The sequence below is a fragment of the Qipengyuania proteolytica genome (genome assembly GCF_019711565.1).
In the GTDB taxonomy this organism is placed as follows: domain Bacteria; phylum Pseudomonadota; class Alphaproteobacteria; order Sphingomonadales; family Sphingomonadaceae; genus Qipengyuania; species Qipengyuania proteolytica.
This window is the reverse complement of sequence record NZ_JAIGNN010000002.1, coordinates 111,181-223,998: the sequence shown is the minus strand read 5'-3', so window position 1 is coordinate 223,998 and position 112,818 is coordinate 111,181. Positions and strand designations below refer to the sequence as shown.

Genomic DNA, 112,818 nt, shown 5'->3' with positions numbered 1-112,818 from the left:
CTATGTCGCCATGACCGTCGGCAGCTTCACCGCGCTGCTGATGCTGCGCGATCCGATGGGCAACAACCTGGAAACCTTTGCCGATATCTCCGGCCTGTCCACAAAGCGTCCTGCGCTCGCATGGTGCCTGCTCGCGCTGATGTTCAGCCTTGCCGGCATCCCGCCGCTGTTCGGCTTCTGGGGCAAGTTCGTGGTCTTCCAGGCCGCTGTGCAGGCCGATCTGGTCGCGCTTGCGGCGATGGGTATCGCGGCGAGCGTCATCGGCGCGTTCTACTACCTCAAGTTCATCAAGGTCATGTTCTTCGACGAGCCGACCCGTGAACTCGAGACAGAAAGCCCGCTTGGCCACTGGGTCGTGCTCGGCCTCAGCGTGCTCGTCATCTCGCCGCTCGGCTACCTGCTCACGATCCCGCTCGGCCAGTGGAGTGCGGCGGCCGCAGCGTCATTTACCGCGGCGATGTGATCCGCTTCGTCGAAGAGACGGGCTCGACCAATTCCGATCTCGCCGCGCAAGTCCGCGCGGGCGAGGCCGTCCACGAGGGCGATTGGCTCGTCGCGAACCGGCAATTCTCCGGGCGAGGGCGGCAAGGTCGCAAGTGGTTCGACGGCTCGGGCAATTTCATGGGCTCGACCGTGGTTCACCTGAACGAGCGGGATCCCAACCCGGCAAGTCTGGCGCTGGTCGCCGCTGTCGCCCTGTACGAGGCGGTCGCGCCGCTCTTGCCCGACCCGCGGCCGCTGCTGCTGAAATGGCCGAACGATCTGATGTACGCCGACGCAAAGCTCTCCGGCATCCTGCTGGAGCGCGAAAATGCGGCGATTGTCGTGGGAATCGGAGTAAACCTTGCGGCAGCTCCCGAGCTCGACGATCGGAAGACTATGGCGCTCAGCGCGCTCGGTCCGGCGCCGGACCGCGATCTCTTCGCCCAATCTCTGGCCGCGTCATTCGGCCGGGAACTGGAGCGCTGGCGGACCTATGGCCTCGATCCGGTGGTCCGCCGCTGGGAGAGTGTGGCGCACCCGATCGGCACGATGCTGACTGTGCATCCGCCGGGCGAGGAACCGATCACTGCGGCATTTGCTGGTCTGACAACGGATGGCGCGCTTTCTCTGCGCTTGGCGGATGGGGCGGCGCGTGTCATTCACGCTGGCGATGTCATGCTCGCAAATGAGGAGGGCTGAGCGATGCTGCTCGTAGCCGATGTCGGCAATACCAATGTCGTGTTCGCCCTGTTCGAGGGGCGCGAGATCAAGGCGCGTTGGCGCATTGCGACCGATCCGCGCCGCACCGGTGACGAATATGCAGTTTGGCTTCTCCAACTCGCCAAGCTCCAAGGTTTCGACAAGGGTGATATCGCGCAGGTCATCATCGGGTCTGTCGTGCCGCGCGCCATTCACAACCTGACCGTGCTTTCAGAGAAGTACCTTGGCTTGACTCCGCTCGTGGCTGGGCAGGGCGTGGCCGATTGGGGTTTCGAACTGGATATCGAGCAGCCCAGTTCGCTCGGTGCCGATCGCGCACTCAATACTCTGGCCGCCCACGCGAAATACGACGGTGACCTGATCGTCGTCGATTTCGGGACGGCGACGACGTTCGATATGGTCGATTTCAACGGCACCTATAAGGGTGGCATCATCGCCCCGGGGATCAACCTTTCGCTCGATGCGCTGGTCGGCAACACCGCCAAGCTTCCCCGCATCGCCATCGAAAAGCCCAGAAGCGAAAGCGTCATCGGCCGCAACACCGAAGACCAGATGCTCATCGGCGTGTTCTGGGGCTACGTTTCGCTCATCGAGGGACTGATCGCGCGCATGAAGAGGGAAATCGGACGGCCCGCCAGGGTCGTGGCCACCGGCGGATTGGCGATCCTGTTCGACGAGCACACCGACCTGTTCGACGTGGTCGACGCGGACCTGACCCTCGAAGGGCTGGCCCTGCTGGCGGAGCGTGCAGCTTGAAGAAGGATTTCACCCCCGAAGACGAACTGCTGTTCCTCGCACTCGGCGGATCGGGCGAAATCGGCATGAACGTCAATCTCTATGGCTGCCAGGGCCGGTGGCTGATGGTCGATCTGGGGATGACCTTTTCGGGCGACCAGTACCCCGGCGTCGACCTCGTGTTTGCGGATCTCGAATTCATCGAGGAACGGGCCGCACAGCTCGAAGCGATCGTGCTGACGCATGCGCATGAGGACCATATTGGCGCGGTGCCCTATTTCGCGGCCGACCTTGGCGTGCCGATCTACGCGACGCCGTTCACTGCCGATCTGGTCGCCCGTAAGCTGGAAGAGGCGGGCGTCGCCGATCAGGTGGTGCTGAACGTGATCGAGGATGATCACGGCAGCTTCAAGGTTGGCCCGTTCGAGATCACCTACATCCCTCTCGCGCATTCGATTGCCGAGGGCAACGCCCTGCTCATCGATACGCCCCATGGGCGCATCTTCCACACGGGCGACTGGAAACTCGATGAAGACCCGATCATCGGTGAACCGACGACCGAGGAAGAACTGACCGAAATCGGCGACGAGGGCGTGCTTGCGCTGGTTTGCGACAGTACCAATGTCTTCAACCCCTCTCCGAGCGGGTCGGAGGGGGCTGTCCACAAGGGCCTGCTGGAAGAGGTGCAGCGGCACGCCGGAAAGCGGGTGCTGGTTACAACCTTCGCCAGCAATGTTGCACGCTTGCAGACACTCGGTGACGTAGCCCGCGAAACCGGTCGCCAGGTCTGCGTCGCAGGCCGTTCGCTCGACCGGATTATCGAGGTGGCGCAGGACAATGGCTATCTCCAGGACTTCCCGCAGCCCGTCGATTTCGACACTGCCATGGGCCTGCCGCGCGGCGAACTGCTGATTCTCGCGACCGGCGGGCAGGGTGAACCCCGCGCTGCGCTGGCGCGGATCGCGGAAGAGAACCATCCGCTCGAGCTGGTGAGCGGCGACGTCGTCCTGTTCTCGAGCCGGCAGATCCCCGGCAACGAGATCAGCATCGGTGTGGTCCAGAACCGGCTCGCCGCACGCGGAATCACCATGGTCACCGACCGGCAGAGCATGATCCATGTGTCGGGGCATCCGGGCCGGCCGGAGCTCGAAGCACTCTACGGGTGGCTGCGTCCCGACATCCTCGTGCCTGTCCATGGCGAGATGCGCCACATGCAGGAGCAGGGCAGGCTCGGTAAGGCCAATGGCATAGCCGACCAGGTGGTCCAGCAGAATGGCGATCTCGTGCGGCTTGCGCCCGGTGCTCCGGGCAAGATCGCCGAAGTGCGAGCAGGGCGTCTCGTGCTCGATGGCGACATCATCGTGCCGGCCGACGGCGAGGCCATAGCGATGCGCCGCCGTATCATGCGTGAAGGCGTCGTCATCGTCGCGCTCGACGGCGACCTCAACCCGCGGCTCGACAGTGTCGGCTTGCCGCTCGACGAAGACTATGACGAATTCGTCGCCGAGGCGGTTGCTGATATTCGCAAGGCCCTCGGGCGCCTCAAGGGGCAGGAGCGCCGGACCGAGGCAACGGTGCATGAGGCGGCACGACTGGCGGCGCGCAGGGCGGCGCAGCGCTGGTCCGGCAAGCGCCCTCAGGTGCGCGTTATCCTCCCCAATCTTTGAGGTCTGACAGCGATGCAATGGACGAGCGTCCTCGCGATCTATTTCCTGTTCCTCGTGTTCAGTGCCTTCGTGCTGCTCCCTTTCGGCGTGCGCACGAATGATGAGGCAGGCGTCGAGAAGGTTCCGGGACAGGCAGATAGCGCGCCCGTGGAATTTCGGCCCGGAAGGATCCTGTTGAGGGCCGTCGTCCTCGCAGCGGTGCTGACGGCTGCTTATTTGGCCAATTACGTCAATGGCTGGATCGGCCCCGAAGACCTGATCTTCTGGGGCCCGTCGGCGCGTTGAGCGCTATTGCCGCAGACGCTCCAAGGCCTGCGCCAGAATAACGTAGAGCTTGCCCATATCGCCGGATAGCAGCGTCACCGCTACCGCATCGCCTTCGCGGGTCGAAAGCATCGTCCGCAACATCGCCTCGAAATCGTGGATGTAGCGGCTGACATGCTCTCGGAAATCGTGGTCGGTATCGTAAAGCTCGGCGATCTCGCGGGCCTCGGTGTTGTCGAGGAGGCGTACCGCACGGCGTGTGAAGATGCCCCGGTCACCGCGCAGGTAGCTCGCCCATGCAGTGTCGGTCACTTCGGTCGAGAGCGCCTTGGCGATGTCGATCGCATTCGAGTTCAGGCTTTCGCTGATCAGCGCGACGCGGCGCGAGAAGTCATTGTCGACGTGCTCCGTCGCCCGTTCCCTTGCATGCGCGATGCGGCTTTCGAGATTGCCCGTCAGTTCGTTGACCTTGGCAAGCTGGTCGCGCAGCTGTCGCATGATCTCGCGGCCCGCCTGCGACGAACGCCCGGTGGCTTCGTCGAGCTTGGAGAGCGCCGCTTCGGTGTGCTCCGCAAGTGCCCGTTCGATGGCCTGGGTGCTCTGGTCACCCACCTGGTTCGCCAGCTTGGCAATCCGCTCGCTTTGTTCGTCCTCGATCGCGACGAGGGCCTTGCGTGCACTGGATTCGAGTTCGCCAATCGCAGCGCGCAGTTCCGCTTGCGCTTTCTGCGCGACCGCTTCGTTTTCGGCCCCGAGTGCAGCGACGCTTGCGCGTAGCCGTTCGATACTGGCGACCTGTGCCGCAGCAGTCTCGCCGAACGTGGCCTGGAAGCGGTCGATGTCCTCCATCGCGGCACGGGCGCGGCCGTCGGCCGTCTCCATGCTCGCGGCGGCCGCATCGCCCGCTTCCCTGGCGCGGTCGAGCAAGGTCTGCACCTCTGCGGCGCGCGATTCGATCCGGGCGAGACGCTCTTCGCTGGCGACCATCGCCTTGGGCAGTTCGTCGCGGCTCTGGCGGGCACTGGCCTGGATCAGTTCGAGGAGCCTCACGCTGGAATCGGTGAGGGCGGCAACGGCCATGTCGGTGCCGTCGAGCGCTTCGCGGCTTTCCACCAACCTGCTGCTGAGCGCATCGAGCCCTGCTGCCACGCTGGTGCTGGCATCGCGCCCCTGAGCTTCGATGACGCGGAAGGTTTCACCGAGGGCGCCCAATCTTTGCGACAAGGCCTCACCTTCGCTGACGAGCCGATCGGCTTGCTCGATCTGCGCAGCGTGACGCTCCGAGAGGGCTGTATCCAGAGCAATCAGCCGCTCGTGCATGATGGCTAGCGCCTTCTGTTCGGCCTCGTCGAACCGGGACTGGCGTTGCGTCGTCTGAACCTCGAAGAGGCGATTGCGCTCGGCAATCCGGTCATCCACCTCTTCGGCTTCGTCGAACAGCGCCTTGAGTTTCGCCTTGGCCGATTCGAGCGCCGAATTGTCGATCCGGCTGATTTCCTCGATCGTATCGCGCAAACGCGTGTGCAATTCTTCGACTTGGCCTGACCAGGCGGCGAGAGCCACATCCTCTCCTGAGCGGATCGAGGACGTGATGTCTGAGGCCTCGCTCCGCAGCACCTCCAGACGGCTGCGGAGCGCGTCCATTGCCGCTGCCTGCTCTGCGCTCGTCGCTTCGCCCGCTTCGGACAATTCGCTACGCAGACTTTCGGCTCGCGCGCGCATCGCGGCGAGGGCATCGATCTCGCGGCTATCCAGTTCGCCCCGGAACGTCTCGCTTTCTTCACGCAGTAGGGCAAACCGGTGCTCGGTGATCGTCGCAAGCTGATCGGCCTGCGCTTCGAAAGCTGTCAGGGCCTCGTCGATGCGCTCACGCAAGGAGAGGACCTGCCGCTCGCTTGCCGATCCGAACTCGTTAAGCCGCTTGAATCCGGCGACCAGCTCGTCGAGCTGCGCCTTTGCCGTCCGCCCGGCACTGCCGATCTGGTTCGATACGTCCTTTGCCGAGTTGGCAATGACCGGCAGGTTGTCGCGCAGGCGGTCCATGTTTTCGAGGGCCGTTCCGCTGACGCGGGCGATTGCATCGACCTGCTGGCCATTGTCGTGGATGAGGCTCTGCAGGCGGTCGGCATGCTCGGATATCCGGTCGCTCGCGGAGCGCCCGAGGTATTCGAGGTCCTGCGCTTGCGAACCGAGAAATTCGCGGGCCAGGCTGAGTTCGCGATTGACCGTAGCCAGCTTCGCTTCGAGCCTTGTCGATTCTTCGGACAGCAGGCGCGCCACTTCGCCAAATCGCCGTGCTTCATGCCGCGAATTGCGAACGGCGAGCATCCACAGCGAAACCACGAGCAAGACCGGGATCGACCAGCTGGTGATCCAGGTAGTCCAATCCTGCGGTGTCCCGCCAGCCAGCATAGCGTCCTGGTGCGCCCAGACGTAAAAGGCAGTCCACCCGATGATGGTCAGCAGCGCAAGCGCCGGCGCCAGCCATGACATGTGCAGTGCAGGCTCGTCTTCTTGCCACTCCTCTTCGACTAAATCGAAACGCTCCTCGAAATGTTCGCCGCTGTCGTTCGTAAGATCCTCTGCGGTAACGACTTCCGCAGAAGCTTCCGTTGTGTTTTCAGAGACTGCCTTGATCATGGAGCGCTTCCTCATGGGCGCAAAGCTATCACGTTTCGGACATGCTTAAACCCACTTTAACCAGTTGAGGCATAGTCTTGCGCCAAGATGGCTTATCAATCCGCCCAGTTCGATGCTGCGATCGGTGCCGCAGCCGGCGACGATCCCGCGCTTTTGAGGGAATTGCGCTCGGCTTTTGCCGAAAGCGTGATGCGCCAGCTCGACCTGCTGCGCCGTTCCCGCTGTGATGGGAATTGGTGTGTCGCAGCCGACCGGTTACGGGGCGTGGCAGCGAGCTTTCATGCAACCGAACTGGTCGTCCTGGCCGACGAGGCTCTCTGCGGAGCGCCGGGTGATCCCGGCGTAATTTCCCGTATCGATGCCTTCGCGTCGTCGCTGGTGACGCAAGACTGAGGGAAATCCGGCCGACGGGGTGGCACAGCCGGATTTGGAAACCTAGAACCGTCCGGTCGCCGTCCCGAACCGGAGTGCGCCTTGCGCGTCGCGTTGCTATCCACGCTGGAAAATCCCCCCGCACCGGGCAAGTTGCGGGCACCTTTCCGCATGTTTGCCGGATCGCGGATCATCGACCGGCAGATAGACCTGGCCATTGCCGCGGGTTGCGAGACGATAGCATGCCTCGTCGACGGGATCGGTCGCGAGGTGACCGAGGCACAGCAGCGAGCCGAACAGGCCGGCGCGCGCTTCGTGGCCATGCAGCGTGCGCGGCCCTTGTCGGGCATCGTCGGCGCAGCAGATGAACTGCTGGTCATGGGGGCGGGTATCCTTCCTGCAGATGACGCGGTCCTGCGCCTGATCACACGCCCGGTCGTCCTGGCCTTCCCGGCTGAGGATGCGGTGCCGCGGGGCTATGAACGGCTCGATCTCGAATTTGCCTGGGCGGGTGTGATGCTGGCTCCGGGATCAGCGGTGGAGAGGCTGTCCGAACTGCCGGAAGATGCAGACGTCATTTCGGCCCTGCTGCGGATCGCCTTGCAATCCGGAGTGAAGATCTATCCGGTAGAGAAGCGGTTGCTTGAAGAGGGCATGTGGCACCTCAACCCGACCCCGGAGGCGCTGGCCGAGCGCGAGGACCGATGGATCCACACCCACGCCGATCCTGCCCCGTTCACAGCGCCGGGCCTCGCCGTGGCCGAGCGGATCGGCGCGCGCTTCGCCAAGGATTCACTGGGCGGGCGAGGGGTTCGCATTCCGGCAGTGGCGGCGGGCTTGGCGGGCATCGGCGCGCTGACCCTGGCGGTGCTTGGTTTTCCGGTTGCGGCACTCGGCCTTGGCGCGCTGATGGCCACGCTCGGTGCAGCGGGGGAGACGGTCGAGCGGATCGGCAAGGCTGGCCAGTTCGGGTCGACCCGTTCTGTCTTGGCGAAGACGATCGACTGGATGACCGACCCGATCCTCGCCATCCTCATTGCCCTTGCATCCCCCGAGGATACCGAATGGCTCCGCCTGTTCGTGCCTGCAGTGCTGTTCGGCCTCCTGCGTCTCGGGGAACGGTTTCGGCACGATACATGGCATGAAACCTACAGGGACCGTGTCGTGCTCGCCCTCGCGCTGGTCCCCTTCGCATTTCTCGGGGTCTTGCAGCCCGCCGTCGCGGCGCTCGCGCTGATCGTGCTGATAACGCTTTTTCTCGCACCGGATACCGGGGCATAACGGCGGATTAACCATGCCGCTGCTAAGGCGCCCCCATGAAGATGCACACGTCAGTGCCTGAAGTCGATCGCCAGAACGGTGTGGCCGCGATGCGAGAGGAGCTCGCGCGCGGGGATGCGCTCCTGCTGCGCGTGACGCCCATTCTCGAGCACCTGCTCGCGACGCCCGATCATTCGCTGTTCAGCGACGAACTCGTCGCGCGGATCAGAGGTATGTGCCACGATCTGGCATGGCAGATCCTGCGCGCCCAGGCAGAGGCAACGGGCGAGGCCGGCCGCGAAGCCTTCGCGGACCGGCACGGCGAGGCGCTTGCGCAGCACTTCTTTTCAAGTCCGCTCATCCTGTCGCACTGTCACGCGCTGGCGCTGGAGTGGCAACTCGCAACGCGAATGGAAGTGCAATACGGGATCGATCCGGTTCTCACGCCGGCATTGCAGCGCCTGATCGCATCGAGCGACAGCAGCCAGTCCAGTGCGGCGATGGCGGCGCTCGCCGCTCAGGCGCGCTTCTCGCAGTCGCAGCGGCGGATGGAACTGCCGCTGGCCGAATTGCCCGGCGACTTGTTCCACGAGCTCTTGATGGGGTGGCGCGCCTTTAACGGCGAACGCCGGTCGGATGCCATGATCCGGGCCGAAGCAAAGCTGCGCAATGCCTATGACGAAAGCGCCGGCCGACTAGCGCTTCTGGCACGACTTGTTGCCGGCATGGGCGAGACGGTTGGCGATGCTCTCGATATCCAGCAGGGCGGGGTGGCGCTTTTCCTTTCCGCACTGGCCGCCAAATCGGGGCAGTCGCGTTTCATGGCGGTCCTTTCGACAAACGAGCGCCAGACGACCCGGCTCGCGCTCGGCTTGCGCGCTGCGGGACTTGATGCACAAGCGGTGAGTGCGCAGGTGCTGCGCCTCCATCCTCAGGCGACGCCACTGGCTGCCCTCCGGGAGCTCACGCCATCGGAGGCCTTGGCGATGCTGGCGGACGCCGGAAGTCTGGGGGTCGGATAGTCATGGCGACAGTCGGAACCCGCTATATCGCGCACGGCCGCACCGATGCCGATGGCCGGCTCACCGAGGCAGGACAACCGCTCTCCGGTTTGCAGGAGGCATGCGGCGGGCATCTGGGTGGTGAAATCGCCATCCCGGAGTTGCGTGCGCTTGTCGAGAAAGCAAAGCTCTACGGGTTGCGCCTTGCCCGCCAGTTTTCCGCGGTGGACGGCGAGAATCGTATCACGGCGTGGGTCGAAATCGGGCCTGAGATGAGCGACGCCGGCGAAATCCTCGGATGCGAGATCGACGTCGTCAGCTGGCAAACCGAGGAGCTTCCACCAGAGAACGAACTCGACAGTGCGCGGCGGCGGATCGAGATCAACCGCCATCTGGCGGACTGCACCGCCCGCCTCGATGCAAGGCAGAGAATCCTGTCGGTGGTGACCGAAGCGCCCGATCTCGCCGAGTTCGTTGCCAAGACTTCCGAAACGGTAGGTCGTCCATGGACGGACTTCGTACACATGCCCGGGAACACGCACGAACAGCCGCTGCACTGGCGCCTGCTGGACGGAGTGAAATGCCAGATTGAGGGTTCGAAGCGAGCGTGGACCGCGCATCTGGAACCGCTCGGACATGGCGAGGCGGGGAGTGCCGGCTTTGTCTTGTACCTCACTGCCGACACGCCGGTCGCGGCGGGGTCCGGCGGCGGATCGTCGAGCGGGATCGAGGGCGCATCCTTCGGTCGAGACCTGACACCGGTTCTGCGCCAGCCGATCAACCGGATCATCGCCAATGCGGAGACGATCCGCACCAAGCTTGCCGGGCCGATCGCCGACGAATACAGCGATTACGCCGCAGACATCGCCACCGCGGCGCAGCACCTGCTTGCCCTGATCGACGACCTTTCCGACCTCGAAGTGGTCGAATCCGACCAGTTCGTGACTGCGCCGGACCGGATCGAACTTGCCGACGTCGCGCGCCGTGCATGCGGAATCCTCGGCGTGCGTGCGCAGGAAAAGGGCATCACGCTCGTTCCTCCGGTGGAAGGCGAGAGCCAACTTGCGATTGCCGAGTTCCGACGCGTTTTGCAGATCCTGCTCAACCTCGTCGGCAATGCCATCCGCTATGCCCCGGAGGATAGCCAAGTCTGGATCCGTCTCGACCGTATCGGAAGCCGGGCGCTGATCACAGTGGCCGACCAGGGACATGGTCTCGACCAGGATCAGCAGGCCAGGGTCTTCGAGAAGTTCGAGCGCCTCGGGCGGAGCGGCGACGGCGGCTCCGGGCTGGGGCTCTATATTTCGCGGCGCATCGCAAGGGCCATGGATGGCGACCTGACAGTCGAAAGCGCACCGGGCCAAGGCGCTCGCTTTACGCTTTCTGTCCCGGCAGCGGACGACATGCGCGGCGAACAACGCGGCGGTCCCGGCAAGAACGTGCCCGGGTCCGACGCTTCCGAGTGACACGAAAAAGGGGCGCAGAAGCGCCCCTGGATCGTTTGGTGTCTTGTCCCGTCAACGCTTGCCGATGGGCACGTAATCGCGCTCGGTCGGGCCGGTGTAGAGCTGGCGCGGACGACCGATGACCTGGCCGGGATCGGAGATCATCTCGTTCCACTGCGCGACCCAGCCGACGGTACGGGCGAGGGCGAAGAGCGCGGTGAACATGGTCGTCGGGAAGCCGATCGAGTTGAGGATGATGCCCGAATAGAAGTCCACGTTCGGGAAAAGCTTCTTTTCCTTGAAGTAATCGTCGTTGAGCGCGATTTCTTCGAGCCGCAGCGCGGTCTCGAAAACCGGGTCGCTGACGTTGAGCGCGTCGAACACCTCGCGAAGGGTCTTTTGCATCACCGTCGCGCGGGGGTCGTAGTTCTTGTAGACGCGGTGGCCGAAGCCCATCAGGCGAAACGGATCGTTCTTGTCCTTCGCGCGCTCAATGTAATGCGGGATGCGGTCGGGCGAGCCGATTTCCTGCAGCATGTTGAGCGCCGCCTCGTTCGCGCCGCCATGCGCCGGACCCCACAGGCAGGCGATGCCGGCCGCGATGCAGGCAAAGGGGTTCGCGCCCGACGAACCGGCGAGACGCACGGTCGAGGTCGAGGCGTTCTGTTCGTGGTCGGCATGGAGGATGAAGATCCGGTCCATCGCGCGCTCGATGGCGGGGTGGATTTCGTACTCCTCCGCCGGCACGCCGAAGGTCATGCGCAGGAAATTGCCGGTGTAGCTCAGCGAATTCTGCGGCTGCATGAAAGGCTGGCCGACCGAATACTTGTACGCCATCGCCGCAATCGTCGGCATCTTGGCAATCAGCCGGTGGCTCGCGATCTTGCGCTGCTCGGGATCGGAAATGTCGGTGCTGTCGTGATAGAAGGCCGACAGGGCACCGACCACGCCGCACATGATGGCCATCGGGTGCGCGTCGCGGCGGAAACCCTGATAGAACTGGCGCAGCTGGTCGTGGACCATGGTGTGGCGGGTGATGGTGTAGGTGAAATCGTCCAGCTCTTCCTGCGTCGGCAGCTCGCCGTTGAGCAGCAGGTAACTGACTTCCATGAAGCTGGAATGCTCGGCCAGTTGCCCGATTGGGTAGCCGCGATGGAGGAGGACGCCTTCTTCACCGTCGATGTAGGTCAGCGCGCTTTCGCAGCTGGCGGTCGACTTGTAACCCGGGTCATAAGTGAACTTGCCGGTCGCACCGTAGAGCTTGCGAATGTCGATCACATCCGGGCCGACACTGCCCTGGAGGACCGGGAAGTCCTGGGTCTGATCACCCAGATCGAGAGTTGCCTTCATATCGGCCACGCGTTTCTCCTCAAGCGTCCTGAGCCGACCTTGCCGGAGAAGAGGCCTGCGCGTCTATCCGCGCGAGCGACTCTTCCTTGCCCAGCAGGACCAGCACATCGAAAATACCAGGGGACGTGGTGGTCCCCGTCAGTGCCGCGCGCATGGGTTGCGCGAGCTTGCCAAGGCCCAGTTCCTGAGCCTCCGCATACGTTTTCGTAGTGGCTTCGAGAGCCTCGATTGTCCAGTCATTTTGCAGGTGCAGCATTTTGGACAGTTCAGCGAGGCGCGCCCGGGCCTCGTCATCGAGCAGCGCGGCTGCCTTCTCCGTCATTTCCAGCGGACGCTTCGCAAAGAGAAATTGCGATCCTTCAGATAGTTCGTTGATTGACTTCGCACGGGGCTTGAGCACGGGCATCGCCTTGGCCAACAATTTCTCGTCGGCGCTCGATCCCAGCTTTTCGGCGACTATACTGGCGAGGCGCGCGTCGTCGGCCTCGCGGATATAGTGACCGTTGAGGTTCTGCAGTTTCTTGATGTCGAAGCGGGCCGGACCCTTGCCGACACCCGACAGGTCGAACAGCGCCACCGCTTCCTCGCGCGAGATTTCTTCGCGGTCGCCATGCCCCCAGCCGAGGCGCAACAGATAATTGAACAGCGCTTCGGGCAGGATACCCTCGTCGTCGCGATAGGCCTCCACGCCGACCGCCCCGTGGCGTTTCGACATCTTCGCGCCGTCGGGCCCGTGGATCAGCGGCACATGGGCATAGACCGGATCGGGCCAGCCGCCCTCGATGGCGTTCATGGCGCGGATGATCGGCAGCTGGCGGAAGGCGTTGTTGAGGTGATCGTCGCCGCGGATGACATGCGTGACACCCATGTCGTGATCGTCCACCACGACTGCGAGCATGTAGGTCGGGGTGCCGTCCGCGCGCAGCAGCACGTAATCGTCGATCTCGGCGTTCTTCACCGTGACCTTGCCCTGCACGGCATCCTCGATCGTGGTCTCGCCTTCGGTCGGGACCTTAAGGCGGATCACGTAAGGCGCGCCCTCGGGCGCCTCCACAGGGTCGCGGTCGCGCCAGCGGCGGTCGTAGCGCATGGGCACTTTGGCCGCGCGCTGCTCGGCGCGCATGGCCTCGAGTTCCTCGGGAGTCGCGAAGCACTTGTACGCGTGCCCGTTGTCGAGCAGCCGCCGCGCGACTTCGGCATGGCGTTCGGCGCGGTCCGACTGGAACAGAGCCGGCTCGTCATAGTCGAGACCCAGCCAATCCAGCCCGTCGATGATCTTGTCTATCGCGTCCTGCGTGCTTCGCTTGCGGTCGGTATCCTCGATCCGCAGCAGCGCGCGACCCCCGTGGTGCCGCGCGAACAGCCAGTTGAACAGCGCCGTGCGCGCGCCGCCGATATGGAGATATCCGGTGGGCGAGGGGGCAAAGCGGGTGACGACCTTTCCGGTGGGCGCTCCACTATCGCTTGCCATTGTCTCTCGCTTCCTTTCAAACACTTGCATGGCGACGCGCGGGACGCCCTTGGTACCTATGGGGGGAGCGGACGACGCGTCCGCGGATATTGTGCCGCGCCCTTGGCGCATGCGCGGCCAGTTGTCCAGATTTGCGGAAGTCTGCGAGGTATTTCTCGCGCGTTCAGGGTTCGATCGCGGTCCATGGCTCGTCGTCGCCTTTGCGTCCGGAATCGGCCTGTGGTTCTTGCTCGATACGGCTTGGCAATGGCTCGGGACCATCGGTGCGCTGATCCTCACGGCGGTCGGAAGCCTCGCCTTGTGGCGCGACCGGGAGGAGCGAGCGCATCTGATGCTTGCGATCATAGCGGTGGCGCTGGCCGTCGCGGCGGGGATTGCCCTCGTCTGGGCGCGGTCTGCGATGATCGGTGCGGAGCCTATCGAGCGGCCTATGTTCGAGCGCATCGACGGGCGGATCCTGGAACGGGAAGAGCAGCCGGCCGACGACCGGATACGGCTCGTCCTGGCGGCAAGGGATGCCGTGAGCGGGACTGCGCGCGCCTATCGGGTCAACGTGCCGCTGGAGCAGGATGATCCGGCGCTCAGGGAAGGGGCGAGGGTGCGGCTCTCGGCCCGCCTGATGCCGCCATCCCCGCCGATCGTGCCCGGCGCTTACGACTTTGCGCGCAGAGCCTGGTTCGACGGGCTCGCAGCAACCGGCTCGATCGCCGGAGCAGTCGAAATTGTGGAGGCACCTCTGGGTGCGGACGGAATTATCGCTGGGGTTCAGCGGAAATTGTCGGCCCATGTTCGCGGACAGCTTGACGGTGCACCAGGCGCGATCGCCGCCACACTGGCGAGCGGCGACAGAGGCGCTATCGCGGAGGCCGACGAGGAAGCCATGCGGGATGCTGGACTGACGCACCTGCTTTCGATCAGCGGCCTGCATGTGAGCGCGATCATCGCTGCGACCTATATCCTGACTCTCAAGCTGCTTGCGCTGTGGCCGTGGCTGACCCTCCGTGTGCGTTTACCCCTATTGGCCGCAGCTACCGCGGCGCTGGCGGGCATCGCGTATACTATGTTGACGGGTGCCGAGGTGCCGACGGTACGCAGTTGTCTCGGGGCGGTGCTGGTCCTGCTGGCGCTGGCCCTCGGGAGAGAACCGCTCTCGATGAGAATGGTGGCTGTTGCCGCAATGGCGGTACTCTTGCTGTGGCCGGAATCGCTCGTCGGACCGAGCTTCCAGATGAGTTTTGCGGCAGTTCTGGCGATCGTCGCACTCCACAATGCAAAGCCCGTGCGCGAATTCCTGACGCCGACCGAAGGCTCGGGCGTGCGCCGGCTCGGGCGCAGGGTTCTCATGCTGTTCGTGACCGGATTTATCATCGAGATCGCGCTCATGCCGATCGTGCTGTTCCACTTCCATCGTGCGGGCGTTTACGGCGCGTTTGCCAACCTTTTTGCCATTCCCCTCGTGACCTTCGTCTCGATGCCGCTCGTCGCCGTCGCCCTTGCGCTGGACATCGTCGGGCTGGGCGCTCCGGCTTGGTGGCTGGTCGGGCGATCCCTCGAACTCCTGCTGGCCATCGCGCACATTGTTTCCGATCAGCCGGGGGCGGTGAAGCTGGCACCCAAGATCCCCATGGCGGCGCTTATGCTGTTTCTCGTAGGGGCGGTGTGGCTGGCTCTATGGCATGGCAGGGCGAGGCTATGGGGATTGCTCCCGGCGTTCGCTGCAGCGCTCTGGATGGTAGGCACACTGGCGCCCGATATCGTGATCACACGCGACGGCCGCGACGTCGGCATCGCAGGGGAGGGCCACAGGCTGCTTGTCCTACGTGACAGCGACGGGAGCTATGCGCAGGACAACCTGCGCGAAGTGGCCGCGCTCGAGGGCGAACCGGTCCCGCTGGCGAAGTGGCCGGGGGCACGGTGCAGTCCGGATTTCTGTACCGTCACGCTTGATCGCGGAGGACGCGCCTGGAGCGTGCTGGTTGCTCGTAGTCGAAATCTGATCGAGGAAAGGTCGCTCGCCGCGGCTTGCGAGCGAAGTGATATCGTTATTGCGGACCGTTTCCTTCCGCGCGCCTGCCGCCCGCTCTGGTTGAAAGCAGATCGGCGCTTCCTCGAGCAAGCAGGCGGGACGGCGATTTACCTGAGGACCGGGAGGATCGATACCGTTGCCGACGGTCAGGGCGAACACGGATGGTGGAGTCCAGCCATCCGCTAGGCCAGTCCAGCTGAAGCCGCGCAAAAGCAAGGAGGCACAGCCTCGGGGCCGGCCCCCTTTGCATTCGGTCCGAACTCAGTGGTAACGCCGCAGGAGCCCGGCAAGCTTGCCTTGGACCTTGACGCGGTGGGCATCATAGACCTGCGGTTCGTAGCTGCCGTTCGCCGGGTCCAGGCGAATTCGCCCTGCCTCCCGGTGCAGGTATTTGAGCGTCGCTTCCTCGTCATCGACCAGCGCGACCACGATTTCCCCGTCTCGGGCCGTGTCGGCACGGCGAACCAAGGCAAAATCGCCATCGAAGATGCCCGCTTCGATCATCGAATCTCCCGATACCTCGAGCGCATAGTGCTCCCCCGGGCCCAGCAGAGCGGCAGGGACGGGCATGCTGGACTGGCCCTCGATCGCCTCGATCGGGGCACCGGCTGCAATACGCCCATGGAGCGGGACATCGATGATATCGTTTGCCGGCTCCGGCGCGACGGCCTTGGCGGTAACAGCTGCGGCCATGGTCGCGCCGACGTCATTGGCAGCGCGTGCCCGACCCCCGCTGGTCACCGCATCTTCGGGCAGCTTGACTACCTCGAGCGCGCGCGCGCGGTTCGGCAGGCGGCGGATGAAGCCGCGCTCCTCCAGCGCCGAAATCAGGCGATGCACGCCGGACTTGCTCTTGAGGTCGAGCGCCTCCTTCATCTCTTCGAAGCTGGGCGAAATTCCGGTCTCTTCCAGGCGCTGCTGGATGAAGCGGATCAACTCGTGCTGCTTGGCGGTCAGCATGTCTGCGAACTCCCGTGTCGCCTGTTCACAACCCTGTGAACGAATGTGGAACAAGTAGGCAACCCGATTCGGCAAGTCAAGCATTTGCGAGGGTTTCCCGCCAAAACGGACGGAACAGGCGTTCCCGCTTTGCTCCGTCAGCGGCCCAGCAGGCTGCGCGTTGCGGCAACTATGTCGTCCTGCCGCATAAGGCTTTCGCCCACGAGAAAGCTGCGCACGCCGGGGCGGGACAGCCGCTCGCAATCGGCATGCGTCGCAATGCCGCTTTCGCCGATGAGCAAGGTGCCGTCGGGTGCGAGCGGGGCGAGTCGTTCGGTCGTCGCAAGGTCGGTGACGAAGGTCCTGAGGTCGCGATTGTTCACGCCGATCAGGCGTGAGCGCAGGCGCGAGGCACGGTCCATTTCGCTTTCGTCATGGACCTCGACGAGGACATCCATGCCGTGCTCGATCGCTGCCGCCTCGATGTCGGCCATCAGCGCATCTTCCAGTGCCGCGACGATGATCAAAATCGCATCCGCGCCCATCGCGCGCGCCTCGGCGACCTGCCAGGGATCGACCATGAAATCCTTGCGCAGGACCGGCAGGGCACAGGCTCCTCGGGCCTCGACGAGATAGTCTTCGTGGCCCTGGAAATAGGGCGCATCGGTGAGCACCGAAAGGCAGGCGGCGCCCCCGGCCTCGTAGTCGCGCGCATGCGCGGCAGGCTGGAAGTCGGCGCGGATCAGGCCCTTGGAAGGCGAGGCCTTCTTGACTTCGGCGATCAGTCCGAATCCGTCCTTCTGGGCCGCTTCGAGCGCCTTGCGAAACCCGCGCGGAGCCGACTGTGCGCGAGCCGCGGCCTCGAGCTCGGCGAGGGTGGCTGCGGCCTTGCGGGCGGCGACTTCCTCCCGCTTGGTGTCGCAGATTTCGACCAGCTTGTTCATGGCATCGCTCCGTTCGCCTGAAGCGCAGTCGAGAGGCGGTTGCGCTGGAGTGTCTCGACTTCGCTCGACACAAACGGGGTGGGGTGCGGCATCACTTGGCCATCTCGATCCAGCGCTGCAGCAGCGTCTTCGTCGCGCCGGAGTCGAGGGCTTCTGCGGCCATCGCGGCGCCCTCGATCCAGTCGTCGGTGCGACCGGCGACCATCAGCGCGGCGGCGGAATTGAACTTCACCGTCTCGCGATAGGCACCCTGCTCGCCGTCCAGCAGCGCGGCGAGGGCCTTGGCATTGTGCGCAGGGTCGCCGCCGCGGATCGCCTCCAGCGGAGCGTGCTCCAACCCCGCCATCGTCGCATCGACGCGCTTCATCGCGAATTCGTGCCCGGTGACATCGGCCATCTCGTTGCCACCGGCCAGGCTCAGCTCGTCGAGCCCCTCGTCGCCCGAGACGATGAAGGTCCGCTCGGTGCCGAGGCGCGCGGTCGCATCGCCGTAGATCGAGACGTAACCCGGGCGCGCGATGCCGATCAGCTGGCGCTTTATCCCGACCGGATTCGACAGCGGCCCCATCAGGTTGAAAATCGTCCTTCGGCCGAGTTGCTTGCGAATGGGCTGGATGCGCACCATCGCCGGATGATGGTTGGGCGCGAAAAGGAAGCAGATGCCGAGTTCGGCCAGCGTCTTTTCCGCCGTTCGTCCGGCTGCCGCCATGTCTAGCCCTAGTACTTCAAGCGTGTCGGCTACACCCGAAAGCGAGGAAATCGCCCGGTTTCCATGGCGCGCCACGGGCACGCCGCAGGAGGCAACCACCAAGCCGACTGCTGTCGAGACGTTGAGCGTGTGGTGCCCGTCGCCCCCGGTGCCGCAGACGTCGATCGCATTTTCCGGCCCGGTGACCGGGATATAGCGCGCCCTCAAGGCCCGCGCCGCACCGGCGATCTCGTCCGCCGTCTCGCTGCGCTCGGTCATGGCGAGGAGGAAGCGAGCGATCTCCTCGTCGCTGGCATCGCCGTCGAGGATCCAGCCGAACACCTCCTCGGCCTCGGCTTCACTCATGTGCGGGACGGCGAGCGGCAGGTGTTTCATGCCGGGACCTTCGCTTCGATCCCGCACAGGCTCAGGAAGTTGGCGAGCAGCGCGTGACCGTGTTCGGTCGCGATACTCTCCGGGTGGAACTGGACGCCGTGGATCGGCAGATCGCGGTGGCGGAAACCCATCACGCTGCTGCCGTCGAGGCCGGGCGTCTCGCTGGTGGCGTTGACGACCAGTTCCTCTGGAATGTCCTCGACGATCAGCGAGTGATAGCGCGTGGCCGTAAAGGGTGACGGCACGCCGGCGAACACGCCGCTGCCGTCGTGCGTCACGGGTGATGTCTTGCCATGCATCAGACCGCCGCGCACGACCTTGCCGCCAAAGTGCTGCCCGATCGACTGGTGGCCGAGGCATACGCCAAGCAGCGGCTTGCCCGCGTCAGCGCAGGCCGCCACGAGATCGAGACTGACGCCAGCCTCGTTCGGCGTGCAGGGACCGGGCGAGATCAGGAAGCCCGCCGCGCCGCTGGAAATCGCCTGCCCTGCCGAAATGGCGTCATTGCGCACCACCTCCACACCTGCGCCCAGCTCCATCAGGTAATGGACAAGGTTGAAGGTGAAGCTGTCGTAATTGTCGATGACTAGGATGGATCGGCTGTCGGTCATTTGTGGCGTCAATGGCCGCACGCGGCTCTCCATTCAAGCAAGTTCAGCTCGGTGCGAGGTTACGCCGACTTCCCCGCGAACCTGTCACTCGCCCGCACCAGCCCGTCGGTGATGCCCGGCTCGGTGTACAGGTGGCCGCCATCGGAGACGATCTGCAGTTCGACTTCGGGCCACACCTGCTTCAGGTCCCAGGCCGAGCGGGGCGGGGTGCAGCAGTCGTGGCGGCCCTGGACGATCACGCCAGGGATGCCGGCCAGCTTGTGCGCGTTCTCCAGCAGCTGGCCCTCGTCGAGGAAGCAGCCGTTGCGGAAGTAGTGGTTCTCGATCCGCGCGGTGGCGACGGCGTTCTCGCCATCGGCCATGTTGTTGATGGTGTCCTCTTCCGGCAGCAGCGTGACGGTGACGCCCTCCCAGCGGTTCCAGGCGCTGGCGGCGGCCTTGCGAACCTCGGGATCGGGATCGTCGAGCAGGTCGCGATAGGCCTCGATAAGATCGTCCTGTCGGTCTTTGGGCACGTGATCGACGAAGCGGTCCCATTCTTCGGGGTAGAGTTCGCTCGCGCCATAGGAGCACAGCCAGTCGAGCTCGCTCTGGCGGCTCAGGAAGATGCCGCGCAGCACCAGTTCGGTCACGCGGTCGGGATGGGTCTGGGCATAGGACAGCGCGAGCGTCGAGCCCCAGCTGCCGCCGAATACGAGCCATTTTTCGTGCCCGCACATTTCGCGCAAACGCTCCATGTCGCCAACGATGTCCCACGTCGTGTTGTGATCGAGGCTGGCGAAGGGCGTCGAGCGACCGCAGCCGCGCTGGTCGAACAGCAGGACGTCATAGAGCGCCGGATCGAACTGGCGTCGCTGGCCCGGGCTGCAGCCCGCGCCGGGGCCGCCGTGGAGGAAGACCGCCGGCTTGCCGCCCGGCGTGCCGACGCGCTCCCAGTAGATCGTATGACCGTCGCCGACATCGAGCATGCCGGTGTCGTAGGGTTCGATCTCAGGGTAGAGCGTGCGGCGGTTCTCGGTCATTCGCTGCCTTTCCTCTCGACCACGACGATCGGGCCGATCGGTGCGCCGGTGTCGAGCCGGTCGGTGGCCGGGTTCCAGAGCTGGGACACATTGCCGTCGAGGTAGAGCGCGTTCTTCACTTTCAGCTCGTCGCGATAGAAGCGGGCGAGCTTGCCGAAGGAGACCGGTGCGTTCGAGATGACGAAGTGGGCGCGCCCCTGCTCGTCGACACCTACCGCATTCCGGACCAGGCGCGAAGGCCCATCTTGCGTGATCTCGGGATGCAGCTTCCCGTTGATCACCAGCATCGGGCCCGACTGGGTGCCGAAGTCAGGGCGCTCCGTGACATTGGCCAGGAAGTCTTCCGTGGTGCGGACTTTCCACTCGCCGCCCGACCCGTAAAAGACCCCATTAGGCTTCATGTGGAAATTGCCCTCACCGTCATTGGTGCTGAGCGGTTGGAGTCGCTCAGAATTTTCGACGAAATAGCCGATCGGCTTGCCTTCGTCGTCGAACATGCCGGCGTTCATGGCGAAAGCGATCCCCGTGCTGCCCCGCTGGCGCGCTAAGGCAGTGAGGCTGCGATAGGGCGCTTCGCCGGAGGGGCCGAGGTCCATCGTGACGCGGTGCCGGGAAGGCGTGGCGAGGCAGTGGGTGAGCGAGGCATCTTCGAAGATGATCGAGCGGCATGCGCTCTCGACCGAACTTGCAACGGTCGCTGTGGAAGAGGGTGTTGGGGACGGATTGGCCGGATCGGCCTTGCCGTCGATGCGCGCGCGGGCGACCGGTTCGCCGGCAGGCTGCTGTTCGCAGGCGCCAAGGGCGAGCAGGAGGATGGGGGCGACGATTGCTCTCATTGTCCGAAACCGGGTTCCCTTGCGAGGCGCACCGCCTCCTTCGCCGCCGCGAGCAGCGCGCCTGCCTTGGCTTCGCATTCGCGCTGCTCATAGGCGGGATCGCTGTCGGCGACGATGCCGGCACCTGCCTGCACATGCATCACGCCGTCCTTTACCACGGCTGTGCGCAAGACAATGCAGCTATCGACCGAGCCGTCGGGCGCGAAATAGCCGACGCCGCCGGCATAAGGACCGCGCGTTGCCGGTTCGAGTTCGGCGATGATCTGGCAGGCGCGGACCTTGGGCGCACCGCTGACGGTGCCCGCGGGGAAGCCCGCGAACAGCGCATCGAGCGCGTCGCTACCTTGCGCGAGCCGGCCGACGACATTGCTGACGATATGCATGACGTGGCTATAACGCTCGACGGTGAAGCTCTCGGTGACGGTGACGCTGCCGGTTTCGGCGACGCGTCCCACGTCGTTGCGCCCGAGATCGAGCAGCATCAAGTGCTCGGCACGCTCCTTCGGGTCGGACAGAAGCGATTGTTCGGCGAGCCGATCCTCCGCTTGGGTCGCGCCGCGCGGGCGGGTTCCGGCGATCGGCCGGATAGTCACTTCGCCCTCGCGCACGCGCACGAGGATCTCGGGGCTCGAGCCGACCACAGCGAAGCCCGGCAGGTCGAGGAAATAGAGAAAGGGCGAGGGGTTTACCCGACGCAGCGAGCGATAGAGCGCCATTGGCGGGAGCGTGAAGGGCGTGGTGAAGCGCTGCGAGAGCACCACCTGGAAGATGTCGCCTGCCGAGATGTAATCCTTCGCTTTGAGGACCATCGCTTCGTAGTCGGCGGGCTTCATGGTGGAGACCAGAGCCGGTTCAGCGAGCTCGGCGGGTACGCTTCTGGCACGGTCTCGCGGTCGGTCAAGCTTGCGCAGCACCTCGTCGATGCGCTCGGCGGCCTGCTCGATCGATCCTTCGGGCCAGACGGGCGCGATGCAGAACAGCGCGTCGCTCAGACGGTCGACGACGAGGATGACTGTCGGGCGGACGAACAGCATGTCGGGCAGGTCGAGCTCGCCCTGCGGCGCGCGGGGCAGCTTCTCGACAAGGCCTATGGTCTCGTAGCCGAAATAGCCGACGAGGCAAGCGAGGGCGGGGGGCAAGGCCTCGGGAGTGGCGCAGCGGCAGCTATCGGCCAAATTGCGCAAGGCATCGAGCGCGCCCTTGTCGCACGGCTCGAAGGCATCACGGTCGATCTGCCAATATGGATTGATGGAGGCCTCGTTGCCGGTCGCGCGAAACACGAGGTCCGGGTCGAGCCCGATCAGGCTGTAGCGCCCGCGCACTTCGCCGCCCTCGACCGATTCGAGCAGGAAGTCGCCGCGGCCCTCCTCGAACAGCTTCAGTGCCGCGCCGACCGGTGTTTCGGTGTCTGCGACGACCTGGCGCCATACGAGCGCGGGCCGTCCTGCGGCGATTTCGGTCCGGGCCTGGTCGAGGCCTTCAAGAGAGGGCGCCAAGTTCGCCTCAGCTCTCGCCGAGCAGCTGTTTGCGGACAGCTTCGATCGCGTCCTCGTTGCGCTCGACGCCCATCTCTATGCGCATGGCCGTGCGGAGCTGTTCGCCATACTCGTCCCCGATGACCGGACCGAGCTGCGTCTTGGCCTGCGCGATCAGCGGATCATCGTCGGCGATGTCGTCCATCGAGATATTCTCGAGGTCGACAACGTAGAAGCCGATATTCTGCACCGCCTCCAGCTTCTTGCTGGTTCCCTGCGCCATGCTGAACAGCAGTGCGAGCGGCGGAGGGATGCGGCGTTCGCGCTGGGCGGCGAGCTGCTGTCGGGTGAGATCGACCCTTTCGGGCGGCGGCAGGCGGGTTTCCTCGGCCGCCAAGGCTGCAGAGAGGGTCGCCCCGCCGCGCAGGCGCTTGAGCACGCGGTCGGCCGCCGCCTGCGCGCGCTTGAGCCCCTCCGCCATACGCCAGCTGGCCTCGACCTGGGGTTTGATCTCCGCCAGCGGCGCGGTGGCTGCCGGCGTGATCCGGCTAACTTCGTAGACCAGATAGGTTTCGCCGCCCTGCAGCGGTGCGATCTCCGGCTCCTGCTCGTCCATCTGGAATGCGGTCTGCAGTGCCGGTGCGAGAACTGCGGGAAGCGTCTCCTGTGCCTCATAAATCCGGCCGTCGGCCAGGGCAGGGCGGGTGGTGGTAAGTTCCAGCTTCAGTTCGCTTGCGACTTCGGCAAGCGTCGCGCCATCGCTGAGCCGGTCTTCGATTTCGATCGCAAGGTCGGCGAGCCCCTTGGTGCGCTTCTCCTCGCGCAGTGCCGTCGCGATCTCGCCACGAACCTGCGCTAGCGTCCGGGCGGGTACTGCGTCGACCGCATCGATCCGGGCGATGTGCCATCCGAGCGGGCTACGGGCAGGCTGGGTGATCGCACCTTGGGCGGCCGAGAAATACGCTTTCGCAACTGCTTCGGAAGCTTGTGAGGCCAAACTTTCGCGCGAGGCGTCGACCACCGGAGCTGCCCGAAGGCCGGCTTCCTGCGCCACGGCGGCAAAGGAAGCGCCGCCCTCGACGCGGGCGCGGAGCGCATTCGCGGCCGCCTGCGTGGGCACGATAAGCTGGGTAAAGTCGCGGGTTTCGCTGGCACCGTACTGCGCGCGATCCCGTTCGTATCGCGCTGCGATCTCGGCATCGGTCGGCTCGATCCGGTCACCCAGAGCGCTGCTGTCGAAGGTCGCAAACCGAATGACCCGGCGTTCGGGGCGGATGAAGTCGCCACGGTTGGCGTCGTAATAGGCTTTCAACGTGGCGTCGCTCGCCGCACCGGTCGGAGCGAAGCTGGCCGAGGGCAACAGCGCGATCGCGCCCTGCCGGCGCTCCTTGAACAATTGCGCATAGCGGTAAGCAAGCTTGTCGGGAACGGTGGCGCCGAAGGTGGCGGGCACGAAGAGCTGCTGCGAAAGCAGGCCTGTGCCGAGATCCTCACGCGCCTGCGCATCGGTAATGCGCGCCTGCGCCAGTGCCTGCCGGTAGACGCTCTCGCTGAAATTGCCATCCGGACCGCGGAAACCCGGGATCATGCGGATTTCACTGTTCACGAGATTATCGCCCGCGCGAATTCCATACTTCTTTGCGAAGCCGCGAATGGCGAAACGGTCGATCAGGGCGTCGAGCGACTGCTTGAGCCCGTCCTGCGCAACGAAGGCTTCCATCGAAAGAGTCGGGTCGTCCTGCCGCACACGATCCAGTGCGTTGTTGGCCGATCGGATAAGGTCGGCGGTGCCGATCTTCTCATCGCCCACGACGGCCACCCGATCCCCGCCAGCGACGCCGCCAAAGGCACCGGTGCTCGACACGTCGGCACTCGCAAAAGCGAGCGCGATCAGGCCCAGGAACGCGAGTGCGACGGCAAGGCCGATCTTGGACTTGAAGAAATTGCGGAAGAAAGAAAGCATGGTCTGGCGAAAATCCGGGACAGTGAAACTTCGATGATGCACGCAGTTCCGGCGTGCGCGGTCGATGAGCGGCCTTATCCGCCCTGCGACCTCGCCGCAACAGGTCGCAAAGGGTTTTGACGCACGAAGAAAGCTTGTCTAGCGGGGCAAGACATTCCGCCCCTATAGCGGGCTCACTCACCCATTCATCGCAGGAATACGCAATGGCCGAACGGCCCTATATCGTTGGAAATTGGAAGATGTTCGGCACGCGCGCCATGCTATCCGAAGCGCGCGCCATCGATCGTGCCGCGCAGCGGTACATGAAGGTCGAGGTCGCGGTTGCGCCGCCTTACACCTTGATTCACGCCGTTCACAAGGAAGCCGAGCAGATCGGCGTGGGCGCACAGGATTGCCATCCGGGAGCAGAAGGCGCGCATACTGGCGATATCAACGCGACCATGGTCGCCGACGCTGGCGCAAAGTTCGTTATCCTCGGTCACAGCGAACGCCGCCAGGATCACGGCGAAACAAACAAGCTGATCAACGAGAAGATCGAATCGGCACTCGAAGCCGGGCTCCGCGTGATCTTGTGCTGCGGCGAGTCGCTCGAGACACGCGATGCGGGCGAGGCCGAAGTCTTCGTGCTGCGCCAGCTCAAATCGGCGCTCGGCGCATTCGACGATCCGGCAGAGCGCCTGACCATCGCCTACGAGCCGATCTGGGCGATCGGGACGGGACGCACCGCGACCACCGACGATATCGCTGCGATGCACGGCGCGATCCGCAAGCTGCTCGACCAAACTTTTGGAGAAGAGGCGTCTGCCAAGGTCCGTATTCTCTATGGTGGCTCCGTGAAGCCAGATAATGCGCGGGAAATCCTCTCGACGGCGGAAGTGGGTGGCGCGCTCGTCGGCGGTGCAAGCCTGACCGCCGAGAGCTTCCTCGGCATTGTCGTCGCCGCTTCGGAGAGTGACGAGGTCTAGTCAGAGCGCGGTCTTGTCCATTTCGCCTTGCGCGCCTAAATGCGCGGGCAACCAGATTCCAGCCAAAGAGTACCCGGTTCCATGTTCCTCTTCCTCACCGTCGTCCAGGCGATCGTCGCAGCCGCGCTTGTCGGTGTCATCCTGATGCAGCGCTCGGAAGGCGGCGGCCTCGGGATCGGTGGCAGCCCCTCGGGCATGCTCAGCGCCCGCGGCGCGGCAGATTTCCTGACCCGGTCGACCAAGTGGCTCGCGGTTCTCTTCGTGGTGCTCTCCATCGCGCTCGCAGCGGTAGCCGTCGAAACGAGCGGCGCGGATTCTCTCGAATCGACCCTCGATCGCGCGGTCGCCCCGGCTGCACCGATCGATCCGCTCGGCTCGGCGACGACCGGCGAACCCGCACAGACCGGTGAGCAGCCGGCTGCGCCCGCAGCGCCTGCAGCCGACCCGCTCTCCGACGCGAGCGAATAAGACCCAAACCCGCTCAGGTCTGTGGATTGCGCGGCCCGCGCCGCGCTTTCCCATGGCTTTGCGCTTGCCCCGACTCCGTTTCTCAGCTTAAGGCCCGACTCCCATGGCGCGGTATATTTTCATCACCGGCGGCGTGGTCTCCTCGCTTGGCAAAGGTCTCATGGCAGCATCGCTCGCTGCCCTCCTCCAGGCGCGCGGCTACAAAGTCCGCATTCGTAAGTTCGATCCCTACCTCAATGTCGATCCGGGCACGATGAGCCCGTATCAGCACGGCGAGGTATATGTGACCGACGACGGGGCCGAGACCGACCTCGATCTCGGCCATTACGAGCGGTTCACGGGCGTGTCCGCCCACCAAGGCGACAATGTCACTTCGGGCCGGATCTACCAGCAGATCATCGCCAAGGAACGCCGCGGTGACTATCTTGGCGCCACCGTGCAGGTGGTTCCGCACGTGACCGACGCGATCAAGGAATTCGCGCTCGCCGACCAGGGCGCTCACGATTTTATCCTGTGTGAGATCGGCGGCACCGTAGGCGACATTGAAAGCCTGCCCTTCATGGAAGCGATCCGCCAGCTGCGGAACGAACTCGAGCCGATGCAGTCGCTCAGCGTCCATGTGACGCTGGTGCCTTACATCGCGGCGGCGGGCGAGCTGAAGACCAAGCCGACCCAGCACTCGGTGCGCGAACTGGCGAGCCTTGGGATCAAGCCCGACGTTTTGCTGTGCCGGGCCGAGCATCCGATTCCCGAGAGCGAACGGCGCAAGATCGCCAATTTCTGCAACGTGCGGATGGAAGCGGTCATCCCCGCGCTCGACGCGCCTTCGATCTATTCGGTGCCGCTGCAGTATCACGCCGAAGGTCTCGACACCGAGGTGCTGCGCGGTTTCGGCATCACTGACGCGCCCGAGCCGGATCTTTCACGCTGGTACGACGTGGTCGACCGGCATTCCAACCCGGAAGGCGAGGTTACGATCGGCGTTGTCGGCAAATATGTCGGCCTGCAAGACGCGTACAAATCGTTGAACGAGGCGCTCATCCACGGCGGCATGGCCCACCGGGTCAAGGTCAACATCAAGTGGATCGATGCTGAAGTGTTTGAGCAGGGCGACAGCGACATCGCAGCCCAGCTCGAGCCGATGCACGGTATCCTGGTGCCTGGCGGCTTCGGCGAGCGGGGTTCGGAAGGAAAGATCGCCTCGGTCCGCTTTGCGCGTGAGCGCAAGGTACCGTTCTTCGGGATCTGCCTTGGTATGCAAATGGCCTGCATCGAGGGCGCGCGTACCGCGGGCTTCGAGAAAGCGAGTTCGACCGAGTTCGGCGAAACCGAAGAACCGGTGGTCGGCATCATCACCGAATGGATGACCGAAGAGGGTCTTCAGACCCGGGAAGCGGGCGGGGACCTCGGCGGCACGATGCGGCTCGGAGCTTACGAGGCCAAGCTTGCAGCGAACAGCCATGTGTCCAGCATCTACGGTGGGGCGACCGAAATCTCGGAACGCCATCGCCACCGGTACGAAGTCAACGGCGCCTATGTCGAACCGCTGGAAAAGCAGGGCCTCATCTTTTCCGGCATGTCTCCGGACGGCCTGCTTCCGGAAATCGTCGAGCGACCGGATCACCCGTGGTTCGTCGGGGTTCAGTTCCACCCCGAACTGAAGTCCAAGCCATTCGATCCGCACCCGCTTTTTGCCGGCTTCATCGGAGCGGCGCTTGAGCAGGCACGGCTCGTCTGACACTTTTTTGCAGGTGTCGATTTTCGCAAGTTACTGAATTGATTGAGAAGCGTCGGGCCGCCCTTGTAAGGACGCGCCAAGCCAAGTTTCTCAGCCGATTTTCCGGTTTATCTTTTGATACATCTGCGCCAGACTACATCTGTTGTCGTGCCGAAAAGCATGGCCTTTCGAGACACTTGCAACGTCCGCATAGCGGTGGGGCTTGCCTCGAAGACGGTTGTCTTCTGCGACCCGGACGGCCGATTTTGAGGCTTGGCGGCGTTCAACGTCGCGGGGGCGGAACCGAAAGGTTCCGCCCCCATTCGTTTCAGATCGATTTTCGAAAAGTCAGGTCGGTCAAGCAGCGGCGCTATCGTCGTCCTTGACGACTTCGAGCGGCTTCTGGCCGCCGATCGCAATCTTCTTCGGCTTCACCGCATCAGGCACCTCGCGAATGAGGTCGATGACCAGCAGCCCATCGGCGAGGTCGGCATTCTCGACCCGGACGTAATCGGCCAGTTCGAAACGCCGCTCGAAGCCGCGATTGGCGATGCCGACATGCAGCATCTCGCCCTCGGAGAGTTCATCGCGCTTGCGGCCCTGTACGACCAGCAGGTTCTGCTGCGCGGTGATGTCGAGGTCGGCAGGGCGGAAACCTGCCACCGCGAGGGTGATGCGGTATTCGTCGTCGCCGCGACGCTCGATGTTGAAGGGGGGATAATTGTCGCCGCCGGCATTGCGGGCCTGGCGTTCCATCAGGTCGAACAGTCGATCGAAACCCACGGTCGAACGGCGATAGGGGGTAAAGTCCATACGGTTCATCGAAACAAATCCTCTTGCTGAGCGATTCTATGATGGCGGGGCCCGTCGTGGCACCCCGTCGCCGCCGGTCGGGCCGGCGACCCACTCAAGATAGGCGCTGGAAAAGCGCTTTCAAGAATGTCGCGCGCACGCTAGTTTTTCGCAGAATTACGAGGTTTTTCGATGAATCATCCCCCTGTCGTCATCTATACCAAATTCGGTTGCGGGTACTGTTTCCGCGCCAAGCGCCTGCTGGACGAGAAGGGCGTCGACTATACCGAGCATGACATCACGATGGGCGGCCCCAAGCGCGACGAGATGATGGAACGCGCGCCCACGGCCCGCACCGTGCCGCAGATTTTCATCGGCGACACGCATGTCGGCGGCTCGGACGACCTCGCCGCGCTCGAGCGCGACGGCAAGCTGGACTCTTTGCTGGAAGGCTGAATGACACGCATCGCGCTCCTCCAGATGACCGCAGGGGTCGACCCCGAAGCCAATGCGGCTGTGCTTGCCGATGCCATCGTTCGGTCCGCGGGCGAGGGCGCGCAAATGCTCTTCACGCCGGAAATGTCCGGCCTGCTGGATCGAGATCGCAAGCGAGCCAGTGAACATATCCGCGCCGAGAGAGACACCGCTCCCCTCCAGGAGGCTCGCGCTGGCGCGGCACACGCTGGCATGTGGGTTTCGCTCGGATCGCTGGCGATTCTCACGGAGGACGGCCGGTGGGCCAATCGCGCCTTCGTGATCGATCCCAATGGCGAGATCGCTGCCCGCTACGACAAGATCCACATGTTCGATGTCGATCTCGCAAGCGGAGAATCCTGGCGCGAATCCAATGCCTATGCAGCCGGTGACACGGCCGTCGTCGTCGATGGCACGCCCGTCGGACGCCTCGGCCTCTCGATCTGCTACGATCTGCGATTTCCCGCCCTTTTCGAGGAACTGGGGCGGCAGGCCTGCGATGCGATCGCGATCCCTGCTGCCTTCACCGTGCCGACCGGCGCGGCGCACTGGCATGTCATGCAGCGGGCGCGCGCCATCGAAGCGAGCGCTTTCGTAATTGCCGCCGCGCAGGTCGGCCAGCACCAGGACGGCCGGCAGACGTATGGCCACAGCCTCGTCGTCGATCCATGGGGTGAGGTGCTGCTCGACATGGAGGGCGAGGAATCCGGGATCGGCATCGCCGACCTCGATCTGGCGCGGATCGCCGAAGTTCGCGCGCAAGTGCCCAGCCTTGCCAATCGCCGCGCGATCCGCTCTTAGGCCGGTAATGATCGTCTACGACCTCTTCTGCAGCGAAGGCCACCGCTTCGAGGGCTGGTTCGGTTCGTCGGACGACTACGAGCGCCAGCGGGACCGCGGGCTTGTCAGTTGCCCTCAATGCGGCTGCGACAAGGTGGGCAAGGCGCCGATGGCACCGGCGGTTCCTACCAAGGGCAATAGCAGAAGTGACGCGCGGCCCAAGGCGCAGATGAGCCGCGGCGAGATGCCGCCCGAAGTCCAGAACGCGCTCAAGGTCCTTGCCGAAGCGCAAGCGAAGGCCCTCGAAAAGAGCACATGGGTCGGTGACAAGTTCGCCGAGAAGGCCCGCTCCATGCACTATGGCGAGACCGACGAGGCGCCGATCCACGGACAGGCGACGCGGGACGAAGCCGAGGATATGCTGGCCGAGGGCATTTCGGTTGCCCCCATCCTTTTCCCCATCGCACCGCCCGACGAACTCAACTGATTGTGTCTCAAGTTCAAGGGGCTATAGGGAAGCCGGACGCGCCCGTAGCTCAGTAGGATAGAGCATCAGATTCCTAATCTGGGGGCCACAGGTTCGAATCCTGTCGGGCGCACCAAAAGAGGCGGTCCTGCCAAGGGCCGCCTCTTTTGGTTGAGTGCCTCCGGATTGAGCCTCATTCGGAGTCGGAGCGAAGCGGAGACGGGGGAGCCCGAAGGGCGAAGCATTCCTGTCGGGCGCACCATTACCTACCGAAGCGTTTTGCGTGGAGAGCCAGTCCGGTGAGGCCTACCGACAGCCCGACCAGCAGCAGGCAGGTCCCGGCCCAGCCGTAAGCGTCGTAGATCGCGGTCCCGGCAAGGCTGCCGATACCTCCGCCGATGAACATCAGCACGACGTAGATCGTGGTCAGCCGCGTGCGCAGGTCGGGCTGGAGGGTGAGATAGGTCATACGTCCCGTCACATCGATGCCCGGTCCGACGAGGTTGGCGAGGATTAGCGGCACGAGGATGGTGACCAGCGCACCGCCGAGCGGCCAGAGGAGCGCCACGCCGAGCAGTTGGACGACAGCGAAGATAGCACGGGCCTTGCGGGCGCCGACCTCGTCCGCCCAGATGCCGAGCCGCGGGGTCGAGAAGATGCTGACCGCGGCGATCCCCGCAAGATAGCCCACCGTGTCGGTGCCATAGCCCATCTCGGGCGAGGTGAGGTGCAGGGCCAGCGCCAGCCACAACGCGATGAACTGGGCGAAATTGAGCGCCTGGATCGCGCCTGATACGAGGATTTCGCGGTGCTGGCGGATCAGCGGGAAGACCGAGAGGAGCAGCGCGCCATAGCTCTCGCGGTTGGCCGCATCGCGCTCTCCTGCCTCCATCAGGCGCGGCAGGGCGAGCGTCACGGCAATCATGAGCGCAGTCGCGATCCAGTACACCGCCCGCCACCCAGCGTATTCGGCAACGACGCCCGCACCGACGCGGGCGACGAGAATGCCGAGGATCACGCCTGCCGTCAGCAGCGCCATGACCTGGCCCAGCCGCTCCGGTGCCACCCGTTTCGATGCGTAGGCAGGCAGCAGATAGGGCGCGATGGTGAAGAACCCGAGCAAGGTCGAGCCGGCGACGAACAGCGCGAATTGCTGTGCCAGCGTCATCAGTCCGAGCGAGATTGTCTGGCCCACGGCGAACAGGATGGTCAGTCGCCGGTTCGAAATGCGGTCGCCGAGTGGGAGCAGCAGGAAGATCCCGACGGCCAGCGCCAACTGGTTCAACGCAGGAACCAGCCCGATGCGCGCATGGCTGACGCCGAAATGGTCGGCGACATCGCCAATGATCGGGTGGATATAATAGGCATTGGCGGTGACGACTGCCGCAGCCACCGCAAGCGAATATTCCTGGGCGCGTGTCAGGCGCGATTGGGGGGTCAAGCGAGGTGACCCGCCTTGCGCGCCATGTCGATCAGGCCTTGCGCCAGCGCCTCGGGCTGGTCCTCCTGACAGAAATGCCCGCAGGTCGGCAGCGTCCGGTGCGGTTGGCCCTCAGCACCGGCGATGCGCTCGATCAGGAATTTCTCGCTGCCCTTGGTGATGGGATCGTCCTCGCCGAACAGCGTCAGGAAGGGTTTGTCGTAAGCGGCGAGGGCAGGCCAGGCAGCCTTGTTGTCCTCGACCCCCGGCATCCCGTCCTCGACCGGGACCAGCGCCGGGAAGGCGCGCGCGCCGGCCTTGTATGGCTCGGAGGGGAAGGGCGCGTCATAGGCTGCGATTTCGGCTGCGCTGCGTTCGGTCGCGGTGGCGCGGTCGAGCAGCGTTCCGATGTTGAAATCGGGCGAGCTGCGCGCGAATTCGCGCCAGGCCAGGAAGGCCGGCGAGGGAGTGCCACCCGCCGGGAGGAAGGTGTTGCTGGCGACGACGCAGGCGAACAGGTCGGGATCGTGCGCCACCATCCGCAGGCCGAGCAAGCCGCCCCAGTCCTGCACGAACAGCGCGGCGGGACGCGGCTCAATCGCCATGCGCCATTGCTTCAGCCAGTCGACGTGGCGGGCATAGGTGTAGAAGCCGATGTCGTCCGGCTTGTCGCTCTTGCCGAAGCCGATCAGGTCCGGTGCGAGCACGCGAAAGCCCGCGTCGACGAGGATCGGGATCATCTTGCGATAGAGGAACGACCAACTGGGCTCGCCGTGGAATAACAGGACCGGCGGCGCGTCTTTCGGGCCCTCGTCCAGATAGTGCTGGCGTCCCGTTAGGCCGCCAGCCAGATCCACCTCGAACCAGTTTTCCGCGAAAGGAAAGTCCGGCAAGTTAGTGAAGCGCTCGGCAGGTGTACGCAGGATTTCCATCGGCCCCTCTCCTCACAGACCGAAAGATTCAGGTCTCTATTAGAAACCTTAAGGCGTCTTGCGCTTGGTGTCACCCAACTGGCTGACGGGCACCGTTTCCTTGAAGGTGTGGGTCACATAGGGGAACGGAATCTCGATATGCGCCTCGTCGAGCGCAGCCTTGATCGCGCGGATGACCTTGTCCTTGCTCTCCCACCCGGCCCGCGGGGTCGAGCCTGCCCACCAGCGGACGAGAAAATCGACCGAGCTCGAATTGAACTCCTGCGCGAAAATATCGATGCCCTTGCTGGCGAGCACGTCTTCGACACCTTCGACGGCGCGGCGGATTACGTCGGCGGCATGATCGAGCTGGGTGTCGTAGGACACGCCTACCACCACCTGGTGGCGGCGCTGCTCGACGTCGGTGAGGATTTCGACCGGGTTCTTGAACAGGAGCGAATTGGGCACCACCGTCAGCTCGCCCGAAAGCTTGCGGACGTGAGTTTCGCGCAGCGTAATATGCTCGACCTTACCCGTGATGCCTTCGCAGTCGATCACATCGCCGATGCGCATTTTCTCGCGCAACATGATGAGCACGCCGGCGAGGAAGTTTTCAAAGATGTCCTGAAAAGCGAAGCCGATTGCGACGGCACCGATGCCGAGCCCCGCAAGCAGGCTGGCCGGTGTGAGATCTGGCATCACGACGACTGCTGCGATGAACAGGCCGAGGATCCAGATGCCGAGACGCACCAGCGTATCGATCAGGTTCTTCAGGCTCTTGCGGATCTCGGTCCGACCGACGAGCATATCGGAAATGCGCACCGCAAAACGCGCAACGATCCACGTCACCAGCAGGATGAAAAAAGCGATCGCGAGGCTGGGAAGGCTCTCGATCAGACCTTCGCCCATTTCCTGCAGCTGTTCGCGCAGCGTGCCGATGTAATTCACGTGTAGAAAGCTCCCTTTGCGGGGCAACGGTATTGGCCCGCAAAGGGTTCCGACTTTCTCAGGCTAATTACTTAGCCGAAATTAGCCATGACCGTGTTCCTTGCGCGCCAGCTCGTGGAGCCAGTCGGCGTGACGCGGGGCCTTCTTGGTCGCGCTCCATTCTTCGAGCATGAGCGGTGCGACGCGCTTCAGTTCGGCGTACTGCTCCTCGGTCCCGATATCGGTCGCAAGTTCGACGCGGTGGCCGTTAGGGTCGAAGAAATAGATCGATTTGAAAATGCCGTGGTGCGTCGGGCCGAGCACGTCGATGCCGAGGCTCTCCACATGCACCTTGGCGGCGAGCAGTTCCTCCTCGCTGCCCACCTTGAAGGCGAGATGCTGGACCCAGGCGGGCGTGTTCTCGTCGCGGCCCATGTCCTTCTGGTTCGGCAGTTCGAAGAAGGCGAGGATATTGCCGTTACCCGCGTCGAGGAAGACGTGCATGTAGGGGTCGTACTCGCCGGTCGAGGGAACATGGTCCTCGGCAAAGGCCGTGGTGTAATCCATGCCCAGGACCTTGCCGTACCACTCGACGGTCTCCTTGGCGTCCTTGCAGCGATAGGCGGCGTGGTGGACGCCGCCGAGCTTCACGGGATGGCTTGCTGCTTCGCTCATTCGGCAGGCTCCGCTTCGGGTGTATTGGCTTCATCGACGCTCAGCACGCCGCGCTTGATCTGGTCGCGTTCCATGCTTTCGAAGAGAGCCTTGAAATTGCCTTCGCCGAAGCCTTCGTCGCCCTTGCGCTGGATGAATTCGAAGAACACCGGGCCGACCTGCGCTTCTGCGAAAATTTGCAGCAGCAGGCGCGGCGAACCGCCTTCGGTGGTGCCGTCGAGCAGGATGCCGCGCATCTTGAGTTCGTCGACCGGCTCGCCATGACCCGGCAGCCTCTCGGCTAGCATCTCGTAATAGGTTTCCGGCGGTGCGGTCATGAAGGGCACGCCGAGATCCTTGAGATTGTCCCAGCACTTGACGAGGTCGTCGCAGATCAGCGCGATGTGCTGGATGCCTTCGCCGTTGAATTCGCGCAGGAACTCCTCGATCTGGCCTTTGCCGCCTTCACCCTCTTCGTTGAGCGGGATGCGGATCTTGCCGTCGGGCGCGGTCAGCGCCTTGGAGGTGAGGCCGGTGTACTCGCCCTTGATATCGAAGAAGCGGATTTCGCGGAAGTTGAAGAGCGTTTCGTAATAGTCCGCCCAGTACTTCATGCGGCCGTTGTAGACGTTGTGCGTCAGGTGATCGATGACGTTGAAGCCCGCGCCCTTGGGGAATTTTTCGACCCCCGGCAGGTATTCGAAATCGATGTCATAGATCGACAGGCCGTCACCATGCTCATCGGCATAGCGGTCGATCAGATAGACGATCGCGCCGCCGATCCCGCGGATCGCAGGGATATGCAGTTCCATCGGACCGGTCTGGACGGCGACGGGCTCCGCACCGCGTTCGAGCAGCTCGGCATAGGCCTTGCGCGCGTCGCGGACCCGGAAGCCCATGCCGCAGGCCGAAGGGCCGTGTTCGCGCGCGAAGAACCAGGCCGCGCTCTTGGGCTCGTAGTTGAGGATCAGGTTGATCCCGCCCTGGCGCCAGAGGTCGACGTCCTTCGAACGGTGCTTGGCGACATGCGTGAAGCCCATCGCTTCGAAAACCGGCTCGATCACGCCTTTTTCGGGGGCGCAGAATTCGACGAATTCGAAGCCGTCGAGGCCGATTGGGTTTTCGAAGAGATCGGGCATGGCAGTCCTCTGTCCGCTGGATTGGTTACTTTGGAAACTAGTTACAACTGATACTGGTTCATGTCAAGGAGCGAACCGGGCGCTGGCCCTTGCGGTTCCGATTGCGCGACGAAGCTCGGCTTGGCATTCTCGCTGGCGAGGGAGAACGACCAATGTTCGCGATCAAGGGCATCAACCACATCGCACTCGTCTGCCGCGACATGCGCGAGACGGTGGACTTCTATACGAAAATCCTCGGCATGCCGCTGGTGAAGACGGTGGAGCTGCCCGACGGCGGGCAGCACTTCTTCTTCGATTGCGGTGGTGGCGCGAGTGTCGCCTTCTTCTGGTGGAAGGACGGCCCGCCGGCCGCGCCCGGCATCGCCTCGGTGAAAAGCTTCCCCTACGAGGCGAAAACTGCAGTTGGATCGATGAACCACCTCGCCTTCGACATGGAAGAGGCGGACCTCGAAGCGGCGCTGTCAAAGCTGGAAAAGGCGGGTGTCCCTCACACCCATGCGGTCGTAAACCACGACGACAGCAAGATGGGCGTCGCGCGCGAAATGCACGACGGGGTCTTCGTTCGCTCGGTCTATTTCACCGACCCCAACGGGATCATGCTGGAGTTCGCCGCCTTCACCAAGAGCTTCACCCCGGAAGACGTGCGCCACGCGCCCGCAACGGTGGACGCCTGATGCCGCGTCTGCACGAGGTGCCGCGCGACGAGGCGGACAAGGATGTCGCCCTGCCGCTCTACCGCATGCTCTTCGGGGAGCGCGATCCCGTAGCCGAGCCGGGCACCGACACGGGAACGCCCGGCGACTGGTGGACGGTCTTCGCCAATTCACCCGATACGCTGAAGCACGCCGCGCAAGGCTTTGCCTATTATCGCAGTCCGGACCGTGCGATCGATCCGGTGCTTCGCGAACTCGGCCAGACCTGGGCCGGCTATGCCACCGGCAGCCAGTTCGTTTTCTCGCAGCATTGCAAGAGCCTGCGCGGTCTTGGTGTCGGCGACAACAAGATCGCTGCCCTGCCGCACTGGCAGACCAGTGACCTGTTCGATGCGCGCGAGCGTCTCGTGCTGGCTTATGCCGACCGTCTCGTCACCCATCGCGGGCGGGTTCCCGACGCGCTCTTCGCCGAGCTCAAGGCCGAATTCTCCGATGTCGAGATCCTCGAACTGACCTACATTACCTGCCTGTACGATATGCACGCGGTCATGAGCCGAGCCCTGCGTACCGAATTCGACGATCGCGACGATCCGGTTGTCGAAGTCGCCGCGCCAGAGGAGTTTTCGGCGCGGGATTTCCTCGACACCGGCAGGTAAAATCGAAAGGTTGCTGATTTTCGCACGGCCCATCGCGTTAGTGCTTGCGCGCAAAGGGTAACTATGATTCTCTGCGCTTATGCGACGGGGCAAATCATTGGCGGCGATTCAGAACGGGCGCGTGCGGCAGCACGGCGCGCTCGCGGCACTGCTAGTGATGGGCGGAATTGCCATTGCCGGACCTTCCGGGCTGCTCGCCTGGAGCGAGAACCTGCGCCTCCTCGACCAGCGTCAGGCACAGCTGGCGGAAATCGAGAAAGAGCGCACGGCGCTCCAAAATCGGGTGGCCCTGCTGGACCAGGATCATGCCGACCCCGACATGGTTGGCGAGCTGTTGCGGAGCCAGCTCAACGTCGTTCACCCGGACGAGGTCGTCATCAAGCTCGAGGACTGAGGTCTTCGTCAAACTTTCGCATTCCGTAAGGGTTTTCGTATGCATGTGCGTGCGCCCCGTTGCGCGCCATGCGCGGCTGTGCCTATAGGCTCAGCGCAAATTCCTCCCTGGAAAGAACAAGGATAGGACGTCTTGGCCAAAGCCCCCCGGAGCAAGAAGACAGCAACGAAGTCGCCCGCTGAGGATACCGACTTCGTCCTCCATTCGCTGCAGGACGCGCTCGACAAGAAGAAGCGCTACGATGCCAGCACGGAGCAGATGCAGAGCTTCTACGAGCAAATGCTGCTCATCCGCCGCTTCGAGGAACGCGCCGGCCAGCTCTACGGCCTCGGCCTCATCGGCGGCTTCTGCCACCTTTACATCGGGCAGGAAGCGGTTGCCGTCGGCCTGCAATCGGCACTGACCGAAGGGCTCGACAGCGTCATCACCGGCTATCGCGACCATGGCCACATGCTGGCCTACGGCATCGATCCCAAGGTCATCATGGCCGAACTGACGGGCCGTGAGGCGGGCATCTCGAAGGGCAAGGGCGGGTCGATGCACATGTTCTCGACCGAGCATAAATTCTACGGCGGCCACGGCATCGTCGGTGCGCAGGTTTCGCTCGGCGGCGGCCTTGCGCTCGCTCACCAGTACAACAACGACGGCGGGTTGTGTCTTGCTTACTTCGGCGACGGCGCGGCGAACCAGGGGCAAGTCTACGAGACCTTCAATATGGCCGCTCTCTGGAAGCTGCCGATCGTGTTCGTCGTCGAGAACAACCAGTACGCCATGGGAACCGCGGTCGGGCGCAGCTCGGCCGAGACCGAGTTCTACCGCCGAGGTACCGCGTTCCGTATCCCGGGCATGAAGGTCAACGGCATGGACGTGCTCGAAGTGCGCCAGGCGGCCGAAATCGCCTTCGCCCATGTGCGCGAGGGCAAGGGGCCGGTGCTGATGGAATGCGAGACCTATCGCTACCGCGGGCACTCGATGTCCGACCCCGCCAAGTATCGCACGCGCGAGGAAGTGCAGGACGTGCGCGAACACAAGGATCCGATCGAGGGACTCAAGAAGGTCCTGCTCGAGAATGGCAGCAACGAGGACGATTTGAAGGCGATCGACAAGGACATCCGCAAGGTGGTGAGCGAAGCGGCGGACTTCGCCGAAAACTCGCCCGAGCCTGAGGCTGCCGAACTCTACACCGATGTTCTGGTGGAGGAGTATTGAGCCATGGCTATCGAACTCAAGATGCCCGCCCTGTCGCCCACCATGGAAGAGGGCACGCTCGCCAAGTGGCTCAAGGCCGAGGGTGATACGATCGAGATCGGCGACATCATCGCCGAGATCGAGACCGACAAGGCGACGATGGAATTCGAGGCGGTCGATGAAGGCACGCTCGGCAAGATCATGGTCGAAGAGGGCACCGAAGGCGTGAAGGTCGGCACCGTGATCGCCATGCTGGCGGGCGAGGGCGAAGATGCCTCTGCCGCAGCCGCCGAAAGCACCGAGGCTGCTCCGGTCGTAGACGTTCCGGGCGAGGGCAAGGATGTCGGACGCGCCGAGAGCGAGGCCGAGATCACCAAGCCGGTCCGCAAGACCGACGTCCGCGATCCGGACGTTCCGGAAGGTACCAGCTTTACCTCCACCAGTGTCCGCGAAGCACTGCGCGACGGGATGGCCGAGGAAATGCGGCGTGACGAGCGGGTCTTCGTGATGGGCGAGGAAGTGGCGCAGTACCAGGGCGCCTACAAGGTCACTCAAGGCCTGCTCGACGAATTCGGCCCCAAGCGCGTCATCGACACGCCGATCACCGAATACGGCTTTGCCGGCATCGGCGCGGGCGCGGCGATGGGCGGGCTGCGTCCGATCGTCGAATTCATGACGTTCAATTTCGCCATGCAGGCGATCGACCACATCATCAACTCGGCGGCCAAGACCAATTACATGTCGGGCGGCCAGATGCGCTGCCCGGTCGTGTTCCGCGGCCCCAATGGCGCGGCGAGCCGCGTCGGCGCCCAGCACAGCCAGAATTACGGTCCGTGGTATGCCAGCGTGCCCGGCCTGATCGTGATTGCGCCCTATGACGCGGCGGACGCCAAGGGCCTGATGAAGGCCGCGATCCGCTGCGAGGATCCGGTAGTCTTCCTCGAGAACGAGCTAGTCTACGGCCGCAGCTTCGACGTGCCCGACATGGACGATTACGTGCTCCCGATCGGCAAGGCGCGGATCATGCGCGAGGGGTCGGACGTGACCATCGTCGCCTATTCGATCGCGGTGAGCCTCGCACTGGAAGCGGCCGAGGAGCTGGCGGGCGAGGGCATCGATGCCGAAGTCATCGACCTGCGCACACTACGCCCGCTCGACAAGAAGGCGATCCTGACCTCGCTCGCCAAGACCAATCGCCTGGTCATCGCCGAAGAAGGGTGGCCGACCTGCTCGATTGCCTCCGAGATCATCGCGATCTGCATGGAGGAGGGCTTCGACCACCTCGATGCGCCGGTCACTCGCGTGTGCGACGAGGACGTCCCGCTGCCCTATGCTGCCAATCTCGAAAAGCTGGCGCTGATCGACACGCCGCGGATCGTGAAGGCGGCCAAGAAAGTCTGTTACCGCGACTGATCGCGGCGGCTTCCAGGCCACGCCGACAAGTCAAGAAACCCCCTCGCCGCATTCCGGTGAGGGGGTTTTTCGTTGCGCGCAGGGGACGTTTGCCAGACGTCGCATGTGTCTTTTGATAGGCAGGATTGGGCCACGTAATGGCTAATTCCTACCAGACCGATCTAATCGTTAACGCGAGCCTTACGGGCCTGAAGGCCTTGAAAATAGGCGACAATATGTGGGTGTAAAATGTGCATTTTTACCTCCCTTTAAGCATGATGTTTTACGTCGTTCTCACACGCTGACGGCATAAGGCGGGATGAGCCAGAGCCATAGGAATGGTTATATGTTCGATCGTTTGAAGAGCCTCCTGCGCGAAGTCCGCGATGACCGCAGCGGAAACGTGCTCACCCTGATGGGCCTGTCCATGATCCCGCTGATCGGGACGCTTGGCCTTGCCGTGGATGCGGCACAGTGGATCAGCTGGAAGCGCGACCTGCGCAGTGCCGCTGACTCCGCCGCGATGGCCGGCGGGCTCGAGCTCAAGAACAGCGGTAATGCCGAAAGGGTGAACGCAGCCGTCCGCAAGGTCCTCGGCTACAACACGCAGCACGCCTACACGATCGTGGCGGTCGAAACGCCGCCTACGGCCGGCACCTTCGCGGGACAGCAGGGCATGGTCCGAGTGGTTCTCTCCACCAGCCAGAAGCTGCCATTCTCGAGCCTGTTCCTGCCGACCACCCCCGTCATCCGGGTGGAAGCAGTGGCGCAGGCGTCCAGCGAAGTCGCGAACTGCATGGTCGCACTTGCCCCGTCCGGGATCGCCATGTCGATCACCGGCGCCGCCTCGGTCAACATGAACTGCGGGATGCAGTCGAACAGCAATTTCGACGCTACTGCCACCGGGTCGATCAACGCAGGCGCGTTGTCGGCTGTCGGCACCGTCAACGAAGGCAACCGCATTTCCGGGACGACCGCGATCAACAATGGCGTCGTCGCGGAAGCCGATCCCTATGCCGGGGTCATCACGGATCCAAACGAGGTATGCAGCAACTGGCCGCTGATCTCGGGGACCAATAACCCCCCCCTGACACCTGGTTGCTACAAGGGCATACAGGTGCAGGCCAATGCCAAAATCACCTTGTCTCCGGGGACCTATTACCTGGGTGAAAAGGGGCTGAGCATCGGCGGTAACGCGACAGTTATCGGGAACGAAGTCACCCTCGTGTTCACCAACACGGCATCCCCGTTCAACTCGAGCAAGATCGGGACTTTCAGCGCGCAAGGCACATCGACCGTACAGCTGACTTCGCCTTCGACGGGGACCTATGCCGGCATCCTGATGCACCAGGACAGCCGCACGCCGTTCAGCAACACCACCCGTATGTTCATTACGGGCGACAGCAGGTCGCAGTTCGATGGCGCGATCTACGCCCCGAGCACGGAAGTTGCTTTCAGCGGCAACAGCGGCATGACCACGGACTGCCTCCAGATCATCGCCTGGTATGTTACCTTCACCGGCAGCACCTCGGTCTCCAACTCCTGCCCCTCGGGACGCGGCGTCGTCTCCTATTCGGGCGAAGAAGTGCTGAGGCTCCGCCAATGATCCGCGCGCTGAAAAACCGCCTCGCGCGCGAGACGCGCGGTACGGCAACCGTCGAGCTCGCTCTTGCGACCCCTGTGCTGCTTACGATGGCTTTGGCCGGCATCGATGTGGCGCTCGGCTTCGTGCACAAGCTCCAGGTCCAGCAGTACGCACAGATCGGCGGCGACTATGTCATGTCGGAGATGGAGAATGTGCCGCTGGACGCGGAGGTCAAACTGCGCGTCAACGAAGGTAGCGCCGTTCCCGTGACCGACATCACGGTGGATACCTGGACCGAATGCAACGGCGTCAAGGTCATGTCGCCAACTTGCGTAGGGCAATTGACGGGCGCGACCGAAACCAAGTTCATGCAGATCGAGGTCAAGAAGGTCTATAACCCAATCCTAAACATTCCCGGATATGCCAATTACGTGAAGCAATTCACGAGCACGGGCAAGGTCACTTTGCAGGTGAAATGATGGGACGGTTCAGGAATATCCTTCGCAATAGCAGGGGCGCTGCCGCGGTCGAGTTCGGCCTCGCGATACCGGTCGCGCTCGTCCTGATCCTCGGCTGCATGAATTTCGGCATCTACCTGTATTTCAAGAATTCGATGGCTGCCGCGATCGATGAGACCGCGCGCTCTGCCATCCTGTGGCCGACACCGGACGACACGCAGCTGACGACCAATTTCGAAAACTCTCTGCTGACCGCGAAGACTTTCGGTTCGGCGCAGCTGGCGATTAGCCATGGCACCTCGACCGATGGGCGCGACTACGTCGACCTCACCGGCACCGGCAGCTATTCGATCAATCTCGTTTTCTTCAACCTCGGAGCAATCCCCGTGCGCTCGACGCGCCGGGCTTTCGTCCAGGCCTGATCTGCGCCATAGGCTGCGCGATGGACAGCGTGGCCCGGCCAGCATGACGGACGAAGACTTGCCGCCCGAGGCGCGCGTCGCGATCGGCTATGCCGGAATGGCCGATCGCGACGCTTTTGCGTCCTTCTTGACCCTCGATCGTCAGCTTGCCCGCGCAGTTGCCGTGGCGAGCGAGCCAATTGTCGGGCAATTGCGTCTGGCATGGTGGCGCGACGCATTGTCCGCGGAAGCATCCGGCCGCCCCCTCGGCAATCCGTTACTCGACGCGATCGCAATGGCTTTCGGGCCGCTCGCCGTCCGCCTTGTGCCGCTGGTCGACGGATGGGAAGCCATCCTGCTGTCTGACGGGCTCGAGATGGACTCGATAGCTAGCTTGAGCCTCGGACGCGAAGAGGCTTGGCTCGCGCTCGCAGGGGCGATCGGCGCACCGGACGAAAGAACTGCGGTCAGGCACGCTGCCGGACGCTGGGCGGTCGCCGACCTCCTCGCGGGGCTCTCTGAGCCGGGCGAACGTGCAAGCGTCCTGGAATTGGCGCGGGGCATGCCCGATGACGATCCTCGTTTGTCGCGGCCGTTGCGCCCGCTCGCGATCCTCGATCGTCTCGCGCGGCGCTCGTTCGCTGCCGGCGGAGCGCCCTTGCTGGCAGACCGGGCGGGCGCATTGGTTGCATTGCGCGCCGGGCTGTTCGGCCGCTAGAAGACACGTTTAAAATCAGGGAGTCGCAGCGTGAAAGGTCTGGTTCTCGGCAGTGTGGCGACCCTTGGCCTTGTCGGTCTGGGGCTGTTCTGGTGGCAGGGCAGGGCCGAAGTCGAACAAGGTGCGCCTCCGCCGCTGGCCACGGAATCCGCTGTACCGCTACCCGATACCCCGCCGGTCGCACCGGGTGACGCTATCGGGCCCGAACCGCCCCAGGCAACCGAGCTGACGCGCGAGCAGCAGCGCTTCTTCCGCTACGACCGCAATCGCGATTGGCGCATCACCCGCACGGAAATGCTCTCCACCCGCAGCGATGCCTTCCGCAAACTCGACAAGGACGGCAACAACCTCCTCGATTTCGAGGAATGGGCGGTGGCGACGGTCGACAAGTTCGAAGGAGCCGACAACGACGGCGACAATGAATTGACGCCGGGCGAATTCGCTACGACCGCTCCGAAGCCGGCGAAAAAGCGCAGCTGCGCCTGTTAGGCGGCGACCAGTTCGGTGTTGGCGATCCAGTCCTTCAGATCGGCCTTGGCGCGGCCCGTGTAGGCTTCCTTGCGCTGCTTCTTTCCGACCTCATGAAGTGGCGGGAACAGCCCGAAGTTGACGTTCATCGGCTGATAGGTCTCCGCTTCCGCATCGCCGGTGATATGCGCGAGCAAGGCCCCGAAAGCTGTTGTGCGAGGCGGCGCGGACCAGTCGCGTCCCGATAGCTCGGCAGCTGCCATCAGGCCGGCCATCAGGCCGACGGCCGAACTTTCGACATAGCCTTCACAGCCTGTCACCTGCCCGGCGAACCGGATGTGCTCGGCGCCCTTCAGGCGTAGCTGGCGGTCGAGGACCATGGGCGAATTGAGGAAGGTGTTGCGATGCAGACCGCCGAGCCGCGCGAATTCGGCGTTCTCCAGCCCCGGGATAGTCCGGAACAGCTCGATCTGTGCGGCATATTTCAGCTTGGTCTGGAAGCCGACCATGTTCCAGAGCGTGCCCAGCTTGTTGTCCTGCCGCAGCTGGACGACCGCATAGGGCCAGCGCCCCTGCGGGAATTCGTCGGACGTATCGAAAGGGTTGTCGAGTCCGACACCCTTCATCGGGCCGTATCGCAGGGTCTCGACGCCGCGCGCGGCCATCACCTCGATCGGCATGCAGCCGTCGAAATAGGGCGTGTCCTTTTCCCACTCGCGGAACTCTGTCTTCTCGCCGTCCATCAGGCCCTGGTGGAAGGCCAGATACTGGTCCTTCGTCATCGGGCAATTGATGTAGTCGCCGCCTTCGTTGGAGGCTTCGGTGCGCTTGTTCCAGCGCGACTGGATCCAGCACTTCGACATGTCGATGCTGTCGTGGTGGACGATCGGGGCGATCGCATCGAAGAAGGCGAGCCGTTCCTGGCCGGTCGCCTTGACTATGCTTTCGGCAAGCGACTGGGCGGTGAGCGGGCCGGTGGCGACGATCGTCGGTCCGGTATCGGGCAGGGCATCGATCCGCTCGCGTACAACCGTCACCTTGGGGTGCTCGAGCAGCGTGCGCTCAACTTCGGCGGAGAACACGTCGCGGTCGACCGCCATCGCGGAGCCGGCGGGGACGCGGGCGGTCTCGCCCGCGCGCATAATCAGGCTGTCGAGTTCGCGCATCTCGTAATGGAGCAGGCCAACGGCGTTCTTGTCGCTGTCGTCGGAGCGGAAGCTGTTCGAGCAGACGAGCTCGGCCAACCCTTCGGTCTGGTGGGCCGGCGTCATGTCGCCGCCGCCGCGCATCTCGGACAGGCGAACCGTGAAGCCGCGCTGCGCCAGTTGCCAGGCCGCCTCGCTACCGGCCAGGCCGCCACCGATTATGTGGATATCGTGGGTCATTCCGGGCGCAGTTAGGCTTGCAAGCGTGGCCCATCAAGCCCTAGCGCCCGCAGGGAAGGGGGAGGAGCATGCCCAGACGCGCACTTGCAGAACATCGTCCATGGTTGCTGGCCAGCCTCACGGCTTCTGTGCTGTTCTATTTCGTGACGAAGCAATGGCTACCGGGCGCGCCTATGCCGGAGCTTTACCAGGCCTTGCTCAAAGGGTCGGCCGTTGCATTCCTCGCCGTCTATGCATGGGTTCGCCATCCGGAACGCGATGCCAAGGTAATTTCGCTGGTCATGATGCTTGGCGCGCTGGGCGATGCGCTGCTCGATCTGTTCTTCGAGGTCGGGGCAGGCTTCTTTCTCGCAGGCCACCTCGTGGCGAGCGTCTTCTACCTCCAGCATCGCCGCAAAGCCTATCGCGGGACGCAGATCGGTGCGGCCCTCGCACTGTTCTTCGCCACCCCGCTGATTTCGTGGTTGCTCACACGCGATCCGCTAGTGCTGCTTTACTCAGTAGGGCTGGGGACCATGGCGGCGACCGCCTGGGCGAGCCGATTCCCAAGGTATCGCGTCGGGATCGGGGCGGTTCTGTTCGTGATCTCGGACTGGCTGATCTTCGCCCGGATGGGCTTGCCTGCGATGAAAACCGTTGCGGACTGGCTGGTATGGCCGATCTACTATTCCGGCCAGTTCCTGATCGCCACCGGGGTCATCCAGACCTTGCGTAGCGACCGCCCCTAGCCTGGGTGGGCTGCGATCGTGGTGCGGTGCAATTCGCGCCGGTAGCCCTCGTATCCGCCGGTCGCCTTGTGCAGGACTGCGCGATTGTCCCACATGACCAGCATGTCCGGTTCCCAGTGATGGCGATAGACGAATTCTTCGCGTGACTGCCAAGCGGCAAGCTCGGCGAGAAACGGGATGGCCTCGGCCTCGTCCATACCCTCGATCCCGACGATGTATCCCAGGGTCGAGAACAGGCACTCCTCGGCCGTTTCCGGATGTTGTTGGACCAGCGGGTGCGTGCGGGTTTCGCGCGCGCTTTCGCCGGGCCGGATCGCCATGGACCGGCCCTTGTCCTTGTCGCCGTAAGTGCCATCGGGCGCGTAGGCCAGCTTCGCGCTGTGGATCGCGGTCAGCGAGCGCAAATGCTCCTTCCTGTCCTCGGGCAGCGCCGCGAAGGCCGCGCCCTGGTCGGCGAACAGCGTGTCACCGCCGACGGGCGGTATGTCGATGGCGAGCAGGCAGGTGCCTGCCGGCGGGCGCTCCAGGAAACTCCAGTCGCTGTGCCAGTTTTCGGCAAACAGCGGCGAGGTCTCGTCCGCCTCGCGCAGGATGGCGGCGATGTTGCGCCGACCCGCGATAGGCGCAAAGAAGGGATCTTCCCCGAACCCGCCCATGAGCCGGGTGAACGCTTCCAGTCCGTCGTCGTCGAGCGTTTGCTCGGCGAAGGCCAATACCTTGTGCTCGAGCCAGAGAGCGCGAATTTCGGCGACCTGCTCGGCCGTCATGGCTTGCGACAGGTCGAGCCCGGTCACGCGCGCGCCGCACGCCTGTCCGCTCGGCTCGACCTGCAGGCTCATCCGCCGGGCTCTCCTTCGATATTCCGGTCGGAATGCGCTGTGGTGTGGGGCGTCGTTTCCTGCAGACCGCCGCGTGCGGCGATCTCGTTCGCCACGGCCTCTTCGGCCTCGTTCTCCGGCTCTTCGGTTTCGTCGATGAGTGCCGCGCCGACGATCTGCTCGCCCTTCGAAACGTTGAAAATGCGCACGCCCGAAGAGCCGCGACCCGAGATCGAGAAGCCTTCGTGGTTCTCGAACCCGCCTTCGATCAGATGGCGGAAGCAGATCGGCAAACGTATCAGCTTGGCCTGGTCGGTGACCAGCATGAGCTGAGAGTTGTGCTTGACCGGGAAGCTCGCGACGACGGGACCGTTTCGTGCCGGGTTCTTGGCCGACTCGCCGATGTTGGTGAGACCCATGCCGCCGCGACCGATGGTGCGATATTCGTAGGCCGAGGTGATCTTGCCGTATCCGTTGGCCGTCAGCGTGAGGATGAATTCCTCCTCCTCGGCCATGGCGGCAACCTTCTCGGCATCTAGCGTCGGGGCGTTCTCGTTGTTCTTCCACTCGGCAGCACGCAGATAGGCGTCGCGCATCTCGGTGTCGGTTTCACCCGCGTCGAGCACGGCCATCGATACGACCTTCTGCCCTTCCTTGAGCTTCATGCCGCGCACGCCGATGCCGGTGCGGCTCTTGGTCTCACGCGCGTCGGTCGCGGAGAAGCGGATCGCCTTGCCCGAATCCGAAGCGAGGAAGATTTCCTGGTTTTCCCGCAGCAGTTCGACGCCAATAAGGCGGTCGCCGCTGCCTTCGACGAAACCCATCGCGTATTTGCCGTTCGACGGGACATTGGTGAAGGCGTCCATCGAGTTGCGGCGGACCATGCCCTGTTCGGTCGCGAAGACGATGTTGAGCGCGCTCCACTCGGCTTCGTCCTCGGGCAGTGGCAGCACGTTCGTCACCCGCTCCTCGTCGCCGAGGGGCAGGAGGTTGACCATCGGGCGGCCCTTGGTCGTCGGGCCGCCTTCGGGCAGCTTCCAGACCTTCATCCGGTAGACACGTCCGGTATTGGTGAAGAAAAGCACGGGGTTGTGCGTCGACGTTACGAACATTTCGACGACGGCATCTTCGTCCTTCGTCGCCATGCCGCTGCGGCCCTTGCCGCCGCGTGCCTGGGCGCGGAAGGCTTGGAGGGGCGTACGCTTGATGTAGCCGCCGTGGGTCACGGTTACGACCATGTCCTCGCGCTCGATCAGGTCCTCATCCTCGATCCCGTCCCAGGCGGGCGCGATCTCCGTGATGCGCGGGGTGGCATAGCTGGCGCGGATTTCCTCGAGCTCCTGCCGCATCACGCCGTAAAGCTTCACGCGGTCCGCAAGGATCGAGAGGTACTCCTCGATTGCCAGGCTCAGTTCCTTGAGTTCGTCACCGATCTCGTCGCGGCCGAGCGCCGTCAGGCGATGCAGCCGCAGATCGAGGATGGCCTTCACCTGCCGCTCGGACAGGCGGTATGTGCCGCCAGTCTGTTCGTCGGTCGGCTCGATCGCTTCGACCAGCGCGATATATTGCGCGATGTCGCCGATCGGCCATTCCTTGGTGAGCAGTTTCGCGCGGGCATCGGCCGGGTTTGAGGAGCCGCGGATCATCGCGACCACTTCGTCGAGGTTCGAGACCGCAACGACGAGGCCGAGCAAGATATGCGCCCGCTCGCGCGCCTTGTTCAGTTCGAACTTGGTGCGGCGGGTAATGACCTCCTCGCGGAAGCCGATGAACGCCTGGATGAAGTCGCGCAAGGTCAGCGTTTCCGGACGCCCGCCGCGGATCGCCAGCATGTTCGCCGGGAAGCTCGCTTGTGCGGGGGTGTAACGCCAGATCTGGTTCAGCACGACTTCGGGCGAGGCATCGCGCTTGAGGTCGACGACCACACGCACGCCCTCACGCGAGCTTTCGTCGCGGATGTCGGAGATACCCTCGATCCGTTTTTCCTTGGCGGCTTCGGCAATCTTTTCGACCAGCGCGCTCTTGCCCACCTGGTAGGGGATCGAGGTCAGCACGATCGACCGCCGGTCGCCGCGCTTTTCCTCGAATTCATGCCGCGCGCGCATCAGGATCGAACCGCGCCCCGTGGTATAGGCTGCGCGGGCACCCGATTTGCCGAGGATGAGCGGGGCTGTCGGGAAGTCCGGGCCCGGAATGATCTCGAACAGTTCCTCGCTGGTGATCGCGGGATTGTCCATGAAGGCGAAGCAGCCGTCGATCACTTCGCCGAGGTTGTGCGGCGGTATATTGGTCGCCATGCCGACCGCGATGCCGCCGGCACCGTTGACCAGCAGGTTGGGGAAGCGGGCGGGGAGGACTGTCGGTTCCCGGCGCGAACCGTCGTAGTTGTCGGCGAAATCGACCGTATCCTTGTCGAGATCGTCCAGCAGCGCGTTCGCCACGCGGGCAAGACGCGCTTCGGTGTAACGCATGGAAGCGGGCGGATCGGGGTCCATCGACCCGAAGTTCCCCTGGCCGTCGACCAGCGGGACGCGCAGCGACCAGTCCTGCGTCATGCGGGCAAGCGCATCGTAGATCGCGGCGTCGCCGTGCGGGTGGTAATTACCCATCACGTCGCCGACGATCTTCGCACTCTTGCGATAGGGCCGCCCGGCGACGAAGCCGCCTTCCTGACTGGCGAACAGGATGCGGCGGTGGACCGGCTTCAGCCCGTCACGCACATCGGGCAGCGCGCGGCTGACGATCACGCTCATCGCGTAATCGAGGTAGCTCGTCTTCATCTCATCGACGATGTCGATGCGCGTGTAGTCGCCTCCATCGAAGGGAGGGGGATTCAGGACTTCGGTTTCGTCTGACAAGACAGCATTTCCGTTTTGCGAACTGCGGATGTTCAGGAGAGGGCGAGGTTAGGCGAAAGCAGCCCGGCGCGCCACCAAAGCGGCGGAACAGATGGCGCTTTCATGCGCTTTTTCCACATATGGTTGTCGCCGCGCAGAATGGAATGCTTAACGGCGGGCAGGGCTGGCATTCAAAGCCCGTTCAGCCCGGTTTGCATAGAAGCATTTGCAATGAGAGCACACTGGCGGCATTGCCAAAACCACTAGCTGTTTCAGGCGCCGCGCGCGCTCAGACCCCTTACCACTCTTGGGAGCTATTCACATGATTTTCACCCGTCTCGCACGCACGCACGGCACCGCTTCGTCGCTTGCCCTTGCGCTCGCGCTGGTCACCGGCACGGCGATCGCCGCAACTGCGCTCGAAGCGCCGGCCTTTGCCCAGAAGAAGGAAAAGCCGAAGTATTCCAAGGCGTTCACCACCGCCTACGCACCGCTCCAGGCGGCGCTCAGCGCCGAAGCGCCTGATGCGGCGACCGTGAAGGCCGCCATTCCGAGCGTCGTCGCGGCGATTGAGAACGACGATGATCGCTATGCCGCCGGCGGCGCGATCGTGAATGCGGGCCAGAAGTTCAACGACAATGCGCTCGCCCGCCAGGGTCTAGAGCTCATGCTTGCGAGCGGCAAGGTCGCGCCGGAACAGGTCGGCCCGTACAATTTCATGATCGGCCAGGTCGCTTACAACGCGAAGGATTATGCAGCCGCTCGCACGGCTCTGGAGGCCGCCCTCGCAGCCGGCTACACCCAGAATAACCCCGAGGCGATCATTGCGGAAACCTATTTCGCCGAAGATCGCGATGCCGAAGGGCTCGCTTATCTCGCCGGCGCGATCAACGCGCGCAAGGCGGCAGGTCAGCAGGTCGACGAAGACTGGATCCGCCGCGGCCTAGCCGTTGCCTATGGCGCGTCGATGAAGGAGCAGGCGCAGCAGTACGCCAGCATGTATGTCAGCGAATATCCCAGCGAGACGAGCTGGCGCGACGCGGTCGCCATCTTGCTCAACACCGGCGGATACGAAAACCCGGCGATCCTCGACCTTCTGCGCCTCGGCCGCCGGGCAGGCACGCTCAATGACGGTCGCCTGTACATGGAATATGTCGACGCAGCCGACTATCGCCGCCTGCCGGCCGAGGTTGTGGCTGTGATCGACGAAGGCAAGTCGAAGGGACTTCTGCCGGCAGACGACCAGTACGTCAACGACACGCGCAAGCAGGCTGCCGAGCGCGTGGCCGCAGACCGCGCCGACATGGCCAGCCTGATGGCCGATGCCCGCAAGGCTGGCGCTTCGTTCGCGACTGTCATGGCCACCGGCGATGCGCTGCTGAGCCTCGACCGTCCGGCCGAAGCCGAGGAATTCTATCTGAAGGCTTCGGGGATGGCCGGTGCGGACACGCCGATGGCGCTCACCCGTCTCGGTATCGCCCAGTACGACCAGGGCAAGTACGCCGAGGCGCAGGCGACCTTCAACAAGGTCGAAGGTGCGCGCAAGGCAATCGCCAACCTGTGGGGGATTTATTCCACCCAGAAGGGCGGCTGACCACATCGGGTCCTCGGACCCGGATCGAAGAGGGCGCGGAACCCAGCGGGTTTCGCGCCCTTTTTGCATCTAGCGCAGGCGCTTCACGACGATCTGATTGTTCTCGCGCCGGTCGACCTTGAACTGGTCGATCGCTTCGAACAGGTCCGACAGCCGCTTGAAGCCGTAGTTGCGGACGTCGAAGCTGGATCGGTTGCCGGCAATGTTGCCGACTTCGCTGAGCGAGGCGAAGCCTTCCTCGTCGCGCTTCGCAGCCTTCCATGCCGTGCCGAGCAGTTCGATCAGCTCTTCGTCGATGTCGCCGGCCCTGATGGCGGGCGCCTTCGCACCTTTTCCTGCCTGCGGTTCGTCGGTAGCGCCCTTGATCAGGGCATCGATATCGATGAAGCGGGTGCACGCGCTCTTGAACGCGGCGGGGGTCTTGCTGGTGCTGCCGAAGCCGTAAACCACCAGCCCGTCCTGACGCAGACGGGTGACAAGCGGCGTAAAGTCGCTGTCGGAACTCATGATGCCGAAGCCGTCGACCTTCCCCTGGTAAAGCAGGTCGATCGCATCGATCGTCATGGCCATGTCGGTGGCATTCTTCCCTGCGGTGAGATCGAATTGCTGCTGCGGCTGAATGCCGTATTTGTGCGTGATTTCGCCCCATTTGGAGAGATTGTTCTTGGCGAAATTGCCGTAAGCCCGCTTGATGTTCACCTGGCCCAGTTCGGCCATCACGGTCAGGACCGGATCGATGCCCTTGGGGGTGGTGTTGTCCGCGTCGATCAGCAGGGCGATGTTCTTGAGGTCTCTGTCAGCCATCGCGGACAGATGGGCCGACGGTCTTGCGAACTCAAGCGCTTATTCGGCGGGTGCGAACTCGCCCGTGTTTTCGTCGAGAACGTGGAGGACACCCTCGCTGATGGCGAAAAAGGCTCCGCGAAGTTTGAGGTCGCCGCTTGCTTCCTTCTCGCGCACGCAGGGAAACGTGCGCAGGTTCTCGATGCTGACGCCGACCGCGGCCATTTCCATGGCGCGCTCGGCCGCAACCCCGTCCGTGCCATATTTCTCGGCAACCTTGTCCCGCGCTTCGTCGAGCAGGTGGATCCAGTTGGCGACGAAGCCACCTTCGCCGGGTGCCGTGTCGCGCAAGTCCTGCGTCAGCGCCGCCTTGCAGCCGCCGCACATGCCATGGCCCATGACGAGGATCTGCCGCACCTTGAGAAACTGGACTGCGAATTCCAGCGCCGCCGATACGCCATGCAGGCCTGGTGTCGTCTCGAATGGCGGCACCAACGCAGCGACATTGCGGACCACGAAGATTTCACCCGGATCGACGTCGAAGATCTGCGCGGGGTCGACGCGGCTGTCGGAGCAGCCGATCACCATGAGCTTGGGGCTCTGTCCCTCTTCGACGAGGCGGTCATACCGTGCCCGCTGGCGCGGATAACCGGTTTCACGAAAGCGGCGATAGCCTTCGAGGAGATGCGCGAACTCTGGCATTCAGCGCCAAGCCGTCGGGGCGAAGGTGGGGATTGCGATCGCGTCCATGTCGAGGGCCGTAACGGCACTCAAGGGACCGGACAAGTGGCAGCGAATAGCTATGCGGCTTGCCCGCACGCGGGAGCGGGCCTAGATGGGCCGCAACATGAACGACCTATCCACAGTTCCGCAGCCCGAGGGCGACCGGCCGACGATGCAGCGCAAGCCCGACTGGATCCGGGTGAAGGCGCCGGTGAGTAAGGGCTACCACGAAACGCGCAAGCTCATGCGCGAACTCAACCTGCACACCGTCTGCGAAGAAGCCGCCTGCCCGAATATCGGGGAATGCTGGACCAAGAAGCACGCGACCGTGATGATCCTGGGCGATACCTGCACGCGGGCGTGCCGCTTCTGCAACATCAAGACAGGCATGCCGATGCCGGTCGATCCGCTCGAGCCCGAGCACACTGCGGCCGCAGCCGCCGCGATGGGGCTCGAACACATCGTCATCACCAGCGTCGACCGGGACGATCTTCCCGACCGCGGGGCAGGCCAGTTCGTCAAGGTCATCAACGCGCTGCGCCGCGAGACCCCGGACACGACGATTGAAATCCTCACGCCGGACTTCAAGGGCCGGATGCGCCAATCGATCGAGGAGATCTGCGAAGCGGGTCCGGACGTCTTCAACCACAATCTCGAAACGGTGCCGCGTCTCTATCCGACGATCCGGCCCGGCGCGCGATACTATGCCTCGATTCGCCTGCTCGAAGAGGTGAAGGCGCACAATCCGCTGATTTTCACGAAGTCGGGCATTATGCTCGGGCTTGGGGAAGCGCGGCTCGAAGTGCATCAGGTGATGGACGACATGCGCAGCGCGGACATCGATTTCATCACCATGGGGCAGTACCTCCAGCCGACGCCGAAGCATGCCAAGGTCGAGGAGTTCGTCACCCCCAAGCAGTTCGCCGCCTACGGTGCCATCGCGCGGGCCAAGGGCTTCCTGCAGGTCGCGTCGAGCCCGCTTACGCGTTCGAGCTATCACGCAGGTGAGGATTTCGCTCAGATGCGGGCGGCCCGCGAAGCCAAGCTGGCGAAACAGGCTGGCTGATGCCGGGAATTCGCGAAAAGCGTTTTCTCCCCTACACTTGCGAGCAGATGTTCGATCTGGTCGCAGATGTGGGTCGCTACGCGGACTTCTTGCCGTGGGTGATCGCGACCCGCGTGCGTTCGGACAGCGATACCGAAATGGTCGCCGACATGCTGGTCGGCTTCAAGGCGATCCGGGAGAAGTTCACCTCGCGTGTCGAGAAGCGGCGACCCGAACATATCGAGGTCTTCTATGTCGATGGGCCACTCAAGGACCTCGACAACAATTGGCGCTTTACGCCCGCGCCGGGCGGCTGCGAGGTCGATTTTTGCGTCGATTTCGAGTTCCGCAACGCGATGTTCGAACGGCTTGCCGGCCAGTATTTCGACCGCGCCTTCCGCAAGATGATGGGCGCCTTCGAGGCGCGCGCAGATGCGCTTTACGGTAACAGCAGTTCGAGCGCACAGACCGTCGCCTGACGGCGGATGTCCGCGCGCGACGTCGGCTCGAACTTCTTGAGTTCGCCGTCCGGTTCGCCCTCCTGCCCGCGTACGACCCGCGCGAACACGACCGTGCCGACAGGCTTCAGCGCCGTGCCCCCTCCCGGCCCGGCCACGCCGCTGATCGCCACCGCGACATCGGCATCGCTGTTCTGCAAGGCCCCCTTGGCCATCGCCCAGACGCATGCAATAGAGACCGCGCCGAAGGTTTCGATGATGTCGAGCGGTACGCCAAGGCTCTCCATCTTGGCCTCGTTCGAATAGGTCACAAAGCCACGGTCGAGGACGGCGGACGACCCCGGAATTTCGGTCAATGCCGCTGCGACCAGGCCGCCGGTGCAGCTTTCGGCGACCACCACCTTGCGGCCGGCATCGCGGTTTTCTTCGACGACCTGACGAGCGAGGTCTTCGATTTCCTGAGGAAGGAGTGCGCCGTGCTCCATATGGGCTCCGTCAGTTGCGGATCACTGTGGCGATTGCCTGCGCGGCAATGCCTTCGCCGCGACCGGTGAAACCCAGCCGCTCCGTGGTCGTCGCCTTCACCGATACGCGGCCGATGTCAACGCCGATGAGCGCGGCTATACGTTCGCGCATGGCCGGACGATGGGGGCCGATCTTCGGAGCTTCGCAGATGATGGTAAGATCGACGTTGCAAACCGCATAGCCTGCCTCGGCCACGAGTTTAGCTGCATGGACCAGGAACCGGTCGCTGCTCGCGCCCTTCCATTGCGGGTCGCTCGGCGGGAAATGCGTGCCGATGTCGCCTTCGCCGATCGCGCCGAGAAGCGCGTCGACGATGGCGTGAAGCGCCACGTCGGCATCGCTATGCCCTGCGAGGCCCTTGTCGTGCTCGATTTGGATCCCGCCGAGCCAGAGCTCCTCGCCCGCGGCGAGCTTGTGGACGTCGAAGCCCATGCCGGTACGGATGGCGGGCAGGTCGGTCATGAAATCCTCCGCATAGGTGAGCTTGGCCAAGCGCTCGTCGCCCTCGACCAGCGCCACATTGCCACCTGCCGCGCGCAGCACCTGCGCGTCGTCGCCGGCATCGAGTTCGCCTTCCCAGCCTTGGTGCGCCTGCAGGATGGCATCGAAGCGAAAGGCCTGTGGGGTCTGGACCCGGCGCAGTTGCTCGCGCGGCGCGCTTCCGGCCATCAGCCCTTCCTTCTCTAGTGCGAGGCTGTCGGCGACCGGCAATACAGGGATGGCTCCCGCTTGATTGTCGAGCGCTTCCAACAGCCGCTCGATCACGGCAAGCGGCAAGTTGGGCCGGGCTGCGTCATGGATCAGGACAAAGGCTGCGGTTTCGATGGCCTCCAGGCCCTTGGCGACCGATTGCTGACGGGTTTCGCCACCAGTCACGGTCGTATATTCGCCCAAGCCTCGAAGCGCCTCAGCGGCGGCTGCCTCTCCGTTCTGCGGGATCACGACGATCAATGGGCTCGCACCAGCCGCGAGCAAAGTCTCCACCGAATGCCGCAGGACCGGTTTCCCGCGCCACGGCGCAAATTGCTTCGGGAGGGGCTGGCCGGCGCGCAAGCCTTTTCCGGCGGCGACAACGATTGCGGCAAACGGGGGAAGGGTGGCGGCCTCGCTCATAAGCCCTGCGCGCTAGCGGCTTGCCGTATGTGCTGCAACGCACTATGTGCCTGCCCAATATTTAGGCACACACCCGATCATGAGCGCGCATCCCCTCCCTCCGGTTCCCCCGACGCCGATCTCGATCGGGTCCGTGGCTATCGACACGCCAGTCGTCCTCGCCCCGATGACGGGCGTGACCGACCTGCCGTTCCGCCGGCTCGTGCGGCGCTATGGCTCGGGCCTCAATGTGACCGAGATGATCGCCAGCGAAGCGGCCATCCGCGAAACGCGCATCAGTATCCAGAAGGCCGAATGGGATCCGATCGAGGAACCTGTCTCGATGCAACTCGTCGGCTGCGATCCCTCCAGCATGGCCGAGGCGGCCAAGCTGCAGGAGGGCAATGGTGCGGCGATCATCGACATCAATTTCGGCTGCCCGGTGCGCAAGGTCGTCGGCCAGTTGGCGGGCTCCGCGCTGATGCGCGAGGTCGCGCTGGCGACGAAGCTGATGAAGGCCACGGTCGAGGCGGTCGATGTTCCGGTCACCGTCAAGATGCGGATGGGCTGGGACCATTCCGACCTCAACGCACCCGAACTGGCCAGGATCGCAGAGGATCTAGGGGTCAAGATGATCACCGTCCACGGCCGCACGCGAAACCAGATGTACAAGGGGCACGCGGACTGGGCCTTCGTCCGCAAGGTCGCGGATGCGGTCTCGATCCCGGTCATCGTCAATGGCGATATCTGCGGTATCGAGGATGCGGCGAGGGCGCTCGACCAGTCGGGCGCGGACGGGCTGATGATCGGCCGAGGAGCTTATGGAAAGCCGTGGCTCCTTGGGCAGGTGATGCATTGGTGGCGCACCGGCGAGGTGCTCGCCGATCCGGACATGGACGAACAGTTCGCCGTCGTCACCGAGCACTATCGCGCGATGCTGGAGCATTACACGCCGGCAACCGGCGTCAAGATCGCGCGCAAGCACCTGGGTTGGTATACGAAGGGACTGCGTGGTTCGGCCGAGTTCCGCAACCACGTAAACTTCGTCGACGATCCCGCGCAGGTCTTGGGCGAACTCGAGCGTTTCTACGAACCCTTCCTGCGGCAGCGGGCGGCGTGAGCGACCGAGTGGCTGCGCCCGGTCCGGCAGCCCAGATCGCCGGTCTCATCTTTGCGGTGCTGCTGATCGACGAAGCAGGGACGATCGTCGAGGCGAATGCCGCCGCTGAAGACATGCTCGATCGCAGTGCCCAACGCCTGGTCGGGAAGGCGCTGCTCGATGTCCTTGCCATCGACGATACCCGCGTGCGCACCAGCCTGGAGCAAGGCGAGATGCAGATGATCGCGCGTGGCATCGGTATCGCCACCAGCCAACGGGACAGGCGGGTCAATCTTACCAGTTCCCCGATCCACAGCCACCCGGGCTGGCGGGTGATCACGCTTTCGGACGTGGGGCAGGGCGAGGGCAGGGCCGATGACGAGGAGCGTTACGAGCTTCGCGCCCCGGCGGTCCTCGCCCACGAGATCAAGAACCCCCTGTCCGCGATCCGCGGTGCCAGCCAGCTCCTGGCCCGCCGCGTCGACGGTAAGGACAAGCCGCTCGCGCGAATGATTTCGGCCGAGGTCGACCGGATCGCGGAACTGATTGACCGAATGCAGCAACTGGGGAGCAAGCCTGTCGCCGTGACCGGTCCCTGCAATCTGCACGAGGCGATCCGCAACGCCATGGCGACGGTGAGGGCTGGCAAGGGAGAAGGCTGCGAACTGGTCGAGGAATTCGACCCCTCCCTGCCGCCGGTAGCTGCGGATCAGGGAGCGCTCGAGCAGGTCCTCATCAACCTAATCGCCAATGCCTGCGATGCCAGTGGCGAACTCGAGAACCCGCAGGTCACCGTCAGGACCCGTTTCGTCAGCGGCCTCGTCTTCAACGCGATCCGCTTCGGCAAGGCGACACGCTTGCCGATCGAGATCACCGTGACCGACGCGGGCCCGGGCATCGACGAGGCATTGCGCGACCACGTGTTCGAACCTTTCGTTTCGAGCAAGCCGCAGGGGCAGGGGTTGGGCCTCGCGCTGGTGCGCAAGCTGCTCCGCGATATGGGCGGCCGCATCGGCCACGAACGCGACGAGCGCGCGGGCCTGACTCATTTTCGGATCAACCTGCCGGTGGCGGGATAGGGGAGGGACATGGGTCGCAAGGTACTGCTCGTCGAGGACGACAAGGGCATCGCAACGGTCATCACGGAGGCCCTGCGCGAAGAGGGCTATGACGTCACGACGTGCGAAAGCCTTGCCCGACGCGATGCCTTGCTGGCCAACCAAGGCTTTGACGTCATGCTGACCGACGTCATCCTCGAGGATGGCGACGGGTTGGCCTCGATCGATCGCGTTCGCGACGTCGCGCCGGACATGCCGGTCATCGTGCTGTCCGCGCAGAACACGCTCGACACCGCGGTGCGGGCGAGTGACAGCCATGCGTTCGAATATTTCCCCAAGCCCTTCGACCTCGACGAACTGACGCAAGCGGTTCGTCAGGCGGTCGCCAACCGTCCGAGCGCGAGCGGCGGTGAGGAAGGGGAGGACAGCGCGCTGCCACTGATCGGTCGCAGCCCGGCAATGCAGGGCGTGTTCCGCATGATCACGCGAGTCCTGCGGAACGATCTCACAGTCCTCGTTACCGGGGAAAGCGGAACGGGCAAGGAGCTTGTGGCGGAGGCGATCCACGAGCTCGGCGCGCGCAAGACCGGACCCTTTGTCGCGGTCAACATGGCGGCAATCCCGCATGATTTGCTCGAAAGCGAACTGTTCGGTCACGAGCGCGGAGCCTTTACCGGGGCGGTGAGCCAGCAGATCGGCAAATTCGAACAGGCGAATGGCGGTACGCTGTTCCTGGACGAGATCGGCGATATGCCTGCCGATGCCCAGACACGCCTCTTGCGCGCCCTCCAATCGGGTCGCATCCGCCGTGTGGGCGGGCGCCAGGAGATTCGCGTCGACGTCAGGATCATTGCCGCCACCAATCGCGATCTGGAGCCGATGATCGCCGACGGGCGGTTTCGTGAAGACCTCTTCTACCGCCTCAACGTCGTGCCGATACCGCTGCCGCCGCTACGGGAACGGCGTGAGGACATCGGAGCCTTGGTCCGCCACTTCCTCGGCCAGGCCGCGGCGGAGGGCTTGCCGAGACGGCAGGTGAGCGATGATGCCATCGCAGCATTGGCTGCGCGTCACTGGCCGGGCAACGTCCGCGAGCTCCGCAATGTCGTCTTCCGACTCGCGTTGCTCGCACGCGACGACCTGGTCGATGCCGCCGCGGTTGCCGATTGCGTGCCGATGGAACAGTCGCGAACAGGCTCCGAGCGGCAGGACGGGTTCGAAACGGCTCTCGATGCGTGGCTCGCTTCGCACCGGCCGTCGGCAGGAACGCTCTATCACGCCGCCTTGGCCGCATTCGAAAAGCCGCTGTTCGAACATGCGATGCGCGAAACCGATGGCAATCAGGTTCGTGCAGCCCAGCTCTTGGGGATTAATCGCAACACCTTGCGAAAGCGCCTGAGCGATCTCGAAATCCCCCCCGATCGCTTCATCAGGCCGCGCTAGAAGGCGCTTTGTCGAATTTGTACTTGCAGTCCTGCAACAGGGCTGTTGTATGCCTGCCACTATGGCGAGTGTGGCCCGGGTCCAGTCGAATACGACACCGCGCTGGTGGCGCAGGTTCGTCGTGACGTCACGTCGCGCCAATCTTTTCGCCTATATCGAGATATTCTTCGCCGTCGCCTTCCTCGTCATGGTCGCGAGCACATGGGCGGCGTTCACCTCCGCCCCGCCAAACGGGCAGCTGCTCCCGAGCAGGCAGGTGGCCGGGCTGCTCATCGGCACGCTGATTCCGGCGATGGCACTCCTCGTTCTGGCAGGGCGTCGACTGGCGCTGCGCAGGGCTGCGGGTAGCACTGCGCGGCTTCACGTAAGGCTCGTGTTCTTCTTCTCGATGATCGCAGCGGTACCCACCCTACTGACAGCGGGTTTCGCGGCATTCCTGTTCCAGTCCGGGGTCGATTTCTGGTTCTCCGACAATTCGCGCGGACTGATGGAGAATGCGAACCAGCTGGCCGAAAGCTACTACGAAGAGAACCAGCTGAACCTCGCGGACGAGACGATCTCCATGGCGATGGACATGCGATCGATCCTGCAGCGCGTGCAGGTCACCGATCCCAATTTCGCGCTCGTCTACCAGTTCCAGGCCCAGCCGCGGAATGTCATCGAAAGCGCCATCCTGCAGGCCTTGCCCGATCGGACCATGCGGACCGCAGTTGCATACGGCCTTTCCGAGGACAGCGATCCGGTCCCCTTCGCCGAAAGCACGCTGGCAAAGTTCGACTCGGGTGAACGCGTGGTGGTCCGCGGGACCCCGGAACGCATCGAGGCCGTCGCTCCGATCGACCAGCAGGCGGGGATATATCTCTACACTGCGCGCAACGCCGAAGCGGCCAGCTTCCGGAGCTGGGAAAGCGCGCGATCGATCTCGACGGCCTACGACGAACTGACGAAGCGAGCGCGCGCCCTGCAACTGCGTTTCAACCTTGCCCTGTTTTTCGTCAGCCTTGCGCTCGTTGGCGTGGCGGTCTGGTTCGCGCTCCGCTTTGCGGACCGGCAGGTGGAACCGCTGACCGATCTGGTGGCGGCGGCTCGCAAGGTCGGTGCCGGCAACTTCGCGCTGCGGGTCGAGGGACGGACGGGCGCCGACGAGATCGGATTGCTCAACCGTGCCTTCAACCGCATGACGGCACAGCTGGAAAAGCAGACCGATGCGTTGCTGGCAGCCAACGACGAGCTAGAGGAACGCCGCAGTTTCATCGAGGCAGTGCTCGAATCGGTCAGCGCCGGCGTCATTTCGATCGACCGCGACATGAACGTCCTCCTGATGAACGCGCCCGCACAGGCGATGCTGATGGAGAATGCCGAGGCGCAGCCGCGTCCGGCCACCTTGCGCAAATTGGCACCCCAGATCGCGGCGATGGTCGAAGCGGGTCTGACCAAGGGCGTGATCAGCCATTCGCGGCGCGGCGAGTTGCTCACGCTCGCCGTGAAGATCGGCGCGGAGGCGGACGGTCACGTCATCACCTTCGAAGACATCACCCGCCAGCTATTGGACCAGCGCCAGGCGGCATGGTCCGACGTAGCGCGACGCATCGCTCATGAAATCAAGAACCCCCTCACCCCCATCCAGCTGGCAACGGAGCGGCTCAAACGGCGTTATCGCAAGCAGATCGAACAGGATGGCGAACTGTTCGACGAACTCACCAGCACTATCGTGCGGCAGGTCGGCGATCTGCGGAAGATGGTCGACGAATTCTCGAGCTTCGCACGTCTGCCGAAGCCGGTGTTCCGGCCGGAGGATGCGCTGGACCTCGTGCGCCAGTCGCTGTTCCTTCAGGAAGTCGGCCACCAGGACGTGAACTACAGCCTGACGACCGAGTCCGAAGGGCCGATCCGCATCCAGTGTGACCGCCACCAGTTCGGACAGGCCGTTACGAATATCCTCAAGAACGCCTATGAGGCGATCGAGGCGAAGGCGCAGAATGCCGAACCGGACTATCGTGGCAAGATTGGCGTGACGGTCCAGGAAAGCGACGAGTCGCTCACCATCGTGATCGAGGACAATGGGATCGGCTTGCCGCAGGATCGCGAACGCATCCTCGAACCCTATGTCACGACGCGGGAGAAAGGCACCGGGCTGGGCCTCGCGATCGTCAACAAAATCGTCGAGGAACACGGGGGTGAGATGACTTTCTCCTCAATCGAGACCGGCGGGACGCGCGTTGCCATGCGCTTCGCTCGCGACCCGCTGACCAAGCCGGCGGATTCCAATTGATGAAGACAAGCAAAGGGTAGCAACCGATGGCGCTAGACATCCTGATCGTCGACGACGAACGCGACATTCGCGATCTCGTAGCGGGCGTTCTCAGCGACGAAGGCTATGATTGCCGCACGGCGGGCGACAGCACGGCTGCCTTGAAGGAGGTCGATGGACGCCGGCCGAGCCTCGTGCTGCTCGACGTGTGGCTGCACGGCAGTCCGATGGACGGCCTCGAAGTGCTCGACGAGATCAAGAAGCGCGAACCGGACCTGCCGGTCATCGTGTTCTCGGGCCACGGCAATATCGATACCGCGGTGAGCGCGGTCAGCCGCGGAGCGGTCGACTTCATCGAGAAGCCGTTCGAAGCCGAACGGCTGCTGCACCTCGTCGAGCGGGCGACCGAAACCGAGCGGCTGCGGCGCGAAAACACACGTCTGCGCGAGGGCATGGTCAACAGCGGCGAATTCACGGGAAATTCGACCGCCATCAACATGGTTCGCGCAACCTTGAAGCGGGTGGCCAATACCGGCAGCCGGGTCCTCATCAGTGGCCCTGCGGGGACTGGCAAGGAGGTGGCTGCACGTCTGCTCCACAGCTGGAGTCCGCGCGCCGACAAGGCCTTCGTCAGCGTCAATTCTGCCCGCATAACGCCGGAGCGGTTCGAGGAGGAGCTCTTCGGGGAAGAGGCCGACGGCAAGCTAGTGCGACCGGGACTGCTCGAGCTAGCAGACGGAGGCACACTCTATCTCGACGAGGTTGCCGACATGCCAATCTCGACGCAGGCCCGCATCCTGCGGGTACTCACCGAACAGAGTTTCGTGCGTGTCGGCGGGACGCGGCAGATTGGCGTCGATGTGCGGGTCGTATCCTCGACAGCGCGTGATCTCGAGAAGGAGATGGAGGAGAAGCGGTTCCGCGAAGACCTTTTCTATCGCCTCAACGTCGTCCCGGTCGAGGTGCCTTCGCTCGCCGAGCGCCGCGATGATATCCCGGCCCTCGCGGAGACGTTCTTCACCTATTATGCAGCGGAGCAGGGCATCCGTCCTCCGACGATCAGCGAAGAGGCGCTGGCTGCCTTGCAGGCCTACGACTGGCCGGGCAATGTCCGCCAGTTGCGCAATGTGGTCGAGCGAACGGTCATCCTGACCCCCCGTGAGCAGCTGGAGCAGATCGAGGCGGAAATGCTGCCAGAGGAAGTCCTCGGCGGGAAACTCGGCGGGAATGGAGGAGTAGCTGCGCTTATGGGAGCACCGCTCCGGGAGGCGCGTGAGAACTTCGAACGCGAATATCTCGCCATCCAGATCCGTCGTTTCTCCGGCAATATTTCCAAAACCGCCAACTTCATCGGGATGGAGCGATCAGCATTGCACCGGAAGCTGAAATTGCTTGGTATGGCGGACAAGAAATCGGGTGCGGGCAAGGACTGATCTTGCGGAAAGTCCCGCTCCGGCGGTCGAAAGCAATACAATCGTTGCGAAACGGGCGCGGAATAGCCAATATAGTAACGCGCGGCTCGGTGCGCGCGAAGTCGGGTGCGGTGGGCACCCCGATTGCGGATCCTTAGCGGTTCGCCAAGAACGGAGAGACAGATATGTCCGAACGTACGTTATCGGCGCGTCCGCGCCCGGAGAAACCCGCTGCGAGTGGCGGATCGGGGGCGAAGCAGGGAAGCCTGCAGGACGCATTCCTGAACCTTTTGCGCAAGAACAAGACCCCTGTGACCATGTTCCTGGTCAAGGGCGTCAAGCTCCAGGGCATTGTGACCTGGTTCGACAATTTCTCGATCCTGCTGCGGCGCGACGGACAGTCGCAGCTGGTCTACAAGCATGCGATCAGCACGATCATGCCGGCGCAGCCGGTCGACGCCAGCCAGTTCGCCAGCCAGAATTCCAATGCCAAGCAGCGCCTGCTGCAGGACGTGTTCCTCACGCGCGTCCGTCAGGCTGAGGCGCAGGTTACGATGTTCCTGGTCAACGGTGTGATGTTGCAGGGCAAGATTGCAGCCTACGACCTGTTCTGCATGCTGCTAGAACGCGACGGCTATGTGCAGCTTGCCTACAAGCATGCGGTTTCGACTATCCAGCCTGCCACCCCGGTCGACCTGACCGAGGAATGGGACGAGGACGACAACTGAGCTTCGACGACGATCTGATGGGCGAGGTTTCGCGCGGGGCGCGGGCACTCGTCGTGTGCCCCGACATCAGGGGCATGTCCTATGACCTCGGCGCCGAGGCGCGCCTTGCCGAGGCGGAGGGGCTCGCGCTCGCGATCGGCATCGTGATCGCGGACAGCTTCGTGCTGCCCGTCCGGCAAGTCAGGCCGAACCTCCTGTTCGGCGCGGGGCAGGTCGAGAATATCCGCATCGCCTGCGAGCAGAACGAGGCGGAGCTGGTCGTGGTCGATGGTGCGCTGACGCCGATCCAGCAGCGCAACCTCGAAGACAAGCTGGCGCGAAAGGTCATCGACCGGACAGGGCTCATCCTCGAAATCTTTGGCGAGCGCGCGGCGACTGCGGAAGGCCGGCTGCAGGTCGAGCTCGCGCATCTCGATTACCAGCAGAGCCGCCTCGTTCGCAGCTGGACCCATCTCGAGCGCCAGCGCGGCGGCTTCGGCTTCCTCGGCGGCCCGGGCGAAACGCAGATCGAGGCCGACCGCCGCATGATCCGCCAGCGCATGGGCCGCCTGCGCCGCGAACTCGAGCAGGTGCGCAAGACGCGCGGCTTGCATCGCGAGCGGCGCGAGCGTGCGCCCTGGCCGGTGATCGCGCTCGTCGGCTATACCAATGCGGGCAAGTCGACGCTGTTCAACCGGCTGACCGGTGCCGAGGTGATGGCCGAGGACCTGCTGTTCGCCACGCTCGATCCCACAATGCGGGCGATCGCGCTCCCCGGTGTCGAGAAAGCCATCCTCTCCGACACTGTGGGTTTCATCTCCGACCTGCCGACGCAGCTGGTCGCGGCCTTCCGCGCCACGCTGGAAGAGGTGACCGCGGCCAATGTCATCGTGCACGTGCGCGATCTCGCCAACCCGTCGAGCGCGGCGCAGAAGAAGCAGGTGTTGCAGGTGCTCGCCGATCTCGGCGTGGTCAGCGAAGAGGGCAGTGCCGATGCGATCCCGATCATCGAAGCCTGGAACAAGCTGGACCTGCTCGATGCGGATGCGCGCCGCGAACTCTTGGACATCGCGGATGGGGACGAGGACATCGTCGCGCTGTCGGCGCTGACGGGGGAAGGGGTGGATGATTTGGAGCGCCGTCTCGACGAACTGCTCACCTCGGGCGCCCGCGCGCATGCGATCGTGCTTGCGGCAGGCGAAGGCAAGAAGGTCGCTTGGTTGCACCAGCACGGCAACGTGCTGGAGGAAACGGTCGCGGCGGAAAGCGGCGAAACACACCTGGTCGTCAGGCTGACCGACAAGGAATTCGGTCGGTTTTCACAGCTTTAGACCGGTTTTGTCGACCTCTCCATAGCTTTTACCTTTTGCCAATATGCCTCCTGCTCGTCGAGCGAAAGTTCGGCGAAGGTGACGCCGTCGACCTCTGCCAGCGCCTCCATCTTGCGGAATCGAGCCTCGAATTTCGCGTTCGAGGCGCGCAAGGCCTGTTCGGGGTCGACGCCGTAGCGCCTGACGATGTTGACCATCACGAACAGGATGTCGCCCGCTTCCAGCAGCCGCTCGTCTTCGGTGGCGGCGGCTTCCAGTTCCCCCAGCTCCTCGCGCAGTTTTTCGATCGGGCCTTCGACGTCCGCCCATTCGAAGCCGACGCGCGCCGCGCGCTTCTGAAGCTTGTGCGAACGGAGCAGGGCGGGAAGGGCGAGGGCCACCCCGTCCATCGCACTGGTTTCGCCGGCCGCTTCGCGCTCTGCCGCCTTGAGGTCTTCCCAGCGGCCATCCTCCATCACGCCGCCTTCGTCGCCGAAAATGTGAGGATGCCGCGCTTCCATCTTGTCGGAAATGTCACGCGCCACGTCTTCGAAGGCGAAATGACCGGCTTCCTCGGCCATGCGCGAATGGAAGACGACCTGGAACAGCAGGTCGCCCAGTTCGCTGCGCAGATCGCGCATATTGTCTCGGGCGATGGCATCCGAGACTTCGTAGGCTTCCTCGATCGTGTACGGCGCGATCGTGCCGAAATCCTGCGCGGTGTCCCATTCGCAGCCGTGCTCGGGATCGCGCAAGCGCGCCATGATCGACAGGAGACGTTCCAGGTTGGCAGACATTGTGTTGCCTCTAGCGCGGGTTCGTGCGGATCGACAGGGCGGTCGGAGTTCCGATCCACTGCTGGCTGAGCATTAGAGTGATAATATATATTATGTTAAATAAGGAAGTGATCGGGAAAGACTGGCCGGGTATCTCCCCGCCTAGCGGACCAGGTCGATGAACAGGACCACGATCGCGAAGATCCCGGCCCAGATCCCCGCCATGAACAGCCCCTTGCGCCATTCGACCTTCTTTTGCCGAAATCCGGCCGAGACCAGGATCAGAAACCCGAGCAGCGAGACCAGCGACACGATCTGGTGTTCGTTCATGCGCGCATCTCCAGGCCGTCATAGCCCACGGTGACGCCGGCCGGCACTTCGGCGCACAGGCTGCGGTAATCCATGCTCTTGTCCATATGGGTAAGCACGACGCGTTTCGCCCTGGTCTTGCGGCCAAGTTCCAGTGCCATCTCCAGATTGGCATGGGTCGGATGCGGCTTGCGCCGCAGGCAGTCGACCACGAGGATATCGGTCCCGCTGAAGCACTTGAGCATGGCGGGCGTGATCTCGCTGAAATCGGTCGCATAGACCAGTGCCTTGCCGTCCGCCTCGAAGCGGAAGCCCGTGCTGGTCACAGGACCGTGCGGCATCTCGACGAAATCGAAGGAAAATCCTGCAACTAACGGTTTCGACGTAATTTCTTTCAGATCGATCAGGGTCGGATAGCCGAACTGGCCTTCGAAGACATAATCGAACCGCCGCTTGAGGCGCTCGCAGGTCACCTTGCTGGCAAAGCCCGGCAAGGGATTGCTGCGATCGTAGCGCATGACGCGCAGGTCATCGATGCCGTGGCAGTGATCCGCATGGTCATGCGTCCAGAAGACCGCGTCGACCTTCGCAACATCATTGGCCAGCAGTTGCGCGCGCAGATCGGTCGAGGTGTCGACGAGGATGCGCTGGCCGGAATCGTTCTCGACGATGATCGACACGCGGCTGCGGCGGTTGCGCGGCTCTGCCGGATCGCATTCGCCCCAGTCGTTGCCGATCCGCGGCACACCCGTCGACGTGCCCGAGCCGAGCATCAGCAGCTTCACGCGGCGGCCTTGCTGAAGAGACGGTAGAAATTGCGGGTCGTGTAATCGGCCAGGGTTTCGAGCGATTCCCCCCGCAGCCCGGCGATAAACGCGGCGGTGTCGCGCACGTAACCCGGCTCGCAGCTCTTGCCTCGGTGCGGCACCGGCGCGAGGAAGGGGCTGTCGGTTTCGACCAGCAGGCGATCCTGCGGAATGGTCTTCGCCATCGCCTGCAAGTCCTTGGCATTCTTGAAGGTTACGATCCCCGACAAGGAGATCGACAGGCCGAGCGCCAAGACCTGCTCGCCGAATTTCGCCGAGGCGGTGAAGCAGTGGATGAGGGCGGGAAAGGCCCCCTCGCCCAGCTCTCCTTCCAGAATGTCCAGCGTATCCGCTTCGGCATCGCGGGTGTGGATGATCACCGGCAATCCGGTTTCCCGCGCGACGTCGATATGCATGCGGAACAGGCGCTTCTGTGCTTCCCGGTCCGAGTGGTCGTAATAATAGTCGAGCCCGGTTTCGCCGATCCCGATGACCTTCGGGTCGCGCGTCGCCGCCAGCAAGTCCTCCCGCGTGAGATCGAGGTGCTCATCGGCATTGTGTGGGTGGATGCCGACGCTGGCATAGACATCGGGCGTCTTGCGCGCAGTGCCGACGACCTGTTCCCACTCCGCCTGCCTGGTCGAGATATTGAGGAAGGCCTTTACCCCTGCCCCGCGCGCACGATCGAGCACGCCGGCCTGATCGTCGACCAGCCCTTCGTATTCGAGGTGACAGTGACTATCGACCAGCATCAGGCGGCCTCTTCTGGCAATTCCAGGCGCGGGAAAACCGGGGTCGGTTTGTCCACGACATGTCCCGCCGCGACCAGCGCCCCGAACCAGCTCTCGTCGGCAAGGTCGGCATAGGTCCTGCGATCGGTGGCAACGCCCAGCTGGTCCAGTACCGCGGCAGCCTTGTCCGGAACGACGGGCTGGATCGCGATGGCGAGGTCGCGGATCGCGATGAAGAGCGTCTGGAGCACGGCTTTCATGCGTTCCGGATCGGTCTTCTTGAGCGCCCAGGGGGCCTGCTCATCGACATACTGGTTGCATGCGTAGACCGCCCGCAGCCAGGCCTCGATCCCGACCGAGAAGGCTAGGTTCTCGAACTGCTCGGGCAGAGTGTCGGCGCAGGCAGAGCGCACCGTGGCGAGCAGCGCCTTGTCATCGTCCGCAGTTTCGAAGGCTTCCAGCTTGCCGTCCATATTCTTCGAGATCATGGATAGAGTGCGCTGCGCCAGATTGCCGAAGCTGTTCGCCAGCTCCGCATTGACCTTATTTACAAGGGCTTCCGCCGAATAGCTGCCATCCTGCCCGAAGGTCACTTCGGCCATCAGGAAGTAACGCAGGGCATCGACGCCGAATTTCCCGGCCAGTTCCATCGGATCGGTCACGTTGCCGGCCGATTTCGATTCCTTGACCCCGCGGTTGAGCAGGAAGCCGTGGCCGAACACCTTTTTCGGCAGCGGCAGATCGGCGCTCATCAGGAAGGCAGGCCAGTAGATCGTGTGGAAGCGGACGATGTCCTTGCCGATCAGGTGGAGGTCTGCCGGCCAGAACTTGTCCCACAGCGCCCCGCCATCGGGATAGCCGACGCCCGTGATGTAGTTGGTGAGCGCATCGACCCAGACGTACATGACGTGGCCGTCGCTGCCGGGCACCTTCACCCCCCAGTCGAAGCTGGTGCGGCTGACCGACAGGTCCTGCAACCCGCGTTCGACAAAAGCGATCATCTCGTTGCGACGGCTCGCCGGCTCGAGGAAACCGGGCGTCCGCAACAGGTCGAGCAGCGGCTCGGCATAGTTCGACAGGCGGAAGAACCACGTCTCTTCCTCGGTCCACTCGACCGGCGTGCCTTGGGGCGAGAGCTTTTCGCCCCCCTCCCCTTCGACGAGTTCCTTCTCGTCGTAATAGGCCTCGTCGCGGACTGAGTACCAGCCTTCGTAGCGGTCTAGATAGAGATCGCCCTTCGCGGCCATGGCCTCCCAGATCGCCTGGCTGGCGCGGTGATGATCGGCATCGGTGGTGCGGATGAACCGGTCGTAGGAAATATTGAGGACGTCAAACAGCGCCTTGAAATGGCCCGACATTTCGTCCGCCAGCGCGCGAGGTGTCATGCCGAGATCGCGCGCCTTCTGCGCCATCTTGAGCCCGTGCTCGTCGGTCCCGGTCTGGAAACGCACCTCGCGTCCACGCAGGCGCTGGAAGCGGGCAATGACGTCGGCCGCGATGGTCTCGTAGGCATGGCCGATATGCGGCTTGCCGTTGGGATAGTGGATCGCGGTGGTCAGGTAATAGGGTTCAGCCATCGGCCCGCTCGCTAGCCGTAGCGGCGTTTGCGAGCAAGGTGCCGATTTCCATGGCGAGCAATCCGGCATCGAAATTGTAGGTGGGTTGCTCTCCGGTCAGGCGGACCAGATCGGCATGCGCCTCGATCACCGGGCGCGGGTCGTCGAGGCCAAGCTCGATTTTTTCCGCCAGTGCCGCGCGTGCGAGATCGAGCACCGCCTGCAGACGCTCGCGGTCCGGCCGGGCCCCGATAGTCGCGGCGAGGCGCCCACGGAGGGTGAAATCGTCATCCCCTCGCTCGAGGATCGTGCGCATGAACGAAGCGGCGTCGCCCAGCTCGAGCTCCACGAAGGCCAGTGCCGCCCCCGGCGAGCCGGCAGCGGCCGTGATCGCCGCAGCCCGCGTAGCGCTATCCGCACCCGGCGCGAGATCGGCGAGCAGGTTTTCCATCCTCGCCGCCTCCACCGTGGGGAACCGCAGGACGCGGCACCTTGAGCGAATGGTAGGGAGCAATCGCGCGGGACTATGCGCGACCAGCAGGAAGAACGTGCCGGCAGGAGGCTCCTCGAGGCTCTTTAGGAGCGCGTTGGCGGCATTGCGCTCGAGATCGTCGGACGGGTCGATGATGATCGCGCGTCGCCCACCCATGGTCGGACGGGTGTTGAGGCGCTGCTGCATGGCCCGGACTTGCGCGATCCGGATGCTGCGGGCCAGTTCGAAGGGTTTGCCCTCGGCGCGCTTGCGCTCTTCCTTGTCGTCCTTGGCGCCGTGGGTCAGCACTATGATGTCCGGGTGATGCTCCATCCCGGGATTCGCGCCGACCAGCTCGCGGGCGGCAGAGAGCGCGAAACTGGCCTTGCCGACACCCTTGCGTCCAGCCAGCAGCCAGGCATGGTGCATCCGTGTGCCCTGCGCTGCATCGCGCCACTGGCGCCAGGCATCGTCGTGGCCGAGCAGGGTCACCGGTCGTCGCCGAGCAGCGCGGAGACCGCGTCCATCACGCGGGCGTGGACCTCTTCGATGGAGCCCATTCCGTCTATCACCCGGAAGCGGTCGGGCTCCTGTTCCGCGAAAACGAGAAACGCGGAGTTGACCGCCGTGTGGTAGCGCGCGTTCCGGCCGCCGATGGCGTCCGACGTATCGCCATCGCGGTCGGCAAGGCGCGCCTCCACGCTGGATTTGGCAGCCTCGATGACAATCGTCAGGTCCGGCAGGAGGCCATGGCTGCCGATCTCATGCAGCATCCGGATGCGGTCGTCGCCCAGACCGCCGGCCACGCCTTGGTAGGCGCGGCTCGAATCGAGAAACCGGTCGCATACGACCCACCGCCCCGCGTCCAGCGCCGGGCGGATGAGCCGGGCGACATGGTCGGACCGGGCCGCGGCGAACAACAAGGCCTCGGCTTCCCCCTGCCACCCTTCCCCGGGCGGATCGAGCAGCAGGTGCCGGATCGCCTCGGCGCCCGGGGTGCCGCCGGGTTCGCGCGTCAGTTCGACCGCGATGCCCTTGTCCTGCAGCGCCCGGGCTAGGAGGCGGGCCTGGGTCGACTTGCCCATGCCCTCGCCGCCTTCCAGCGCAATGAAGCGCCCAAGGTTCAAGAAAACCACCCGAGGATGCCGTTGGCGATGCGCTGCAACGGATTGGCTTCCGCGACATCGCTTTCGGCCACGAGGGGCACACGGCTCTCCGGCATGCCGTCGATAGATATGACGAGCTCGGCAATTTCCTCGCCCTTGGCGATCGGTGCCTGCAAGGGCCCCTCGTAGGCGATCGTCAGGCTGACAGCCTGCTTGCGGCCATTGGGAATCGCCACCCGCACCGGCCCGAGAGCCTGCAGGCCGACGGCCCGCGACGCCCCGTCCTGGACTCGTGCGGTCCCGACGATCTTGCCGCGGCCGACGAGCGGTTCGCTCTCGAACGCGGCAAAGCCCCACTCCATGAGCTCGCGAGAGGCCTTGTTGCGGGCCTTGCCGGTCGGACTGCCGGCGACGACCATGATGAGGCGCTGGCCATTGCGCTGCGCCGAACCGAGGAAGCCGTAGCCGGCCTGGTTGGTGAAGCCGCTCTTGATCCCGTCCGCGCCCCGCACCACTCCGGTTATCGGATCGTGATTGCGCTGGGCGATGCCGTTGTATTCGAAGCCTTCGGCGCCGAAGAAATGCCGGTATTTGCTGGGGTGCCGCGCGATCATCGTGCGGCCGAGCAATGCGAGATCGTGCGCCGTCACGAAAGTATGCCCCTCGTCCATCCAGCCGTTTGGAGTCCCGAAGTAACTGTCGGCCATGCCGATCTCTTGCGCCTTGGCGTTCATCGCCGCGAGCCAATCCCCGAGCGAACCGGCAGCGCCTTCGGCCAGCACCACCGCGCCGTCGTTCGCCGAAATGGTGGTGACACCGTGAAGCAGATCGTCGACGGTTACGCGCGCGTCCTGCGGGAGAAACATGGTCGAACCGACCCGGTTCCACTTCCGGAAGGTCTCGGGGCGAACGGTATAGACCTGCTGGGGGAACAGGCGGCCTTCTTCCATCCATTCGAAGGCGAGGAACGCGGTCATGGTCTTTGTGATCGACGCCGGCATGAATCGGCGGTCCGGATCGCGGGAGAACAGGACCTGACCACTCGTCGCATCGATGAGATAGGCGATCGGGGCATCGTCGCTAGACGGTATTGCGGGTGCGGTCTCTGCAGTGCGCGGTTGCGCTGCCGACGGGGTTGCCGCGAGGAGCAGCGCCGCTCCCATCGATGTCACCAGATTACGCAATGTCGCTCCCGAGCCCGGCCCGGAGCCGGCATGTCAGTCAGTGGTCTTGATCAGGGCGTCGCTATAGCCTTGAGCGCGCAGCTTTGCGAGCGCCTCGGCCGCCTGTCCACGGCTTGAGTAGGGCCCGACCCTCACGAGCGAAAACTTGCCGGCGCTGACGACGAAGCCATCCACTCTCCGTGCGAGCGCGGCGGCATTCGCCTCGACCGAGAAGGCGCCGAGCTGGACCGTGAATCGGCCCTGGTCTGCGGGCGGTGTCGCAGTTGGCGTCTCACCGGATTCGACCTGCGATTCCGCAGTTTCCGCAGGCGAGGCTGCCGGTTCGGCTGACGCGGCAGGCTCAACGGGAGTCGGGACGGGAGCCTCTTCGTCCTGCGCTACGTCACCGACCGGCAGGTCTTGCGAGGGATCGATCGAGGCAATCACGCTCGCGGTCGGAATCTGGCCGCTCACGGTAGCCTGCCGGGGATCGCCGAGGGAGACCGATCCGGCTTCCGGCAACTTGCGCTTGAGGACTTCGAGCAACCCCTGCGGTGTATCCATCCGCAGCGGTGCCTGCTCCCCTGCGCGCAGTTTGGCGCGATGCTCCTCCGGCGGGTTCACGCGGCGCATGCGAATGGCCGCACCCTCCCCTTCGCCGAGCTGGGCGAGCGCCTCGGGCGACAGTGCAATGAGCCGATCGCTGGTCATCGGCCCCCGCCGTTCGAGCCGCACGAGGATCGTCCGACCCGTTTCGAGCGACGTTACCTCGACATAGCTGGGGAGCGGCAGGGTCTTGTGGGCACCCGTTATGCCTGCGGCCGTGCCATCATCTTCGGCGAGATAGCCAACCCGGTCGTAATTCATCACATCGAACGGCGTGAACGTCTCCCCGTCGATGACGAAGGGCTCGCCGAGGACTACCGGGTAGTCACCCGCAGGGCCATAGGGGTCGAGCGGCGCCTGCGCAGTCGCATCCCGCGCCTGCGAGGCGCACGCACCGAGCAAGAGGACGCCAGCGAGCGCCGCGGCTCCGACCCTCATTTCAGCGCGCAATCTCATCGGCAAGGAGCCCCACACTCATCGCATAGTAGTTGGAGCAGTTGTATTCGAGGATGACCCGATAATTCGACGTTAACAGCCAGGCAGGTGCGCCCGGTCCGTCAGGCTGAAACAGCGTTGCCTGGACGTCGGGCGCAAGGGGGCGCTGGGGCTGGACGCCCAACGCGCGCCATTCCGCTACAGTCTTGTAGACACTGTGACGCTCGTGAACGCGCTCGCAAACCGGTGCTCGAATCTTGGTGCGGTACGCGTCGATGTCGAAGCCGGCGGGGATATAGGCGCGCACTCCCCACGGCTGTCCCGTACGCCAGCCGGAATCGCGGAAGTAGTTGGCAATCGATGCCAGCGCATCAGAGCCATTGTTCATGATGTCCGCGCGCCCGTCGCCATCGCCGTCTGCGGCAAGGCGCAGATAGACCGACGGCAGGAACTGCGGATTGCCGAAAGCCCCCGCCCAGCTGCCCTTGAGATCGCTCCGCGAATAGCCCTTGTCGGCGACCTTCATGAGCGCGACCCATTCGGATGCGAAGAGATCGCGGCGGCGGCCTTCCCACGCTAGTGTCGCAAGCGCCTGCGAAAGGTCGAAGCCGCCTTTGACCGCACCATAGGCGGTTTCGTGGCCCCAGATCGCGGTCAGGATTTCGCCCGGTACGCCATATTCGCGCTCGATCGCCCGCAGCCGGCCGCTGTAGTTCGAGAATGCCCGGCGTCCGCCCGCAATGCGCGCATCGTCGACATGCGTAGCGATATAGGGCGCAAGCGGCGGATAGCCGCTGCTCGTGGGCGTGCCCGGCTGGCTGCGATCAAGCGAAATGACGCGCGAATTCGGTTCTAGTCCCGCTGTCATCCGCTGGAGCGTGCTCTCGGAAACGCCTTCAGCCCTTGCCCTCGCCATCAGCAGTTGAAGATAGGCATCGAACGAAAGGTCGGTTTGCGCGGCGGCGGGCCCTGCCGGCAAAGAGAGACAGAGTGCGGCAAGGATGATCGAGAGATTGGGAAATTTCATGAGCCGATTGTCGCAGACCGAGTATGAATGGCAAGTGTCGCGTGTCGCAGCGAAATTTCGTTCTGGCTATTCTCGGGCGTGACAAGGCGCGGACCTGCGGCTAGCTGCGACAGGCGCGCGGACAGGTGGCAGAGCGGTTGAATGCAGCGGTCTTGAAAACCGCCGTGGGTGCAAGCCCACCGTGGGTTCGAATCCCACCCTGTCCGCCAGCCAATCCGGCCATTTGGCCGGATTCGACGGCGGATAGCGTGTGGTGGACGAACGCATGGTTCGGAGTCGCAGGCGCACAGCGCCGGAGACGGCCAAAGGCCAATCCCACCCTGTCCGCCAGCTACGCCTGCTCGTCCACTTCCGTCCTGACCAAGGATTGATCCTTGCGCTGGGAGACCGGGTAATCCTCGGGGTTTACGCTGGACTGATTTTTCAATGCGATGTGATCTTCGACGATGCCGCCATCCCGGCGTGCTTCGGCATCGTCATGGTCGCCTTGGGGCTGGTCGTCGATTTCGTATTCCATGATGCTCTCCTCTCATCCCGCAATGCACGAGTGGCCGGTGGGTTGCGGTGGGGCGAAGAGAATTCAGACAGGCCGTATCCTGTATCTGGCGAGCGCCTCGTAATCCGCCCGGCACTGCTCGGCTACGGCGGCGAAGTCGCCTTCCAGCTGCGGCATGTTTGCGGGAGCTTTGCCGAACCCGGTCGACGCATTGACCGCATCGTACCAATGCGCGCCCCAGATGCCGTCTTCTGGTAGCGGCCCCTTCTCCCAGGACAGCATCGCCGGATCCCACGCAATGTCCAGCGCCTCGCACAGCCTGGCCAGCACGCCTGCGGGATCGGCGAGGATATCGTCCGAATCCACCACCGGCGGGACAGATCTGGACCGTTCGAGTTCGAAGTCGAAATAGCGGCGCATCTGCGCGAAACCGAGCATTTCCGCGCGGCGGAGCTCGTTCTTCTTCTGGTAGCTCGCAACCACACGCTCGGGCGCGCGGATCAGGAAGGCGTGCCGATGCTTCGGCATGTCCGCGATCGACAGCGGGCCGACCATGTGATGCGGCATATGTTTCTGGTACCAGAGCGGCGCACCGCCCGGGGCCCTGCCCGATTGCGTCGCCAGCACCGAATGCCAGTCGCAATCCATCGCGGCGATGGTTTCCGCCGCCATCGGATGCGGCTCTCCGGTTGCCTTGAGGTAAGCGCCGTAGAAGGGCTCGTCCGACACCGCGCAATCGGCCCGCGCGCCGAAGCTGCGCATCATGGCGGTCGAGATGTTGCGCGGTCCCGACCACATGGCGATGCGGATCGTCATGGGCGTGATCTGCCCCCTACGTCCTTGGCAAGCCGTTCGAGATACAGCTGCTGCAATCGCTCGACCATCGGCCCGCGCTGATCCCCCAGCACGCGACCGTCCACCGCGCCGACCGGGGCAACGCCGGCGAAGGTCCCGGTGGTGAAGGCTTCGTCCGCGCCATAGACGTGCGTGAGCGAGAAATTGCGCTCGCGTACCGTGATCCCGTCTTCCCTGGCCACCTCGATCACGACGCCGCGGGTGATCCCGTCGAGGCAATAGTCGCCGCTGGAGGTCCAGACTTCCCCGTCCCTGGCGATGAAGAAATGCGTCGAGTTGCAGGTCGCGACGAAGCCATGGGGATCAAGCATCAGCCCTTCGTCCGCGCCGGCCTGTGCGGCCTGGATGCAGGCGGTGATGCAATTGAGCTTGCTGTGCGAATTCAGCATCGGGTCCTGCACGTCGGGATAGCCGCGCCGCACATGCACGGTTGCGAGCTTGAGCATGCGCGTGGCCGTTTCCGGGGCGGGCTCCTTCCATTCCGGAATGATCACGATGGTGGCGGGCGAGACGACGACCCGCGGGTCCTGATAGGGCGTGGAGCGGATGCCGCGCGTCACCATCAGGCGGATGTGGACCCCGTCGCCCGTCATGCCGTTGGCGTCGAGTACCGCGTAGAGCCGCCGTTCGAGTTCCGCCCGGTCGATCCCCACGTCCATGTGGATCGCCTTGGCCCCGCGATAGAGGCGGTCGAGATGCCGGTCGAGAAATGCGAGCCGGCCCGCGTGCAGGCGGATCCCCTCCCATACGCCGTCGCCGAGCATGAAGCCGCTGTCGAAGACGCTGATCTTCGCGTCGGGACGGGGGAAATGGTCGCCGTTGATGTCGATGACGACCGTCTCGTTGCGGGCGTCGGGGATGTAAAGATGGGTGCCCTGTGTCACGTCAGCTCCCTCTCGATGCGATCTGGTCCATCGCGTCCCGCAGTTTCGGGTCCCATTCGGCCTTCAGCTCGCGGATTTTCGCGAGCAGTTCCTCGTTTTCGTAAGGCGGGATGTCGAGGCGGTAGACGTCCGCGATCTCCCGCATCGAGGTGCGGTCCATTTCCTCCCAGGCGTCGACCATCGCATTGGCCGCCTGCCGGTCATGACCCAGCGCCTCATAGACCGAGCGACCCATGCGCAGCGCGCTGTCGTAGGTTTCGCGGATGATGTCGCGGCAACCCATCGCCCACAGGTGATAGACGTGATCGCGGTCTTTCGCCCGCGCGACGACATGCAGATTCGGGAACATCTCGCAGGCATAGCGGACAAGCTTGTCGATCTGCTCGCGTTCGTCGAGCGCCACGACGAGGATTTTCGCCCGGTCGATCCCGGCGCTGGCGAGCAGGTCCGGCCGGGTGGCATCGCCGAAATAGGTCTTCACGCCGAACTTCTTGAGGTTCTCGAGATGCTGGCTGTTGTAATCGATGACGGTCGCATGGTGGCCGGCGGCATCGAGCATGCGGTCAACGATCCCGCCGACCCGGCCCCGCCCGGCGATGATGATCGCGTTCTCTTCCTCGATGCTGTCGGCCTCGCGCATCTCCCGATTGCTGCAATAGGCGTGGGCGATGACCTTGTCGTAGAGGATGAACAGCAGCGGCGTCACCAGCATGGTCAGCGCAACGATCAACAGCAGGAGATCGGCGAGTTCGGTCCCCAGCACCGCATTGCCGAGCGCAAAGGAGATGAGGACGAAAGCGAACTCGCCCGCCTGCGGGAGGCTGAGCGCGAACAGCCACAGCGATTCGCGGCGCAGGCCGTAGGACCAGCCGACCAGCATCAGGACCGCGAACTTCGCGGCAATGGTGATCGCGGCCCAGAAGAGCACCTCGTCCATCCGTTCGGCCGCAAGGCCGAAGTCGATGCCAGCGCCGACCGTGATGAAGAAGAGGCCGAGCAGCAGGCCCTTGAACGGGTTGATGTCGCTTTCGAGCTCGTGCCGGTATTCGCTGGTCGCGAGCACGACGCCCGCGACGAACGCACCGAGTGCCGGCGACAGGCCGACGAGCGACATCATCAGGGCGATGCCGATCACCACGACCAGCGCGGCAGCCGTGAAGAGCTCGCGCAGGTTCGCTGCGGCGATGTAACGGAACAGCGGACGGATGGCATAGATCCCGATGGCGATCACCGCGCCGACCGCCGCGATCCGCACGATGGCGGCCAGCCAGCCGGTCATGTGTTCGGTCAGGTCGAGCCCGCCATGCGCGCCTTCGCCAGCGTGCCCGGCGGCCGCGGCGGCAAGTTCCGGCAAGGCCAGCAGCGGGATCAGCGCCAGGATCGGGATGACCGCGACGTCCTGCACCAGCAGCACCGAGAAGCTCGCCTCCCCGCCCTCGCTCCTGAGCAGGTTCTTCTCGGTGAGCGTCTGCACGATGATCGCGGTCGAGGAGAGCGCGAGTATCATGCCGATCGCGAGCGCGGTCTGCCACGGATAGCCGCTGACGACGCTGAGGCCGGCAAGCGCCAGCGTGGTGAGAAGGACCTGTCCTCCACCCAGCCCCAGCAGCTTGCCGCGCATCTCCCACAGCCGTTTAGGCTCAAGCTCAAGCCCGACGATAAACAGCATCATCACCACGCCGAACTCGGCGAAGACCTGCAGCGCCTCGACGTCGACCCTGAGCGCGCCCAGCAGCGGGCTGATCGCCATCCCTGCAAGAAGGTAGCCCAGCACCGAGCCGAGCCCGAACCGGCTCGCCAGCGGCACCGCCACCACCCCTGCGATCAGGAGCAGGAAGGCGAGGATCAGGAAACCGGTCATCGCCCCTCCCTATCGCACCGCCCTAGATGTGCAATGCCCGCCCGTGGCTCGCAAGAACGCTTTCGTGCATGCTTTCGCTGATCGTCGGGTGCGGGAAGACGGTGTTCATCAGTTCCGCTTCCGTCGTCTCCAGCGTCTTGCCGACGACGAAGCCCTGGATCATCTCGGTCACCTCCGCGCCGACCATGTGCGCGCCGAGCAGTTCGCCGGTCTTGGCATCGAACACGGTCTTCACGAAGCCTTCCGCCTCGCCCAGCGCGATGGCCTTGCCGTTGCCGATGAAGGGGAAGGTGCCGGCCTTGACCTCGTAGCCCGCTTCCTTGGCCTTGGCCTCGGTCATGCCGACGCTGGCGATCTGCGGGTGGCAATAGGTGCAGCCCGGGATGTTGTTGCGGTCGAGCGGATGCGGCTGGACGTCCTTGTTGCCGAGTTCCTTGGCAATTGCCTCGGCGGTGGTGACGCCTTCATGGCTCGCCTTGTGCGCGAGCCATGGGCCCGGAGTGCAGTCGCCGATGGCCCAGAGGCCCTTCGCCTTGGTGCGGCCATAGGGATCGATCTGGATGAAGCCGCGGTCCATCTCGACCAGCTTCTCGAGCCCGATGTTCTCGGTGTTCGGGACGATGCCGATGGCGGTGATGCAATGGGTGAACTCGGTTTCGGAGACCTTGCCGTCCTTGGCCTTGATCTTCGCCTTCACACCCTTGTCCGAAACGGTGAGCGCCTCGACACCTGCGCCGGTCATGATGGTCATGCCCTGCTTGCTCAGGCTCTTCTCGAGGAAGGCGGAGACATCCTTGTCCTCGACCGGCACGATCCGGTCGAGCATTTCGACAACGGTCACGTCGCAGCCCATGTCGTTGTAGAAGCTGGCGAACTCGATACCGATCGCACCCGACCCGATCACCAGCAGCTTCTTGGGCATTTCAGGCGGCGTCATGGCGTGGCGATAGGTCCACACGCGCTTACCGTCCGCCGGAGCAAAAGGAAGGTCGCGCGCACGTGCGCCGGTGGCGACGATGACGTGCTTGGCGGTCAGTTTCTCCTCGCCCTTCTCACCCTTCACGGTGAGGCTGGTCGGGCCGGTCAGCGTGCCCTCACCCATGTGCACCGTGATCTTGTTCTTCTTCATCAGGTGCGTGACGCCCTGGTTGAGCTGCTTGGCAACGCCGCGGCTGCGCTTCACCACGGCCTCGAGGTCCGCCTCGATCTTCCCTGCGATCTTCAAGCCGTAGTCGCTCGCATGCTGCGCATAGTGGAGGATCTCGGCCGAACGCAGCAGCGCCTTGGTCGGGATGCAGCCCCAGTTTAGGCAGATGCCGCCGAGCAGTTCGCGCTCGACGATGGCGGTCTTCAGGCCCAGCTGCGCGCAGCGGATCGCCGCGACATAGCCGCCGGGTCCACTGCCAAGCACGATGACGTCGTATGAAGTATCAGCCATAGGTCTCTCTAATCATTTACCGAAAGCGCGGCGGCATTCACCGCGCGCGGCTTGTTTTCCTCGTCCAGAAGCACGAATTTGAAAGTGCCCTGCGCAACCTTGGTTTCGGCCTCGCCATTGCGTTCGCGGGCGATGGCTTCGGCAGTGATGGTGAGCGAGGTGTTCCCCCTCGCCGCGATCTCGCAATAGACCGAAAGCTCGTCGCCCACCTGCATCGCGCCGGGGAAAGCGAAGTCGGTTGCCGAGACGACCACCGCTTTGCCCTTGCCCTCGCGGCTCGCGAGCGAACCCGCGCCGAGCGCCATCTGGCTCATCAGCCACCCGCCGAACACCCCGCCATAGGGGTTGAGGTCGGTCGGCATGGCGGTGACGCGGATTTGAGGGGGGCGGTCAGGCGTCAATTGCGGATCAACCATATTCCAGCTGCGCCCAGCAATAGGGCGATGACGATTCCGCCAAAAATGCCTTTCAAGGCATCACCACCATTATGCGCAGCCATCAATTGCACGAAGTACGCAAGCCCCGTGAGCAAGGCCGCCCCGACGCCCGCCAAGATCAGAACGATCCCCAAGAATGTTTTCATAGTTGAGACTCGTCCCGAGTTTCTCTCAAACCACCAGCCCCATCGGGTTCTCGACCAGCTGCTGGAACGCCTGCATCAGCGCTGCGCCGTCGGCGCCGTCGATGGCGCGATGGTCGAAGCTGCCGGTGGCGCTCATCACGGTGGCGACGCCCAGTGCTCCGTCGATCACCCACGGACGCTGCTCGCCCGCGCCGACGGCGAGGATCATCGCCTGCGGCGGGTTGATGACCGCGTCGAACTGCTTGGTGCCGAACATGCCGAGGTTGGAGAGCGAAGCGGTGCCGCCCTGGAATTCATGCGGCTGCAGCTTGCCGTCCTTGGCCTTGCCCGCCAGCTCCTTCATCTCGGTGCTGATCTGCGCGAGGCCCTTGCGGCCCGCATCGCGGATGATCGGCGTGATGAGGCCCGAAGGCGCAGCCACGGCGACCGAGATATCCTCGCGGGCAAACTGGAACAGCTCGTCGCCCTGGAAGCTGACATTGCACTTGGGCACCCGCTGGAGCGCGCGGGCCAGCGCCTTGATCAGCAAGTCGTTGACCGACAGCTTCACGCCGTCTGCTTCGAGGCTCTTGTTGAGCTCGCCGCGCAGCTTGAGCAGCGCATCGAGGCGCACATCGACGGTGAGGTAGATATGCGGGATCGTCTGCTTCGCCTCGGTCAGGCGGCGCGCGATGACCTTGCGGACATTGTTGAGCTTCTGCGCTTCGTACGGCGCATCGAGATCGCCGCCCAAGGTTGCGGGCTTGGCCGGCGCGGCTGGGGCAGGAGCGGCAGCTTCGGACTTCGCAGGCCCAGCACCCGGCTGCGCGCCCTCGACATCGGCCTTCACGATACGGCCATTGGGGCCGCTGCCCTTCAGGCTCGCAAGGTCGATGCCCTTCTGCTCGGCAATGCGCTTGGCGAGCGGCGAGGCGAGAATGCGGTCGCCCGATGCCTTTGGCGCCGCGGCGGCGGCTGCCGGTGCCGGTGCCGGTTTCGCCGCTGGCGTCGGGGCCGGTGCTGCTTCGGCCTTGGGTTCCGCCTTCGCCTCTTCGGTTGCAGGAGCCGCCGCAGCAGCCTCGCTCACGTCCTCGCCCTCTTCCGCGAGCATGGCGATGACGGTGCCGACCTTCACGCCTTCGGTCCCTTCCTCGACCGCGATCGAGGCGATCGTGCCCTCGTCCACGGCTTCGAATTCCATAGTCGCCTTGTCGGTCTCGATCTCGGCCATGATGTCCCCGGCGCTCACCGTGTCGCCCGGTTTCACCAGCCACTTGGCGAGCGTGCCCTCCTCCATGGTGGGCGACAGGGCGGGCATCTTGATCGGCGTGGGCATGGTTCTGACGTTACGTCCTCGCTGGGGAGAGTGTGCGCTGGAACCTCTGGCCAAATTGGCGTGCGCAAGCAAGGTCCTTGCGCAGAATACGAATTACAAGATAGGCCCACCTCACGGGAGCCGAGGGGACACACATGCGCATCTACCTTGTCGTGATGGACGAGACCGAGGAAGCGAAGCAGGCGCTGCGCTTCGCCTCGCTACGCGCCTACAAGACCGGCGGGGCGGTCCACATCCTCGCGCTGGTGCCGCAGCAGACCTTCAACGCCTTCGGCGGGGTGCAGGCGACGATCGAACAGGAAGCGCGCCAGCGGGCCGAGGTGATCGCCAACAATGCCGCGGGCAATATCTTCGGCGAGATGGGCAAGATGCCGACCATCGCCGTGCGCCCCGGGCCACCGGCGGACGTGATCCGCAAGTATATCGAGGAGCACGGCAATATCGCCGCTCTGGTGCTGGCGACGAGCGCGGAGGGGAACTCCGGCCCGCTCGTCAACCACTTCTCGGCGCATGCGGGCAGCCTGCCCTGCCCGCTCTACCTGATCCCCGGCGGTTTGAGCCGCGAGGATATCGACGCCCTCGCCTAGCGCTTCTTGCCGCGCCCCTGGTGGCGGATATTGCCCGGGCGGCCGCGCTTGCCCTGATCGTGTGACTGGCGCGGGGCGCCGGTCCCTTTCTTTGGCCCCTTTTGCGGCCCCTTCTTCTGGTGGGTGCGCTTTTTGGGCGCCTGGCGATCACCGCGTTTCTCGATTGCCGAGCCGTCGCTGTCGGGTACTTCGAACTTGAGCGCGCCGGTCAGCGCATTGGCTTCCGCCAGCTTGAGCTTGAGCCGGTCGCCGACGGCGTAGACCGTGCCGCTCTGCTCGCCGATCAGCTTCTGCGCCTTTTCGTCGTAGCGGTAATATTCGCGGCCCAGCGTGCTGACCGGGACGAGGCCGTCGCCGCCCAGCTTGTCGATCGTGGCGAAGAAGCCGAAGCTCTGGACGCCGGTAATACGCGTGTCGAAAGTCTCGCCCACGCGGCCCGAGAGCCAGGCGGCGACATAGCGGTCGATCGTATCGCGCTCGGCTTCCATCGCACGGCGCTCGGTCTGGCTGATGGCATCGGTGATCTGGTGCAGCGCGGTCTTGTCGCGGTCCGACAGGCCGGTCGCTTCGGGCAGGTCGAGGCGCTTGTCGGGCTTGGGCTGCTCGAGCTTGTAGGCGTCGACCAGCGCGCGGTGCACCAGCAGGTCCGCATAACGCCTGATCGGCGAGGTGAAATGGGCATAGCTGCCGAGCGCGAGGCCGAAGTGGCCCTCCTTCGCCGGGCCATAATAAGCCTGCATCTGGCTGCGCAGCACCGCCTCCATGATCAGCGCCTTCTCGGCCAGATCGGCAATGTCTTTGAGCATGCGGTTGAACAGGCCGGGGGTGATGACCTGCCCAAGCGCCAGCTTCTTGCCCTGCGACTGCAGGTAATCCCGCAGCGCCAGCAGCTTGTCGCGGCTCGGCGTTTCGTGAATGCGATAAACTACCGGCGCGGTCTTGGCCTCGAGCGCCTTGGCCGCCGCGACATTGGCAGCGATCATGAAGTCCTCGACCACGCGGTGCGCCTCGAGCCGTTCGCGCACGGCGATTTCCTCGATCTGGCCCGCGTCGTTCAGCTTCACCTGCCGTTCGGGCAGTTCGAGGTCGAGCGGATCGCGCGCCTCGCGGGCCTTGAACAGGAGCTTCCAGGCGCCCCAGAGATTGACCAGGTAGTCCGGTGCATCGCCCGCGTCGATGGCTGCCTGTGCGTCCTCGTAGGCGATATTCCGCGCCAGTCTCACGATGGCGCGGGTGAAGCGCCACTTGGTGACCTTGCCCTCGGTGTCGATGTGCAGGTGGCAGGCCATCACCGCGCGGTCGACATCCTGCTTGAGACTGCAAACATCGGCGCTCAGCACCTCTGGCAGCATCGGCACGACGCGGTCGGGGAAATAGACCGAATTGCCCCGTTTCCTGGCCTCGCGGTCGAGCTGGCCCCCGGGCCGTACGTAATAGCTGACGTCGGCAATGGCGACGATGGCGCGATAGCCCCCCTCGCCATCGGGCTCGGCCCAGATCGCATCGTCATGGTCGCGCGCATCGGCGGGGTCGATGGCGACGATCGGCACTTCGCGCAGGTCCTCGCGGTGGTCGGGCGAAAGCGGCAGGTCGACCGCGCGCTCGGCTTCCTGGATGGCCTCCTGCGGGAAGATATGCGGGATGCCGTGCTTGGCGATGGCGATGAGGCTGAAAGCCTTGGGGGCGAGCGGATCGCCGATAACCTCGACGACCTTGACCTTGGAGCGCGGCGATTTGCCCATGCGCTCGGCAAGGACGAGTTCGCCTTCCTGCGCTTCCCCGACGTCGCCGATGGGGGCGGAATCGCGTACCCGCTTGTCGACCGGGGCCAGCCAGTACTGTCCGCTGCCGTCCTTTTCGACGACACCCATCAGGCCCTCGGTGCGCGCCGGGAGCTTCTTGATCGGGATGGCCTGCCAGCCGTTTGCCGTCTCCTCGTTACGGGCAAGGATGCGGTCGCCACGCTTGAGCGCGGCCATCTTCTTGCCTTCCTTGACGACGAGGCGGGGCGGCTTGTCCTTGCTGTCGGGGGACCAGTTCTCGGGCTCGGCGATGGGTTCGCCATCCTCGATGGCGACGATCTTGAGCACGGTGACCTTCGGTACGCCGCCCATCCGGTGATAGGCAGTGCGCTTGCCGTCGATCAGGCCTTCCTCGGCCATGTCCTTGAGGCGCTTTTTCAGCGCTATCTTTTCCTGCCCCTTGAGGCCGAAGGCCTTGGCGATTTCCCGCTTGCCTGCGGGCGTATCGGACGTCTGGATGAATTCGAGTATCTGTTCTGTGCTCGGCATACCTTTCGGCTGCCGATGTTTGTTCTGTTTTGTCATGCGTCCCTATATGGGGAAGCGCCTACTCGCTGTCATCCTCGGCCTTCGCGACTGGTGCGAATTGGCCAGCCGGCACGGCGCTGGCGAACGGGCTGCAGATGGCACCGAAAGTGCACGCTGCAACGCCGAAGATCCAGTCATCCCCGCGCACGGGCTGCACATTGCTGATGCGCCGCTGTTCCATGGGTTCCGGTTCGCCGACCGGTGTTTCGAAGGTCAGGATCGTCGCTTCGCCCTCGCGCCATGAGCTTTCGTCGGTACGCCGCTTCGCGATGACATAATAGGTTGCGCCCTTCACGCCCTGCCATTCGAGTAGCGTGTCGGTGCGGACAGCGGCCTCGGCGCTGGGGACCGGCGGTGCGGGCGTGCGCGCCAGCTTGTCGAGGGCGCGGATGTTGAACTGGGTCACCTTGGCCAGATAGGGAAAATCCATCTCTTCCGGCGTGTCGCCATAAACGGTCGCGCCCTCGGTTCGCAGGTCCTGGTGCTGGTGCTCGTAATCCTCGACGGCGACGGTGATCCGCACGGCGGGATAGCCTTTCTCGAGGAAAGGGATCTGGTCGCCGCCGCGCCCCATCCGGTCGGTGCGCCAGATCTGGCGGACGTCCAGCCCGCCCGCGGCCTTGTCGGCCAGCCCGTCGAGCCAGCGCGAAAGGTTGCGGCTCGGCGTGTCGTTCTCCCCGCCCTCGCGGCGTTGCGCAGCGCGCAGATCGTCGGTCAGGTCGGCCCGCGGCCCTTCCGAAAAGACGCGCACATGCTGGTCGTCGCAATAGCCGTCGCTGCCGCACGAACCGCCGACGATGTCGTTGTTGAGGACCGCCTTGACGTCCCATCCCTGCTCGGCGGCGTAATCGGCCATCAGGCGGCCGCCATAAAGGCCCTGCTCCTCGCCCGACAGCAGCGCGTAAACGATGGTCACGGGATAGCTTCGCGTGGAAAGCTGCCGGGCGGCCTCTAGCACAAGCACGGTGCCCGACCCGTCGTCATTGGCGCCCGGTGCGTCCACCTTCCAGTCGAGCGGATCGGAGCCGCGGCTGTCGATATGCGCCTGCACGATCACGACTTCGTTCGGCCGTTCGGTCCCGCGCTGGATCGCGACGGCGTTACGCAAGCGAACGGGCTCTGGAATGCGCGCGCCCGAGACCATCCGCTCCGGAGCGACGATTTCGAGGCAGTCGCCGCATTCGGCCGAGATACGCCCGAATTCCGCGAGCCCCCAATCGACCGCTGCGCCAATCCCGCGCGTGGGATTGTCCTGCTCGGACAGCGTGTGGCGCGTTCCGACAAGCGACCAGAGTGTCGATATCGGCCCGCAGGCGCTCTTGCGAAACGCCGGCGGCCGGATCGGCCTCCTGCGCTGCGAGTGGCGTTGCGAGGAGGGAGGAGATAAGGGCGAGTTTCTTCATGGCCGAAGCTCTCGGCCAAACCCGCCCTCAAATCAAGCTAGTAAGCCTTGGCCAATAGCACGCGCTCGACGGCCTTTTCGCCAGTGAAGATGCAGGGACCGTTCGCGGGAGCCGAACCGATCGGCACGTTGCGGATGGTGAGCTTATGCTCCTTCAGGCGCTCGACGACCTTGTCGAGTGCGTCACCGGTCGGCTTCGACCACTGCACCTCGACCCAGCCAGGATACTTCGTGCCTGCAAAATGCTGCTCGACCTCGGCGAAGTCGGTCACGCCGCGGGTGATGTTCGCATCGCGGCGATCCTGGGCTTCGACCAGCAGCGCGCTCTGGATATCGGCGAGGACGTCGGGGATGGTCTGCCCGGCGACTTCGCGGGTCGGCATCTGGAAGGCAGGCTTGCCGGTTTCGGTTTCCCACAGGCGGTCGCGGCGCAGCATGCTGACGACGCCGCTTTCCATGTCGCGGCCACCGACCTCGATGATCACGGGTACGCCCTTGCGGACATAGTCCCAGCGCTTCTGTGCCGCCTTGCCCGGCTTGGTATCGAGCATCACGCGAAGCGGTTCGCCAAGCACGCGATGGCCCGCAAGTGTGGCGCGCAGGCCTTCGCAATAATCGATGAGCTCCTGGTCTTCGGGCTTGTCGCGCAGCATCGGCAGGATCACGACCTGCTGCGGCGCGATTGCAGGTGGCAGCCGCAGTCCGTCGTCGTCGCCGTGGGTCATGATGACACCGCCGACCATGCGGGTCGAAACGCCCCAGCTGGTCGTATGGGCGAGGCTTTCGCTGCCCTCCTTGTTCTGGAACTTGATGCCGCTGGCCTGCGCGAAATTGGTGCCGAGATAGTGGCTGGTGCCTGCCTGAAGCGCTTTGCCATCCTGCATCATCGCTTCGATCGACCAGGTTTCGACAGCGCCCGGGAAGCGCTCGTTCTCCGGCTTTTCTCCCGCGACGACTGCAAGCGCGAGGTCCTCGTCCGCGAAGGCGCGATAGACTTCGAGCATGGTAAGCGTGTGCTCCTTGGCCTCGGCCTCGTCCGCGTGGGCGGTGTGGCCTTCCTGCCAGAGGAATTCGCTGGTCCGCAGGAACATGCGCGTGCGCATTTCCCAGCGAACGACATTGGCCCACTGGTTGAGCTTCAAAGGCAGGTCGCGCCACGACTGTACCCAGCGCGCCATCGCGTCGCCGATGATCGTTTCCGAGGTCGGCCGCACGACCAGCGGCTCTTCCAGCTTCGCTTCGGGATCGGGCACGAGCCCGCCATCTGGCCCGGCGATCAGGCGATGATGGGTGACGACCGCCATTTCCTTGGCGAAGCCTTCGACATGCTCCGCCTCGCGCTCGAAGTTGGACAGCGGGATGAAGATCGGGAAATAGCAGTTTTCGTGACCGGTCGCCTTGATCCGGTCGTCGAGCAGTCGCTGCATGCGTTCCCAGATGCCGAAGCCCCACGGCTTGATGACCATGCACCCGCGCACGCCCGATTCCTCGGCCATGCCGGCGGCGCTGATGACTTCCTGGTACCACGCCGCAAAATCGTCTTCGCGCCTGGTGTTCAAGGCATGGCGGATTTGGGCCACGTGGCTAATTCCTGTAATCTAGCAGTTGGATCGGCGCGGGGCCGATGGCGTCATTTGCTGAGTTCGTCCAGCTTCTTCTGCATGGCCGCCATCTGCTCGCGCATCTTCGCAAGTTCTTCCGCCTGGTCTGGCTTGGCCGGCTTGCGGGCACCCGGGAGCAGCGCCTCGGCCGCGTTCTGCATCATCTTGAAATTGGCTTCGGCCATCTTGGCCAGCGGGTTGGCTTCGATCCCCTTGGCGAACGCCGCCTGTAGCTGTTCGCGGTTCTTGCGGAAGTTCGCCATGCTGGCTTCGAGATAGCTCGGCATCATCGACTGCATCGAATTGCCGTACATGCCGATGAGGTCGCGGAGGAAGCTGACCGGGAGCATCTGCGTGCCGTGGCTTTCTTCCTCGACGATGATCTGCGTGAGGATGGTGTGCGTGATGTCGTCCCCGGTCTTGGCGTCGAGCACCTGGAAGTCGACGTTATCGCGCACCATTTTCGCCAAGTCGTCGAGCGTGATGTAGCTGCTGGTGTCGGTGTTGTAGAGCCGCCGGTTGGCGTACTTCTTGATGATGATCGGCTCGCCATCGGCAGTTCGCTTGGCCATTCTGACACGCTCCCCAATTTGTGCAGTGCGAGGACGGCTTAGCACGTGCACAAGATGCGGTGCAACATGAAGCGGTCAGTGCTTCAGGCGCTGTCCCAGGACCGTCAGCAATTCATATTGCGAAAGAGCGGTTTGCTGCGCAGCATCGGGCAGGTTGTAGGGCAGTTCGACCCAGTCCCCCTCGCCGATATCCGGCGCGTCCGACAGGCCGATCACGATCATGTCCATCGACACTTTACCGAGGATCGACAGGCGGCTTTGGCCGTGTACGAAATGCGCCCCGCTCCAGCTGCGCAGGATGCCGTCTGCATAGCCCAGCGAGACCACGCCGATGCGCATGTCCGCCGGGGCGGTGAAGGTCGCGTTGTAGCCGACGCTCTCCCCCGCCCCGATCCGGCGGGTCTGGATGATGGCGGCTTCGGGCGAAGCGACCTGCCGTATGCGTCCGGCGAATTCCGGACGCGGAACGCCGCCGTAAAGCGCGAGGCCCGGGCGGGTGAGGTCGAAGTGATAGTCGTTGCCGAGAGCGACGCCGGCGCTGTTGGCAAGGCTGGCCTGCGCGTGTCGCACGAGCGGAAGAGCCGCGCGAAACCGCTCGAGCTGGCGCGCGTTCATCGCGCTGTCCTCGTCGGCGCAGGCGAGGTGGCTCATGATTACCTGCACGTCGAGCGCCTGGACGGCGGGATCGGTGAGCTCATCCGGCGACAGGCCGAGGCGGTTGATGCCGGTATCGACCATCAGGTGGCACGCCCCGCCCCCGCTTTCGGCCCAGAGCTTCGCTTGGCGCAGACTGTCGATCACCGGACGCACGCCGGTCGACCGCGCATAGGCGGCTTCCTCGGTGCTGCGCGGTCCGTGCAGGACGGACAAGTGCTCGGGTGGAACATGGTTGAGCACCGCGGGGACCTCCGACCAATGTGCCACGAAGAAATCCCGGCATCCCACATCGCGCAGCACCGGCACGCAGCTCGACACGCCGAGCCCATAGCAATCGGCCTTAACCGCAGCTCCGGCCCTCGCCGGTCGGGACATGGTGTCGAGCGTACGCCAGTTGTGCGCGAGCGCATCGATATCGAGGCGCAGCCGCAGGCTCGGCGGCGGAAGGTCAGCCATGGGCGTCTTCGAAATCCTTCGGCGGACCGTCGGGAATGCCCCACCAGGCAACGATCAGGCCGAACGCCATGACCACCCAGCAATACCACAATCCGGCATAGGCATCGCCGGTGATGGCGACGATGTAGCCGGCGATCAGCGGCAGGAACCCACCGAGGTAGCCCGCGCCGATGTGATAGGGGATCGACATCGAGCTGTAGCGGATGCGCGCCGGAAACATCTCTGCCAGGAGCGCCGCGACCGAGCCATAGGTCAGCGCCGAGAGCAGGCCGAGCGCGCACAGGAGCGCCACGATGCCGACGAGGTTGATGAACGGGGGACTCTGCCGCGAGAAGTCGTAGCCGCGTTCCTCCAGCGCGCCTTGCAGGGCCGCCTTGCGGTCGGCGTCATCGGCAGTGTCCAATGCGAGTTGCGTGCCGCCCACGCTGACCCGCGCCGGGCCTGCCGGATCGGCGAGATCGTAACTGACCCCTAGCGACGTCAGGTCCGCCAGCACGCGCCCGCATTCGGTCGCCTGAACGTCGGCGAAGGGATCGAAGGTGCAGCCCTCGCCCGCGACACTGACCGGCGCCCGCTCCGCCGCAGCGGCGAGACCCGGATTGCTGAGTGCGCCGAGACCCCAGAAAATCGGGAAAAGGAAAACGAGCGTGGCGATTGCACCGATTATGATCGGCTTCTTGCGTCCCACACGGTCGGACCATTTGCCGACCATGATGTAGAAGCTCATCGAGATGAGGCCCGCGATAAGCACCGTCCATTCGGTTACCGTCTCGTCGATCCGCATCGGGCCGCGGAGGAAGGACAGGCCATAGAAGAAGGCCGTGTACCAGATGACGGTCAGCACGCCTGCAACCCCGAACAGCGCGACGAAGATGCGTCGCTTGTTGCCGGGATAGGTGAAGCTCTCGATGAACGGGTTGCCGGCGGTCTCGCCCGCTTCCTTCATGGCCTGGAACACCGGGCTTTCCGAGAGCTTGAGGCGCATCCACAGGGAAATGCCGAGGAGGATGATCGAGAGCAGGAACGGAATGCGCCAGCCCCAGGCGGCGAAGTCGTCTGCCGGGATCAGGGCGCGGCACAGGATCACGACGATGATCGAGAGCACGAAGCCGCCGACCACGCTGGCCTGGATGAAGCTGGTGTAGAAGCCGCGCTTCTCCGGCGGCGCATGTTCGGCAACGTAGATCGCCGCGCCGCCATACTCGCCACCCAGCGCGAGGCCCTGCAGGATGCGTAGGCCGATGACGATGATCGGCGCGACGATGCCGATGCTGGCGGCACTGGGGATCAGGCCGACGCCCGCCGTGGCAATGCCCATCAGCGTCACCGTGACGAGGAAGGTGTACTTGCGTCCTAGACGATCGCCGAGGAAGCCGAACAAGATCGCCCCCAGCGGGCGGAAGCCGAAGCCGACGGCGAACCCGGCCCAGACCAGCAGGATCTCAAGCGTCTCGTTGTCGCTCGGGAAGAAGGCCGCGCCGATCAGTCCCGCAAGCGTGCCGTAGATGAAGAAATCGTACCATTCGAAGATCGTGCCCGCGCTGCTCGCGGCGATGACGAGGCGGATTTCCTTGTCGGTCGGTTCCCTTTGCAAGGCAGTGGTGCCCCCGGACATGCGTCGCTCCCCAAGCTCTTTCTTCACTGTGGAAGAGGGTCTAGCGAGCGCTCTCGGCCTTGGAAAGCGCGTCGAGTGCGGCTCTCCACGGGAGCAGGATGGCCTCGTGACGGCCCTTGTGCGGTCGCGCCGGTTCCAGCAGTTCGAGCCGAGGGAGGATGCTGCTGGGTGCCTTGCCCTCCAGCCAGCTGCCAAGCTCATGTAGCACGCTGCCGACTTCGCCGATGCCCATTTCGCGCGCCTCACGGGCGAAGATCGCTGCGGACGCCTGGCCCACCGCGCAAGCACTGACCCTCATCCCGATACCGAAGAGGCGTGCCTCGGAATCGCAATCGGCGCTCAAAGCTATCGTGCTGCCGCAGGTCCGCGAACGGGCCTGCCCCTGAAGCGGCGCCGCAGGATCGAAGGGAAAATCAGCCAGCTCGACCGCCAGGGCGAGCATCGCCGGCGAGTATAGCGCCGCGCGCGGCGAGCCGCTCATTCTTCGGCTGCGTCCTCTTCGCCGCGCAGGCGCGCCCGCCGTTCGGCCAGCACCTCCACCAAGCTGCGCGAACTGGAATCGACCAATTCGTAACTGCGCGCAGTCGTCATCCACGCCGGGCGGCCCTTGTAGCTCCAGACGGTGTCATATCCGAGCACCAGCAGCGAAAAGGCGAGCACGCTGATGACGATTCCCTTGAGTGCCCCGAACCCGAAGCCAAGCACGCGGTCTATCGGGCCGAGGACCGAATTGCGCGAGGCCGCGCCGACATTGTTCGCGATCACCTTCATCGCTGCATAGGGAATCAGGAGCAGCAACGCGAAGGCCAGCAGGGACGTGGTCACGTCCGCGCCCAGAAAGTCCTGCATAGCCAGCGTAAGCGGCGTGTGCAGATACTTGATCGCGAACACCGCCAGCACCCAGGCGGCCAGCGACAGGACTTCCTGCACGAAGCCGCGCATGAAGCCGCCGACCGCTGCGACGCCCACGACAAACAGAAGGATGAGATCGAAACCCGTCATGACCCGTGGGAGGGTTATGCGCTCCCGACGACCCGGTCAACGAGGTTGGCGAGTTGTCCCAAGCCTGTGTAGTCGAGCTCCGTCTTCCCCAGTTTCGGGTCGGCCGGTCCGTAACCCTTGGTAAATCCCAGCTTGGCAGCCTCGCGCAGGCGCAAGCCGCCGTGCGCCACCGGCCGGATTTCGCCCGCGAGCGACACTTCCCCGAGCCACACGCTGCGATCGGGTAGCGGGCGGTCGGCAAGCGCGCTGACGAGTGCTGCGGCGACGGCGAGATCGGCGGCCGGATCGGACAGGCGGTAGCCCCCCGCCACGTTGAGATAGACTTCTGCCGAGCTGAAATTCAGGCCGCAGCGCGATTCGAGCACGGCCAGCAGCATCGCCAGTCGCCCGCTGTCCCAGCCAACCACCGAGCGCCGCGGGGTCGCGCCCGATTGCAGGCGGACGATCAGCGCCTGGATTTCGACCAGCACCGGCCGCGTGCCCTCGATCGCCGGGAAGATCGCGCTCCCTGCCATCGGTTCGTCGCGGCCGGAGAGGAACAGCATGGAGGGATTGGCAACTTCCTCCAGCCCCTCGCCCGCCATCGAGAACACGCCGATCTCGTCCACCGCGCCGAAGCGGTTCTTGAGCGCGCGCAGGATGCGGTACTGGTGGCTCCGCTCGCCCTCGAAGCTCATGACGACGTCGACCATGTGTTCGAGCACGCGCGGTCCCGCGATGGTCCCGTCCTTGGTGACATGGCCGACCAGCACCAGCGCGACGTTGTTTTCCTTGGCATAGCGGATCAGTTCGAAGGCGCAGCCGCGCACCTGGCTCACGGTGCCCGGCGCACCCTCGATCGTGTCCGAATGCATGGTCTGGATCGAATCGATCACGAGGAATGCGGGCGCTTCCATCTGGCCCAGCGTGGTGAGGATATCGCGGACACCGGTCGCCGCTGCGAGCTTCACCGGTGCGTCGGACAGCCCGAGACGGGCGGCGCGCATCCTGACCTGTCCGGTCGCTTCCTCCCCGCTGACATAAACCACACTGTGGCCTGCGCGCGCGATCTTGCCCGCGGCCTGCAAGAGAAGCGTGGATTTGCCGATCCCGGGATCGCCGCCCATGAGGATCGCGGAGCCCGGAACGAGCCCGCCGCCGAGCGCGCGATCGAACTCTGCAAGTCCCGTCGGCTGCCGCGTCGGCAGCGCACCGGGCTTGTCGAGATCGACGAACTCGACCGCCCTGCCCCCGCTCGATAGGTCATGCTTAAGCGAGAAGACCGTCGCGGGCGCATCCTCGACCAGCGTGTTCCACTCCGCGCAGTCCGCGCACTGGCCCTGCCAGCGGTGCGAGACACTGCCACAGGCCTGGCAGACATAGCGTTTCTTGGGCTTGGCCATGGCGCCTGCTAACCGGAACATTTGCGGAACGCAATTGCCTTTGGCGTTTTATCCGTGCAAACCACCGGCATGCGCCAGAAGGAATTGCGAATAGCGCTGGTATGTTACGGGGGCATCAGCCTGGCGGTCTACATGCACGGCGTCACGCGTGAGCTGTGGCAGTTGGCGCGCGCGAGCCGGGATTTCCACACCGATGGCGCACCGCGCAGCGGCGTCGACGCGGTCTATCGCAACCTTCTCGAGCGCATCCAGGAAGAGCATGGGCTGCGCCTGAGGGTCATGCCCGACATCATGAGCGGAGCCAGCGCGGGCGGGATCAACGCCGTCTTCCTCGCGCAGGCGATCCATTCGGGCCAGTCGCTCGAGCCGCTGACCGATTTGTGGCTGGAGGTTGCGGACGTCGATCAGCTGGTCGATCCCGCCGCCCGCCTGCGCTGGCGCCTGTCGAAGATCTGGGCGCAGCCTTTCGCCAACTGGCTGCTCAGCCGGCCAGGCAGCGACATGGCGCACACCGTCGCGCAGGAAACGCGGCGCGAGGTCGAACGCAAGGTTTCGCACCTGATCCGCGGGCGGTGGTTCGAACCGCCTTTCTCGGGGCTGGGCTTTTCCAAACTGCTGGAAAGGGCCTTTGCCGCGATGGAGCAGACCAGGGCGGAAGGGCCGCTGCTCCCGCCCGGCCACCCGCTCGACCTCTATGTCACGGCAACCGATTTCCACGGTTACATGGAATTGCTGCACCTCCACAGTCCGCCGGTGGTCGAGGATACCGAACACCGTATGCCGATCTCGTTCCGCGTGCGCACGCCGGTGCATGGTGGGGAGAACCTGGCCAATCCGCTCGAACTGGTGTTCGCGGCGCGGGCCACGGCAAGTTTCCCCGGCGCGTTTCCGCCGCTGCGCCTGGAGGAAATGGACGCGCTGTCGGAAGCCAGCGGGCGCAGCTGGCCGGGACGCGACGCATTCCTCGAACGGATCATGCCCATCCATGTGATGCGCGACACCATCGACAATGTTTCGCTGATCGACGGGTCGGTGCTTGTCAACAAACCCTTCGGCGGGGCGATCGAGGCCTTGCGCGGGCGGCCCGCCCAGCGCGAAGTGGACCGCCGGTTCATTTATGTCGATCCGCGGCCTGACCGCTTCGGCGGGGCGGATGGCATCAAGCACGAGCCGGTCGGCTTTTTCAGTGCCATTTTCGGATCGCTTTCCACCCTCCCGCGCGAGCAGCCGATTCGCGACAACCTCGAGCAGCTAGAGCAGCAGACGCGCGAGGCGGAGCGTGTGACGCACATCGTTTCGCTCCTGCGTCCCGAGGTCGACGCTGCGGTCGAAAAGCTGTTCGGTCGGACCCTGTTCCTCGACAGCCCCACACCGGCGCGGCTTGGTGCCTGGCGGCGCAAGGCACAGCAAGCCGCGGCCGAACAGGCAGGATACGCCTTCCATTCCTATGCCCAGTCCAAGCTGAGCGGGATTGTCCAACGACTGGCCCGGCTCGCGCTGGCCGCCGCCCCGCGGCTCGGGTTGGAAGACAGCGGGCCGATCGAGGCGGCCCTGTGGGCGGAATTGCGGCGGCGCGGTCTCGACAGCCTGTCGGCACCGGGCGGGGGCGCGAGCCCGGAAGCGATCGCTTTCTTCCGCGAACACGACATCGGTTTCCGCATCCGGCGCCTGCGTCTCCTGCTGCGGCGCGCCGCGCGCGACTGGGAAGCCGATCCCGAAATCCCCGACGACGCGCTCGAGACGGCGCGCGACCATGTCTATTGGATCCTTTCGCTCTATTTCGAAAAGGAAGGGGTCACGCCGCTCGGCCCGGCTTTCGAGGCGGTGGCCGAGAATGTGCTCGCCGATCCCGGCACGCTGCTCGACATGCTGGAAGCCAAGCGTCTCCTGCCCGAAATCGACGACCGGGCGGAAGCCATGCTGGCGGCGGCGCTCGAACAGATGCCGAAGAACCTGCGGCGGCGCATGCTGCTCGCCTATCTCGGCTTCCCCTATTACGACGTCGCCACCCTGCCCTTGTCGCGCAACGAAGGGCTGACCGAGTTCGACGCGGTCAAGGTAGACCGGATCAGTCCGGACGATGCCAAGAGCATCCGCGAAGGCGGCACGCAGGCTACCTTGCGCGGGATCGAATTCTACAATTTCGGGGCGTTTTTCAGCCGCGCCTATCGCGAGAACGACTATCTCTGGGGCCGCCTGCACGGTGCGGAGCGAATGATCGACCTCGTCTGCTCGACCTTCCCCGAGCCGTTCGAATGCCGCGAGCTGAAACGCGATGCCTTCCACGCCATCCTCGACGAGGAGCAGGCCGCAGGCCGCTGCGCCGCCGAGCTGATCGACGGCCTGCGCCGTGAGGTGAGCGAACGCCTCCCCTAGTCGGCGCGGGCGTCGAGACTGCGGTAGATCGCGGTGGCGAACCCGTCGGCATCGATGAAGCCTTCGCCGCGATCGAAGCCGGCAAGCGGCTTGGCAGCCACCGCCTGCTCGAGCGTCATCCCCTCATCCTGCAGCGCCCGCACCCGCTCGACGGCCTGCCCGACCATCGCGCGATAGGCGACCAGTTCCGCCTTGTTCGACATCGGGCCGTGTCCGGGGATCACTTTCGTATCCGTGTCGATCATCCGGATGACGGCATCGAGCGAATTCATCGCGTCGATCACGTTGCCGCCGGATTCGGTGTCGATGAAGGGAAAGCCGGGGATGTTGAAATAGAGATCGCCCATGTGGACAACGTTGGCGCCGTGCCAGAACACCACGCTGTCGCCATCGGTGTGCCCGCCGCCTACGAACATCACATCGGTGCGATACCCGTTGAGATGGAGCGTGACGCCCTGATCGTAAGTCACCACCGGCAGCGCTTCTTTCGGCGCAGGCGGTACCGCCCGCTCGCCCGTGCTGCCTTCGGCAAGCCGGATGCGGACATTGTCGTGCGCGAAGATCAGCGCGCCCTTCTTGCCGAGGTTTTCGTTCCCGCCGGTGTGGTCGCCGTGCCAGTGGGTGTTGATGACGTAACCGACCGGATCGGCGCCGAGCCCGGCCACCGCCGCTTCGATCTGGCCCGTCAGCGGAGCGAACTGATCGTCGATCAGGACCGTGCCGTCCTCGCCGTGGCTCACGCCGATATTGCCGCCGGCCCCGAAGAGCACGGCAATGCCGGGCGCGACTTCTTCGGCGGTGATCTCGACATCGTCGAAATTGCGCTGGGCGGAAAGCGGCGCTGCGACGAAGGCAGCGACGGCGGCGAAAGCGATGGTCTTGTTCATGGCAGTCTCCCTCTGCCGCCCGTGCTAGGCGCGAGGGAGGATGCTGTCGAGCGGCGCGGCGTTATCCGCCGAACGCGTCCTTGAGCTTGTCGAAGAAGCCACGGCTTTCGGGACATTCGTCGCCGGTCTCCGTATCGCGGAACTGTTCCAGCAGCGTGCGCTGCTCCTTGGTCAGCTTGGTCGGCGTTTCGACCGCAATCTCGACCACCAAATCGCCGCGGCCCCGGCCCTGCAGGACCGGCATCCCGGCGCCGCGCTGGCGCAGCTGCTTGCCCGACTGAATGCCTGCCGGGATCTCGATCGTGACTTCATCGCCGTCGAGGTTGGGAATGTCGATCGATCCGCCGAGCGCGGCCTTGGTGAAGCTGATCGGAACCCGGGTCGCGAGGGTGGTGCCTTCGCGCTGGAAGATCGCGTGCGGCTTCACATGGACGAAGATGTAGAGGTCGCCCGGAGGCGCACCGCGCGGTCCGGCCTCGCCCTTGCCAGACAGGCGGATGCGAGTGCCGGTATCCACACCCGGCGGAATCTCGACTTCGAGCTTCTGGGGGCGATCGATCCGCCCCTCCCCGCCGCAATCGCGACACGGCGAGGTGATGACTTCGCCGCTGCCATGGCAGTTCGGGCATGGCCGTTCGACCACGAAGAAGCCCTGCTTCGCGCGAACCTGACCGCGCCCGTTGCACAGATTGCAAGTGCGGGCCCGGGTTCCGGGGGTTGCGCCCGAGCCGTGGCAGGTGTCGCAATTCTGCGAAACCTCGATCTCGAGTTCGGAAGACTTGCCGTGAAAAGCGTCCTCCAGCTCGATCTGCATGTCATACCGCAGATCGGCGCCGCGCCGGGGCTGCGCGCGGCCCCCACCGCCAAAGGCGCTGCCGAAGATCGTTTCGAAAATATCCCCGATATCGCCGAAATCGGCACCGGGATGGCCGCCGCCGGGGCCGCCGTTCTGGAACGCGGCGTGGCCGAAGCGGTCGTAAGCGGCGCGCTTTTGCGGGTCCTTGAGGCATTCGTAGGCGGCGCTCACCGCCTTGAACTTCGCCTCGTTCTCCTTGCACCCCTGATTGCGGTCGGGGTGATGTTGCATCGCGAGCTTGCGATAGGCGCTCTTGATGGTCGCGCCGTCCGCATCGCGGGACACGCCAAGCACTTCGTAAAAATCGGCTTCCATTGCAGACATAGTCGTTCCTGCCCCAAACCTAGCCGCCACCGGTGCGCTTGGACACCGGTGGCGGGTGGGTTTTCATCAGGCGATCAGTTCTTCGAGTCTTCGTCGACTTCCGAGAACTCGGCGTCGACCACGTCCTCGTCGCCCGCAGCCGCTTCGCTGCCGGCGTCGCCTTCCGGAGCGGCCGAGGCGCTGGCCTGCTCCTTTTCGTAGATCGACTGGCCCATCTTCATGGCGGCCTGCGTCAGTTCCTGGGCAGCCGAGTTGATCGCTGCCGCATCGTCGCCCTCGAGCGCGGTCTTCACGGCCGCGACCTTGGTTTCGACTTCGGACTTCAGCGCGGCGTCGATCTTGTCGCCATGCTCCTCGAGCTGCTTTTCGGTGGAGTGCACCAGGCTGTCGGCCTGGTTGCGCGCCTCCGCGCTCTCGCGGCGCTTCTTGTCTTCCTCGGCGAACTTCTCCGCATCCTGCACCATCTGATCGATGTCGGCGTCGGAGAGACCGCCCGAGGCCTGAATGCGGATTTGCTGTTCCTTGCCAGTACCCTTGTCCTTCGCGCTGACATTCACGATACCGTTGGCGTCAATGTCGAAAGTTACTTCGATCTGCGGCACGCCGCGCGGTGCTGCAGGGATGCCCACGAGGTCGAACTGGCCGAGCAGCTTGTTGTCAGCCGCCATCTCGCGCTCGCCCTGGAATACGCGGATAGTCACCGCCTGCTGGTTGTCCTCAGCGGTCGAATAGGTCTGCGTCTTCTTGGTCGGGATCGTCGTGTTGCGGTCGATCATGCGAGTGAACACGCCGCCCAGCGTCTCGATGCCCAGCGACAGCGGGGTCACGTCGAGCAGCAGCACATCCTTGACGTCGCCCTGCAGGACGCCGGCCTGGATGGCCGCACCCATGGCCACGACTTCATCGGGATTGACGCCGGTGTGCGGCTTCTTGCCGAAGAACTCCTCGACCACTTCGCGCACCTTGGGCATGCGGGTCATGCCGCCGACGAGGACCACTTCGTCCACGCCGCCCTTGTCGATGCCAGCGTCGGCCAGCGCCTTCTTGCAGGGTTCGAGCGTGCGCTTGATGAGGTCGCCGACCAGCTGCTCCAGCTTGGAGCGGGTGAGCGTCTCGACGAGGTGCAGCGGGGTGGTCGCGCCGCCTTCCATGCGCGCGGTGATGAAGGGCAGGTTGATTTCGGTCTGGGCCGAGCTCGACAGTTCGATCTTGGCCTTTTCCGCGGCTTCCTTCAGGCGCTGAAGAGCGAGCTTGTCGGTCTTCAGGTCCATGTTTTCCTTCTTCTTGAACTCGTCCGCGAGATATTCGACGATCGCGCTGTCGAAATCCTCACCGCCCAAGAAGGTGTCGCCATTGGTCGACTTCACTTCGAACACGCCATCGCCGATCTCCAGGATCGAGACGTCGAAGGTGCCGCCGCCAAGGTCGTAGACGGCGATGGTCTTGCCGTCTTCCTTGTCCATGCCATAGGCGAGCGCCGCGGCAGTCGGCTCGTTGATGATGCGCAGCACTTCGAGGCCCGCGATCTGGCCGGCGTCCTTGGTCGCCTGGCGCTGCGCGTCGTTGAAGTATGCGGGAACGGTGATGACGGCCTGCGTCACGGTTTCGCCGAGATAGCTCTCGGCGGTTTCCTTCATCTTCTGGAGGATGAAGGCGGAAACCTGGCTGGGCGAATAGTCTTCGCCGCCGGCCTTGACCCATGCGTCGCCATTCTTGCCCTTGACGATGTCGTAAGGAACGAGATCCATGTCCTTCTTGGTGGTCGGATCGTCGAACCGGCGGCCGATCAGGCGCTTGATCGCGAAGAGCGTGTTGTCCGGGTTGGTGACGGCCTGGCGCTTGGCAGGCTGGCCGATCAGGCGCTCGCCATCCTTGGTGAAGGCGACGATCGAAGGCGTCGTGCGGGCGCCTTCCGAATTCTCGATGACCTTGGGCTTGCCGCCGTCCATCACGGCGACACAGCTGTTGGTGGTGCCGAGGTCGATACCGATTACTTTAGCCATGGTTTCCCCATCAGTTGCTTCGTTGGACACCGCTCTGTCGGTCCCCCACTCAGGGCGGGACCACTCGGCGGCTCGTTCGAGTGGTGTGTTAGGTGTGTGTTACTGAGGCGATATAGGAGCGGTTTCTCTTGGCACAAGGGAGGTCGCCCGCTAGTTTTTCGCCCCTGTTCAGGACGGAGACAAATCCATGAAATTCGCGCGTTTCGCCACCCTTGCCCTTGCTGTCGCAGCCCTGCCGCTGGCCGGATGCTCGGGCGGCGATACCCCTACCGAGGCCGCTGAGGATGCCAACCCCACCGGACTCGAAGTCAGCGATGCCCGGCTCGTCCTGCCGGCCGTCTCGGGCAATCCGGGCGCGATCTACATGACGGTTACCAATGCCGGCGAGCGCAATGTCGCGATCCGCGGCACCTCGGTCGAAGGCGCGAGCAGCGCGCAGATTCATGACACGGTGGAATCTGCCGGGGAAATGGTCATGGGCGAGATGGGCCAGGTCATGGTTGCCGCTGGCGAAAGCGCCAGTTTCGAGCCGGGTGGCAAGCATATCATGGCCTTCGACTTAGATCCGTCCCTGACGGCGGGCGGCACCACCGCCCTCACGCTCACCATCGTCGGCGGCAAGACCATGACAACCGACATTGCCGTCATCGGCGCGGGGGATGATCGCTGAGCGACCTGCGCGACACGCTCGGGGTCGAAAGCCACGCGGAGGACGTTCCCGCTTCCTGTCCGGTCGGCGGCGAGCGGCCGCTGACGCCCGGCGAGGTCGCCCTCGCGCGATCAGTGTTCGGTACGGCCATCGCCTACGAGCGTGTCACCATCAGGCGGCGCAAGTGGTTTCCCTTCCAGCCCAAGCGGATCACGATGGCGCCGCGCGGGCACCTGCACTTCCACCCGGCCGGTGACGGCTATTGCGAGGACTTCTCGGTTGCCAGCCTGACGCGGCAGGGCCTCTTCATCCACGAGATGACGCATGTCTGGCAGGTGCAGACCAAGGGCCAGTGGTACCTCGTCACGCACCGCATGCCCTGGGCGCGCTATGATTACAGCCTGAAGCCCGGATGGTCGCTCGATCGCTACGGCATCGAACAGCAGGCCGATATCGTGAAGCACGCCTTCTGGCTCAGGAACGGGATGAAGCTCGCAGGGGCTCCCGATGTTGCGGCCTACGATTTGCTAGTGAACTTCCCGGGCGCTTCGTCGCGCTGATCCACAGCCTTGCCGTAGGGGCGCTTGAGCAAACCGGTTGCAATGGATACGAATGCACGCGTTGACCGGGCGGCCCAACCCGCGCCCGGCGATGAGTCACTCACATGGAGCTTTTCGACTACGGTATGAGCCGCGAGCGCGGCTACCTTTCGCAATACGAGATCGACGAGATCACGCTTCCCGAACACTTTGCACCCATCGTCAAGGCTGCTGCCAACCTCTCCGCACTCCTGACCAGCGGCCGCGTGCGGCACTTCCTCGACGCGCTGCCAGATCCCGATATCGGTGAGTGGGCCCTGAACGCGCCCGAAGAACAGGTCCGCACCGCCATGGTGCACTATTCCTTCCTCGTGCAGGGTTACGTCTGGGGTGAACCGACACCACCCGCGCACCTGCCGGCGAACCTTGCGCGCCCGATGTGCGCGCTCGCCGACCGTCTCGGCCAGGCCCCGCTCCTGCCCTACTCCGCCTATGTGCTCGACAATTGGTACCGGCTCGACAAGTCCGGCCCGGTCACGCTCGACAATATCGCGATGTACCAGAATTTCCTCGGCGGCGTGGACGAGAACTGGTTCGTGCTGGTCCATGTCGCGATCGAGGCTGAGGCCGGCGTCCTGCTCGACAATGCCGCAAGGCTGGTAACGGTAGCCAAGGACGGCGACGAGGCCGAGGCGACCAGCCTGCTGAAGCAAATGGACGAGGCGTGGGAGCGTATCTACGCCCATTTCGCCCGCATGCCCGAGCAATGCGATCCCTATGCCTATTTCCACCGTGTACGGCCCTATATCCATGGATGGGCAAACAATCCGGCGCTGGACGGCGGCGGCCTGATCTACGAGGGGATCGAGCGGTACGAAGGCAAGCCGCAGGCTTTCCGTGGCCAGACCGGCTCGCAATCCAGCATCGTCCCGGCGATGGACGCGCTGTTCCAGGTCGGCCACAGCGACGACCCGCTCAAGAGCTTCCTCGACGAGCTGCATCATTACCGCCCGGTCGAGCATCGCCGTTTCATCGAGGAACTCGCCGCGCAATCGACCCTGCGCGATTTCGTCTCGGCCAGCGACAATGCGGAGCTGAAGGCGGCTTTCAATGCCTGCGTGGAGCAATCCGCGCGCTTCCGCACACGGCACCTCGAATATGCCGCCAGCTATATCAACAAGCAGGCCGGCAGCATCGCGGGGAACGATCCCGATGTCGGCACCGGCGGCACGCCCTTCATGAAATACCTGAAGAAACACCGCGACGAAAACCGCGCGCAGGTGGTGGCTTAAGGCTTGCTTAGGTTGGTCTGCGATAACCGGGATCGCAGACCAACTTCAGGCTGACGGACGCAATGGACCACATCGGGCAACTCATCGAATTCAATTCGACGGCTTTTCCTCGCCAGCAGCAGGACGAGGAGCTGGTCAATTCGGACACGATGCATGGCCACGCCCTTTCGAAATTCATCGGCGACGCCCTCGAGCAGCGGGGGTTCGGCGAAATCCGCTATGTGGCCGAAGACTGGGGCTGGTGCTGTCTCCTCCCGAACGAAGGCTACGAACTCTTCTATGGCGTTTGCAGCTATGAGGTCGCCGAATTCATGATCCAGTTCAGCCCGTCCAGGCCGGTGATCCGCCGCCTGTTCCGGAAGATCGACGTGTCCGAGCGGCTCGGTAGGTTGCAACGGACCGTTTTCGAAATCCTCGAGAACGCGCCCGGTAGGACCCAAGGGCCCGACTGGACCAGCTAGCGCCGGGTCAGGACCGGCATTGCGCCTGCCCGTTCATCGCCGAAACAGCCCTTGGCAAGTATCGCAGGCCAGGTCAGGGGAGCATCATGAACAGGACAAAAGCCGGATTCGCGATCGCAGCCATGAGTGCGGCCCAGTTTGCAGCACCGGCGACCGGTCAGGACGAGCCGGCTCCGCACAGCCTGATCGAGGCTGCCTTCGCAAAGATCAGGACCGCCACGCCGGATATCGCGGCGGCATCCCTCGCCTGCTCGGCCAGCCAGCGACAGATGGTCGTGCTGGACGGTTCGCAGCTGCGCTATCCCTGCATGCTGCAGGACATCGTGACGGATAGCGGCGACGCGGCGATGGTCGTGACGCTGCTCCTGTCCGACGCTGCCGCCGTGGACAGCGATCCCACCCACTCTGGCAGCGACCCGTCCGATGGGTTCGCCGGCGAGCACGATCCGGCGTTGAAGGACGCGCAATCGGCCTATGTCGCGCGCGGATCGGAAACCTTCAGGGCAGATGTGATCCGTTCAGACCGGTTGCGTGAAGAGGATCGCGGCACCGGTCAGTCCGATGACCTCGCCAGGCGGCGTGCGGAAGCGCGCAGGCTGGAGGCGCAAGAGCAGGCAGCCGCATACCAGGCGGTCACCCGGTTCCTGGAACTGGCGGACGCGCAGGCGTTCTGCCCTGCAGAAGGTCGCGCCTTCCTGGCCCGCGCCATACAATATTCGACCAGCCCGCTCGAGCAGGACCGGATGGTCGGCCTGTGGGCGGACGCGCATCGCCATGCGCTCGAGCCCTATCTGAACGACCTCTCGCGCTGCCGCTGAGGCGGGTTCAGTCGTAGGTGGCCCCGGGCAGCCCCTGCCCGCCATCGGCGATGAAGGCATCGATTCGCGCTTCGAGAGCCGGGAGCGGCACGCTGCCCAGCGACAGCACCACATCGTGGAACTTGCGGATGTCGAACGCCGTACCAAGCTCCGCCTCCGCCTTAGCGCGCACCCGGCGAATGGTCATCTCGCCGAGTTTGTAGGCCAGCGCCTGGCCCGGCCAGCTGATGTAGCGATCGATTTCGGTGCCGACTTCGCGGTCCGACAGGGCGGTGTGGCTGGCGAGGTAGTCCACCGCCTGTTCGCGGGTCCAGCCATAGTGGTGGATGCCGGTGTCGATCACGAGCCGCGCGGCGCGCCACATCTCGTAGGACAGCTGGCCGAAGCGTTCGTAGGGCGTGCGATAGATGCCCATCTCGTTGCCGAGATACTCGATATAGAGCCCCCACCCCTCGCCGAAGCCGGAGAAATAGGTCTGCCGGCGGAAGCGCGGCGCATCGTCGCGCTCAAGCGCGATGGCCGCCTGGAAGGAATGGCCCGGCGTGCATTCGTGCATCGTCAGCGCAGGGATGTTGTAGACCGGGCGCGAAGGCAGGTCGTGGGTGTTGATCTGGCAATATTCGAGCCCGCCGCGCCCTGCGGTATAGAACGGCGCGATCGCCGGATCGACGGGCCGCAGACCGTGGCGATAGCGCGGCAGGAAGCCGAAATACTCGTCGAGCTTGTCGTCGACCCGCTTGGTCACATAGGCGGCAACGCCCATCAGCGCGTCGGGCGAGGCCGCCACGAATTGCGGATCGGTGCGCAGAAAGGCGATGAATTCTTCGAGCGTTCCGTCGAACCCGGCCTCCGCCTTGGCTTTTTCCATATCGGCGGTGATTCGCGCGACCTCTTCGAGACCGATCGTGTGGATTGCCTCGGCGCTCAGGTCGAGCGTCGTGTACTGGCGGATCTGCTGCGCGTAATAGGCCGCGCCCTCGGGGAACTCGCTCGCGCCCAGCGAGGTGCGGGCTTGCGGCAGGTACTCGTTGCGAAAGAAGGCGAGCCAGTCGGCATAGGCGGGCGTCACGCTTTCGCTGATCGCCTCGCGGCCTGCCGCTTCCAAGCGCGCCCGGTCGGCATCGGAGAAGCCCTGCGGCATGCTGGCGAAGGGCCGCCAGAATGGGCTCTGCTCCGGGTCGTCGACCACATAGGAGGCGATCGACACATCGCGCCCCTCCAGCGTCACGCGCGGCACCGAGAAGCCCCGTGCCAGCCCCGCCCGCGCATTCGCCATCTGCTCCACGAAATAGCGCGGGATGGCGTTCATCCGGCCGATGTAGTTCTCGTATTCCTCGACCGTCGAGAAGCCGCTGCCCGCCGCCAGGTAGGACCAGAAGTTGCTGTCGCTGTCGAAGGGCATCTCCCACTCGGCAAAGCGCGCATCGCCGATCTCCGCTTCGAGCAGCGTGCGCAGCACGAGCGCATTGGTCTGCGCCTCTTCCCCGAACTCCGCCGCATCGATCGCCTCGAGTCGGGCGAGAAACTGCTGGTACTGCGCCGCCCGCGCCCGATTCGCCTCGGGCGTCACACTTGAAAGAGTGCTGCCCTGCCGGATCGCCCCGCCCGCAGTTTCGCTCAGGCCATATTGTGCGAGCTGGTAGTCGTAATAGGCATCGGCCAGCGCGGCGAGCCGCTCATCGGCGGTCTCCTGTGCGCTCAGCGGGGTCGTCCAGGCAGAGGCGACGAGGACCGCCGCTCCGAAGAATGCAGTCCTCATCGTCCAATCTCCCCTTGGGATATCAGTCCGGCTTTTTCGCGACGCCGACCATGGCCGGGCGCAGCAGGCGGTCCTTGATCATGTAGCCGGCCTGCATTTCCTGCACGATCGTGCCGGGCTCCGCGTCTTGGGTCGGGACTTCCATCATCGCCTGGTGCTGGTTCGGATCGAGGGGCATGCCGGTCGAGGCGATGCGGGTGATGCCGTTCTGGCTGAAGACCTTTTCCAGCTCGCGCTGGGTCGCTTCGATCCCGGCGATGAAGTGCTTGGACTTCTCGTGCTCGCGCAATTCGTCGGGGATATGGTCGAGCGCGCGGGCGAGGTTGTCCGCCACGCTCAGGATGTCGCGGGCAAAGCCGGTCGCGGCATAGTTGCGCGCGTCCTGCACTTCCTTTTCCAGGCGGCGGCGCACGTTCTGCGTTTCGGCGCGGGCGTAGAGCACGTCCTGCATCGCAGCTTCGAGATCGTCCTTGAGCTTGCCCAGCGCCTCATCCAGCGACCCGTCTTCAGGTTCGCCGTCGTCGCGCAGATGCTCCGGCACGCCTTCCAGTTCGCGCGCCACTTCATCGTCGACCGCCTTGGTCTGCGGTTCGTCCTTGTTTTCGTCGATCACTGTAAAAACCTTGTCAGCCTAATCTCTTGCCCAGCGAGCGGGCCGTGAAATCCACCATGGGGACGACTCGCGCGTAATTCAACCGCGTCGGCCCGATCACGCCCAGTACGCCGACCACCTTGCCTTCACGGTCGCGGTAGGGCGCGGCGATCACCGACGAGCCCGAAAGCGAGAACAGGCGGTTCTCGCTGCCGATGAAAATCCGCATGGCTTCTGCCTTGCGCGCACGCTCGAGCAGGGCGGAGACCGATTGCTTGTTCTCGAGGTCGTCGAGCAGCGAGCGAACGCGCTCGATGTCGGTAAGGGCGGCTTCGTCGAGCAGATTGGCCTGTCCGCGCACGATCAGCACCGGCCGGCTGCTGGCGTCCTCGCTCCAGGTTGCGAGGCCGCGCTGCACGAGGTCTCGGCTCGCCTCGTCGAGCGCAGACTTGCCCGATGCGATCTCGCTTTCGACCAGCCTGGCCGCCTCCGCCAGCGTCCGGCCCGAGGTGCGCGCCGTGAGGTAGTTGCTCGCCTGCTCGAGCGAGGTGCCGAGTGCCTCTGCCGGCAGCGGCAGCACGCGGTTCTCGATATGCCCGTCCTCCCCCACCAGGACCGCCAGCACGCGGTTCGCATCGAGCGCCGTCAGCGAAACCTGCGCCAGTCGCGGTTCGCGGCTCGGCACCATCACCATGCCCGCAGCACCCGAAAGATCGGACAGCAGCGCCGAGGTCTCTTCGAGCGCGCGCTCGATCGGGCCGGGTTCGGCGAGGCGTTGCTCGATCGCGGCGCGTTCTTCGCGCGTGGGCTCGGCCACCTGCATCATCGCATCGACGAATAGGCGCAGGCCCGATTCGGTCGGCATGCGTCCCGCACTCGTATGCGGTGCGGCGAGCAGCCCACGTTGCTCCAGCTCGGCGAGGACCGAGCGGATCGAGGCGGGCGACAAATTGACGCCCCCTCCCCCCGCCAGCGCTTTCGAGCCGACCGGCTGCCCGCTGTCGAGATAACCCTCCACCACGAGGCGGAAGATCTCGCGCGCCCGGTCGGACATGTCGGTGAGCGGTGGGGAATTCATGCCCCCTATCTAGCCGCTCCCCTTGCGGCCTCAAGTGCCATCCGCCAAACGCCATGGCGAGATTCGACTGCATTGGAGACCGAAATGCGACCTTCCGGCCGTGCGCCCGACGAAATGCGCGCCATCACCATCGAGACCGGCTATACCAAGCATGCCGAGGGCAGCTGCCTGATCAGCTTCGGCGAAACCCGTGTGCTGTGCACCGCGTCGGTCGAAGAACGGATCCCGCCGTGGCTGCGCGGCAAGGGCGAAGGCTGGGTCACCGGCGAATATTCGATGCTGCCGCGCGCCACCCACACTCGCGGCCAGCGCGAGGCGGCCAAGGGCAGGCAGAGCGGACGCACGCAGGAAATCCAGCGCCTGATCGGCCGTAGTCTGCGTGCCGTGGTCGATCACAAGAAGCTCGGCGAGCGGCAGATCACCCTCGATTGCGACGTGATCCAGGCCGATGGCGGCACCCGCACCGCGTCGATTTCGGGCGCGTGGGTCGCCCTGCGGCTCGCGGTGAACGAACTGATGAAGGCGGGCGCGATCAAGGAAGACCCGATCACCGCCAAGGTCGCCGCGATCTCCTGCGGCATCTATCAGGGCACGCCGGTGCTCGACCTCGATTATCCGGAGGATTCGGGCGCCGACGCCGACGCGAATTTCGTGCTGATCGAAGGCGGCAAGATCGCCGAGGCGCAGGCCACCGCCGAGGGCGCACCTTATGACGAGGAAGGCTTCCTGCGCCTGCTCCGCCTTGCCCAGATCGGCTGCGCGCAGATCTTCAAGGCGCAGGACGAGGCGACCCGCGCATGACCCGTCGCCTGGGTTCGGGCAGCCTGGTGATCGCAACGCACAATGCGGGCAAGCTCAAGGAGATCGCTGCGCTGCTCGAACCGCATGGCCTGAAATGCCTGTCGGCGGGATCGCTCGGCTTGCCCGAACCGGCGGAAACAGGGACGACCTTCGTCCAGAACGCGCTGATCAAGGCGCGCGCGGCCGCCGAGGCCTCTGGTCTCGTCGCCCTTGCCGACGATAGCGGCCTCTCGGTCGACGCGCTCGACGGGCGGCCCGGCGTCTACACCGCCGACTGGGCCGAACGGCAATGGTTCGAGGGCGATCCGGGCCGCGACTGGTACATGGCGATGGGCAAGGTCGAGGGCATGCTGCAGGAGAAAGGCGCCGACGTCGATCGCGCCTGCGCCTTCCACTGCGTGCTCGCGATTGCGTGGCCCGATGGCGAATACGCTGTCTACGAAGGGCGTGCGCCCGGCACGCTCACCTGGCCGCCGCGCGGGACGATGGGGTTCGGCTACGATCCGGTCTTCGTGCCGGTCGGGCGCGAGCAGACCTTTGCCGAGCTGGACCCGGCCGAAAAGCACGCCATCAGCCACCGGGCCGACGCCTTCGCCAAGCTCGTCGCCGAGCAGTTCGGCTGATCGCCTAAAAGGCCTTGCGGCCCCAGACATTGCCGGCGGGCCAGTAGCGGCAGACGAGCACGTCGTTCCCGCGTGCAGTGATGAAGGCGCAGCCCACTTCCTGCGTGTCGCGCCACACGACCTGTGTGTAATGCGCGACGTCCTGCCACTTTCCGGTCTTCGAAATCTCGGGGAAGGCGTTGTGCCGGTAGTGCTTCTTCTCGTCGATGAAGAGGCCGACGGCCGTATCGTAGGACCAGTGGCCTGCCGAACCCATCCACAGGTTCTCGCCCGTTCCGTTCCGCTTGCCCCGGTCGGCATGTTCGAGGCGGCCGCGGCGTGACAGTTCGTAGGCCCACTCCTCCGCCTCGCGCTCCAGGTGGACGTTCCACTTGAGCTTCGGCAGCCCGAGCTGTTCGCGTTCCTGGTTGTGCAGCGCGAGGATATCCGCCGCGCGATGCAGATCGCTCCTGCCCGCAGGCGACGACGCGCTTGCGGCCACGGCAATCCCCGTGGCACACAGCAGTCCCAGAGCGCCCAGAAGTGGCGCCATTCGTTTTTTCGACCCGTCCATCAGGCGCAAATTTCGCCTCCGAGGTTAAGATAAGCTGAAGGCACCGTGGCGCGCGCACTCTATATTCACTGGCCCTTCTGCCTCGCCAAATGCCCCTATTGCGACTTCAACAGCCATATCCGGGCGAGCGCGGACATGGCCGCGTGGGAAGCCGCCCTGCTCGCCGACATGCGGCACGAGGCGACTTCAGGCGCTGCCGAGGAAAAGCTCGCAAGTATCTTTTTTGGCGGGGGAACTCCCTCCCTTATGCCCCCTGCTCTTGTGGAGAGGCTGCTCGCCGAGGCGGAGCAGCTCTGGGGCTTTGAGCCGGGTATCGAGATCACGCTGGAGGCCAATCCCTCCTCCGTCGAAGCCGCCAATTTCGCGGTCTTGGCCGGTGCCGGGGTCAATCGCGTCTCACTCGGCGTGCAGAGCCTGCGCGACGAAGTGCTCCGTTTTCTCGGTCGGTTGCATGGGGCAGACGAGGCGCTGAAGGCCGTCGAAACGGCGCACAAGTGGTTCAACCGGGTGTCGATCGATCTGATCTACGCCCGCCCGGGGCAAACCGAATCGGAATGGGCCGCCGAACTAGGCGAGGCGCTGGCGCTCGGCACGGGCCATATGTCGCTTTACCAGCTGACCATCGAACCGGCGACGCGCTTTGCCACCGATGTCCGGCGCGGGGTGTTCGAGCCGCTCGATGACGATCATGCGGCGGACCTGTTTGCGGTAACGCGAACGATGACCGACGGCGCCGGCCTGCCCGCCTACGAGATCAGCAACCATGCGCGACCCGGCGAGGAAAGCCGGCACAACCTCACCTACTGGCGCTACCAGGACTATGTCGGGATCGGGCCCGGTGCGCATGGGCGGCGCGCAGGCATCGCCACCGTGCGCCACAAGAAGCCGGAGAACTTCCTCGCCGCAATCGAGGCGCAAGGGCACGGCATCGCCGAGGCGCGCGAACTCGATCCGCGCGAAAAGGCCTCCGAGGCATTGCTGATGGGTTTGCGGCTTGCCGAGGGTGTGGACCTTGCCGCGCTGGCACGCCGCTTCGACGTCACGCCGGCGCAGCTTTTGGATGACGCCAAGCTGGCTCTCTATCGCGACCTGGGCCTCGCGTGGGAGGCGGAGGAGCGGATTGGCGTCACGCCGCAAGGCATGCCGCTGCTCGATGCGCTTCTCGGCGAACTGGTGCGCGAGGAGCTGGTGACGCCATGAGCAAGGCCGATGTGCTGGCGGCGTGGCACGACCATCTCACGCTTGCCCAGCGCAAGTCGCCGCACACGGTGTGCGCCTATGCCAAGGCGGCAGAATTGCTCGTGACCCGCCTCTCTTGCGACAGCTGGGACGACGTCGCCGATATCACCGCGACACGGCTGAGGACCCATCTGGCGTCACGGCGGAGCGATGGCCTCGCCAATGTGTCCGCGGCGCGCGAGTTGTCGGCGCTCAAGGGCTTCATCGCCTTTGCGCGGACGCAGGCCGGGCATGACGTCACCGACGCTCCGCGGCTGCGCGGCCCGCGCATCAAGAGGGGCCTGCCCCGCCCCGTGACGCCAGATGACGCGATCGGCCTGGTCGATACCGTCGAGGCGCTGGCGGGCGAAGAGTGGACGGGCGCGCGCGACCGGGCGGTGCTGCTGCTGCTTTACGGCGCGGGAATGCGTATAGCCGAGGCGCTCTCGCTCAAGGGCGGCGACCTGCCTCTGGGCGAGCGCCTGACCGTGACCGGCAAGGGCAACAAGCAGCGGGTCGTCCCAATCCTGCCGATGGTGCGTGATGCCGCGTCAGAATATGTGCGGTTATGCCCGTGGCCGCTCGGCAAGGACGACCCGCTGTTCCGCGGGGTCAAGGGCGGCCCGCTGAGCCAAGGTGTGGTGCAGAAGGCAACCGCGCGAGCGCGCAAGGCGCTGGGCCTGCCCGACACGGCGACACCGCATGCCCTGCGGCACAGCTTCGCCACGCATCTGCTCGGGGCGGGCGCCGATCTTCGCAGCTTGCAGGAGCTGCTCGGCCACGCGAGCCTAGGATCGACCCAGATCTACACCAAGGTCGATGCGGCAACGCTGCTCGACACCTATCGCAACGCCCATCCGCGTGAACGGGATTAGGACGGCTCCCACGTCACCACCCGCCAGACATACCAGGCAATCCCCAGCCCTATAAAGGCGCCGATGGCCCAACTGGCGTAGGTTTCGTACCGCTCGATAACGCCCGACAGCGCCCCGCCGCCCAGGATCAGCGCGCCATTCCACACCAGCGAGCCGAGGAAGGTGAAAAGCAGGAAACGCCACAGCTTCATGCGCGCCAGCCCGGCGGGCAGCGAGATGATCGTGCGCAGGAAGGGCGACGCGCGCAGCAGGAACACGATCCAGTCGCCATGCCGCCGGAACTTCTCCCGCGCGGCGATGAATTCCGACCATTCGAAGGTTAGCCACCGCCCGTATTTCGCGATGAACCGCTTGAGGTCGTCCTCTTTCCAGCGATGGCCGAGCCAGTACCAGAAGTAATTGCCCGCAACCGTGCCGAGCGTCCCGATGACGAGAACGGGCGCGAAATCCATTTCTCCGCGCGCGACGAGCACGCCGCTGTAGCCCATGATGATTTCGGACGGCACGGGCGGAAAGATGTTCTCCAGGGCCATCAGCAGAAAGATGCCGAGATAACCGCCGCTTGCGATCGCACCGAGGATGAAACTGTTCATGGCAGGGCGTCAACGCGCCCGGCGCTCAAAGGTTCGCGTGCCTGCGCTCGATAGCGTCCCAGATCAGGCCGGGCGTGTCGGTGCCGTTGAAGCGGTCGATCGCGACGATGCCGGTCGGCGACGTGACGTTGATCTCGGTCAGGTACTTGCCCCCGATCACGTCGATCCCGACGAACACCAGCCCTCGCCGCTTGAGCTCGGGGCCCATGGCCGCGCAGATCTCTTCTTCGCGCTCGGTCAGCGTGGTAGCCTCGGCAGAGCCGCCTTGCGCGAGGTTGGAACGGAACTCACCTTCTCCCGGGAAACGATTGATTGCACCTGCAAATTCGCCGTCGATTAGGACGATCCGCTTGTCGCCTTCACTGACTTCGGGAAGGAAAGGCTGGACCATGTGCGGTTCGGGCCAGGTCTGGTCGAAGACTTCGCTAAGCGCCGAAAGATTGGTGCCCTCGGCATCGATACGGAAGATCGCCTTGCCGCCATTGCCGTGGAGCGGTTTCACCACCACCGATCCGTGCTTCTTTTGGAAATCACGCAGGTCGTCGAGCTTCCGCGCGACCAGTGTGGGCGGCATGTATTGCGCGTAATCGAGGACGAACATCTTTTCCGGCGCGTTCACAACCTCGCGCGGGTCGTTCACGACCAGCGTCGTACCTTTCAGCCGGTCGAGCAGCAGCGCTGAACTGATATAGCCGAGATGGAACGGCGGATCCTGCCGCATGAGCACCACGTCGATCTCGCGCGCCAGGTCGACCCGCCTGCGATCGCCCATGGTGAAATGATCGCCCGCAACCCGTTGCACCGTCACCGGCGCGGCATGGGCGGTGATGCGCCCCTGCGGCGTGCCGTCACTCTCGTAGGCCAGCGTCGTGACGTCGTAGTGCCAGACCTCGTGCCCGCGCGCCTGCGCGGCCAGCATGAGCGCGAAGGAGCTGTCGCCCGCGATATTGATGCTTTCCAGCGGGTCCATCTGGACGGCGACGCGTAACGACATGGGGGCTCCTCTAAGGCTGCCAAGCATTGGCGATGTGGCGAGGGAAGCTGCCCGGCGCAAGCAGGATCACGTCGATGCGAATGTCCTCGCCGTTCTCGGCATAGCGATGCGCGACCGCTTCCACCGCCGCCGCTACGCGCGACAGGCGGTATTCGTCGATCGCATGGTCGAGATCGGCGCGCTTCTTGCGCCACTTGACCTCGATGAAGGCGATCAGCCCGCCGCGCCGGGCGACGAGGTCGATCTCGCCCGCGGGCGTCTTCACCCGCGTGTCGAGGATCTGCCAGCCCTTGGCCCTGAGCCAGAAGGCAGCGCGCGCCTCGCCCTCGCGGCCGCTCTTTTCGGCGATCTGCCGCTTCATCCCTCGCGCAGTTCCATCGCCCGGGCGTAGAGTTGCTTGCGGTCGAGCCCGGTCTCCTTGGCCACCCTGCTCGCCGCCTGCGAGGGCTTGAGCGTCTGCAAGGCCTCGGCCAGCAGGATATCGGCATCGGCCTCGCTCGCTTCGATCGGCACCGGCGGGCCGACCAGGAGGACGATTTCGCCCTTCGGCGGATGCGCCTCGTAATAGGCAACCAGCCCGTGCGTCAGGCCGCGGCGGCATTCCTCGTGCAGCTTGGTCAATTCGCGCGCGACCGCCACCTCGCGATGCGGGAGGACTTCGCCGATGGTCTCGAGCGATTTCAGCAGCCGCGGCGAAGTCTCGTGGAAGACCAGCGTGGTATCGACCGGGGCGAGCTCTTCCAGAAATTCGCGCCGCGCCTTGTCCTTGCCCGGAAGGAAACCGGCAAAGAGAAAGCGATCGTTCGGCAGGCCCGAGAGCGACAGCCCGGCGATCGCCGCGCAGGCTCCCGGTACGACCGTGACGGGAATACCCTCAGCACGGCAATCGTTGACCAGCCTGTATCCCGGATCGCTTACCAGCGGCGTGCCGGCATCGCTCACCAGCACTACCGCGCGAGTCCGCATGGAGTCGACCAGCCGCGTCCGGTCGCGATGCTCACTATGGTCGTCATAGCGCCAAAGGGGCTTGGAAATACCGAGGTGTTTCAGCAGCTTGCCCGTGACCCGGGTGTCCTCGCAAGCGACCCCCTCGCACCGCTTGAGCACGTCGATCGCTCGTAAGGTGATGTCGCCGAGGTTGCCGATAGGCGTCGCGACGATATAGAGCCCGGGATCGAGGGACTGTTCGGGGATCAGGGTGTCACTCACCTGCCCCTCATGAACCATCACGAAGGGACGCGGCAAGATGAAGCGCTGGACTATCGACCGTCGTACACTGGCTGCAGCAGGGCTGGCGACTTT

At 64.5% G+C, this 112,818-nt stretch carries 111 protein-coding genes and 2 tRNA genes (2 of these 113 cut by a window edge); 51 read left to right on the top strand and 62 right to left on the bottom strand.

Annotation, left to right across the window (positions count from 1 at the left end):
- The 5 genes in view from nuoN to K3172_RS09950 are tightly spaced (at most 12 nt apart) and all read left to right on the top strand, a layout consistent with a single transcriptional unit that may run on beyond the window.
- Positions 1-463: the final stretch of an NADH-quinone oxidoreductase subunit NuoN gene (gene nuoN, locus K3172_RS09970; RefSeq protein ID WP_221589618.1), read on the top strand. Its footprint begins 1,001 nt before the window's first position; only the last 463 of its 1,464 coding nucleotides appear in the window; its start codon lies beyond the left edge, outside the window; it ends in the stop codon at positions 461-463.
- Positions 460-1,182: a biotin--[acetyl-CoA-carboxylase] ligase gene (locus tag K3172_RS09965; protein ID WP_221591096.1), complete on the top strand. Its 723-nt coding sequence runs from the start codon at positions 460-462 to the stop codon at positions 1,180-1,182. The genes nuoN and K3172_RS09965 overlap by 4 nt, the downstream gene beginning before the upstream one ends.
- A 3-nt stretch (positions 1,183-1,185) precedes the next feature.
- Entirely contained in the window at positions 1,186-1,959 is a 774-nt protein-coding gene (locus tag K3172_RS09960) for a type III pantothenate kinase (protein ID WP_221589616.1), read from the top strand.
- Positions 1,956-3,605 carry a ribonuclease J gene (locus tag K3172_RS09955; RefSeq protein ID WP_221589614.1) on the top strand — a complete coding sequence of 550 codons (1,650 nt, stop codon included), beginning with the start codon at positions 1,956-1,958 and terminating at the stop codon, positions 3,603-3,605. Before K3172_RS09960 ends, K3172_RS09955 begins: the two co-directional genes overlap by 4 nt.
- Before the next feature lie 12 nt (positions 3,606-3,617).
- Positions 3,618-3,890: a DUF1467 family protein gene (locus K3172_RS09950; protein WP_221589612.1), complete on the top strand. Its 273-nt coding sequence runs from the start codon at positions 3,618-3,620 to the stop codon at positions 3,888-3,890.
- 3 nt (positions 3,891-3,893) lie between these two features.
- On the opposite strand, the gene K3172_RS09945 is transcribed toward K3172_RS09950, so the two are convergent.
- Positions 3,894-6,509 (bottom strand): coiled-coil domain-containing protein, encoded by a 2,616-nt coding sequence (locus K3172_RS09945; protein WP_221589610.1) that lies wholly within the window; start codon positions 6,507-6,509, stop codon positions 3,894-3,896.
- Positions 6,510-6,596: 87 nt separating this feature from the next.
- Here K3172_RS09945 and K3172_RS09940 point away from each other — a divergent pair, with 87 nt between their 5' ends.
- The 4 genes from K3172_RS09940 to K3172_RS09925 all read left to right on the top strand — a co-directional run bounded on the left by K3172_RS09940 (position 6,597) and on the right by K3172_RS09925 (position 10,608).
- Positions 6,597-6,902, top strand: a complete 306-nt coding sequence (locus tag K3172_RS09940; RefSeq protein ID WP_221589608.1) for an Hpt domain-containing protein — start codon at positions 6,597-6,599, stop codon at positions 6,900-6,902.
- 150 nt (positions 6,903-7,052) lie between these two features.
- Positions 7,053-8,162: a hypothetical protein gene (locus tag K3172_RS09935; RefSeq protein ID WP_221589606.1), complete on the top strand. Its 1,110-nt coding sequence runs from the start codon at positions 7,053-7,055 to the stop codon at positions 8,160-8,162.
- Between the two features lie 35 nt (positions 8,163-8,197).
- Positions 8,198-9,163 carry a hypothetical protein gene (locus K3172_RS09930; protein ID WP_221589604.1) on the top strand — a complete coding sequence of 322 codons (966 nt, stop codon included), beginning with the start codon at positions 8,198-8,200 and terminating at the stop codon, positions 9,161-9,163.
- A 2-nt stretch (positions 9,164-9,165) separates the two neighbouring features.
- Positions 9,166-10,608 carry a sensor histidine kinase gene (locus tag K3172_RS09925; protein WP_221589602.1) on the top strand — a complete coding sequence of 481 codons (1,443 nt, stop codon included), beginning with the start codon at positions 9,166-9,168 and terminating at the stop codon, positions 10,606-10,608.
- 51 nt (positions 10,609-10,659) lie between these two features.
- On the opposite strand, the gene gltA is transcribed toward K3172_RS09925, so the two are convergent.
- Together gltA and gltX are read right to left on the bottom strand one after the other, a co-directional pair.
- Positions 10,660-11,937 carry a citrate synthase gene (gene gltA, locus K3172_RS09920; protein ID WP_247718192.1) on the bottom strand — a complete coding sequence of 426 codons (1,278 nt, stop codon included), beginning with the start codon at positions 11,935-11,937 and terminating at the stop codon, positions 10,660-10,662.
- Positions 11,938-11,956: 19 nt separating this feature from the next.
- Positions 11,957-13,408, bottom strand: a complete 1,452-nt coding sequence (gene gltX / locus K3172_RS09915) for a glutamate--tRNA ligase (RefSeq protein ID WP_221589598.1) — start codon at positions 13,406-13,408, stop codon at positions 11,957-11,959.
- Between the two features lie 109 nt (positions 13,409-13,517).
- Here gltX and K3172_RS09910 point away from each other — a divergent pair, with 109 nt between their 5' ends.
- Complete coding sequence (locus tag K3172_RS09910) at positions 13,518-15,620, top strand: ComEC/Rec2 family competence protein (protein ID WP_247718130.1); 2,103 nt, start codon at positions 13,518-13,520, stop codon at positions 15,618-15,620.
- Between the two features lie 75 nt (positions 15,621-15,695).
- Here the strand turns inward: K3172_RS09910 and lexA are convergent, their stop codons facing one another.
- The 8 genes from lexA to K3172_RS09870 form a co-directional block, all read right to left on the bottom strand.
- A complete protein-coding gene (gene lexA / locus K3172_RS09905) occupies positions 15,696-16,394 on the bottom strand; it encodes a transcriptional repressor LexA (protein WP_221589594.1) in 699 nt (232 codons plus the stop codon).
- Positions 16,395-16,531: 137 nt separating this feature from the next.
- A complete protein-coding gene (gene trpC / locus K3172_RS09900) occupies positions 16,532-17,317 on the bottom strand; it encodes an indole-3-glycerol phosphate synthase TrpC (RefSeq protein ID WP_221589592.1) in 786 nt (261 codons plus the stop codon).
- 91 nt (positions 17,318-17,408) lie between these two features.
- Positions 17,409-18,401 (bottom strand): anthranilate phosphoribosyltransferase, encoded by a 993-nt coding sequence (trpD, locus tag K3172_RS09895; protein WP_221589590.1) that lies wholly within the window; start codon positions 18,399-18,401, stop codon positions 17,409-17,411.
- Positions 18,398-19,012: an anthranilate synthase component II gene (locus K3172_RS09890; RefSeq protein ID WP_221589588.1), complete on the bottom strand. Its 615-nt coding sequence runs from the start codon at positions 19,010-19,012 to the stop codon at positions 18,398-18,400. The genes trpD and K3172_RS09890 overlap by 4 nt, the downstream gene beginning before the upstream one ends.
- A gap of 59 nt (positions 19,013-19,071) precedes the next feature.
- Positions 19,072-20,034: a prolyl aminopeptidase gene (gene pip / locus K3172_RS09885; protein ID WP_221589586.1), complete on the bottom strand. Its 963-nt coding sequence runs from the start codon at positions 20,032-20,034 to the stop codon at positions 19,072-19,074.
- Entirely contained in the window at positions 20,031-20,870 is an 840-nt protein-coding gene (locus tag K3172_RS09880; RefSeq protein ID WP_221589584.1) for a phosphodiester glycosidase family protein, read from the bottom strand. The genes pip and K3172_RS09880 overlap by 4 nt, the downstream gene beginning before the upstream one ends.
- Entirely contained in the window at positions 20,867-22,366 is a 1,500-nt protein-coding gene (gene trpE, locus K3172_RS09875) for an anthranilate synthase component I (RefSeq protein WP_221589582.1), read from the bottom strand. The genes K3172_RS09880 and trpE overlap by 4 nt, the downstream gene beginning before the upstream one ends.
- Positions 22,367-22,373: 7 nt before the next feature.
- Positions 22,374-24,308, bottom strand: a complete 1,935-nt coding sequence (locus K3172_RS09870) for a peptidyl-prolyl cis-trans isomerase (protein ID WP_221589580.1) — start codon at positions 24,306-24,308, stop codon at positions 22,374-22,376.
- A 203-nt stretch (positions 24,309-24,511) separates the two neighbouring features.
- Here K3172_RS09870 and tpiA point away from each other — a divergent pair, with 203 nt between their 5' ends.
- The 3 genes from tpiA (at position 24,512) to pyrG (ending at position 27,479) form a co-directional block, all read left to right on the top strand.
- Positions 24,512-25,273, top strand: coding sequence for a triose-phosphate isomerase (gene tpiA / locus K3172_RS09865; RefSeq protein WP_221589578.1), 762 nt, complete (start codon positions 24,512-24,514; stop codon positions 25,271-25,273).
- 81 nt (positions 25,274-25,354) lie between these two features.
- Positions 25,355-25,741 carry a preprotein translocase subunit SecG gene (secG, locus tag K3172_RS09860; RefSeq protein ID WP_221589576.1) on the top strand — a complete coding sequence of 129 codons (387 nt, stop codon included), beginning with the start codon at positions 25,355-25,357 and terminating at the stop codon, positions 25,739-25,741.
- A gap of 103 nt (positions 25,742-25,844) precedes the next feature.
- Positions 25,845-27,479 (top strand): CTP synthase, encoded by a 1,635-nt coding sequence (pyrG, locus tag K3172_RS09855; protein WP_221589573.1) that lies wholly within the window; start codon positions 25,845-25,847, stop codon positions 27,477-27,479.
- Between the two features lie 336 nt (positions 27,480-27,815).
- On the opposite strand, the gene K3172_RS09850 is transcribed toward pyrG, so the two are convergent.
- Positions 27,816-28,280 (bottom strand): Hsp20 family protein, encoded by a 465-nt coding sequence (locus K3172_RS09850; protein ID WP_221589571.1) that lies wholly within the window; start codon positions 28,278-28,280, stop codon positions 27,816-27,818.
- Positions 28,281-28,442: 162 nt separating this feature from the next.
- Between K3172_RS09850 and grxC the strand changes: the two genes are divergently transcribed.
- The 4 genes from grxC (at position 28,443) to K3172_RS09830 (ending at position 30,106) form a co-directional block, all read left to right on the top strand.
- Entirely contained in the window at positions 28,443-28,706 is a 264-nt protein-coding gene (grxC, locus tag K3172_RS09845) for a glutaredoxin 3 (RefSeq protein ID WP_221589569.1), read from the top strand.
- Positions 28,707-29,525: a carbon-nitrogen hydrolase family protein gene (locus tag K3172_RS09840; RefSeq protein WP_221589566.1), complete on the top strand. Its 819-nt coding sequence runs from the start codon at positions 28,707-28,709 to the stop codon at positions 29,523-29,525. It abuts the gene before it with no gap.
- A 7-nt stretch (positions 29,526-29,532) separates the two neighbouring features.
- A complete protein-coding gene (locus tag K3172_RS09835) occupies positions 29,533-29,991 on the top strand; it encodes a DUF1178 family protein (protein ID WP_221589564.1) in 459 nt (152 codons plus the stop codon).
- Positions 29,992-30,029: 38 nt separating this feature from the next.
- A tRNA-Arg gene (locus K3172_RS09830) sits at positions 30,030-30,106 on the top strand.
- Between the two features lie 126 nt (positions 30,107-30,232).
- Here K3172_RS09830 and K3172_RS09825 read toward each other — a convergent pair.
- The 5 genes from K3172_RS09825 to hppD form a co-directional block, all read right to left on the bottom strand.
- The gene (locus K3172_RS09825; protein WP_221589562.1) at positions 30,233-31,411 is read right to left on the bottom strand and encodes an MFS transporter; all 1,179 of its coding nucleotides are present in this window, start codon (positions 31,409-31,411) and stop codon (positions 30,233-30,235) included.
- A complete protein-coding gene (locus tag K3172_RS09820) occupies positions 31,408-32,322 on the bottom strand; it encodes a haloalkane dehalogenase (protein WP_221589560.1) in 915 nt (304 codons plus the stop codon). Before K3172_RS09820 ends, K3172_RS09825 begins: the two co-directional genes overlap by 4 nt.
- A gap of 48 nt (positions 32,323-32,370) precedes the next feature.
- Entirely contained in the window at positions 32,371-33,249 is an 879-nt protein-coding gene (locus K3172_RS09815) for a mechanosensitive ion channel family protein (RefSeq protein WP_345725636.1), read from the bottom strand.
- 81 nt (positions 33,250-33,330) lie between these two features.
- Positions 33,331-33,903, bottom strand: a complete 573-nt coding sequence (locus K3172_RS09810; protein ID WP_221589559.1) for a VOC family protein — start codon at positions 33,901-33,903, stop codon at positions 33,331-33,333.
- Positions 33,900-35,021 (bottom strand): 4-hydroxyphenylpyruvate dioxygenase, encoded by a 1,122-nt coding sequence (hppD, locus tag K3172_RS09805; protein ID WP_221589557.1) that lies wholly within the window; start codon positions 35,019-35,021, stop codon positions 33,900-33,902. Before hppD ends, K3172_RS09810 begins: the two co-directional genes overlap by 4 nt.
- Positions 35,022-35,173: 152 nt before the next feature.
- Between hppD and K3172_RS09800 the strand changes: the two genes are divergently transcribed.
- The 10 genes from K3172_RS09800 to K3172_RS09755 all read left to right on the top strand — a co-directional run bounded on the left by K3172_RS09800 (position 35,174) and on the right by K3172_RS09755 (position 42,955).
- On the top strand, positions 35,174-35,695 hold the full coding sequence (locus tag K3172_RS09800) for a VOC family protein (RefSeq protein WP_221589555.1): 522 nt from the start codon (positions 35,174-35,176) through the stop codon (positions 35,693-35,695).
- Entirely contained in the window at positions 35,695-36,330 is a 636-nt protein-coding gene (locus K3172_RS09795) for a carboxymuconolactone decarboxylase family protein (protein WP_221589553.1), read from the top strand. Before K3172_RS09800 ends, K3172_RS09795 begins: the two co-directional genes overlap by 1 nt.
- A gap of 79 nt (positions 36,331-36,409) precedes the next feature.
- On the top strand, positions 36,410-36,724 hold the full coding sequence (locus K3172_RS09790; protein WP_221589551.1) for an FtsB family cell division protein: 315 nt from the start codon (positions 36,410-36,412) through the stop codon (positions 36,722-36,724).
- Between the two features lie 132 nt (positions 36,725-36,856).
- Complete coding sequence (gene pdhA / locus K3172_RS09785) at positions 36,857-37,933, top strand: pyruvate dehydrogenase (acetyl-transferring) E1 component subunit alpha (RefSeq protein WP_221589549.1); 1,077 nt, start codon at positions 36,857-36,859, stop codon at positions 37,931-37,933.
- A 3-nt stretch (positions 37,934-37,936) separates the two neighbouring features.
- Entirely contained in the window at positions 37,937-39,325 is a 1,389-nt protein-coding gene (locus K3172_RS09780) for a pyruvate dehydrogenase complex E1 component subunit beta (RefSeq protein ID WP_221589547.1), read from the top strand.
- 325 nt (positions 39,326-39,650) lie between these two features.
- Positions 39,651-40,910 (top strand): pilus assembly protein TadG-related protein, encoded by a 1,260-nt coding sequence (locus K3172_RS09775; protein ID WP_221589545.1) that lies wholly within the window; start codon positions 39,651-39,653, stop codon positions 40,908-40,910.
- A complete protein-coding gene (locus K3172_RS09770; RefSeq protein WP_221589543.1) occupies positions 40,907-41,368 on the top strand; it encodes a TadE/TadG family type IV pilus assembly protein in 462 nt (153 codons plus the stop codon). Before K3172_RS09775 ends, K3172_RS09770 begins: the two co-directional genes overlap by 4 nt.
- Positions 41,365-41,769: a TadE/TadG family type IV pilus assembly protein gene (locus K3172_RS09765; RefSeq protein ID WP_221589540.1), complete on the top strand. Its 405-nt coding sequence runs from the start codon at positions 41,365-41,367 to the stop codon at positions 41,767-41,769. Before K3172_RS09770 ends, K3172_RS09765 begins: the two co-directional genes overlap by 4 nt.
- Positions 41,770-41,812: 43 nt before the next feature.
- Positions 41,813-42,466: a hypothetical protein gene (locus K3172_RS09760; RefSeq protein WP_221589538.1), complete on the top strand. Its 654-nt coding sequence runs from the start codon at positions 41,813-41,815 to the stop codon at positions 42,464-42,466.
- Between the two features lie 30 nt (positions 42,467-42,496).
- On the top strand, positions 42,497-42,955 hold the full coding sequence (locus K3172_RS09755) for an EF-hand domain-containing protein (RefSeq protein ID WP_221589536.1): 459 nt from the start codon (positions 42,497-42,499) through the stop codon (positions 42,953-42,955).
- On the opposite strand, the gene trmFO is transcribed toward K3172_RS09755, so the two are convergent.
- Positions 42,952-44,319 carry a methylenetetrahydrofolate--tRNA-(uracil(54)-C(5))-methyltransferase (FADH(2)-oxidizing) TrmFO gene (gene trmFO / locus K3172_RS09750; protein ID WP_221589534.1) on the bottom strand — a complete coding sequence of 456 codons (1,368 nt, stop codon included), beginning with the start codon at positions 44,317-44,319 and terminating at the stop codon, positions 42,952-42,954. The two genes, K3172_RS09755 and trmFO, sit on opposite strands and share 4 nt — an antisense overlap.
- Before the next feature lie 68 nt (positions 44,320-44,387).
- On the opposite strand from trmFO, the gene K3172_RS09745 reads away from it, so the two are divergent.
- Positions 44,388-45,047, top strand: coding sequence for a lysoplasmalogenase family protein (locus tag K3172_RS09745; RefSeq protein WP_221589532.1), 660 nt, complete (start codon positions 44,388-44,390; stop codon positions 45,045-45,047).
- On the opposite strand, the gene K3172_RS09740 is transcribed toward K3172_RS09745, so the two are convergent.
- On the bottom strand, positions 45,044-45,886 hold the full coding sequence (locus tag K3172_RS09740; RefSeq protein WP_221589530.1) for a TauD/TfdA dioxygenase family protein: 843 nt from the start codon (positions 45,884-45,886) through the stop codon (positions 45,044-45,046). The two genes, K3172_RS09745 and K3172_RS09740, sit on opposite strands and share 4 nt — an antisense overlap.
- Positions 45,883-48,723: a DNA gyrase subunit A gene (gyrA, locus tag K3172_RS09735; protein ID WP_221589528.1), complete on the bottom strand. Its 2,841-nt coding sequence runs from the start codon at positions 48,721-48,723 to the stop codon at positions 45,883-45,885. The genes K3172_RS09740 and gyrA overlap by 4 nt, the downstream gene beginning before the upstream one ends.
- A gap of 301 nt (positions 48,724-49,024) precedes the next feature.
- Between gyrA and K3172_RS09730 the strand changes: the two genes are divergently transcribed.
- Positions 49,025-50,296: a hypothetical protein gene (locus tag K3172_RS09730; RefSeq protein ID WP_221589526.1), complete on the top strand. Its 1,272-nt coding sequence runs from the start codon at positions 49,025-49,027 to the stop codon at positions 50,294-50,296.
- 69 nt (positions 50,297-50,365) lie between these two features.
- On the opposite strand, the gene K3172_RS09725 is transcribed toward K3172_RS09730, so the two are convergent.
- Both K3172_RS09725 and K3172_RS09720 read right to left on the bottom strand, forming a co-directional pair.
- A complete protein-coding gene (locus K3172_RS09725) occupies positions 50,366-51,100 on the bottom strand; it encodes an NYN domain-containing protein (RefSeq protein ID WP_221589524.1) in 735 nt (244 codons plus the stop codon).
- A gap of 39 nt (positions 51,101-51,139) precedes the next feature.
- Positions 51,140-51,781, bottom strand: a complete 642-nt coding sequence (locus K3172_RS09720; RefSeq protein WP_221589522.1) for a carbonic anhydrase — start codon at positions 51,779-51,781, stop codon at positions 51,140-51,142.
- A 145-nt stretch (positions 51,782-51,926) separates the two neighbouring features.
- Between K3172_RS09720 and lipA the strand changes: the two genes are divergently transcribed.
- Positions 51,927-52,868: a lipoyl synthase gene (gene lipA, locus K3172_RS09715; RefSeq protein ID WP_221589520.1), complete on the top strand. Its 942-nt coding sequence runs from the start codon at positions 51,927-51,929 to the stop codon at positions 52,866-52,868.
- Positions 52,868-53,326, top strand: coding sequence for a type II toxin-antitoxin system RatA family toxin (locus tag K3172_RS09710; RefSeq protein ID WP_221589518.1), 459 nt, complete (start codon positions 52,868-52,870; stop codon positions 53,324-53,326). Before lipA ends, K3172_RS09710 begins: the two co-directional genes overlap by 1 nt.
- On the opposite strand, the gene K3172_RS09705 is transcribed toward K3172_RS09710, so the two are convergent.
- Together K3172_RS09705 and K3172_RS09700 are read right to left on the bottom strand one after the other, a co-directional pair.
- Positions 53,287-53,790, bottom strand: coding sequence for a CinA family protein (locus tag K3172_RS09705; protein WP_221589516.1), 504 nt, complete (start codon positions 53,788-53,790; stop codon positions 53,287-53,289). The two genes, K3172_RS09710 and K3172_RS09705, sit on opposite strands and share 40 nt — an antisense overlap.
- Before the next feature lie 10 nt (positions 53,791-53,800).
- On the bottom strand, positions 53,801-54,943 hold the full coding sequence (locus K3172_RS09700; RefSeq protein WP_221589514.1) for a bifunctional 2-C-methyl-D-erythritol 4-phosphate cytidylyltransferase/2-C-methyl-D-erythritol 2,4-cyclodiphosphate synthase: 1,143 nt from the start codon (positions 54,941-54,943) through the stop codon (positions 53,801-53,803).
- Between the two features lie 79 nt (positions 54,944-55,022).
- On the opposite strand from K3172_RS09700, the gene dusB reads away from it, so the two are divergent.
- The 7 genes from dusB to hflX all read left to right on the top strand — a co-directional run bounded on the left by dusB (position 55,023) and on the right by hflX (position 64,223).
- The gene (gene dusB / locus K3172_RS09695; RefSeq protein WP_221589512.1) at positions 55,023-56,042 is read left to right on the top strand and encodes a tRNA dihydrouridine synthase DusB; all 1,020 of its coding nucleotides are present in this window, start codon (positions 55,023-55,025) and stop codon (positions 56,040-56,042) included.
- A complete protein-coding gene (locus K3172_RS15750) occupies positions 56,039-57,100 on the top strand; it encodes a two-component system sensor histidine kinase NtrB (RefSeq protein WP_221589509.1) in 1,062 nt (353 codons plus the stop codon). The genes dusB and K3172_RS15750 overlap by 4 nt, the downstream gene beginning before the upstream one ends.
- Before the next feature lie 9 nt (positions 57,101-57,109).
- Positions 57,110-58,522: a nitrogen regulation protein NR(I) gene (gene ntrC / locus K3172_RS09685; protein WP_221589507.1), complete on the top strand. Its 1,413-nt coding sequence runs from the start codon at positions 57,110-57,112 to the stop codon at positions 58,520-58,522.
- A 61-nt stretch (positions 58,523-58,583) separates the two neighbouring features.
- Positions 58,584-60,794 carry a sensor histidine kinase gene (locus K3172_RS09680; RefSeq protein WP_221589505.1) on the top strand — a complete coding sequence of 737 codons (2,211 nt, stop codon included), beginning with the start codon at positions 58,584-58,586 and terminating at the stop codon, positions 60,792-60,794.
- A 26-nt stretch (positions 60,795-60,820) separates the two neighbouring features.
- Positions 60,821-62,206, top strand: a complete 1,386-nt coding sequence (gene ntrX / locus K3172_RS09675) for a nitrogen assimilation response regulator NtrX (protein ID WP_221589503.1) — start codon at positions 60,821-60,823, stop codon at positions 62,204-62,206.
- Between the two features lie 164 nt (positions 62,207-62,370).
- A complete protein-coding gene (gene hfq, locus K3172_RS09670; protein ID WP_221589501.1) occupies positions 62,371-62,913 on the top strand; it encodes an RNA chaperone Hfq in 543 nt (180 codons plus the stop codon).
- Entirely contained in the window at positions 62,892-64,223 is a 1,332-nt protein-coding gene (gene hflX, locus K3172_RS09665) for a GTPase HflX (protein WP_247718129.1), read from the top strand. Before hfq ends, hflX begins: the two co-directional genes overlap by 22 nt.
- Here the strand turns inward: hflX and mazG are convergent.
- The 10 genes from mazG to K3172_RS09615 form a co-directional block, all read right to left on the bottom strand.
- Positions 64,220-64,999, bottom strand: a complete 780-nt coding sequence (gene mazG, locus K3172_RS09660) for a nucleoside triphosphate pyrophosphohydrolase (protein WP_221589499.1) — start codon at positions 64,997-64,999, stop codon at positions 64,220-64,222. The genes hflX and mazG overlap by 4 nt on opposite strands.
- Positions 65,000-65,140: 141 nt before the next feature.
- Positions 65,141-65,308 carry a hypothetical protein gene (locus tag K3172_RS09655; RefSeq protein ID WP_221589497.1) on the bottom strand — a complete coding sequence of 56 codons (168 nt, stop codon included), beginning with the start codon at positions 65,306-65,308 and terminating at the stop codon, positions 65,141-65,143.
- A complete protein-coding gene (locus K3172_RS09650; RefSeq protein ID WP_221589495.1) occupies positions 65,305-66,072 on the bottom strand; it encodes an MBL fold metallo-hydrolase in 768 nt (255 codons plus the stop codon). The genes K3172_RS09655 and K3172_RS09650 overlap by 4 nt, the downstream gene beginning before the upstream one ends.
- On the bottom strand, positions 66,069-66,845 hold the full coding sequence (locus tag K3172_RS09645) for a TatD family hydrolase (RefSeq protein WP_221589493.1): 777 nt from the start codon (positions 66,843-66,845) through the stop codon (positions 66,069-66,071). The genes K3172_RS09650 and K3172_RS09645 overlap by 4 nt, the downstream gene beginning before the upstream one ends.
- Entirely contained in the window at positions 66,845-68,401 is a 1,557-nt protein-coding gene (metG, locus tag K3172_RS09640) for a methionine--tRNA ligase (protein ID WP_221589491.1), read from the bottom strand. Before metG ends, K3172_RS09645 begins: the two co-directional genes overlap by 1 nt.
- Positions 68,394-69,344 (bottom strand): DNA polymerase III subunit delta', encoded by a 951-nt coding sequence (locus K3172_RS09635; RefSeq protein ID WP_221589489.1) that lies wholly within the window; start codon positions 69,342-69,344, stop codon positions 68,394-68,396. The genes metG and K3172_RS09635 overlap by 8 nt, the downstream gene beginning before the upstream one ends.
- Positions 69,341-69,979: a dTMP kinase gene (gene tmk, locus K3172_RS09630; RefSeq protein ID WP_221589487.1), complete on the bottom strand. Its 639-nt coding sequence runs from the start codon at positions 69,977-69,979 to the stop codon at positions 69,341-69,343. Before tmk ends, K3172_RS09635 begins: the two co-directional genes overlap by 4 nt.
- Entirely contained in the window at positions 69,976-71,142 is a 1,167-nt protein-coding gene (locus tag K3172_RS09625) for a D-alanyl-D-alanine carboxypeptidase family protein (RefSeq protein WP_247718128.1), read from the bottom strand. The genes tmk and K3172_RS09625 overlap by 4 nt, the downstream gene beginning before the upstream one ends.
- 33 nt (positions 71,143-71,175) lie before the next feature.
- Positions 71,176-72,165, bottom strand: a complete 990-nt coding sequence (locus K3172_RS09620) for an SPOR domain-containing protein (RefSeq protein ID WP_221589485.1) — start codon at positions 72,163-72,165, stop codon at positions 71,176-71,178.
- A gap of 1 nt (position 72,166) precedes the next feature.
- On the bottom strand, positions 72,167-73,189 hold the full coding sequence (locus tag K3172_RS09615) for a lytic murein transglycosylase (protein ID WP_221589484.1): 1,023 nt from the start codon (positions 73,187-73,189) through the stop codon (positions 72,167-72,169).
- 119 nt (positions 73,190-73,308) lie between these two features.
- Between K3172_RS09615 and K3172_RS09610 the strand changes: the two genes are divergently transcribed.
- Positions 73,309-73,398 (top strand) — tRNA-Ser (locus K3172_RS09610).
- 122 nt (positions 73,399-73,520) lie between these two features.
- Here the strand turns inward: K3172_RS09610 and K3172_RS09605 are convergent.
- The 8 genes from K3172_RS09605 to K3172_RS09570 form a co-directional block, all read right to left on the bottom strand.
- Positions 73,521-73,706 carry a hypothetical protein gene (locus K3172_RS09605; RefSeq protein ID WP_221589482.1) on the bottom strand — a complete coding sequence of 62 codons (186 nt, stop codon included), beginning with the start codon at positions 73,704-73,706 and terminating at the stop codon, positions 73,521-73,523.
- 63 nt (positions 73,707-73,769) lie between these two features.
- Positions 73,770-74,501, bottom strand: coding sequence for a sulfotransferase-like domain-containing protein (locus K3172_RS09600; protein ID WP_221589480.1), 732 nt, complete (start codon positions 74,499-74,501; stop codon positions 73,770-73,772).
- Complete coding sequence (locus K3172_RS09595) at positions 74,498-75,424, bottom strand: aminotransferase class IV (RefSeq protein ID WP_221589479.1); 927 nt, start codon at positions 75,422-75,424, stop codon at positions 74,498-74,500. The genes K3172_RS09600 and K3172_RS09595 overlap by 4 nt, the downstream gene beginning before the upstream one ends.
- 1 nt (position 75,425) lies before the next feature.
- A complete protein-coding gene (locus K3172_RS09590) occupies positions 75,426-77,285 on the bottom strand; it encodes a cation:proton antiporter domain-containing protein (RefSeq protein ID WP_221589477.1) in 1,860 nt (619 codons plus the stop codon).
- A gap of 22 nt (positions 77,286-77,307) precedes the next feature.
- Positions 77,308-78,723 (bottom strand): dihydrolipoyl dehydrogenase, encoded by a 1,416-nt coding sequence (gene lpdA, locus K3172_RS09585; RefSeq protein ID WP_221589475.1) that lies wholly within the window; start codon positions 78,721-78,723, stop codon positions 77,308-77,310.
- Between the two features lie 8 nt (positions 78,724-78,731).
- Positions 78,732-79,085 (bottom strand): acyl-CoA thioesterase, encoded by a 354-nt coding sequence (locus K3172_RS09580; RefSeq protein ID WP_221591089.1) that lies wholly within the window; start codon positions 79,083-79,085, stop codon positions 78,732-78,734.
- A 35-nt stretch (positions 79,086-79,120) separates the two neighbouring features.
- Complete coding sequence (locus K3172_RS09575) at positions 79,121-79,306, bottom strand: hypothetical protein (RefSeq protein ID WP_221589473.1); 186 nt, start codon at positions 79,304-79,306, stop codon at positions 79,121-79,123.
- Between the two features lie 25 nt (positions 79,307-79,331).
- Positions 79,332-80,621, bottom strand: a complete 1,290-nt coding sequence (locus K3172_RS09570; RefSeq protein ID WP_221589471.1) for a pyruvate dehydrogenase complex dihydrolipoamide acetyltransferase — start codon at positions 80,619-80,621, stop codon at positions 79,332-79,334.
- Between the two features lie 134 nt (positions 80,622-80,755).
- On the opposite strand from K3172_RS09570, the gene K3172_RS09565 reads away from it, so the two are divergent.
- Positions 80,756-81,208, top strand: coding sequence for a universal stress protein (locus K3172_RS09565; RefSeq protein ID WP_221589469.1), 453 nt, complete (start codon positions 80,756-80,758; stop codon positions 81,206-81,208).
- On the opposite strand, the gene rnr is transcribed toward K3172_RS09565, so the two are convergent.
- From rnr to radA, 9 genes are all read right to left on the bottom strand, one after another.
- On the bottom strand, positions 81,205-83,499 hold the full coding sequence (gene rnr / locus K3172_RS09560) for a ribonuclease R (protein WP_221589467.1): 2,295 nt from the start codon (positions 83,497-83,499) through the stop codon (positions 81,205-81,207). The genes K3172_RS09565 and rnr overlap by 4 nt on opposite strands.
- A gap of 58 nt (positions 83,500-83,557) precedes the next feature.
- A complete protein-coding gene (locus K3172_RS09555) occupies positions 83,558-84,646 on the bottom strand; it encodes a M20/M25/M40 family metallo-hydrolase (protein WP_345725635.1) in 1,089 nt (362 codons plus the stop codon).
- Positions 84,647-84,978: 332 nt separating this feature from the next.
- Positions 84,979-86,520, bottom strand: coding sequence for a proline--tRNA ligase (gene proS / locus K3172_RS09550; RefSeq protein ID WP_221589465.1), 1,542 nt, complete (start codon positions 86,518-86,520; stop codon positions 84,979-84,981).
- 50 nt (positions 86,521-86,570) lie between these two features.
- Positions 86,571-87,113, bottom strand: coding sequence for a polyhydroxyalkanoate synthesis repressor PhaR (gene phaR / locus K3172_RS09545; protein ID WP_221589463.1), 543 nt, complete (start codon positions 87,111-87,113; stop codon positions 86,571-86,573).
- A 75-nt stretch (positions 87,114-87,188) separates the two neighbouring features.
- The gene (gene alr / locus K3172_RS09540) at positions 87,189-88,226 is read right to left on the bottom strand and encodes an alanine racemase (protein WP_221589461.1); all 1,038 of its coding nucleotides are present in this window, start codon (positions 88,224-88,226) and stop codon (positions 87,189-87,191) included.
- Positions 88,219-89,841 (bottom strand): MFS transporter, encoded by a 1,623-nt coding sequence (locus K3172_RS09535; protein WP_221589459.1) that lies wholly within the window; start codon positions 89,839-89,841, stop codon positions 88,219-88,221. The genes alr and K3172_RS09535 overlap by 8 nt, the downstream gene beginning before the upstream one ends.
- A 40-nt stretch (positions 89,842-89,881) precedes the next feature.
- Positions 89,882-90,322 (bottom strand): iron-sulfur cluster assembly scaffold protein, encoded by a 441-nt coding sequence (locus K3172_RS09530; protein ID WP_221589457.1) that lies wholly within the window; start codon positions 90,320-90,322, stop codon positions 89,882-89,884.
- Positions 90,319-90,843, bottom strand: coding sequence for a CvpA family protein (locus K3172_RS09525; protein ID WP_221589455.1), 525 nt, complete (start codon positions 90,841-90,843; stop codon positions 90,319-90,321). The genes K3172_RS09530 and K3172_RS09525 overlap by 4 nt, the downstream gene beginning before the upstream one ends.
- A 14-nt stretch (positions 90,844-90,857) precedes the next feature.
- The gene (gene radA, locus K3172_RS09520) at positions 90,858-92,225 is read right to left on the bottom strand and encodes a DNA repair protein RadA (protein WP_221589453.1); all 1,368 of its coding nucleotides are present in this window, start codon (positions 92,223-92,225) and stop codon (positions 90,858-90,860) included.
- A gap of 69 nt (positions 92,226-92,294) precedes the next feature.
- On the opposite strand from radA, the gene K3172_RS09515 reads away from it, so the two are divergent.
- Entirely contained in the window at positions 92,295-94,601 is a 2,307-nt protein-coding gene (locus K3172_RS09515; RefSeq protein WP_221591087.1) for a patatin-like protein, read from the top strand.
- Here K3172_RS09515 and K3172_RS09510 read toward each other — a convergent pair.
- The 3 genes from K3172_RS09510 to dnaK form a co-directional block, all read right to left on the bottom strand.
- Positions 94,598-95,488 carry an MBL fold metallo-hydrolase gene (locus K3172_RS09510; protein ID WP_221589451.1) on the bottom strand — a complete coding sequence of 297 codons (891 nt, stop codon included), beginning with the start codon at positions 95,486-95,488 and terminating at the stop codon, positions 94,598-94,600. The genes K3172_RS09515 and K3172_RS09510 overlap by 4 nt on opposite strands.
- A 61-nt stretch (positions 95,489-95,549) precedes the next feature.
- Positions 95,550-96,668, bottom strand: coding sequence for a molecular chaperone DnaJ (dnaJ, locus tag K3172_RS09505; RefSeq protein ID WP_221589449.1), 1,119 nt, complete (start codon positions 96,666-96,668; stop codon positions 95,550-95,552).
- A 74-nt stretch (positions 96,669-96,742) separates the two neighbouring features.
- Positions 96,743-98,671 carry a molecular chaperone DnaK gene (gene dnaK, locus K3172_RS09500; RefSeq protein WP_221589447.1) on the bottom strand — a complete coding sequence of 643 codons (1,929 nt, stop codon included), beginning with the start codon at positions 98,669-98,671 and terminating at the stop codon, positions 96,743-96,745.
- Positions 98,672-98,858: 187 nt separating this feature from the next.
- Between dnaK and K3172_RS09495 the strand changes: the two genes are divergently transcribed.
- The 5 genes from K3172_RS09495 (at position 98,859) to K3172_RS09475 (ending at position 102,430) form a co-directional block, all read left to right on the top strand.
- On the top strand, positions 98,859-99,341 hold the full coding sequence (locus K3172_RS09495) for a copper chaperone PCu(A)C (RefSeq protein WP_221589445.1): 483 nt from the start codon (positions 98,859-98,861) through the stop codon (positions 99,339-99,341).
- A gap of 113 nt (positions 99,342-99,454) precedes the next feature.
- A complete protein-coding gene (locus K3172_RS09490; protein ID WP_345725633.1) occupies positions 99,455-99,880 on the top strand; it encodes a vgr related protein in 426 nt (141 codons plus the stop codon).
- A gap of 104 nt (positions 99,881-99,984) precedes the next feature.
- Positions 99,985-101,151 carry a PrnB family protein gene (locus tag K3172_RS09485; RefSeq protein WP_221589443.1) on the top strand — a complete coding sequence of 389 codons (1,167 nt, stop codon included), beginning with the start codon at positions 99,985-99,987 and terminating at the stop codon, positions 101,149-101,151.
- A gap of 62 nt (positions 101,152-101,213) precedes the next feature.
- Positions 101,214-101,612, top strand: a complete 399-nt coding sequence (locus K3172_RS09480; protein ID WP_221589441.1) for a hypothetical protein — start codon at positions 101,214-101,216, stop codon at positions 101,610-101,612.
- A gap of 86 nt (positions 101,613-101,698) precedes the next feature.
- On the top strand, positions 101,699-102,430 hold the full coding sequence (locus K3172_RS09475; RefSeq protein ID WP_221589440.1) for a hypothetical protein: 732 nt from the start codon (positions 101,699-101,701) through the stop codon (positions 102,428-102,430).
- Positions 102,431-102,437: 7 nt separating this feature from the next.
- Here the strand turns inward: K3172_RS09475 and K3172_RS09470 are convergent, their stop codons facing one another.
- The 3 genes from K3172_RS09470 to hrcA are packed head-to-tail and all read right to left on the bottom strand — an operon-like array spanning position 102,438 to position 105,859.
- A complete protein-coding gene (locus tag K3172_RS09470; RefSeq protein ID WP_221589438.1) occupies positions 102,438-104,189 on the bottom strand; it encodes a DUF885 domain-containing protein in 1,752 nt (583 codons plus the stop codon).
- A 22-nt stretch (positions 104,190-104,211) separates the two neighbouring features.
- Positions 104,212-104,802 (bottom strand): nucleotide exchange factor GrpE, encoded by a 591-nt coding sequence (grpE, locus tag K3172_RS09465; protein WP_425594702.1) that lies wholly within the window; start codon positions 104,800-104,802, stop codon positions 104,212-104,214.
- 13 nt (positions 104,803-104,815) lie between these two features.
- A complete protein-coding gene (gene hrcA, locus K3172_RS09460; RefSeq protein ID WP_221589436.1) occupies positions 104,816-105,859 on the bottom strand; it encodes a heat-inducible transcriptional repressor HrcA in 1,044 nt (347 codons plus the stop codon).
- A gap of 84 nt (positions 105,860-105,943) precedes the next feature.
- On the opposite strand from hrcA, the gene rph reads away from it, so the two are divergent.
- Together rph and rdgB are read left to right on the top strand one after the other, a co-directional pair.
- Positions 105,944-106,660 (top strand): ribonuclease PH, encoded by a 717-nt coding sequence (rph, locus tag K3172_RS09455; protein WP_221589434.1) that lies wholly within the window; start codon positions 105,944-105,946, stop codon positions 106,658-106,660.
- The gene (rdgB, locus tag K3172_RS09450) at positions 106,657-107,283 is read left to right on the top strand and encodes an RdgB/HAM1 family non-canonical purine NTP pyrophosphatase (RefSeq protein WP_221589432.1); all 627 of its coding nucleotides are present in this window, start codon (positions 106,657-106,659) and stop codon (positions 107,281-107,283) included. The genes rph and rdgB overlap by 4 nt, the downstream gene beginning before the upstream one ends.
- 4 nt (positions 107,284-107,287) lie before the next feature.
- Here rdgB and K3172_RS09445 read toward each other — a convergent pair whose 3' ends face one another.
- Positions 107,288-107,815 (bottom strand): CAP domain-containing protein, encoded by a 528-nt coding sequence (locus K3172_RS09445; RefSeq protein ID WP_247718127.1) that lies wholly within the window; start codon positions 107,813-107,815, stop codon positions 107,288-107,290.
- 66 nt (positions 107,816-107,881) lie between these two features.
- Between K3172_RS09445 and hemW the strand changes: the two genes are divergently transcribed.
- Both hemW and K3172_RS09435 read left to right on the top strand, forming a co-directional pair.
- Positions 107,882-109,036, top strand: coding sequence for a radical SAM family heme chaperone HemW (gene hemW, locus K3172_RS09440; protein ID WP_221589428.1), 1,155 nt, complete (start codon positions 107,882-107,884; stop codon positions 109,034-109,036).
- Complete coding sequence (locus K3172_RS09435) at positions 109,033-109,929, top strand: tyrosine recombinase XerC (RefSeq protein WP_221589426.1); 897 nt, start codon at positions 109,033-109,035, stop codon at positions 109,927-109,929. Before hemW ends, K3172_RS09435 begins: the two co-directional genes overlap by 4 nt.
- Here K3172_RS09435 and K3172_RS09430 read toward each other — a convergent pair.
- From K3172_RS09430 to rsmI, 4 genes are read right to left on the bottom strand one after another with little or no spacing between them, the layout of a single operon-like run.
- On the bottom strand, positions 109,926-110,522 hold the full coding sequence (locus tag K3172_RS09430) for a DedA family protein (RefSeq protein ID WP_221589424.1): 597 nt from the start codon (positions 110,520-110,522) through the stop codon (positions 109,926-109,928). The genes K3172_RS09435 and K3172_RS09430 overlap by 4 nt on opposite strands.
- 25 nt (positions 110,523-110,547) lie before the next feature.
- A complete protein-coding gene (gene gshB, locus K3172_RS09425) occupies positions 110,548-111,516 on the bottom strand; it encodes a glutathione synthase (protein WP_221589422.1) in 969 nt (322 codons plus the stop codon).
- A gap of 10 nt (positions 111,517-111,526) precedes the next feature.
- Positions 111,527-111,877 (bottom strand): YraN family protein, encoded by a 351-nt coding sequence (locus tag K3172_RS09420; protein WP_221589420.1) that lies wholly within the window; start codon positions 111,875-111,877, stop codon positions 111,527-111,529.
- Positions 111,874-112,743 (bottom strand): 16S rRNA (cytidine(1402)-2'-O)-methyltransferase, encoded by an 870-nt coding sequence (rsmI, locus tag K3172_RS09415; RefSeq protein ID WP_221591082.1) that lies wholly within the window; start codon positions 112,741-112,743, stop codon positions 111,874-111,876. The genes K3172_RS09420 and rsmI overlap by 4 nt, the downstream gene beginning before the upstream one ends.
- Positions 112,744-112,762: 19 nt before the next feature.
- Here rsmI and K3172_RS09410 point away from each other — a divergent pair, with 19 nt between their 5' ends.
- Positions 112,763-112,818, top strand: partial view of a penicillin-binding protein activator gene (locus tag K3172_RS09410; RefSeq protein WP_221589418.1) — the beginning only. 1,099 nt of this gene lie beyond the right edge of the window; only the first 56 of its 1,155 coding nucleotides appear in the window; its start codon is at positions 112,763-112,765; its stop codon lies beyond the right edge, outside the window.

Coding starts and splice junctions, on each gene's coding strand:
- K3172_RS09960 (WP_221589616.1), top strand. CDS start 1,186: ATGCTGCTCGTAGCCGATGTCGGCAATACCAATGTCGTGTTCGCCCTG.
- K3172_RS09950 (WP_221589612.1), top strand. CDS start 3,618: ATGCAATGGACGAGCGTCCTCGCGATCTATTTCCTGTTCCTCGTGTTC.
- K3172_RS09945 (WP_221589610.1), bottom strand. CDS start 6,509: ATGATCAAGGCAGTCTCTGAAAACACAACGGAAGCTTCTGCGGAAGTC.
- K3172_RS09940 (WP_221589608.1), top strand. CDS start 6,597: ATGGCTTATCAATCCGCCCAGTTCGATGCTGCGATCGGTGCCGCAGCC.
- K3172_RS09935 (WP_221589606.1), top strand. CDS start 7,053: ATGTTTGCCGGATCGCGGATCATCGACCGGCAGATAGACCTGGCCATT.
- K3172_RS09930 (WP_221589604.1), top strand. CDS start 8,198: ATGAAGATGCACACGTCAGTGCCTGAAGTCGATCGCCAGAACGGTGTG.
- K3172_RS09925 (WP_221589602.1), top strand. CDS start 9,166: ATGGCGACAGTCGGAACCCGCTATATCGCGCACGGCCGCACCGATGCC.
- gltA (WP_247718192.1), bottom strand. CDS start 11,937: ATGAAGGCAACTCTCGATCTGGGTGATCAGACCCAGGACTTCCCGGTC.
- gltX (WP_221589598.1), bottom strand. CDS start 13,408: ATGGCAAGCGATAGTGGAGCGCCCACCGGAAAGGTCGTCACCCGCTTT.
- K3172_RS09910 (WP_247718130.1), top strand. CDS start 13,518: ATGCGCGGCCAGTTGTCCAGATTTGCGGAAGTCTGCGAGGTATTTCTC.
- lexA (WP_221589594.1), bottom strand. CDS start 16,394: ATGCTGACCGCCAAGCAGCACGAGTTGATCCGCTTCATCCAGCAGCGC.
- trpC (WP_221589592.1), bottom strand. CDS start 17,317: ATGAACAAGCTGGTCGAAATCTGCGACACCAAGCGGGAGGAAGTCGCC.
- trpD (WP_221589590.1), bottom strand. CDS start 18,401: ATGAAACACCTGCCGCTCGCCGTCCCGCACATGAGTGAAGCCGAGGCC.
- K3172_RS09890 (WP_221589588.1), bottom strand. CDS start 19,012: ATGACCGACAGCCGATCCATCCTAGTCATCGACAATTACGACAGCTTC.
- pip (WP_221589586.1), bottom strand. CDS start 20,034: ATGACCGAGAACCGCCGCACGCTCTACCCTGAGATCGAACCCTACGAC.
- K3172_RS09880 (WP_221589584.1), bottom strand. CDS start 20,870: ATGAGAGCAATCGTCGCCCCCATCCTCCTGCTCGCCCTTGGCGCCTGC.
- K3172_RS09870 (WP_221589580.1), bottom strand. CDS start 24,308: ATGCTTTCTTTCTTCCGCAATTTCTTCAAGTCCAAGATCGGCCTTGCC.
- tpiA (WP_221589578.1), top strand. CDS start 24,512: ATGGCCGAACGGCCCTATATCGTTGGAAATTGGAAGATGTTCGGCACG.
- secG (WP_221589576.1), top strand. CDS start 25,355: ATGTTCCTCTTCCTCACCGTCGTCCAGGCGATCGTCGCAGCCGCGCTT.
- pyrG (WP_221589573.1), top strand. CDS start 25,845: ATGGCGCGGTATATTTTCATCACCGGCGGCGTGGTCTCCTCGCTTGGC.
- K3172_RS09850 (WP_221589571.1), bottom strand. CDS start 28,280: ATGAACCGTATGGACTTTACCCCCTATCGCCGTTCGACCGTGGGTTTC.
- grxC (WP_221589569.1), top strand. CDS start 28,443: ATGAATCATCCCCCTGTCGTCATCTATACCAAATTCGGTTGCGGGTAC.
- K3172_RS09840 (WP_221589566.1), top strand. CDS start 28,707: ATGACACGCATCGCGCTCCTCCAGATGACCGCAGGGGTCGACCCCGAA.
- K3172_RS09835 (WP_221589564.1), top strand. CDS start 29,533: ATGATCGTCTACGACCTCTTCTGCAGCGAAGGCCACCGCTTCGAGGGC.
- K3172_RS09820 (WP_221589560.1), bottom strand. CDS start 32,322: ATGGAAATCCTGCGTACACCTGCCGAGCGCTTCACTAACTTGCCGGAC.
- K3172_RS09810 (WP_221589559.1), bottom strand. CDS start 33,903: ATGAGCGAAGCAGCAAGCCATCCCGTGAAGCTCGGCGGCGTCCACCAC.
- hppD (WP_221589557.1), bottom strand. CDS start 35,021: ATGCCCGATCTCTTCGAAAACCCAATCGGCCTCGACGGCTTCGAATTC.
- K3172_RS09800 (WP_221589555.1), top strand. CDS start 35,174: ATGTTCGCGATCAAGGGCATCAACCACATCGCACTCGTCTGCCGCGAC.
- K3172_RS09795 (WP_221589553.1), top strand. CDS start 35,695: ATGCCGCGTCTGCACGAGGTGCCGCGCGACGAGGCGGACAAGGATGTC.
- K3172_RS09790 (WP_221589551.1), top strand. CDS start 36,410: ATGCGACGGGGCAAATCATTGGCGGCGATTCAGAACGGGCGCGTGCGG.
- K3172_RS09780 (WP_221589547.1), top strand. CDS start 37,937: ATGGCTATCGAACTCAAGATGCCCGCCCTGTCGCCCACCATGGAAGAG.
- K3172_RS09775 (WP_221589545.1), top strand. CDS start 39,651: ATGTTCGATCGTTTGAAGAGCCTCCTGCGCGAAGTCCGCGATGACCGC.
- K3172_RS09770 (WP_221589543.1), top strand. CDS start 40,907: ATGATCCGCGCGCTGAAAAACCGCCTCGCGCGCGAGACGCGCGGTACG.
- K3172_RS09765 (WP_221589540.1), top strand. CDS start 41,365: ATGATGGGACGGTTCAGGAATATCCTTCGCAATAGCAGGGGCGCTGCC.
- K3172_RS09760 (WP_221589538.1), top strand. CDS start 41,813: ATGACGGACGAAGACTTGCCGCCCGAGGCGCGCGTCGCGATCGGCTAT.
- trmFO (WP_221589534.1), bottom strand. CDS start 44,319: ATGACCCACGATATCCACATAATCGGTGGCGGCCTGGCCGGTAGCGAG.
- K3172_RS09745 (WP_221589532.1), top strand. CDS start 44,388: ATGCCCAGACGCGCACTTGCAGAACATCGTCCATGGTTGCTGGCCAGC.
- K3172_RS09740 (WP_221589530.1), bottom strand. CDS start 45,886: ATGAGCCTGCAGGTCGAGCCGAGCGGACAGGCGTGCGGCGCGCGCGTG.
- K3172_RS09730 (WP_221589526.1), top strand. CDS start 49,025: ATGATTTTCACCCGTCTCGCACGCACGCACGGCACCGCTTCGTCGCTT.
- K3172_RS09725 (WP_221589524.1), bottom strand. CDS start 51,100: ATGGCTGACAGAGACCTCAAGAACATCGCCCTGCTGATCGACGCGGAC.
- K3172_RS09720 (WP_221589522.1), bottom strand. CDS start 51,781: ATGCCAGAGTTCGCGCATCTCCTCGAAGGCTATCGCCGCTTTCGTGAA.
- lipA (WP_221589520.1), top strand. CDS start 51,927: ATGAACGACCTATCCACAGTTCCGCAGCCCGAGGGCGACCGGCCGACG.
- K3172_RS09710 (WP_221589518.1), top strand. CDS start 52,868: ATGCCGGGAATTCGCGAAAAGCGTTTTCTCCCCTACACTTGCGAGCAG.
- K3172_RS09705 (WP_221589516.1), bottom strand. CDS start 53,790: ATGGAGCACGGCGCACTCCTTCCTCAGGAAATCGAAGACCTCGCTCGT.
- K3172_RS09700 (WP_221589514.1), bottom strand. CDS start 54,943: ATGAGCGAGGCCGCCACCCTTCCCCCGTTTGCCGCAATCGTTGTCGCC.
- dusB (WP_221589512.1), top strand. CDS start 55,023: ATGAGCGCGCATCCCCTCCCTCCGGTTCCCCCGACGCCGATCTCGATC.
- ntrC (WP_221589507.1), top strand. CDS start 57,110: ATGGGTCGCAAGGTACTGCTCGTCGAGGACGACAAGGGCATCGCAACG.
- K3172_RS09680 (WP_221589505.1), top strand. CDS start 58,584: ATGGCGAGTGTGGCCCGGGTCCAGTCGAATACGACACCGCGCTGGTGG.
- ntrX (WP_221589503.1), top strand. CDS start 60,821: ATGGCGCTAGACATCCTGATCGTCGACGACGAACGCGACATTCGCGAT.
- hfq (WP_221589501.1), top strand. CDS start 62,371: ATGTCCGAACGTACGTTATCGGCGCGTCCGCGCCCGGAGAAACCCGCT.
- hflX (WP_247718129.1), top strand. CDS start 62,892: ATGGGACGAGGACGACAACTGAGCTTCGACGACGATCTGATGGGCGAG.
- mazG (WP_221589499.1), bottom strand. CDS start 64,999: ATGTCTGCCAACCTGGAACGTCTCCTGTCGATCATGGCGCGCTTGCGC.
- K3172_RS09655 (WP_221589497.1), bottom strand. CDS start 65,308: ATGAACGAACACCAGATCGTGTCGCTGGTCTCGCTGCTCGGGTTTCTG.
- K3172_RS09645 (WP_221589493.1), bottom strand. CDS start 66,845: ATGCTGGTCGATAGTCACTGTCACCTCGAATACGAAGGGCTGGTCGAC.
- metG (WP_221589491.1), bottom strand. CDS start 68,401: ATGGCTGAACCCTATTACCTGACCACCGCGATCCACTATCCCAACGGC.
- K3172_RS09620 (WP_221589485.1), bottom strand. CDS start 72,165: ATGAGGGTCGGAGCCGCGGCGCTCGCTGGCGTCCTCTTGCTCGGTGCG.
- K3172_RS09615 (WP_221589484.1), bottom strand. CDS start 73,189: ATGAAATTTCCCAATCTCTCGATCATCCTTGCCGCACTCTGTCTCTCT.
- K3172_RS09605 (WP_221589482.1), bottom strand. CDS start 73,706: ATGGAATACGAAATCGACGACCAGCCCCAAGGCGACCATGACGATGCC.
- K3172_RS09600 (WP_221589480.1), bottom strand. CDS start 74,501: ATGACGATCCGCATCGCCATGTGGTCGGGACCGCGCAACATCTCGACC.
- K3172_RS09590 (WP_221589477.1), bottom strand. CDS start 77,285: ATGACCGGTTTCCTGATCCTCGCCTTCCTGCTCCTGATCGCAGGGGTG.
- lpdA (WP_221589475.1), bottom strand. CDS start 78,723: ATGGCTGATACTTCATACGACGTCATCGTGCTTGGCAGTGGACCCGGC.
- K3172_RS09580 (WP_221591089.1), bottom strand. CDS start 79,085: ATGCCGACCGACCTCAACCCCTATGGCGGGGTGTTCGGCGGGTGGCTG.
- K3172_RS09575 (WP_221589473.1), bottom strand. CDS start 79,306: ATGAAAACATTCTTGGGGATCGTTCTGATCTTGGCGGGCGTCGGGGCG.
- K3172_RS09570 (WP_221589471.1), bottom strand. CDS start 80,621: ATGCCCACGCCGATCAAGATGCCCGCCCTGTCGCCCACCATGGAGGAG.
- K3172_RS09565 (WP_221589469.1), top strand. CDS start 80,756: ATGCGCATCTACCTTGTCGTGATGGACGAGACCGAGGAAGCGAAGCAG.
- rnr (WP_221589467.1), bottom strand. CDS start 83,499: ATGCCGAGCACAGAACAGATACTCGAATTCATCCAGACGTCCGATACG.
- phaR (WP_221589463.1), bottom strand. CDS start 87,113: ATGGCCAAGCGAACTGCCGATGGCGAGCCGATCATCATCAAGAAGTAC.
- alr (WP_221589461.1), bottom strand. CDS start 88,226: ATGGCTGACCTTCCGCCGCCGAGCCTGCGGCTGCGCCTCGATATCGAT.
- K3172_RS09535 (WP_221589459.1), bottom strand. CDS start 89,841: ATGTCCGGGGGCACCACTGCCTTGCAAAGGGAACCGACCGACAAGGAA.
- K3172_RS09530 (WP_221589457.1), bottom strand. CDS start 90,322: ATGAGCGGCTCGCCGCGCGCGGCGCTATACTCGCCGGCGATGCTCGCC.
- K3172_RS09525 (WP_221589455.1), bottom strand. CDS start 90,843: ATGACGGGTTTCGATCTCATCCTTCTGTTTGTCGTGGGCGTCGCAGCG.
- radA (WP_221589453.1), bottom strand. CDS start 92,225: ATGGCCAAGCCCAAGAAACGCTATGTCTGCCAGGCCTGTGGCAGTGTC.
- K3172_RS09515 (WP_221591087.1), top strand. CDS start 92,295: ATGCGCCAGAAGGAATTGCGAATAGCGCTGGTATGTTACGGGGGCATC.
- K3172_RS09510 (WP_221589451.1), bottom strand. CDS start 95,488: ATGAACAAGACCATCGCTTTCGCCGCCGTCGCTGCCTTCGTCGCAGCG.
- dnaJ (WP_221589449.1), bottom strand. CDS start 96,668: ATGTCTGCAATGGAAGCCGATTTTTACGAAGTGCTTGGCGTGTCCCGC.
- dnaK (WP_221589447.1), bottom strand. CDS start 98,671: ATGGCTAAAGTAATCGGTATCGACCTCGGCACCACCAACAGCTGTGTC.
- K3172_RS09495 (WP_221589445.1), top strand. CDS start 98,859: ATGAAATTCGCGCGTTTCGCCACCCTTGCCCTTGCTGTCGCAGCCCTG.
- K3172_RS09485 (WP_221589443.1), top strand. CDS start 99,985: ATGGAGCTTTTCGACTACGGTATGAGCCGCGAGCGCGGCTACCTTTCG.
- K3172_RS09480 (WP_221589441.1), top strand. CDS start 101,214: ATGGACCACATCGGGCAACTCATCGAATTCAATTCGACGGCTTTTCCT.
- K3172_RS09475 (WP_221589440.1), top strand. CDS start 101,699: ATGAACAGGACAAAAGCCGGATTCGCGATCGCAGCCATGAGTGCGGCC.
- K3172_RS09470 (WP_221589438.1), bottom strand. CDS start 104,189: ATGAGGACTGCATTCTTCGGAGCGGCGGTCCTCGTCGCCTCTGCCTGG.
- hrcA (WP_221589436.1), bottom strand. CDS start 105,859: ATGAATTCCCCACCGCTCACCGACATGTCCGACCGGGCGCGCGAGATC.
- rph (WP_221589434.1), top strand. CDS start 105,944: ATGCGACCTTCCGGCCGTGCGCCCGACGAAATGCGCGCCATCACCATC.
- rdgB (WP_221589432.1), top strand. CDS start 106,657: ATGACCCGTCGCCTGGGTTCGGGCAGCCTGGTGATCGCAACGCACAAT.
- K3172_RS09445 (WP_247718127.1), bottom strand. CDS start 107,815: ATGGCGCCACTTCTGGGCGCTCTGGGACTGCTGTGTGCCACGGGGATT.
- K3172_RS09435 (WP_221589426.1), top strand. CDS start 109,033: ATGAGCAAGGCCGATGTGCTGGCGGCGTGGCACGACCATCTCACGCTT.
- K3172_RS09430 (WP_221589424.1), bottom strand. CDS start 110,522: ATGAACAGTTTCATCCTCGGTGCGATCGCAAGCGGCGGTTATCTCGGC.
- gshB (WP_221589422.1), bottom strand. CDS start 111,516: ATGTCGTTACGCGTCGCCGTCCAGATGGACCCGCTGGAAAGCATCAAT.
- K3172_RS09420 (WP_221589420.1), bottom strand. CDS start 111,877: ATGAAGCGGCAGATCGCCGAAAAGAGCGGCCGCGAGGGCGAGGCGCGC.
- rsmI (WP_221591082.1), bottom strand. CDS start 112,743: ATGGTTCATGAGGGGCAGGTGAGTGACACCCTGATCCCCGAACAGTCC.